This is a genomic window from Nannocystis bainbridge (genome assembly GCF_028368995.1).
Classification (GTDB): Bacteria; Myxococcota_A; Polyangia; order Nannocystales; family Nannocystaceae; genus Nannocystis; species Nannocystis bainbridge.
Window position 1 is genome coordinate 576,048 of sequence record NZ_JAQNDL010000004.1, and the last position, 115,343, is coordinate 691,390.

A 115,343-nucleotide genomic window follows, 5' to 3' on the forward strand; every position below is an offset into this window, starting at 1 on the left:
GGGTCGAGCGTCGCCGGCCTCGCGGGCGCGAGCGGCAAGACGGCGGCGGTCGCCACCATCCCGGCGAACTACGACGACCTGACCTGCCAGTGACGGATGGCTGAACGGACATGTCGTGAAGGACATGTCCGTTCGGGAATGGCAAAAAGGGCATGTCCTCGCGGACATGCCCTTTCATACATGGCGACCGGGCGCCGGCGCGCGGCTCACATCGGAAGGATGCTGAGCAGCTGGCCGCCCGTCATGTCCGAGTAGACGTAGTGGCTGCCGGGGATCTGGACCTGCTGCATGCCGGGGACGTTGTCGGGGTCGATCTTCCAGGCCCAGCCCTCCTGATCGACCAGCCACACGAACTTCTCGGCGTCGACGCTGAGGCCGATCGCGGTCGAGCAGGGGTTGGTGTTGTGGCTGGCGACCAGCGTCTTGGTCTGGCGGTCGATCTGCAGCAGCGCGCACGGGCCGTTGGAGGCGACCCACACGTGGTCGGCGTCGGCCGTGATGCCGCGGAAGCAGGCGTTGGTGCCGGGCACCGAGGTGTACTGCTCGGTGTCGGCGTCGAAGGTGCTGACCGGGCCGGAGCAGCCGGCGAACCACGGGTTGCCGTCGCCGTCGACGGTGAAGCCGTACGACTGGATGTTCGCCGGCGGGGTCCAGCGCGACACGGTGATCGGGTTCTGGTCGGTGTTGATGCGCAGGAACTCGCCGCGCAGGCCGCCGAACCACGGGCGGAACTCGGGGTCGAGCGCGCCGCCGTAGGGGGCGTAGCCCTGGCCGTTCCAGCCGGGCACCTGGACCGTCTCCTCGACGGTGCCGGTCTCGCCGTCGACGCGCACGAAGTGAGCGGCGCCGCCGGGCGCGTTGTAGCCGAGCCACACCTTGGGCTGGACGTACTTGCAGAGATCGTAGTCCCAGGTGCCGGGCGTCCAGGTGACGCCGCGCGGGCCGTTGGAGAAGCCGCCGGCGAACGGCCACTGGTGCGTCCAGAGCAGACACTCGTCGGCCAGCCACGGGCGGACGTCGTTCTTGTTCTGCGAGGTGTCGATCATGCCGTTGCCGTTCTTGTCGACGCAGTCGGCGATGTCGGCGGCGAACATGGAGGAGCTGCCGGTCTGGCGGTTGTTGACGACGACGAAGCGGCCGTCGGCGCTGACGGCGGTGCGCGAGGGGCTGTCGCCGCCGGGGCCGGTCTTGTAGCGGGCGACCTCGACGAGCGTCTGCGTGTTGATCTTGGCGACGTCGCTGAGGTCCTGGCTGGGGACCCAGATGAAGCTCTTCTCGACCGGGCCCATGCCGACGCCGTCGCCGGGCTCGCACACCGGGTTGTTGCCGGTGGTGCCGGTGGTGGTGGTGCCCTCGGTGGTGGTGGTGCCCTCGGTGGTGGTCGTCGAGGTGGTGCTCGTCGTCGTCGCGGTCGTGGTCGTGGTGGTGTCAGGACCGGTCGAGGTCGGCGAGATGGTGGTCGTCGGCGAGGTGGTCGAAGTCGTCGTCGTCATGCCGTCGGACTCCGAGCCCGAGGCCATGGTGGGGCTGGTCGAGTCGGTGCCGGTCGGCACCGTCGCCGTGGTCCCGGTCGGCGGGTCCACCGTCGAACCCTGGGTCATGCCGGCCGACTCGGTGCCGGTTGCCGTCCCCGAGTCTCCGCACGCCGTGAGCCCCACCGCCAGGGGCGCCGCCAACCACCACTTGCCAACGCTTGTCTTCTGCATGGTTCCCATCATGCGAGATCGAGGTGAAGTTCGGTGGTTGGTCGAGTGGATTGTCCCGTTTAAAGATGAGTGGATCCTCTCTGGTCGATTCCGCTCGCTGGCGCGTTCTCGCGCGGGAGGAGGGATCGAAGCTGTCGCACAGGACATGTCTCGAGAGACAGGATGGATGCGCCGAGCGGGCGTTACCGCGGGCGTTGCGAGGCTTCAGGGGCCCGTGGGAGCGATTGCAAGCGAGGCCGGGGTCGTTCGCACGCCCCGAAACGAGGACCGGGAGGCCGGGTCGGCGGTATCCTGGAGCGGTGCGCGACTTTGCGGATGCGTGGCGGGCTCATTTCGGCGACGTGCCGCCGGTCGGCTGGCGCCTGCGCGAGCAGGCCAGCGAGCGGTGGCTGCGGATCCACGGCCTGCCCGGGTCGAAGCGTTACCCCGAGACCGCGGCGGAGCGGGCGGAGATCCACCACCGCCACGAGACGCTCGCGGCGGAGCTGTTCGCGGCGAGCGAGGGCGCGTGCTGGGTCGTCGTTCCGGCCTGGGGAGCGGCGAACGAGGCGGGTCCGCAACTGCCGGGGCTGGCCGATCTGCGGTTCGCGATCGGCTGGCGCCCGGGTCACGCGAGCGAGGACGAGCCGACGTTCGCCCACGTCGCGCCCGCTCGCTGGTCCGCGCCCGCGACGCGAGCGGCACGAGAGCTCGTGATCGAGGACAGCCTCCGCGTGCTGTGGGTGGCCCGCGAGACGCTCGAGGTGTTCGCGCCGTACGACGGCGGGGTCGACGTCATCGCCGCGGACGTGGTCCGCCGCGACGCGCTGGCGCAGCGCTTCGGATCGTGGCGATCGCCGCGGCCCGACGGGCTCTGAAGATAGGAGCGCTCTCGCGGCGCCGAGCCGCGATCCGGCGCTCGATCGGTGATGAGGAGTTCGCGGTCGGCCCGCGCGGGGATGTCGCGCTGCGTGTGCCTCGGTTGCGCGGGAGGGCGCCGGCCTGCGGGCCGGTGGCCCGAGGGCGACACCGGGGGCCGGGCCGGCAGGTATGGTGCCGCCATGCGAACGACTTACCTCTTGTTGGCCGCCGCGCTGCTCCCTGCCTGCAACGGCGGCGCGAGCGACTCCACCGCCGATGCGTCGGCCGGGACGGGCATCACCGGCGTGACGGGGCAGGGGCTCACGAGCACCAGCGACGCCACGAGCGACGGCGGCACGGCGGGGCCGACCAGCGAGGGCAGCGGCTCGGCGAGCGAGAGCGACAGCGAGACGCCGACGACCGGGACGCCGGGCACCAGCTCGAGCACCACCGACGAGGCGACCACGGCGACGACGACGACGACGACCGACGCGACGAGCACGACGTCGACCACGACCGCCGCGACCACCGAGCAGACGAGCACGACCGGCGTGATCGAGGAGAAGTGCCCGTGCCCCGACCTCGAGGTGCCGCTCGACGACGGGATCTTCGTGCTCTCGAAGACGGCGCAGCTGTGGAAGTACTTCCCGCAGACGCACGATTTCGAGCTGCTGGGCCCGGCGACCTGCGGGCTGGCGCCTTCGACGTTCTCGATGGGGGTCGACCGCGAGGGCTTCGCGTGGGTGCAGTACAGCGACATGAAGCTGCGCAAGATCGACGTGACCGACACCACGCAGTGCAGCGACCCGGGCTTCGTGCCGATGCAGAACGGGATCGAGAATTTCGGGATGGCGTTCGTGTCGAACAGCGCCGACGACAAGTGCGACCGGATCTACGGCAACCACTACAACGGGGTCGCCAACGGCGACATGGTCAGCGAGTTCTTCAGCGTCGACCCGGATACGCTCGCGGTGGCGCCGCACGGGCTCAGCGACTACGGGCTGGCCGAAGTGACAGGCACGGGCGACGGCCGGGCGTTCCTGTTCGCCGGGCCCGATCCGTCGGTGCTCGTGGAGGTCGACAAGGCGACCGGCGCGACCCTGGACGTGACGCCGCTGCCGGGGGTCAAGACCGGCGGCGGCTTCGCGTTCGCGTTCTTCGCCGGCGACTTCTACTTCTTCACCGACAAGGAGTCCGACAGCACCAGCGAGGTGACCCACCTCGACTACGACGACAGCGACAACAACGGCCAGCAAGACCTCAAGGTCGTGGTCGAGGACGCGCCGCTGCGGATCGTCGGCGCCGGGGTGTCGACCTGCGCGCCGCTCATCCCGCAGTGACGCAGCGGCGCCTGTCTCTCGGGTCATATCCTCGGGGTCATGCAGGCTGATCCTTGAGGGTGTCTTAAAGGGCATGTCCGAAGGGACATGCCCGAACTCACGCGCTCGGTCCGGGTCAGCGAGCTGGCGAGCGTGCGGCGCCGACCGCCGGCGCCGGCCTCGGCGAGCCAGCGGGCGCGACCGTCCGCCTCGCGCGGGGCATCACCGCGTCGGCGGCCGCTCGCGCGGCGTCGCTGCGATGGCGCCGGACCGTGCCGGCCGATCGCCGGCAGGCCGGCGCGGGGCTTGGAGGAGGCGCTACCTCTTTGCAGTGTCGACCTGCAGGGGTCGCTGCTCGACGGCGGGCGGGTCGGCGATCCCTCGAGCAGAGTTCGGTCACGGGGTCTCGAAGCCGCGCGTGTGTGCAGCGGCCTGCGCGCGGCCCAGCGGCGGAGACGGACGCCGCAGGCCTGGTCGCCAGAACTCCAGCTTCGCCGCCGGCCGCACGGTTGAGTTTTCTTACCCCCACCCACTCCCCCGGAGTAGGCTTGGCGACGCATAACAGTCGCCGAGCGCACGAGGTACCGATGAGCGAGACCAAGACGAAACACCAAGAGCTGCAACGCTTTGTCGACGAGTGGGCGGCGCGGTGCAAGCCGGACCGCGTCGAGTGGTGCGACGGCTCGGACGCCGAGTACGATCGGATGCTGGGGCTGCTGATCGAGAGCGGCGCCGCCATCCGCCTCAACCCCGAGAAGCGACCCAACAGCGTCCTGGTGCGCTCGGACCCGCGCGACGTGGCGCGTGTCGAGAGCCGGACGTTCATCTGCAGCGCGTCGCGGGAGGGCGCGGGCCCGACCAATAATTGGGAAGACCCGCTGGTGATGCGCAAGAAGCTGAACGGGCTCTACGACGGCTGCATGCGCGGGCGCACCATGTACGTGGTGCCGTTCTGCATGGGCCCGCTGGGCTCGCCGATCGCCCAGATCGGCGTGCAGCTGAGCGACTCGCCGTACGTGGTCGCCAACATGAAGATCATGACCCGCATGGGCAAGGCGGTGCTCGACGTGCTCGGCGAGGACGGCCGCTTCGTCAAGGCGGTCCACTCGGTCGGTCAGCCGCTCGAGCCCGGCGACGCCGGCCCCGCGTGGCCGTGCAACCCCGAGAACACGTACATCACGCACTTCCCCGAGAAGCGCACGATCCTGTCTTTCGGCAGCGGCTACGGCGGCAATGCGCTGCTCGGCAAGAAGTGCTTCGCGCTCCGCATCGCCTCGGCGATGGCCCGCGACGAGGGCTGGCTGGCCGAGCACATGCTCATCCTCGGCGTCGAGGGCCCCGACGGCAAGAAGACCTACGTGACCGCGGCGTTCCCCAGCGCGTGCGGCAAGACCAACTTCGCCATGCTCATCCCGCCCAAGGAGATGACCGGCTGGAAGGTCACCTGCGTAGGCGACGACATCGCCTGGCTCAAGCCGGACGCCGAGGGCAACCTGCGCGCGATCAACCCGGAGGCCGGGTTCTTCGGCGTGGCCCCGGGCACGTCGATGGAGACCAACCCCAACGCGATGATCTCGTGCGCGCGCGACTCGATCTTCACCAACGTCGCGCTGACCGACGACGGCGACGTGTGGTGGGAGGGCATGACGAAGGAGACGCCGAAGCACCTGGTCGATTGGACAGGCAAGGACTGGACCCCGGACTGCGGCCGCAACGCGGCCCACCCGAACGCCCGCTTCACCGCGCCGGCCCGCAACTGCCCGGTCATCGACCCCGAGTGGGAGAACCCCGCCGGCGTGCCGATCCGCGCCATCATCTTCGGCGGCCGGCGCATGAACGACGTGCCGCTGGTCTACCAGGCGTTCAACTGGTCGCACGGCGTGTACATCGGCGCGACCATGGGCTCGGAGCAGACGGCCGCGGCCGAGGGCCAGGTCGGGGCGCTGCGCCGCGATCCGATGGCGATGCTGCCGTTCTGCGGCTACAACATGGGCGACTACTTCCGCCACTGGCTGTCGATGGCCAAGCGCGTGAAGGAGCCGCCGCGGATCTTCCACGTCAACTGGTTCCGCAAGCAGGACGGCAAGTTCATGTGGCCGGGCTTCGGCCAGAACATGCGCGTGCTGCGGTGGGTGGTCGAGCGCTCGCGCGGCCAGGCCATCGGCGTCGAGTCGCCGCTCGGGTGGATCCCGCACTACCACGACATCGACTGGCGCGGCCTCGACTTCTCCGAGAAGCAGTGGGACGAGCTGATGGGCTACGCCCGCGACCGCGTCAAGAAGCAGACGCTGTCGCACGAGGAGCTGTTCCTCGAGCTGTCCGAGGCGCTGCCGAAGACGATGATCTTCGAGCGCGAGCTGCTGATCAGCCGCCTGTGAGCGCGGATGCGTGAAGGAGGGGCCGTGGCCTTCGGGCCATGGCCCTTCGTATATGTCCGAAAGGACATGTCTTCCGGGTCATGGCACTTCGGACAGCCAGGCGGCGACGTCGGCGCGCAGCTCGACCGGGCGGTCGTAGGTGACGGCGTGGGAGGCGTCGTAGGGGGCGAGGCGGATGGTGCGCAGGCCGGGGTCGGGCTCGCCGGGGAAGGCGTCCTGGCGGAACTGGACGTGCAGCTCGCCGGGGCGCTCGCTGCCGCGGGGCAGGTCGTCGACGCGCTCGACTTCGACGACGAGGGACTTGAAGACCTCGAGGGTGGGGGCGATCGAGGGGCCCCACACGGCGAGGTCGCGGGCGGCGTCGGTGATGAAGACGCGGGCGTAAGCGAGGTCGTGGAGGAACAGGGCGCCGTAGTGCGGGTCCATCGAGTGGACGCCGGCCATGATCGCGGCCGGGCCGCGAAAGCCGTCGAGCGCCTCGACCGAGAACGGCAGGTAGTAGCGGTCCCAGGCCGGGAGGGCGCCGAGGTGGTCGGCGAGATCGGGGGCGTCGGCGGGGTAGTCGCCGGGGTTGCGCACGCGGAAGGCGTTGGGGCGATCGGCAGCGGCGAGGCCGTCGATGGCCTCGGGCGCGACCTGCAAGACGGCGGCGAGGGTGTCGCGGCGCGACAGGCCGGCGCGGGTGCTGGCGAACAGGTCACCGAGCCAGGAGGTAGGGCCGGCGATGTCGTAGCGGCTGCGGCCGGCGCCCTCGACGAAGTTGATGACGTTGGACCACGGGTCGCACGGGACCGGCTTGGCGGCGCAGGCGACGAACTCGAGGCCGAGGCTGTCCGCGAGGACATGTACCGGGGAACCTGGCGCTTCGAGCAGGTCGCCGGCGCGGGCCTGCTGGACCGAGCCGGCCAGGCTGGGCTGGACGAGCACGAGGTTGCCGAGAGCGGCGCCGACGAGGTCGGGGCCCGGCGGGTCGGCGTCGGGGAAGCGGGCGGCGAGGTGCCCGGCGATCGCGGCGGCGAGGGCAGGGTCGCGGTAGCGGCCAGGGCCGGCCTCGTAGCGGGCCGGGAACAGCAGCATGTGGAGGAGGATCGAGGCGCGGATGCCCCCGTAGCTCTCGCCGACGAGGACGAGGCGGCGACCGGCGAGCTCGGGGTGGTGGTCCCAGAAGCGCAGGAGGGCGCGGGCGAAGTCGGCGGCGTCGAGGTAGCTGTTGAAGTTGCGGCTGTTGAGCTCGGCCGAGCGCGCTGACATCGGCGAAGGGTCGGCGATCGATTGCTGCGAGAAGCCGGTGTTGCGGGCGTCGAGGTAGAGGAGGTGGCCGAGGGCGGTCCAGGGCGCGGGGCTGGGCACGGGCTCGAGGTCGGCGCCGAAGGTCTGCGGGGCGGTGTTGCCGGCGAGGATGAGGCCCGTGGACACGCCGGGGCCGCCGTTGAAGAGGAGCAGGAGCGGGGCGTCGCCAGGATCGTGGTCGGCGGGCTGAAAGCTGTAGAAGAGCCGCGCCGGCGAACTGGTCATGGCGATGACGGTGTCGCCCTCGCCGATCTGGTAGTCGACGCCCTCGACGTCGAGATAACCTGCCTCGGGGGACAGGTCGGGACAGTGACAGAGGAAGACGTCGTCCTCGCAGGTGCAGGTGGCGCACGGCGGAGGGGCATCGCAGCCGGTCGGGATGCTGGTGGTGGGAGCGGCGGTGGTCGAGGTCGAGGTGGTGCTCGTCGAGGTCGAGGTCGTCGTCGTCGGCGAGGTCGAGATCGAGGTCGAGGTCGAGGTCGTGGGCGGATCGAGCGAGGTGGTGGAGGTGGTGGTCGCGGCGCTCGAGGTGCTGTCGCTGTCGCCGGCCGGCGGCTCGGGACAGGCCTCCAGGAGCAGCGGCAGGGCAGCCAGGCGCAGGCGCGGCGACATGGGCCGAGGGTAACGCGGCGAGCCGCGCAAGTGCGCGCCCAGCCGCGCCGCTGACGGCGAAGGATGATACGGTCGTCGGCGATGACGGGTGCGGACCTCGATCGGGTGGTGCTGGCGTTCGAACCCGGCAGTCTGGCGGTCCTCAACGTGGTGCTGGCGCTGGTGATGGTCGGGGTGGCGCTCGACCTGCGACCGGCCGACTTCGCATCGGTGCTCCGTCACCCGCGCGCGGCGGTGGTCGGGCTCCTGGGACAGGTGGTGGTGCTGCCGGCGTTGACGTTCGCGCTGGTGTCGGTGCTCGACCTGCCGGCGAGCGTGGCGCTGGGGATGATCCTGGTGGCGGCGTGCCCCGGCGGCAACATGTCGAACTTCATCACCCACCTGGCCCGCGGCAACACGGAGCTGTCGGTGACGATGACGGCGATCGGGACGGTGCTGGCGGTGGTGACGACGCCGCTCAACCTGGCCTTTTGGTCATCCATGTCGGCGGACACGGCGGCGCTGGTCCGCGCGGTCGAGCTGTCGTCCCGCGAGCTGGTGACGACGGTGCTGGCGGTGCTGGGGGCCCCGCTGGCGCTGGGGATGCTGATCGCGGCGCGGCGGCCCCGGCTGGCGAGCCGGCTGCGCGCGCCGTTCAAGCTGCTGTCGCTCGGCTGCCTGGCGCTGTTCATCGTGATCGGGCTGAGCCGCAACGCGGCGACCCTGGCCGACCACTGGGCGCTGCTGTGCGGAGTGGTGGCGCTGCACAACGCGGCGGCGCTGCTGTCGGGCTGGCTGGTCGCAAGGACAGCCGGGCTGCCGGGCCGCGACCGCCGGGCGATCGCGATCGAGGTGGGGATCCAAAACGCCGGGCTGGCGATGGTGCTGGCGTTCGATTTCTTCCCGGGGCTCGGCGGGACGGCGATGATCGCGGCCTGGTGGGGCGTGTGGCACCTGATCGCGGGGCTGTCGCTGGCGTTCGTGTGGCGCCGCCGGGCGCTGCGCGAAGAGGACGCTCAGGCCCAGGCGACGACGACCTGACGCGGGCCGCGGTACGGCAGGCGGCCGTGCGAGACGGAGAAGTTGTCGATGGCGACGACGTCGCCGGCGCGCCACGGGAACACGACCATGTGGCGCCAGATGACGTCGCGCAGGTGCTCGAGATCGGCGGGGTCGATCTCGCTGCCGTCGCGGTGGGTGCAGTGCATCGGTAAGGCGTCAGCGGCGGTGAACCTGCGCCGCGCGCCGATCATGGCCCGGGCGAACTGCGACAGGGCGAGGCTGCGCAGGTCGCCCTGGCGGGCGTGCACGCGGCGCAGCTCGGCGGCGGCGCTGGCGGCGTGGAACACCTGGACGTGGTTGAACCACACGGGCTCGCCGGACCCGGGGTGGAGCCGCAAGGCGTCGTGCTCGCTGACGAGACGCAGCCGCTGGCCCGGTAGCCAGGTGACCTGAAAGCCCTGCTCGGCGCACTTGGCCTCGACGACGGCGCGGTCGGTGGTCAGGAACATCTCGTCCCAGCGCTTGAGCTTCCACAGGTCGAAGCGACCGCCGCCGTCCGGGCCGTTGTAGTTGCGGATGATGCGGATGCCGCCGCGGACGAAGCGGTCGCGCACGCCAGGGTCGAGGTCGGCGGCGACCCTGCGAAAGTCGCACAGGGGCGTCTCGCCGCCGCCACCCTGCGGAGCCACGAGGCAGGCGAAGAACAGCCGGCGCGGCGGGTCGCGCAGGAACGACATCTCGCAGTGCTGCGGGATCGGGTAGTAGGGCGGCAGCTCGCTGGCCGAGAACACGTACTCGCTGAGGGCGTCGCGCGGCGAGGTGCCGAGGTACTCGTTCTTGAGCCCGGGATCGATGCCCCGCGCGACCTGTTCGAGGTCGACGGGGACGCGTACGCCGAAGCCGCGCAGAAGGACGGCGCCGTGGTGTCGCAGCTGGTCGGAGAGCCAGGTGCGCTCGGCGTCGAGCCAGGCGCGCAAGGCGTCGACGCGGGCGTCACCGTCGGGCTCGACCACCGGGACGGCGCCGCCGCCGGGACCGCGGATCTCGCTGAGTCGCATGCGCCGAGGTTCGCACAGAACCGCCAGGTTTGGGCGGCGCGGGCGCTCGCGCGACGGGGCGCGGCCGCGCGAGGCGAGGATGGTCTTCGGGACAGGTGCGGCGCCGGGGGGCGGCGGTTGCGAGCCTCGGGGGCAAGGCGGGCGATGTCGAAAATGTCCTTGGGGACATGTCTCGACGGACAGCGCGGGCCCTAGTCGGCGGTGAGGACCTCGTCGAGGCGCGTGGCGACCAGGACGCGGGCGGCCCAGGTGTCGAGCACGGCCTCGTCGCGGCAGTCGAGGACGCGCTGGCGCTGCGCCTCGGTCAGGGCGAAGCCCTTGAGCTGCAACAGCTTGAGCACGATCTCGGCCTTGCCGGCGACCCGGCCCTTGACCTCGCCCTCGGCGATGCCTTCGAGCCAGGGCTTGCGGAACATGTCGCTGATCGGTTCCCAGCGCTTCTTGGTGGCCATGAGCTGCTCCAGGGCGAGGCGGGCCGCGCGGCCGAGCAGGCCGACGACGAAGTCAGGGTAGTGGATCCCCCGTTCGTCGTCGAGCTCGCGGCTCGCGTCGAGCGCTGCCAGGGCGATCTGCTCGACGCCGGGCTCGTCGGCGTGGGCGGCGACCGACAGCACCGCCAGCTCCGGCAGCTCCCGCGCCCGGTCGGCGTCGGTGATGATGGGGACCGCCTCCGGACCGAGGACCCACGGGCGCAGGACGTTGCGCTGGCGGCCGAGGTCGATCGGCTCGGCGCACCAGCGGGCCACGTCGCGGTCGAGCGAGACGACGACGAGGGTCACGGGGCAGCTCAGGCGGGTGCGCAGGCCGGCGACGTAGAGCGGCCATGTCCAGCGCTTGCGCGGGTCTCGCTCGACCTGGACCTCGACGACCAGCGCCTCGTCGGGCTGCTCGGGCGCGCCGCCGAGGCCGAGGACGGCGTCAGCGCGGTGCTCGGCGAAGTGGAGGTCGACGAATTCGGCGGCGCTGATCCGGACCGGACCCGAGGCGGGCGCTCCGGGCCACAGCAGGTCGGGGATCAGCGCCGGGGCGTGGCGGACGAGCTGGACCAGCGCCTCATGGGACAGCTTGGGCATCGCCGGCGCGGGCTAGCACGCGCGCACGCGGGAGCCAGAGTTGGCCGCGGGCGCGCCGCTGTGCGCGGCCGCAGGGGCATGTCAGCGGGCGGGACGCTCGCGCCGGCCCGAGGACAGGGCCCAGCGGATCAGGAACTGGATCTTGCCGTCGCGCTGGAAGCCGCGGAAGAACTCGACGAGGTCGTCGTAGATCTTCGGGTCGCGGACGAGGCGGCCCATCGTGCCCTCGCCGCGCTCGACACCCGCGACGATCTTGTTCACGTTGCCGAGCGTGTCCTGCACGCTCTTCAGCATCTTGCCCTGCGAGTCGTAGAGCAGGCGGGTCGAGACGTTGACGTTGTAGGGGTCGTGCAGGGCGGTCGAGACCGCGGCCATCTTCTTGCGGCCGTCGTCGACCAGCGGCTGCATGCTGTCGTCGAATTTGGACAGCGCCTTTTGACCCTTGGCGAGGAAGTGGTCGAGGTCGGCGGCGCCGTCCTGGACGCCGCGCAGCGAGCTGCCGAAGCCGCGCAGCAGGTCCTCGTCGTTGAGCATCGCGCCGACCGTGCCCTTGCCGGCGGCGGTGTTGCGCAGGTTCTCGTTGCCGGCGGCGAGCCGTTTCTGGATGTTGCGCACGGTCTCGCCGTCGCCCATCGCCGCCGCCAGCTCGGCGATGCCGCCGATGGCCTCCTCGACCTTGACGAAGCTGCCGTCGACCTTCTCTTTGACGGCGTCGATCGTCTCGGTCATCGACGGGGTGGTCTGGATCCGCCCGCCGGGCTGGATCGGCTCGCCGCGCCCGACCGAGATCTGGATGATCTGATCGCCGAGCACCCCGTTCTGCGAGATGACGGCGCGGCTGTCGTCTCGGATGTGAAGCATGCTGTCCTGAAAGACAGACATGGTGACGCGGATCCGGCTGTGATCGGTGGTGAAGCCGTCGCAGATGCCGGTGCTGCCGGTCCACAGCACGCCGCGGTAGCGCCGGCGCATCTCCTGAGTGACGCACACCTCGCCCTGGCGGCACTGCGAGTCCTCCTCGCACGGGGCGTGGAGCTCCTTGTTGAAGGAGTAGGACTCGAGCTCGGCGCAGTGACCCTCGGGCGCGCAGAACATGGTGCGGTCGCAGTCGTCGGTGCGGCCCTGGCCGAAGCGGCCGCGATCCTCGTTCTGGGGGTCGCACGGGTAGTCGACCCACACGAACTCGCGGAGGGTGACGGTGCCGATCTCGATGCCCTCGATCTGGACCTTGCTGCCCTCGCGCAAGCCCGAGACCTGGCGGAAGTCGGTCGTGATCGAGACCCGCTCCTTCCACAGGTTCTGGCCCTGGGTGAACACCAACAGGCCGACGAGCGCGGCCATGCCGGAGAGGATGACGACGAGCCCGACGATCTGGTTGAGGCTCTGCTCGCTCCGGCCGGCCATTGTGCGCATCGTAGCGGATCCAGCCGCGGGTGAGGAGGCCGCCGCGCGGGTCCGCCCGCGGGGTTCGCACAGGACGACCACATTCGCGCCGGGCGGGGCCTTCGGGCCACCACCGACCGGACGTTGCGTCCGGTCCCACGAGCAGGTGGTGAGGCATCGGGGAGGCGATGCGGCAGCGAGCTCGACGAGCGTCGAATGCCGCTTCGCAGCCTCCGGTGGCCCGGATCGTGGGGCGGCGGTTCGAGGCCGTGAATCAGGCCCCAGGCCGCGTCACGCGAGGAATTCACCTGGGGAGGCGAGCTACGGACCCGCGAGCGCCGGGCTGGACGGTGCGGTCCGGCCGGGTCAGCGCGGCCTGCGTCGTCGCCTGACGGAGCCGGTGCGGTGGCCGGGGAGTCGCTCGCGGCGGGCCGGATCGAGGGCTACTCGACAGCGGGGGCGCGATGTGGAATGTCCACGGCGCCATGTCCGCTTCGTCTCCCGCCGCTCCGTTCGACGCGCAGGCGTTCGATGCTCACGTGATGTCGACGTACGCCCGCTACCCGATCGCGCTCGAGCGCGGCGAGGGGTGCAGGGTGTGGGACACGGAGGGGCGGGCTTACCTCGACTTCGCGGCCGGGATCGCGACCTGTACTTTGGGACATGCCCACAAGAACCTGGTCGAGGCGGTGACGCGGCAGATCGGCAAGCTGCACCACGTCTCGAACCTGTTCTACATCCCCGAGCAAGGCGCCCTGGCGGCGCTGCTGGCGGCGCTGGGGGCGGGGGAGCGGGCGTTCTTCTGCAACTCGGGGGCGGAGGCCAACGAGGCGGCGATCAAGCTGGCGCGCAAGTATGGGCGCACGCGCCTCGGCATCGAGAAGCCGGTGGTGATCGCGGCGCAGGCGAGCTTCCACGGGCGCACGCTGGCGACGCTGACGGCGACCGGGCAGGCCAAGTACCAGCAGAACTTCGACCCGCTGGTGCCGGGCTTCGTGCACGTGCCGTTCAACGACGCCACCGCGCTCGGCGAGGCGATCGTCGAGCTCGACCGCGAGCGCAAGCAGGTGGCCGCGGTGCTGATGGAGCCGCTGCAGGGCGAGGGCGGGATCCGGCCCGGCGATCCGGCGGTGTTCCGCAAGATCCGCGAGCTGTGCGACGCCCGCGGGATCCTGCTCATGTTCGACGAGGTCCAGGTCGGCGTCGGCCGCAGCGGCAAGTGGTGGGGCCACCAGCACCTCGACGTCGAGCCCGACGTCATGACGCTGGCCAAGGGCCTGGCCGGCGGGGTGCCGATCGGCGCGATGCTCTGCAAATCGAGCTGCGACGTGTTCCAGCCCGGCGACCACGCGAGCACGTTCGGCGGCAACCCGCTGGCGTGCGCGGCGGCGCTGGCGGTGCTGATGACGATCGAGAAGGACCGGCTGGTCGACAACGCGCGGCAGCGCGGCGACCAGCTGCGCGCGGGGCTGCAGGCGCTGGCGAAGTCGTCGCCGGGCAAGATCGCCGAGGTGCGCGGCTGGGGCCTGCTGCTCGGCGCGGAGCTGGGTCCGTCCGAGACGCGCACGGCTCCCGAGATCGCCCGCGCGGCGCTCGACGCCGGGCTCCTGCTGGTCCCCGCGGGGCCGCGGGTGATCCGCTTCGTGCCGCCGCTGATCGTGTCGTCGGCCGAGATCGACGAGGCGCTGGCGGTGTTCGCCAGGGTGCTGGCGGGGTGAGCCTCGTTGACCTGTCTTTTCAGGCAGGTAGGATCTTCTCTCCCGCTGGCTGCGGTGCCGAAACCGCGCCGTGAGGCCGACGGGCGGCGTGCTATCGTCGAGCTCGGCTCATGACTGCGACCCTCGAATCGATCCGTGAACAGCTGGCTGCCGGCGACGCCTCCGGCGCGTGGCGGGCCCTCACGCAGGTGTTCGGTTACCCCGCGGGCGGGTCGCTCGACGAGGAGGGGTTCGCCGCGGCGCTGACGCTGACGGTCTCGATCACGCACGAGCTGGCCGGCGAGGAGGGCGTGGCCAAGATGGTGCCGGCGGCCCTCACCCCCGACGATCCGCGGGCGCTGTTTTTGGCCGGCTGGTGGCTGGCCGAGGAGCGGCAGTTTGCGATCGCGGCCAGCGTGCTCGAGCGGGCCAATCAGCTGGCGCCGGGGCAGGCCGAGATCGCCGGCGAGCTGGCCAACGCGCTCGAGCACTTGCTTCACTACGGGCCGGCGGCGCTGGTGCTCGAGGCGTCGGGGCGTGCCGACGACGATCCGCTGCTGGCGTACCTGTCGGGCTTTTACTGGCTGATGTGCGGCGACCTCGAGCGGCCGCGAGCGCGGCTGCAGCTGCTCGCCGACGTGACCGAGACCAACCTCGTGTTCATGCGCGAGGCGCTGGCAGGGATGCTGGCGCGGGCCGAAGCGCTGACGGCCGCGGGCGTGGGGCTGGAGGGCGACGCGCTGACGGCCTGGCACGCGGTGCTCAACGGTTCGCTGCTGCTCCACGAGTCGCCGCACGGCTACCCGGATCCGATGCACGGGCGGTTCGCGTTCCTCAACGACTCGGCGACGCTGCAGCGGCTGGGGCTCGCCCGGCTGGAGCGGCTGCTGGACGCGGTCGGGCAGCGGCCGGAGCGGATCCTCGCCGCCCCCGATCGCGCCAGCCAGATCCTCGCGCACGCGGCCGCGCTGGTGCTGGAGCGGCCGCTCGAGCCGTGGACGGCCGACGCCGGGCGCCCGGGGCTGGTGGTCGCGTGGAGCCTCGATCATGTCGGCGACGTCGCGTTCCTCCGCGGCATGCGGGACCACGCGCCGGGGCGGCCGCTGTTCGTGCACGTCACCGACTGGATCGAGCCGTTCGCCTACGCGCCCGACGTGGCGACGCTGCTGGCGCAGACGGTGTTGCATCCGTTCACCGGCGGCGCGCTGACGTACGACGCGGCGACGCAGCAGCCCGGCAGGGCCGAGCCGGACCCGCGCGAGGACGCCGAGCTGGGCGCGCTGGTGGCGGCGACGCCGGTCGCCGACGACAGCGCGGCGCCGCTCGAGCGCGTGATCGAGATCGACCGCGCGCTGGCGGGGCTGGCCGCCGATCGGCGGCCGGGGCTGCACCGCGCGGGCGGTCCGCGGCTGATCCACCGGGCCGGCAGCCCGGTGCCGAGCAACTTCTTCCGGTGAGGTTGTCTTTCGGACATGTCCATCGGGGCATGTCTGAAAGAGCCTGAACGTTCGGGCATGTGAAAGAGGACATGTCCGAACGGGCATGTGATGCGCGCACGCGCACGCGCGGGCGCTTGCGGGAGGCCGGGCTCAGCGGAGCGCGGCGGGCGTGGCAGCGCCGGCGGTCGCCGGTGTGTGCAATGGGCGGGCTCCGTGGGGCGGTTCGCGGCGAGCGGGGCAGCGCTGGCGGTTGCGGGCGGCCGGGCTCAGCGGAGCGCGGCGAGGCGGGCTTGCAGGCGGTCGAGGCCGAGGTTGCCGGGGCCGCCGAGGCTGACGCGGGCCTGCAGGCTGGCCTCGGGCGACCTGTCCTTCAGGTCATGCATCTCGGCCGCGGCCTGGCGGTAGGCGTCGCGAAACGGCACGCCGGCGCGGGCCAGCTCGACGGCGCGGTCGGTGGCGTGCAGCTCGCCGTCGATGGCGGCGCGCATGCGGGCGCGGTCGAGCTCGAGCGTACCCACGAGCGCGGGCACGAGGGCGAGGCCGGCGAGGCCGCGGGTGAACGCGCGCAGGGTCGGGGCCTTGGTGGCCTGGAGGTCGCGGTGGTAGCCGCTCGGCAGCGACAGCAGCGACGACAGCTCGGACATCGCGCCCTCGGTGACGGAGGGCACGGCGCGCAGCAGCTCGACGACGTCCGGGTTGCGCTTGTTGGGCATGATCGACGAGCCGGTGGTGTAGGCGTCGGGCAGGCGCACGAACGCGAACTCGGCGGTCGAGAACAGCGACAGGTCCCAGGCCAGGCGGCGGACGTCGAGCAGCGCCTGGTGCAGCGCCTGCACCGCCAGCAGCTCGAGCTTGCCGCGGCTGTTCTGGGCGTAGATCGGCGAGACCTGCACGCGCGAGAAGCCGAGCTCGTGGGCGACGCCGTCGCGGTCGAGCGGGAGGTTGACGCCGTAGCCGGCGGCGGTGCCGAGCGGGCTCGAGTCGAGGGTGTGGGCGGTGGCGCGCGCGGTCTCGGCGTCGTCGAGGAAGGCCTCGGCGTGGCCGGCGAGCAGGGCGGCGAGCGACGACGGCACGGCCCGCTGCAAGTGGGTGTAGCCGGGCAGGGCGACGTCCTGGGTGGCCTCGGCGCGCTGCAGGCAGGCGTCGGCGCAGTCGAGGCAGCGCGCGCGCAGGGCCCCGAGGGCGTCCTTGAGCCACAGGCGCATGGCGACGAGGATCTGGTCGTTGCGGCTGCGGCCGGTGTGGACCTTGCGGCCGACGTCGCCGAGGCGCTCGCCGAGGTACCACTCGATGGCGGAGTGGCCGTCCTCGAAGCGGTCGTCGAGCACGAACTCGCCGCTGCGCACGGCCTCGGCGAACGCTTCGAGGCCCGCCACGAGGGCCTCGGCCTCGCTCGTGGCGAGCACGGCGATGCGCTGCAGGCCGTGGACGTGGGCGATCGAGGCGCGGACGTCGTGGAGGATCAGCTGGCGATCGAGGACGACGTCATCGCCGGCGCAGAACGCCTGGGCGGCGGCGTCGAGGGCGGCCTGGCCCTTGTCCCATAGCGGTCGGGTGCTCATGCGGTGCTCCTGGCGGCGAGGCGGTGGTCTGGTCTTCGGGACAGGTGCGGCGCGCGCTCACGGGCCGGCGGGCTCGGGGTCGCGCGGCACCCCCTGGCGCTCGGGCAGGCCGAGGGCGAGGTTCAGGTTCTGCAGGGCCTGCGAGGCGGCGCCCTTGAGCAGGTTGTCGAGGGTGACGACGACGACGGCGTGGCGGTCGTCGACGTGGAGGCCGCCGATGGTGACGTCGTGGCGGCCGGCGACGTCGCGGACCTCGGGGATGTCGCTCGTGACGCGCACGAGCGGCTCGTCGGCGTAGACGCTGCGGTAGCGCTCGAGCAGCTCGGCGCGCTCGAGCGAACGCGCGAGCGGGAGGGTGATCGTCAGGGTGATGCCGCGGAAGAACGGGGCGACGTGAGGGACGAAGCGGACCGCGTGGCCGAGGTGATGGCTGGCCTCGCGCTCGTGCAGGTGGCCGGTGAGGGCGTAGGGCATGAGGTTGTCGCGCAGGCGCTCGGGGTCGTTGCGCGGCGAGGGGGTGGTGCCGGCGCCGCTGTAGCCGGACACGCCGAAGGCCTGCGGCGGGCCGGCGAGCAGCTCCAGCAGCGGAGCGACGCCGAGCTGGATGCCGGTGGCGTAGCAGCCGGGGTTGGCGATCCGGCGGGCGCCGCGGATCTGGGCCCGGTGGCGCTCGGGCAGGCCGTAGGCCCAGGCGGGGTCGAAGCGGTAGTCGGCCGAGAGGTCGACGAGCACGGGGCCGCGCGCGTCCAGGGCGTCGGCGTAGGCGGCGGCGAGGCCGTTCGGCAGGGCGAGCACGACGGCGTCGACGGGCCAGGAGGCGACTGTCTCGGGGGACATGTCCTCGAGGACAATGTCGGCGGGGGCGTCGGTGAGGTGGGCCCGCAGCGGGTCGCCGACGCCCTGGCGCGAGGCGGCGCGGGTCAGGCGGAGGTCGTCGTGGCCGGCGAGCAGGCGCGCGAGCTCGCCGCCGACGTGGCCGCGCGCGCCGACGAGGCCGAGGGTGAAGCTCATGGCCGGCCTCCGTGAACAGGGTCGAAAGGACATGTCCACAGGAGCATGTCGTCATGGACATGCCCGCTGGGGCATGTCTGAAGGGGCATGGCGACGGGCGGGGTCACGCGGCGCCTCCGATGGTGTGCGCGGCCTCCAGGGTCGGCGGGGCGGCGAGGGCCCGCTCGACGCACTCCTGGATGGTCGGGAAGTCGGTGACGCCGGTCCAGAACACGGTCCAGGTGCCGCCGCTGTAGCTGCCGTCGGCGCGCTGGAAGTACCAGGGGTTGATCGGGTTGTCGACGCGGGCGCGCCAGAACAGCTGCGGGGTGTCCCGGGTCATGCGCTGCCACAAGGAGCCGCCGATGCCCTCGCCCTGGGCCTCGCCGGTGACGGCGAACTTGTCGAGGTAGGGGATCGGGCCCTCGTCGGTGAGGATGGCGGCGGCGCGGTAGCTGTCGGCCAGGTAGATCCGGCGGAACGGCTTGCGGGTGAAGTAGTCGGCGACCGGGGGCCGGCCGAAGGCGGCGGCGAGCAGGTCGGCGAGGCGCGGCAGGTCGACGCTGGCGAGCGACGGGTGGAGGATGATGCGCTCGCCGCGGCGGACCAGGGTGCCCGAGCCCTTGTGGGTGAAGAGCTCCATGGCCAAAAGGTCAGGTGAGGTGATCGAGACCGAGGAGGCGCGCGGGAGCCTGCCGAGGAGGTCGTGGATCAGCGCGAGCTTGTGGCGGGTGCTGTCGGTCAGCCACGGCTCGGCGAGCAGCGGCTCGTAGTCTTCGGCGAGGTTGACGGCCGAGATGAGGTCGCCGTACTCGTCGCGCAGGCCGCCCCGGGCCCGCAAGAAGATGATCTTGTAGGGCTGCAGGCGGACCGCGAGGGCGTGCGCGGCGAGGTCGGGGCCGAGGTCGAGGATCTGGCCGCCGGCGGTCTCGCCGATGCTGGCGAGCACGGGCATCGAGCCGGCCTTGAGGCTCGACTCGATGGCGTCGGTGTCGACGCGCACGATCCGCGCCCGCTGCTCGGCGTCGCGGTCGGCGTCGTCGAGCTCGGCCGCGAACACGCCGCCGACGACGGGCCGGCCGCGCGCGCCCATCTCCTCGAGCATGTCGACGAGCCGCAGGTTCTCGGCGCGGAACACCCGGCGCACCTGCTCGAGCGCGCGCGGCGAGGTGCGCTGGGACCAGTCGGTCGGGTCGATGCCGGCGGCGGTGAAGGCGGCCTGCAGCTGCGGCCCGACGCCGTGCACGACGACCGGGTGGAGGCCGACCTGGTGGAGGAAGTTGAGCGAGGAGGCGAGGCTCTCGAGGTCGTCGGCGAGCAGGCCGCCGCCGACCTTGATGACGGCGAAGCGCTTGTGCTCGACGCTCGAGAATTGCTTGAGGTACTGCTCGACCTCTTTGCGGCCGCCGAGGTTGCGCAGCAGCTTGACGATCAGCTCGCGGGGGTTGGGCATGGTCGTGAGAACTTCAGGACAGGATCGCGCGGTAGCGGGTGGCCGCCTCGACGAGGTCGGCCAGGGGGACGTACTCGCCCGCGGTGTGGGCCTGCTCGATCGAACCTGGCCCATAGACCAGGACGTCGCAGCCGGCGGCCGAGAACAGGGCGGCCTCGGTCCAGAAATCGACGGGGTCGCCGGGCGGGAGGCCGAGGCGGGCGGCCAGGGCGGACGCGGCCTGGCGGGCCGCCGTCAAGCGCGCGGGGCCGCCGGCGGGCAGCGGCGGGGCGAGGAAGCCGGGCGTGAAGCGGACGCGCGCGGGGTCGGGCGCGAGCGCGAACAGCTCGGCGAGGGCGAGCTCGGGCGGGAGCTCGGGCGGCGGCCGCACGCCGAAGCGCACGGTGGCGGCGCTGGCGATCATGTTGGCCTTGAGGCCGCCCTCGACGGCGCCGAGGTTGAGCCGCAGACCCCGGAGCGAGCCGGCCGCGCCGGCGGTCTCGCTGGCGCCCGCGCGGGCGAGGGCGAGGCTGGCCCAACGGACGGCCTCGTGGACGGCGCTGTCGCGCAGGGCCCGGGCGGCGGAGGCGTGGCCGCCGATGCCGGAGAACACGGCGGTGGCGGTGCCGATCCCGCGGTGCTCGAGCACCGCGCGGCAACGGGTGGGCTCGGCGACGACGACGCTGCGGAAGGTCGGGTGCGAAGCTGTCCCGGAGGACATGTCGGATGTCCGCGGGGACAGGTCGGAGCGGGTCAGGAATTCGCGGATGCAGCGGCTGCTGCCGGCCTCCTCGTCGGACGAGAACAGCACGGCGGCGGGGCCGGTGGTGGCCTCGAGCACGCTCAGGAGGCAGGCAGCGGCGCCCTTGATGTCGCAGGCGCCGAGGCCGACGGCGAGGTCGCCCTCGATGCGCAGGCGGTGGGGGTCGGCGGTCCAGCCGGGGTCGGCGGGCACGGTGTCGACGTGGACGTTGAACAGCACCTGCGGGGCGCCGCGCACGGCCAGCAGGTAGACGCAGCCGTCGCCGAGGTCGACGGTGTCGCAGGTGAGACCTGACCCCTGGAGCATGTCCCGCAGGTACGCGAACAGCCCGGCGTCGCCGGCGATCGCCCGCGGCGGGTTGCGGGTGTCGAAGGCGACCAGGCGCGTCAGGTGTTCGAGGGTGCGCCGGAGCGTGGCTTCGGTCATCGCTGCCCGGGGCGCCGGCGCGGGTTGACGCGCGCGGACAGGGTCGAGCTCATGCCGAGCAGCTTGATGAAGCCCTCGGCCTCGCGGGCGTCCCAGTCGGCCGACTGAGCGTAGACGGCGCCCTTGTTGCGCAGGATGTGCTCGGAGCGCACGGCGATCGGGGTGACGACGCCGCCGGCGGTCTCGAGGGTGACGGTGCCGTTGACGACGGCCTGCGACGAGCGCAGGAACGCCTCGAGGTCGTCCTTGAGCGGCTCGAAGAAGAAGCCGCGGTAGACCAGCTCGACCCACTTCTTGGCGACCAGCGGCTTGAAGCTGTTCTGGTTGGCGGTGAGGATGGCCTCCTCGAGCGCGCGGTGGGCCGTCATCAGGCCGGCGATGCCGGGGCACTCGAACACGATCCGGCCCTTGAGGCCGATGGTGGTGTCGCCGGTGTAGATGTTGCGGCCGACGCCGTAGGCGCCGAGGCGCTCGTTGAGGCGGCGCAGGATGTCGGGGCCGGCCATCGCCTCGCCGTCGAGCTTGACGGCGACGCCGCGCTCGAAGGTGATGTCGAAGCGCGCGGGCTGCCGCGGCCAGTCCTCGGGGCGCGCGCACATCTGCCAGGTCTCGGGCCCGGGGGTCTGAAACTCGTCGATCTCCGAGCCCGAGGCGGTGACGCCGAGCAGGTTGACGTTGATGCTGTACTTGGCGGTCTTGGGCCGCACGTGGTGGCCGAGCTTCTGCAGGTACTCGGCCTCGTAGGCGCGCACGGCGTGGTGCTCGTGCTGGATGTCGCGGATCGGCGCGACGATGTCGTAGTCGCCGAGCGAGCGCACGGTCTGGTCGAAGCGGACCTGATCGTTGCCCATGCCGGTGCAGCCGTGGGCGAACACGCGGGTGCCGCGAGCGTCGCACAGGGCCAGCGCGCGCTCGACGATGATGTAACGATCGCTGACGAGCAGCGGGTAGACGTCCTGGTAGAGCTGGCCGCCGATGACGAGGGGGACGACGACGTCGTCCCAGATCGGCTGGGCGCCGCTCTCGGTCACGTGCTCGACGGCCCCGAGGTCGCGCGCGCGCTGCTCGATGTAGGCCCGCTCGGCGTCGTCGACGCCGCCGGTGTCGACGAACAGGGTGACGACTTCGTAGCCGCGCTCGCGCAGGTAAGGCACGCAGAAGCTGGTGTCGAGGCCGCCGGAGAAGGCGAGCACGACCTTCTTGTTCGAAGCTGTACTTTGGGACATGTGGGGGATCCTGGGAGCGAGGCGAGCGGGGGCGAAGCGAGGGCGAGGTCAGAGGGCGCCGCGCAGGAGGGCGTCCATCAGGGCCTTCTGGACGTGGAGGCGGTTCTCGGCCTCGTCGATGTGGATCGCGCGCGGCGAGTCGAGGACCTCGTCGGTGACCTTGACGTTGCGGCGGACCGGGAGGCAGTGGCTGAACAGGGCGTTCGGGGTCATCGCCATCTTGGCGGCGTCGACCATGAAGCGCTTGCTGGCCTCGCGGATCGGCTTCTCCTCGTCCCAGCGGCCGAAGTACGGCAGGGCGCCCCAGCTCTTGGCGTAGACGATGTCGGCGCCGCGGTAGCCCTGCTCGATGTCGTGGGTGACGGTGAGGCTGCGCCCGGCGGCCCGGGTGTACTCGGCGGCGGCGCTCATGTAGCGCTCGTCGAGCACGTACTCGGGGCTGGGGCACAGGAGGGTGACGTCCATGCCGAGCTTGGCGGCGATGATCAGCGCCGAGTTGGCGACCGCGGTGTTGAGCGGCTTGGGGTGGTACGTCCAGGTCAGGCACATCTTCTTGCCGGCGAGGTCGCCGAGCTTCTCCTGCAGGGTCAGCGCGAGCGCCAGCTCCTGGCAGGGGTGCGTGATCGTCTCCATGTTGATCACGGGCACGGTGGCGTGGCGCGCGAACGACTGGATGACGCGGTCCTCGCGGTCGACGTCCCAGCGCTGAAACTTGGGGAAGGCGCGCACGGCGATGGCGTCGACGTAGCGCGAGAGGACCCGCGCGACCTCGCGGACGTGCTCCTCGGGCTCGCCGTCCATGATGACGCCGTCGTCGAACTCGATCGGCCAGGCGCCCTTGCCAGGCTCGAGCACGATGGCCTTGCCGCCGAGCTGGTGCATGCCGAGCTCGAAGCTGGTGCGAGTGCGCAGCGAGGGGTTGAAGAAGACCAGGGCGATCGACTTGCCAGCCAAGGTCTGCGCGTGCGGCCCGGCCTTGATGGCGCGCGCGGCGGCGAGCAAGGCTTCGATCTCGGCGCGGCTGTAGTCGAGGGTCGAGAGGAAGTGGCGCACGCGCGCTCCTCTAGCACAGGGGGGCGGTGCGCCAAATAGGCGCGGGGGCCGTCGCGCAGCGCAGGCCGGCGTGCGATTGTGAACTTCCTCTCGCGTTCGCGGCGAGGGGATGGCGTCGCGCTCGCCGGGCCGGGGCGCCGGGGCGGACGCCGGTGGTGGTTCGGGAAAGGCGCCCCGCCGCTCGGGGGGATCCGTCGACTCTTGCGGTGTTGGTTTGAGGCGGTCGCCCGCGATTCAGCGGCGGTCCTTGGCCATGGCCTTGAGGTTGGCGCGCCGCGCCTCGTGGGCGCAATCGGGGCACCAGGTGTGTTGATAGCGGATCGCGCTCGGGCGGGCCCACCAGCGGTGGCCCTTGTCGCACTCCCATTGCAGGTGGGTGTTGCGGTCGACGTATTTTTTCGAGATGCACTTGCCGCCGTTGCTGGCGGCCATGCGCTGCATCTCGGGGATGCCGAGGCGGGTGTCGGCGCATTGCGGGCACCAGCGCTCGTTGAGGATGTTGCCGCTGGTGCTGAGCCACTCGTGGCCGCTGGCGCAGCGCCAGCGCAGCTTGCGGCCCGAATGGAGGTTGTGCTCGGTGAGGAGGGCGCCGCCGCGGCGAGCGGCGATCCGGCGAACCTCGGCGATCCAGCCGTCCTCGCGGCGACACTGCTGGCACCAATGGCCGAGGCGAATGTTGCGAGCCCGCGAGGTGAAGCGGTGGCCGCGGGCGCACTCCCAGCGCAAGGGGCCGGCGATATCGACGGTTTTGGCGGAGACGCAGCGGCCGCCCCACCGGGCGACGAGGTCGTCCATGTCGGCGAGGCTGCGGCGGCAGCGACCGCACCAGTTGCCCTCGCGGATCTTGCGAGCCTCGGCGTCCCATTCGTGGCCGCGTTCGCAGCGGAACCGCAGCTTGTGGCCGAGCGGCGGGTATTCGCGGGAGAGGCAGCGGCCGCCCCGTTCGCGGGCGATGGCCTTGATCTTGTCGAGTTTGTCGGGGGTGCGATAGCGGCAGGTGGGGCACCAGGAGCCGCCGAGGATGATGGCGCTGGTGGTGGACCAGCGATGGCCGCGCTTGCATTGGTAGTCAGCGCGGCCCTGGTAGCCAGGATAGGCGTCGGCGAGGCACTTGCCGCCGTGCTGGCGGGCGATGGCGCGGAGGGCGGCGAGGCGCGCGGCGGGATCGTTGCGAGGCGGGCGCGGCACGGCAGGTGCGGGCGAGGTCGGCGGGGCTGCGGCGGGGGCCGGCGAGGTCGGCGGGGCGGCGGGCTTGCGGGCGCTCGGCTCGAGCTTTGGCTTGGGGATCGGAGCGTCGGCGGGCGATTTGCGGGCGGCGGGCCTGGGCTTCGGGGCGTCGGCGCCTTGGACCGGTGTGTGCGAGCGCGGAGGCTTGGACCGGTTCGCGGGCACGATGGCGGACGCTACCTCCGCTCAGGAATGCGCGCAAGCGCGCGCGCCGGCGAGCAGGTGCACGGGCGTGAGCGAGACGGCGACTCGGGCGTGAGCGGGGGCGCGGGCGGGAGCGTGACGGCGACTCGGGCGTGAGCGGAGTCTGGCGCGGGTCCGGGCGGCGGTGGTTCTCCCGCGTGCCCGAGGAGGCGTCGCCTGGGGTCGACGCGCGGCAGGTCGAGCGGGCCGGGCGGTGGGTGACCTGCTGGCGGCGGCGCGACCCTGGGGGCGCGAGGCGGTAGCTGTCTCTTGGGCCAGGTCGGCGGAGCGGCCGCCTCGGCGAGTCGTCGGCGCGGGGTTCGCGGGCGCTTCCCCTCCGGGCGGGAACGCGCTAGGGAGCGTGCCCGCGGAGGCCCATGGCAGCAGCTTTGTCGAGGATCGACCCACCGAGCACGCCGGGCCTGTTGGCGCTGGCCGACGGGACCCTGTTTCGCGGCCGCGCGCTCGGAGCCCACGGGCGCACGTGCGGCGAAGTCGTGTTCAACACGGCGATGACCGGATACCAGGAGGTCGTCTCCGACCCGAGCTATCACCAGCAGATCGTGACGCTGACGGCGGCGCACGTCGGGGTGGTCGGGGTCAACGCGGACGACGAGGAAGGCCGCGGGCCGCAGGTCGCCGGGCTGGTGGTCCGCGACGCGCCGCGCATGTTCGCGTCGTGGCGCGGGCGCGAGAGCCTGGGGGCGTATCTGCAGCGCGCGGGGGTGGTGGCGGTGGCGGACATCGACACGCGCCGGCTGACGCACCTGCTGCGCGAGCGCGGGGCGATGGCGGGCTGCGTGGCGGCCGGCGAGGCGGCCCGCGACGAGGCGGGCTGCGTGGCGGCGGCGCGGGCGTTCCCGGGGCTGCAAGGCGCGGCGCTGGCGGAGGCGGTCAGCGTGCCGGAGCCGGCCGGGTGGACGGCGGGCTCGGTCCGCTGGCTCGAAGGACATGTTCGTGAGGGCATGTCCGATGCGGCAGGTCCGGAGGGGCATGTTCGTGAGGGCATGTCCCCGGGGGCAGCCGGGCACGTGGTGGCGTTCGACTTCGGGATCAAGCGCAACATCCTGCGGCTGCTGGTCGACCGCGGGCTGCGGGTGACGGTGGTGCCGGCGGCGACGACGGCGAGCCAGGCGCTGGCGCTGCGGCCGGACGGGATCTTCCTGTCGAACGGGCCGGGCGATCCGGAGCCGCTGCAGGCCCAGCAGGCGGCGATCCGCGAGCTGGTGGCGGCGGGGCTGCCGGTGTTCGGGATCTGCCTCGGGCACCAGCTGCTGTGCCTGGCGCTGGGGGCCCGCACGTTCAAGATGAAGTTCGGCCACCACGGGGCCAACCACCCGGTGCGCGAGCTGGCGAGCGGGCGGGTGCTGATCACGAGCCAGAACCACGGGTTCGCGGCCGACCCGGCGACGCTGCCGGCGGCGCTGCGGGCGACGCATGTGTCGCTGTTCGACGGGTCGCTGCAAGGGGTGGAGCTGGCGGATCGGCCAGTGTTCTCGTTCCAGGGCCACCCGGAGGCGTCGCCGGGGCCGCGCGAGCTGGCGGGGCTGTTCGACAGGTTCGCCCGCGAGGTGAGCGCGGGCCGGACCACGAAGGGGGTGTGACATGCCCAAAAGGACAGATCTGAAATCCATCCTGATCCTCGGCGCGGGGCCGATCGTGATCGGGCAAGCGTGCGAGTTCGACTACTCGGGGGTGCAGGCCTGCAAGGCGCTGCGCGCCGAGGGCTACCGGGTGGTGCTGGTCAACTCGAACCCGGCGACGATCATGACCGACCCGGAGACGGCCGACGCGGTCTACATCGAGCCGGTCGAGTGGGAGACGGTGACGCGGATCCTCGAGCGCGAGCGACCCGACGCGCTGCTGCCGACGATGGGCGGGCAGACGGCGCTGAACTGCGCGCTCGACCTGTTCCGCCACGGGGTGCTGCAGCGGCTGGGGGTCGAGCTGATCGGGGCGAAGGTCGAGGCGATCGAGAAGGCGGAGGACCGCGAGCTGTTCAGCAAGGCGATGCGGGCGATCGGGCTCGAGATGCCGGAGGCGGTGTTCTGCCGCTCGGTGGCGGAGGCGCTGCAGGCGGCGGAGACGGTCGGGTTCCCGGCGGTCGTGCGGCCGTCGTTCACGCTCGGCGGGACCGGCGGCGGGATCGCGGCCGACGCGGCGGAGCTGGCGGCGATCGCCGGCCGCGGGATCGAGGCGAGCCCGATCGGCCAGATCCTGGTCGAGCAGTCGGTGCTCGGCTGGAAAGAGTTCGAGATGGAGGTGGTCCGCGACCGCGCGGACAACTGCGTGATCGTGTGCGCGATCGAGAACGTGGACCCGATGGGCGTGCACACCGGCGACTCGATCACGGTGGCGCCGGCGCTGACGCTGACCGACAAGGAGTACCAGCGCATGCGCGAGGCGTCGTTCGCGGTGATCCGCGAGATCGGCGTCGAGACCGGCGGGTCGAACGTGCAGTTTGCGATCGATCCGCGGACCGGGCGCATGGTGGTGATCGAGATGAACCCGCGGGTGTCTCGCAGCTCGGCGCTGGCGAGCAAGGCGACCGGGTTCCCGATCGCCAAGGTCGCGGCCCGCCTGGCCGTCGGCTACACGCTCGACGAGCTCGGCAACGAGATCACGCGGGTGACGCCGGCGTCGTTCGAGCCGGCGATCGACTACGTGGTGGTCAAGTGCCCGCGGTTCGCGTTCGAGAAGTTCAAGGGCGCACAGACCCGCCTCGGCACGCAGATGAAGTCGGTCGGCGAGGTGATGGCGATCGGCCGCACGTTCCAGGAGGCGCTGCAAAAGGCGCTGCGCGGGCTCGAGATCGGGGCGGCGGGGCTGGAGCGGCGCGGGCCGGAGCTGGATGGTGAAGGATTGACGGCGGCGCTGGCGGAGCCGGGGCCGGAGCGGCTGTTCGCGGTGGCGGAGGCGCTGCGCCTCGGCTGGCCCAAGGGACAGGTCGAGAGCCTGACGGGCATCGATCCGTGGTTCGTCGACCAACTGGCGGAGCTGGTAGAGGTCGAGCAGGCGCTGGCAGGCCGGTCGCTGGTCGAGCTCGACGCGGGCCGAATGCGAGCGCTGAAGCGGATGGGCTTCTCGGACCGGCGGCTGGCGCAGCTGCTGCAGCTCAAGGAGGCGGCGGTGCGCGAGCACCGGCAACAGCTCGGGGTGCGGCCGGTGTTCCTGCGGGTGGATACGTGCGCGGCCGAGTTCGCGTCGGAGACGCCGTACCTTTACTCGAGCTACGAGGAGCAGTGCGAGGCGCGGCCGACGAGCCGCGAGAAGGTGATGATCCTGGGGGCAGGGCCGAACCGCATCGGCCAGGGGATCGAGTTCGATTACTGCTGCGTGCACGCGGCCATGGCGCTGCGCGAGGCGGGGATCGAGACGATCATGGTCAACTGCAACCCGGAGACGGTGTCGACCGACTACGACACGGCGGACCGGCTTTACTTCGAACCACTGACGCTCGAGGACGTGCTCGAGGTGATCGCGGTCGAGCAGCCGCGCGGGGTGATCGTACAGCTCGGCGGGCAGACGCCGCTGAAGCTGGCGCGCGGGCTCGAGGCGGCCGGGGTGCCGATCCTGGGGACTTCGCCGGACGCGATCGACGTGGCGGAGGACCGGGCGCGGTTCCAGGCGCTGCTGCACACGCTGGGGCTGAAGCAGCCGGACAACGCGACGGCGACGACGATGGCGGAGGCGCTGACGAAGGCGGAGGGGCTGGGCTTCCCGCTGGTGGTGCGGCCGTCGTACGTGCTCGGCGGGCGAGCGATGGCGATCGCGCGCTCGCAGGCGGAGCTCGCGGGCTACCTGGCGGAGGCGTTCGCGGCGGCGGAGGAGCAGCCGGTGCTGATCGATCGCTATCTCAGGGACGCGATCGAGGTCGACGTCGACGCCCTGTCCGATGGGACAGACGTGGTGATCGGCGGGGTGATGGAGCACATCGAGCAGGCGGGGGTGCACTCGGGCGACTCGGCGTGCGCGCTGCCGCCGTACTCGCTGGCGCCGACGCTCCAGACGGAGATCCGGCGCCAGACGGTGGCGCTGGCGCGAGCGCTGGGGGTGGTCGGGCTGATGAACGTGCAGTTCGCGGTGGCCGGCGGCGAGGTGTTCGTGCTCGAGGTGAACCCGCGCGCGGCCCGGACGGTGCCGTTCGTGGCCAAGGCGACGGGCCGACCGCTGGCGAAGCTGGCGGCGCGCGTGATGGCGGGGGCGACGCTGGCCGAGCTCGGGGTGACCGAGGAGAAGCTGCCGACGATGGCGAGCGTGAAGGAGGCGGTGCTGCCGTTCCGCCGCTTCCCCGGCGCGGACCCGATGCTGGGGCCGGAGATGAAGTCGACCGGCGAGGTGATGGGCAGCGGCGAGAGCTTCGCCGAGGCGTACGCGAAGGCGCAGCTGGGCGCCGGGGTGCGGCTGCCGCTGGCAGGCAAGGTGGCGATCGAGGTGGCAGCCGAGGACGCGCCGGGCCTGGTGGCGGTGGCGGACCACCTGCGCCTGCTCGGGTTCGAGGTGCTGGCAGGAGCGGGCACGGCGGAGGCGCTGGCCGGGCTCGGGTACCCGATCGGGCGCGTCGAGGGGGAGCTCGACGGGGTGACGCTGGCCCTGGCCTCGGGGACAGGTGCGGCCGAGCTGCGCGCGGCGGCGACGGGGCGCAAGATCCCGTGCTACACGACGATCGCAGGGCTGGCCGCGGGGGCGCGGGCGATCCAGCGGATGCGCGAAGGGCCGCTGCCTCCGCGCTCGCTGCTCGAAGTGGCAGGGTGAGCCCGGCGCGCCGCGGTCGTCAGGCCGCGGCGCGAAGGGCTGGTCGAGCGGGCAGGTGACTGACCGATCGGGCAGGTTCGGCTGTCCGAAGGGGCAGGTGATCCCGCTGGCCGAGCGGGCAGGTGATGCTGGCCGATCGGGCGGGTGAATCGGTGTCCGGCGTGACGGGTTGTGAGGCTGTCCGAATGGACATGTTGTGACTGGCTGACGATCGACGGATGTCGCCGCTCCGCGGCGTCGACGGCGAGCGTTGATGGCTGGGTGGGCCTGGCTGAAGGGGTTCTGGGCGGGGTGGCGCCGGTTTTGGCGGCAATGTGTATTTTCGCGCGGGGCTCTGGTACGTCCGGGCCATGCAGGAGAGCCGAGGGTCCCAGAGCGTCGATCCCGAGGAGTTGCGCGCGGCGCTGGGCGAGCCGGGGCGGCTGGGGCTGTACCTGTCGCGCGGGGTCGGGCTCGAGTCGGAGCGCGGCGAGGGGCAGCCGGAGTTCGTGCGGGTGGCGGTGTTGACGAGCGTGTCACCGCCGGCGCTGGAGGCGAAGCGCATGGCGTGGCGAGCGGCGGTGGCGGGGCTCGGGGTCGAGTCGCTGCCGGCGATCGCGGGGGTCGAGCTGGTGGCGGCGCGGGCGGGCTCGGCGTGGAGCTGGGTGGGGCCGGAGACGCGGGCGGCGGTGCTGCGGCTCGCGGTGAGGTCGCTGCTGGCGGCGGAGCCGGAGGTGGCGGTGTTTCACGTCACCGACGAGTTCGGCGGGGGGATGCTGCCGCGGCTGCAGTCGGGGCGGACGGCCGGAGAGCCGCGCCTGGACGCGCGGCTGCTCGAGCACGTGGTGTTCGCGGCAGTGACATACCGGCTGATGGTCGCGTCGGGCGAGGCGGTGGTGGTGACGCCGGGCGACGACGAGACATGGTCTTCGAGACAGGTGTTTCCGGAGCACGCGGCGGTGTGGCGGCGAGGGTTGATGGCGGCGCCGCACGAGGCGCTGGCAGGGCTCGACCTGGCAGCGCTGGCGGAGGCGTTGGTGTGGGCGACGACGACGCGCCGCGGTCGGGCGACGGTGGCGGCGGGGCCCGTGGCGATCGCTACGGCGGTGGCCGAGGCGGAGGGGCAGCTGCGAGCCCGCTGGACCGACCTGCTGCGCGAGCGCGCGGGCGGGGGCAACTGAGGCGCGCGGCGAGAGGGTGCGGGAGAGATCGATGGCGGCGCGGCGGCGGCGATGCGGTGTGACAGCGGTGCTCGCAAGCTCCGGCAAATTCGCGCTGTGACCGCCGCTGGACGGGGCCGGATCCCGCGAGTAGCCTGAAGATGATGGATGCGCGACTCGGGCAGGGCTTCGGATGGGCGGTGGCGTGTCCGGCGACGGCCGAGGAGGCCGCTGCGCGCCATGTGGAGGGGCTCTGGGCGTCGTTCTTCCCGCCGGCCGCGGGCTACGCGGTGACACGATCGGAGGTGGTGTCGGTGCCCGAGCCGGCGCCGTCGCGCGCGCGCGCGCAGCAGCCGGGGATGCGGCTGCTGGTGCGACGCGGTGATTTCTGCGGCGAGGTGGAGGTGGCGGCGACGACGGGGCCGCGTCGCTCGCGGCTGTGGCTGCGTGGGTACGCGGGCTCGCAGCGGCTGGCGGCGGTCGAGCTGCGAGCGGCCCGCGCGACCGACCGCCTGCGCCTGGCGGGCTCGCTGGCGGGGGCGTCGGCCCTGCTGGTGCTGTGCGTGGAGCTGATGACGCACCCGCCCGGGTTCACGGTCGACATGATGTTCTTCCTCGGCGGGCTGCTGGTGGCGGTGATCATGGTGGTGGGGCTGGCGATCGGAGCGAACGTCGGCTCGTGGTTCGGCGAGCGCCAGGCGGTGACGGGCTGGGTCCGGGCGCTGGCGCTGGTCGAACGCGACGCGGCCCTGCGCGAGGACCTGCGCCGCTGGCGTTCGCTGGTGAAGAACCTGGCCCACTACCGCGACGCGCTGGCGGGTTCGAGCCGCCGCCAGCCGTTCCGCGCGCTCAGCCCGGGGGCGGAAGAGGACGAGGCGGAGCTGGCCGAAGAGACAGGGGCGGCGCGGGCGGCCGGTTGAGGCTGCGTCGGTTCGTTGCTGAAGTCGCGCCGACCGAGCGTGCGCCATGAGCCGGTGGGCGAAGGTCGAGGTGAGCGCGGTGTGAGGCCATCGAGCTGGCGGAGGCTGCGTCAGTGGGGGCCGGGCGAGGCGCCATGGGCGGATGGGGTGACAGACGACGGAAGCACGCGGGAGTGCTCGGCGGCTGGCGAAAGCTTCAGGCAGATGCGGAAGCTCGTCGGCCCGAGATGGCTGCAAAAGAATGTCTATAGGGACATGTCGTCAGAGACATGTCTCTAAAATAATGTCGTTATGGACATGTCAATATGGACATGTCCTTCGGGGACGCTGTGTCAGGGTCCGTCGGGCTGGGGGGTGACCTTGAGCTGGACGTGGACGATCGGGAGGGGGCCGGTCGACTGCCAGCGCTGGCCGTCGTGGCTGGTGTCGGGGCCGGGGACGATGTCGACGAGCTCGACGAGGTAGTCGTCGAGGGTAAAGGCCGCGGGGCTGTCCGGGCGCAGCGCGTGGGAGAAGCTGGCGTGTTCGCTGCTGACCGACAGGCTGGGGCTCGACTCGGTGAAGAGGTGGAGGGACAGCGGGATGGGGCCCCGCCCGGGGAAGCTGACGAGGGTGTGGCCGACGGCGCTGAGCCAGACGTGGACGGGGGCCTGCGGGGCGGGGAGCTTGTTCTCGTGGGGACAGGGGACGGTGGCGCGGCGGAGCGCGACGCGGTCGCTTCTCTTGTCGGGCTCGACGCGCACGAGCTCGTGGCCGAGCCGGACGAAGCCCGGCCTGCTGCGAGGGTCGGAGAAGCTGGCGCCGCCGAGAGCGCCGCCGAAGAGCTGCAGCAGCGGAATTTGGGTGGCTTCCTTGCGGTAGGGGCCGCCGCCGTGGGCGGGGATCTCGAGCTGGATGTATTTGAAGGTGATCGGGCCGAGAGCGAGCTCGTGGCCGATGCCGAGGGTTTGCGGGCGCTGCAGCGCGGGGAGCTTGGCGAGGGCGGCGGGGACGGCGGTGCGCACGGGGGCCAGGCCGCAGGGGTCGGTGGCGGGGACGGGCGCGGGCGGGGATGTGGGGACGGCGGGGTCGATGCGCAGGCGGACGTGCAGGCGCGCGTCGCTTTCGGTCTTCCAGGCGGCGCCGTCGTGGCGGGTGCCGGGGCCGGGGACGACGCGGTCGAGATAGATGAAGTGGGCGCCGACGCGGAGGCGCGGGGCGAGGCCGGGGCGCGGCTCGAGCCAGTGGCGGTAGCCGAGGCTGGAGATGTCGAGGCGGGGCTGGTCGCCGCGGGCGTCGAGGCTGAACTGCAGGAACTCGCCCTGGAGGTCGTAGGTGTACGTGCGGATGGCCTCGGTGCTGAGCCACAGCGAGCGTGAGGCGGTCGCGGGCGGCATGACGGCGGCGGCGGGACAGACCTCGCGGGTGACGGTGACTTCGACGCGGGCGGGCGGATCGCCGGGGCCGGTGCGGAGGTCGAAGCGGTAAGGGCCGACGAAGGTGTGATGTTGCTGGTCGGGGTGCAGGTCCACGTGCGCGCCCCACGGGTCGTGCGGGCCGACCTCGGCGCGATCGATCTCGAGGGTCAGCGCGGGGCCGCGGTGGCCGGCCTTGCGGGTGCCGATCCAGGCGTCGGGGTCGTAGTGGAGCTTGGCCTTGCCGATGGTGCGCCGGTCGTCGGGGCGCAGGGTGCCCGAGCCGATGGGCACGCGACCGCGGGCGAGCTGCGGGGGCAGCTCGGTGGGCCGTTCGCCGGCTTCGCCGCAGCGGCGATCGGGCGGGATGACGGGGAGCGTGGGCGGAGCCGCGGGGACGCTCGAAGGGTGTGCTGGGCTCGACGCGGCGGGGTCGGGGACGCTCGTGGAGGCCGGGAGGTTGGTGGTCTCGGGAGCGGGGTCGACGGTGGGCGGGAGCGAGGAGGTTGATTCGGGGGTCGCTGTCGGGTCGCTGGCGGGCGTAGGACCGCTATCCGGCGAGGCGCCGGCGGGGACGGAGCCCTGCAGGTCGGAGGCGTGCTCGAGCGCGGCGGCTTCGCGTCGATCGCAGGCGCCCAGGAGCGCGAGGCCGAGGATGAGGTGACGGGGAGTCATGTTCATGTCGGCAGAGGGGCCCGGGAGCGTGGCGAGGCCGCGAGGACGTGGGGTCGGCGGCGTGTCGAGGTAGCGAGGGCGGGCGCGCGAGAGAGTGAAAGGGCGAGTTCCGGGAGCGTGACGGTCCGGGAGCGTGACGAGGCCACGAGGACGTGGGATGGCCTCAGGGACATGCGCTTTCGAACATGTCTTCATGGACATGCATTTTGGGGCCTGCTCTTTAGAACAGGCGCTTTGGCGCATGGTCGATCGGCCAGGCTCAGGGCGCGGCGGGGTTGAGCAGGATGGTGACGGCGCCGGCGTCGAAGGTGGCGACGGCGAGGTCGAGGGCGGGGTTCGGGTCGAGCTGGGCGGCGTGGACGCGGACGGCGCCGGAGGGCAGCGGGATGGCCTGGGCGGGCGCGAAGCCGCCGTCGCCGTGGCCGGACCACCACAGCAAGATCGGGCTGAGGGCGTCGACGGCGACGATGTCGAGGTGGCCGTCGCCGTCGAGGTCGTCGAGGTCGAGGGCGTGCGGCTTGAAGGGCGGGTCGATGGCGACCGAGCTGGCGTGGCTGAAGCCGCCGGCGCCGTCACCTGTCGCAAGGGACAGGCGTGCGGGGAATTGCTCGGCGGCGAGGATGTCGAGGTGGCCGTCCTCGTCGAGGTCGCCGAGGGCGGCGCCCCACGGGCGCAGGTGGGCGACCTGGGCCACGGGCTCGACGAACTGGCCGTCGGGGCGGCCGAGCACGCGCAGGAAGCCGCGCGGGGCGTCGACCTCGAACAGGAGGGCGTCGGGGACGCCGTCGCCGTCGAGCTGGCCGACGAGGAGACCGCCGGGGGCGAAGTCGGCGACAGCGCCGAGCACGGTGGTGGTGGTGGTCCAGGCGGCGGCGTCGCTGCCCCGGTGGACAGTGAGGCCGAACTTGTGGGCGCCGCGGCTGAGGGCGACGACGTCGTTGCGGCCGTCGGCGTCGAGGTCGGCGACGACGTGGTTGCGCGGCGTGGGCGGGCTGGTCAGCGTCTTGTAGGCGGCGAACGCTGCCACCTGCCAGCGGAAGATCCGGGCGGCGTCGTCCGGCTGGGCGACCATGACATCGACGCCGGCGTGGCCGTCGAGCTGGCCGATCGCCGGGTAGGCGCTGGCGCCCTGCAGGGTGGGCGCGATGTCGGTGACGAAGCTGCCGTCGCCGCGGCCGCGCGCGACCCAGCCGGAGATCAGGGCGTCGTCGTCGAGGCCCATGACGAGCAGGTCGGTGTGGCCGTCGCCGTCGAAGTCGGCGACCTCGAGCGAGTAGGGCTCGATCGCGGGGATGAGGTCGCCGCCGCCGCTCTCGTTCGGGTCGCCGCCGGTGGACGGATCGGTGGTGGTGGGCTCGGTGGGGGACGGATCGGCGGTGGTGAGGCCGCCGGTGACTTCGCCGCCGGGGCCGCCGCCGCTGACGCCTTCGGTCGCGCTGCCGTGGCTGTCGCCGTGGCTGTCGCCGTCGGTCTCGCCGAGGGGACGCTCGGTGCAGGCGACGAGCAGCGCCAGCGCGGACGCCAGGTGAGCCCTCATGGGCCCACGCTGCCACGGGCACGCGGTCGCGGCAAGCGCTGGGCCCCGGGCCCGGGGGCGTGATCGCGCGGACGCCGCGGGCCGGGCTTGCGCGCGGCCGGGCGGCGGGTTAGCAGTGGGCGAGGCCGCCCGTCGGCTGCTCGATCGGACATGAACGAAACGCCAGGTAGAGAGGGCGCGGGGGGCGGCATCCTGGGGCACGTGGGCGGCACGCCGCTGGTGCCGCTGCGCCGCCTGGGGGCCGGGCTGGCGGCGCCGGTGCTGGTGAAGTGCGAGCACCTGAACCCGGGCGGCAGCGTGAAGGACCGCATCGCGGTGGCGATCGCGGACGACGCGGAGGCGCGCGGGCGGCTGCGACCGGGGATGACGATCGTCGAGGCGACGGCGGGCAACACGGGGGTGGGGCTGGCGTTGGTGGCGGCGGCCCGCGGGTACCGGCTGGTGTGCGTGCTGCCGGAGAAGATGTCGGCCGACAAGCGGGCGGCCCTGGCGACGCTGGGGGCAGAGGTCATCGTGACGCCGAACGCGGCGCCGTCACACCCGGACAACTTCCGCCGGGTGGCCGAACGGCTGGCGCGCGAGCGCGGGTGGTTCCTCGCCGATCAGTTCAACAACCCGGCCAACGTCGAGGTCCACGCGCGCACGACGGCGGCGGAGATCCTGGCGCAGACGGGCGGGGTCGTGGGGGCGTTCGTGGCCGGGGCGGGCACGGGCGGGACGATCACGGGGGTGGGCCGGGTGCTCAAACGGGCATGTCCGAAAGTGCAGGTGGTGCTTGCGGACCCGATCGGCTCGGGGCTGGCGCAGTGGGTGGAGACGGGCGCGATCGGGCCCGACGGGGCGTACGCGGTCGAGGGCATCGGCGCGAGCGAGCCGCCAGGGAACCTCGATCGGGCGGTGATCGACGCGGCCGAGCGGGTGAGCGACGCGGAGAGCTTCGCCACGGCGCGGCGGCTGATCGCGGAGGAGGGGCTGCTGGTCGGCGGGTCGGCGGGCACGAACGTGGCTGCCGCCCTGCGCGTGGCGGCCCGCGGCGGGCTGGCAGGGCCGGTGGTGACGGTGCTGCCCGACGCGTGGGACCGCTACCGCAGCAAGCCGTGGCTGCAGGGCGGGTGAAGCGATAAGATGACCCGGAGGACATGTCCTCGGGGTCAGTCGTCGTAGACGAACGGGATGTCGAGCCCGCCGATGCGCTCGCCGGTGGTGGGGTCGAAGAGCTCGGCGACGAGGTCGACGTGGCGCACGTCGGCGAGCTCCTCGAAGTAGAGGAAGCCGGTGATCCGCCCGCCGGGGCTGAGCACGCCCTCGGGCAAGGCGCGCTGAAGCAGCTCGCTGTCGGGCAGCGGGGCGTGCTGGCAGGCGGTGTAACAGTCGCCGTAGTAGTCGGGGCGGAACGGGAAGCTGCCGCCCCACACGGACAGCGCGGGGTACCACGGCGAGAGGTAGGGGGCGAGGCCGAAGCCCATCGGCGGATAGACGAGGTCGACCGGCGCATAGGCGACGCCGGGCACGATGACGGGCGGCAAGGCGGCGAAGCGGACCCCGGCGCGGGTGACGAGGGCGAAGTGCTCGTAGCGCAGCTCGACCGGCCGCCGACCGCGGTTGGTGATGGTGACGAGCAGCGGGGTGACGAGCTCGCCGAGCTCGGCCGGGTAGCCGCGCCAGGCGTCGGCGATGGCGATGAGCTCGACGCCGGCGTCCTCGTCGAAGGCCGAACCGGCGAGGCCGGGGACGCGCCGCGACTCGGGGGCAGGCTCGAGGGTGCCGGCGCAGGCGAGCAGCGCGGCGCCAGCGAAGGACAGTCGACGGACGATCGCAGCGAGGTGTGGCGGCATGAGAGTCGTGCTCGCCGCAATCGTTGAGCCGATCGTCGCCGCGGCCACGCGGCGCGCGAGGCCCCGGCGGACGCAGGCGGCACGACTTCGCAAGCAGCGAGGGCAAGGGCCGCGGCGCGAGCGCGAGGGACGAATTCGGCACGGGCCGCGTCCGCGCGGCGGTGGAGGTGCGGGGCCGGCGATCGATCGCCGCGGGGCGCGGGCGCCCTCCGGACCGCTTGCTCGCCCCCGCGCCGGTGCTATCAGGCCAGGTTGCGAAAGGTCAGGCTCCGATGACGACGACGACCAAGCAGCTGCCGGTGCACGAGTGGAAGACGTACTTCGACGCGTTCTCGCGCGAGCACCTGAGGCCCGCGGCGGCCGGGCTCGTGACGATCCAGATGATGTCGCCGCGGATCGGCGATCAGGTGTTCGCCGCGAACGCGCGCCTGCTCGGCATCACCTACGATCCGCACGGGAAGTTGATCGAGGTGCAGCTCGAGGGGTCCGACCACCTGGTGTTCCGACCCGCGGAGGTCTGGGTGCTCGAGGGCGATCGGGACGATGTGATCGCAACGTTCGAGCTGGTCCACAGCGACGGGGCCAAGGAGATCTTGCGAGTGCAAGGAGGCGGGCCGATCGCGCAGGTGCGGGCGGCGGGAGGATCGCGGTGACGCCGGAGACGACGCGCCGGATGGCCGGGGGGGCGCTGGCGGTGTCGGCGTTCAGCGTGGCGCTGGCCCTGTTCGCGTACTGGCGCACGGGCGGCTCGCAGGACGCCGAGCGGGCGCACGCGGTGCTGCGGGCCGACATCGATTCGCTGCGCGAGAAGCAGACGGAGGCGGTGGCGTACACCCGAGCCTCGCTCGACGCGGCGTACCAGACCAGCCACGACCGCTTGACGCGGCTGCGCGAGCTGCTGCGGACGGAGAAGGATCGCGCAGAGGCGGACGCGCGGGCGCAGCTGGAGCGGGCGGAGGCCGATGCGCACGCGCTGGTGACGATGGTCGAGGCTGAGGCACGGATGGCCCGCGATGCTTCGATCGGCACGGCGGAGCAGGCGGAGCGGGCGCTGTCGTCCCGGGTGCGGGCGCTCGAGAGCCGGGTGGCGCTGCTGCGCGCGAAGCAGGAGGTGCGGCGGGCGGCCACGCTGGCGGACAACGGAAAAGTCGAGGCGGCGGCGGGGATGCTGGTGGCCGTGGCGGACCGGCTCGACGAGGCGCAAGCGCGAATGCCCCGCGAGCACGAGGTGGCGCTGTCGTCGGTGCGGGCGGCGCTGCAGGCGGCGCTGACTTCGGTGCAGGCGCAGGCGAGCGAGCGCGGCGAGCGGATCGAGGCGCTGCTGAGCCGGACGGACGCGCTGGTGCGCTCGCTCGAGGAGAGCGAGGACACAGCGGCGGGCCGGGCGGGCACGCCGGGGCGCAAGGCGTCCTGACAGCTGTGGCGGAAGATCGCCCGCCGAGGACGGGCGACCGCTGGCACGCCTCGTCGAGGCGCGCGTGATGTCCTCGAGGACAGGTAGTGTCGCGTGCGGGGAGCCTCACCCGCGGGCCAGGCTCGCATGTGCTCGAGGCCAGGTCGCGGGGCGGGCGGTCTGGCGCGTCACGCGTCCCCGAGGGGACGCGTAGGTCCTCGGAGACTGGGCGGGCGCATCACTGGAAGCGCACGAACAGGCCGAAGCGCCACACGAAGCCGCGCGGGGCGAGGTCGCCGAAGTCGCTGCCGTGGGTGGCGATCGGGTCGTCGTCGGTCTGCACGTCGGGGCGGACGCGGAGCTTGCTGCGGAAGGTGTAGCCGGCCGACAGCTCGAAGCCGGCGGTGACCCGCGAGGCGCCGCGCCGGGGCAGCCATTGCTTCGGCAGGTAGAGGGCGGCGCCGGCCTGGGCGTCGGCCATGGCGAGCACGGAGCGCTGGTACGAGCCGGTGTAGGTGCTGCCCCACGAGCTCATGCCGACGGCGGCGAAGCTGGGGCCGCCGCCGACGTGGGCGAACACGTCGAAGCCCTCGCGCACGACGAAGGCGAGGCGGAGGAAGGCCAGCGGCTCGCGCACGGTGATGTCGGTGGCGAGCGAGCTGTAGAGGTCGCTGTAGCTGCCGAAGCGGCGGAAGCTGGCGCCGCCGCCGAGGAACAGGCGGCCGTCGGCGAGGCGAAAGTCGCCGCGGATGGTGGCGCCGGCATGAAAGGCGCTGCGATCGCCGGAGTCGAAGGCGCGCCAGGCCGGGTCGCGGATGACGGTGGTGCCGATGTCGCCGCCGACGTCGAGGCGCCAGCGGATCGGGCGATCGGGCCGGGACGGCGGGCGCGTCGGCGGCGGAGGCGGCGGGCTCACGTCGGAGGGCGGCGGCGGCGGGCCGGCGACCGGCGGCGGGGCGGCCTGCGTGGGCGCGGCGACGGGCACCGGCATGGGCATCGGCGTGGGCGAGGGCGCGGGCGAAGCCGGGGCGGGCGCCCACGCCTCGACGGCGGTGGGCGCGTCGGCCGGGGCGGCGCTGCGATCGGTGGCGGCAGGGGCGAGGGCGAGGACGAGGAAGAAGCTAAGCGAGGCCATGACTCACTCCTGATCGAGCACGCCCTGCAGCAGGAAGCCCCAGTGCACGTGGCTGGTGGATCGCGACGGGTCGGCCGGATCGACGATGGTGAGGTGACCGGCGGGGTCGTCGTGGGTGACGACGATCCGGTCGGGGCCGGGGAGGTAATGGAAGGCGCCGATGAGGTCGTCGAGCAGCATCGACTCGGGGTTCAAGGTCTGGAGGTCGACGGTGCTGACCCACTCCTGGCCGGCGGTGCCGAGCAGCAGGCGATCGCCGACGAGGGCGCTGCCGCGAGGGTCGTAGCGGACCTGCGAGGTCAACGGGGTGACCTGTTCTTCGGGGAAGGCGACGACGTAGAGCTTGTTGCCGCTGCCGATGAGGACGCGGTCGTTGTCGAGGACGACCAGTTGGTCGATGCCGGTCTCGATCTTGAGGTGCTTGGGCTTGCGGCCGAGGCTGTCCTCGATGCCGCCGAGATCGAGGGTGCCGATCTGGGTGCCGCCGCGGGCCCACACGACGGCCTGCTTGCGCAGCTCGCCGCCGGACTCGATGTCGCGCAGGAACACGTTCTGGGCGGCGCTGCCGAGCGGGACGGCGAAGCCGCCCTGGGTGCGGATGTCGGTGAAGACCAGCGCGGCGGCGGCAGGATCGACGGTGATGAGATAGGGGACGCTGGCGCTGTCGTAGAAGAGGAAGTCGCTGCTGGCCTGGCCGACCGGGATGAGGCTGATCTGGGCGGTGAAGCCGGTGCCGTCGCTCTCGGCGACGAGGGTGAGCATGCCGACCTCGCTGCCGCCGGCGGGCAGCACGAACAGGGCCGGGTCGCCGAACAGGTCGTTGCCGGGCCGCAGGAGGGTGGTCTTGGGCGAGAAGCCGATGTCGCTGCCGAGCGGGATGGCGACCTGGTCGAGCGCGGGGTCGTCCATGTCCATCAACACGACCTCGCTGTCGGCGAGGAAGGCGGCGATGTCGTGGGCGACGCCGCCGATGACGATCGGGGTCGGCTCGCCCTCGACGATCTGGCCGGGGAACTCGACGGTCTTGAGGGTGCCGCCGAAGCCGTTGAGGGTGACGTTCTCGACGGCCTTGCCGCCGAGGTCGACGATGGCGATCTGGTTGGCGTTGTGGAGCTGCTCGGAGCTGCCGTCGCGGCCGAAGAAGAGGATGGCGCGCCGATGATCGGGGCTGAGCGCGAGCGAGGTGAAGGGGGCGCGCACGTCGTAGACGACGGGCTCGCCGTCGCCGTCGCCGGCGAAGCGGTAGAGCTGCTCGTCGATGTCCTCCTCCTTGGCGCTGGCGGGGATGGTGAGCGCGAGCACGGACTCTTGATCGCGGGTGGCGGCGCTCCAGGCGACGACGGTGTGCTCGTCGCCGATGGCGGCCCGCCGGGTGGTGACGGTCTCGCCCTTGGGCATGACGAACACGACCTCGTCGCGCGCGGGGTCGACCCATACGAGGCTGTCACGGGTGGTGACGGGCGGGAGCAGGTCGAAGCCGCCGGCGTAAGGGTTGGGCGGGGCGCAGGCGCCGGCGAGCAGCGCGAGGCCGAGGACGGGAAATAAGCGAAGCGGTGGTTGCATGGTCAATCCTTCACCGAGTCGTTGAGGACGTAGCCGGTGACGGTCTGGACGCCGCCCTGGGGGTCGACGAAGGTGATGCGGCCGGTGGGGTGCTGTTGCGAGACGAAGATCTGTCGCGCAGCAGGACGGCCGCGCGCGCGCCGTCAGGGGTGAAGAGGATCGGGCCGGGGTGGGCCTCGGTGTTCTGCCGCTTGAGCAGGGGGAAGGCGGGGGTGAGGTCGAACAGGCTGTAAGACCAGCGGTCGTCGGTCAGCACCGGGTGGCCGTCGTGGACGAGGATGGCGTTGCGGCTGTCGGGAGCGATGCCGACGCTGATGATCGGGACCTCGACGAACAGGGTGACGAGGTCCCAGGCGTCGCCGTCGCGCCGCGCGAGGGTGATGCGCTGGCGCGGGTCGGGCCACGGGCCGTCATCGCCGGTGGTGCCGCTGGTGGTGGTGCCGGTGGTGGTCGAGTCGTCGCCGGTGGTGCCGCTGGTGGTCGAGTCGTCGCCGGTGGTCGAGGAGGAGGAGGACGACGTGGAAAGGTAGACGGCGTGGTCGTCGAACAGCGGGAGGTCGGCGGTCGGGGCCTCGGTCAGCGCGAACGGGTTGACGGTGGTGTAGAGCAGCATGGTGTCGCCGTCGGCGGCCAGGCTGGCGAGGCCGACGTACTCGCCGGGGACCTCGTGCTCGACGAACTCACCGGGGCCGAGCGGGAGCGGGACCTCTAGGAAGCGGCTGCCGCCGGAGCTCGGGAGGGTGAGCACGGCGAACTCACCGGAGGCGGCGACGTCGAGGTCGGTGGGGACGCCGGGCAGGTCGAGCACGGTGAGCTCGCCGCCGGGCAGCTGCGTGACCGCGAGCCACGGCTCGCCGTCGACGCGCGCGAGGGCGATGCCGAGGCCGGCGACGATCTGGACCTCGAGCGTGGCGGGGTCGATGCCGGGATCCTTGACGACGGGCAACAGCGGCGGCTTGCCGACGGCGCCGAGGCTGGCGAAGGCGATGACGTTGACGCCGGCGGCAGTGATGACGTAGGCGGCGCTCTCGTCGGGGGCGAACACGACCTCGCGCGGGTGAGCGCCGACGGTCATCTCGTAGGACTTGCCGGCGGCGACGTCGAGCACGGACAGCTCCTGGTCGCTGCCGGCGCCGAGCTGCTCGGGGCCGTCGACGTCGTGGTAGACGAACACGTAGTTGCCACCCGGCGAGACGGCGAGGTTGTTGGCGCCGGGGGTGACCTTGTGGATGACGACGCTGGTGGCGCCGGCCTCGCTGGTGCGCAGGACGGCGACGTCGTTGCTGCCCTGATCGAGGACGACGACGCTGCCGGCGTCGCCGGGCTGGCCGGGGATCGGTTCGACGACGGTGGGGCCCTGGCCGACCTCGACGACGTCGATGACGAGGTTGGCGGTGTCGATGACGGCGACCGAGTCGGTGGTCTGACTGGCGCTGTAGACGTACTTGCCGCTGGCCCTGGGGACGCGGAAGTCGCCCTCGTCCTCGGTCTCGGGCGGTGGGTCGCCGGTGGTGGTCGGCGAGTCGCCGGTGCCGCCGCTGTTGCCCTCGGTGCCGCCGGTGCTGCCGTAGCTGGTGATGCTGTCGTAGTAGCCGGACGCGTTGCCGCCGTCGTCGCCGCAGGCGGCGAGGAGGCTGAGACAGACGGGCCACATCGATACGGGGTGCCGGGGCATCGGAGGATCTCCAGAGGTGCGAGGCGGCGCGGGGGCGCGGCGCTCGTGGACGGAGTAACCGCGGGCCGCAGAAAAATTGCGGGCGACGAAACCCGCCGCGCGCACGGGCGGGCGGGCGCGCTCGGCCGCGCGGCGTCAGTCTTTGACCGAGTCGTTGAGGACGTAGCCGGTGACGGTCTGGACGTCGCCGTCGGGGCCGATGAAGGTGATCCGGCCGGTCGGGTGGGCCTGCGAGACGAAGACCTTTTGCGTCGAGTCGACGTAGCCGGCGCCCTCGGGCGGTGAGCCGAGCAGCAGCGGCTTGACGATGAAGTTGTCGAGGTTGACGAGGTCGACCTTGCGCACGGCGGTGGCGTCGTCGCGCAGGAGGACGGCGGCGCGGTCGCCCTCGGGGGTGAAGAGGATCGGGCCGGGCGGGGCGAGGGTGGTCTGCCGCTTGAGCAGCGGGTAGGCGGGGGTGAGGTCGAACAGGCTGTACGACCAGGCGGCCGGCTGGGCGGCGGGATCGAGGTCGTGGACGAGGATCGCGCTGCGGCTGTCGGGCGCGAGGCCGGCGCTGACGAGCGGGACCTCGACGAACAGGGTGACGAGGTCCCAGGCGTCGCCGTCGCGGCGGGCGAGGGTGATGCGCTGGCGCGGGTCGGGCTGCGGGCTGTCGGCGGGGAACGGGTCGACGGTGGCGTAGAGCAGGAGGGTGTCGCCGCTGCCGGCGACGCTGGCGAGGCCGACGTACTCGCCGGGGACGTCGTGGGCGACGAACTCGCCGGGGCCGAGCGGGAGCGGGACCTCGAGGAAGCGGCTGCCGCCGGCCTCGGGGAGGGTGAGGACGGCGAAATCACCGGTGGGGGCGACGTCGAGGTCGGTGGGGACGCCGGGCAGGTCGAGCACGGTGAGCTCGCCGCCGGGCAGCTGCGTGATCGCCAGCCAGGGCTCGCCGTCGACGCGCGCGAGGGCGAGGCGCTCGGCAGCGACGATCTGGACCTCGACGCGGGCCGGGTCGACGCCGGGATCCTTGACGACGGGCAAGAGCGGCGGCTTGCCGACTTCGCCGAGCGCGGCGAACGAGATGACGTTGACGCCGGCGGCGGTGACGATCCAGGCGGTGGTCTCGTCGGGGGCGAACACGACGTCGCGCGGGTGGGCGCCGACGGTCATGCGGTGGGTGAGGCCGGCGGCGACGTCGAGCACGGTGAGCTCCTGGTCGCTGCCGGGGCCCTGCTGCTCGGGGCCGTCGACGTCGTGGTAGACGAACACGTAGTTGCCGCCGGGCGAGACGGCGAGGTTGTTGGCGCCGGGGGTGACCTTGTGGATCTCGACGGTGGTGCCGCCGGTCTGGCCGGTGCGGAGGATTGCGATGTCGTTGCTGCCCTGGTCGAGCACGACGACGCTGCCAGCGTCGCCGGGCTGGCCGGGGATCGGCTCGACGACGGTGGGGCCCTGGCCGACCTCGACGACGTCGATGGCGAGGTTGGCGGTGTCGATGACGGCGACCGAGTCGGTCGACTCGCTGGCGCTGTAGACGTATTTGCCGCTGGCTTTGGGGACGCGGAAGTCGCCGTCGTCCTCGGTCTCGGGCGGGGGCGGCTCGCCAGCGCCGGTGCCGGTGCCGTCGGTGCCGTCGGTGCCGAGGCCGTTGCTGTCACCGCTGTCCCAACCACCCTCGGTGTCGCCGCCGCCGTAGCTGCCGCTGTCCATGGCACAGCCGGCGAGCGATACGACGAGACACAGGGGCAACGTCCACGCGAATCGCAGAGGCGTCATCAGAGGCTCCAATGGTTCAAGTCAGTCAAGGCAAGGAGAAGGAGCCTCGATGCTAGCCCGCGGTCCGGGAGGCAGCAAGAGGGGCCGCCAGCGCGGGCTAGCATCGAGGCTGAACGGCGGACGGCGGTAAGGCGGCCGGGGCTTGCGCCATGAACGGGCGGACGCAACGCTTTCGCGGACGGGGGACGGGCGGGCGAGCGGGGCTCGGCGGCGCGGGACGTGAGCGGATGTCCCGGAAGACATGTCGCCGCGGACGGGCGTGAGCGAATGTCCCGGAGGCGCGGCGTCGTCGGGTGGGAGCGGCTGGCCGAGAGAGTCTGTCCCGGAGGACATGTAGAATCGGGCAGGTCTTATCGTTGTCCTGGAGGACATGTCGCCCGGGGCGACATGGAATGTCCCGGAGGGCATGTCGCGGGGGACATGCCTTGAAGAACATGTCCTCGGAGGCATGCTCCGAGGGGCAGGCTCAGCGCTCGGCGAGCACGACCACGCGGTCGCCGGCGGCGAGGCGGATCCGGGCCGACTTGCGCGGGTTGAGGGCGACGCCGTAGGCCTGCTCGGGGTCGTGGGCGCGGGCGGCGAGGCGGTAGCCGAGGGCGATCTCGCCGCGGCGGGCGGCGGCCTCGACGACGGCGTAGAAGTCGATGTCGGCGCCGGGCTGGACGTAGTCGCGGGCCGGCTTGAGGTAGATCTCGTGGCCCTCGGGCGACAGCAGGTCGTCGAGCACGGCGGCCATGCGCCGGTTCTCGCTGACCTGCGAGACGACCAGGGAGACGAGGGTGTTGCTGATGATGAAGTCGTCGGCCTCGGTGACGGCCGCGAGGTCGCGGTTCTGGCCGTCGAGCATCTCGCTGGTGATCGGGACCGTCTTGCCCTGGCGGCGCAGGATGTCGCGCAGGTGCAGGAGGGTGATCATGGTCCGCGAGTCGGTCATCTCCTGGGTGCGGCCCTCGGTCTCGGCGAGCACGAGGATGTTGTCGAAGCCGCCGACGTCGAGGCCGTCGAGGACGGCGCGGTCGGTGACGTCGCCGACGCGCACGGTGACGGCGGTGTGCTGCAGGGCGTCGCCGCCGAGCCGGCTCTCGAGGTGGCGGGCCTCGCCGACGACGAGCACGGTCGAGCCGGGGGCGACGTAGGCGTCGAGCTCGCGCAGGACCAGCGGCAAGAGCTGGCTCTCGCCGAGCACGAGGGTCTTCTCGGGGCGCTGGTCGGCGTGCGGGTGCAGCGGGGCGAGGTCGGCGTCGGCGACCGCGGTCGGCCGGCCGTTGGCGATCACGGTGTCGTCGTCGCGGCTGATGGCGATGACCTGATCGCCGGCCTCGAACCGGCGGTCGAACGGCGGCGGCATCAGCCGCTCGCCCGCGGCGGTGTAGACGCCGACGAGGGCGCTGTCCTCGTAGGCGAACAGGCCCTCGCGGAAGGTCTTGCCGACCAGCAGCGGCTGGCTCTGGATGTAGAGCTCGTCGCCGCTGAACGACAGCAGCTCGGTGTAGACGACGGACAGGCCCGACTGGCGGCCGGTCTGCACCAGCACGCGGCTGACGAGCGGAGGGGTGAGGATGAGGCCGGCGGCGTCGCCGACGACCATGCGCGCGACCGAGAGGGTCTTGTCGCTCTTGATCTCGGCGACCACGTGCGGCGGCTTGCCGGCCTTGTCGCCGGCCTTGGCGACGGCGAGCAAGGTCTTGAGGACGACGGTGTCGGCCTCGGGCCCGTCGGGCGACATGACGATGACGGAGCGCGCCTCGCCGAGGTTGACGAGGTCGAGGTCGCGGCGCACGAGCGGGCTGCCGGTGCGGGTGACGACGCGCATCGAGAGGTCGCCGAGCACGCTCCGGACCTCGTCGTCCATGGCGACCTTGTCGTGGTCGGCGAGGATGACGACGGAGGCGCCGGGGCGGTTGGCGTTGGCCTCGGCGAGCTCGGTGAGGAGGGCGTGGATCTTGCCGGTCCAGCCGAGGATGACGGTGTGGTCGCGCTCGATGACGACGCTCCGACCCTTGCGCAGGCGGTCGAGGATCTGGGCGAAGCCGCCGGAGAGGACGCCGATCAGGGCGGAGAACACGAAGATGCCGCCGAACGAGACGGCGAGCATGACGAACAGGAAGCTCCACGAGCCGACGTCGCCGCCGACGGCCCCGGGGTCGATGGCGTGCATCAGCCCGAGCCAGACGAGCCGCCCGAACGAGACCGGCTCGCCGTCGTGACCCTGGGGGCTCAAACCGGTGAGGGTGAGCAGGGTCGAGGTGACGAGGATCAGGACGAGGGTGACGATCGCCAGCATGGCGATCTGCGAGCCGACCCCGCGCGCCATGGCGTTGTCGAAGCGATAGCGCAGCCTCTGCCTCAAGGTCGCGGATGGCACGTCGCGGCGCGTTCTATCACAACGGCCGGGGCAGGCCGCGGCGATAATTCCCGGGCGGCGCAGGAACGGTGATTCTGTCCACGACGACAGGCGCTCGCAGGTTGCACGGGCGCAAGACGAACCCGGAGCCAGGCCGAGAGGTTGCAGGTGCACGCCGGGGCAGCGAGGCGGCGGTCCGCCTGGGCAGAGCCGGGCGGGTCAAGGCGAACGCGGGGCCAGGCGAGGCCGGCCGAGGGGCCGCGCGCGTGAAGCCGGCAGGCCACGGTGAACGAGGCGTGGCGGCGGCGCGAGCGAAGGGTCGGGGGCGCGCGGGCGGTCGCGCTGGCAGGAACGGCGTCGGGTCGCAGCAATCGTCTGCGCGGGCGCGCGCGGGTGGTCAGCGCCGCTTCCGCAGCCGGCGGTGGGTGGTCGTGGGGACATGTCCGAACGGTCATGTCGTGGCATTGGTCCGGCGCGGGCGGCGAGCGAGCGGCGGGGGTGATCGGGGTCGCAATCGCGGCAGGTCCGCCGGCGCACGGTGAGAGGATGCAAACCGACGCAGCTCCAGGGACGATGGCGCGGGCGACCGCGGGGATCGAGGCGGTCGAGATCAAGCAGACGGTGGCGGCGACGGGCCACGCGCGCGCGCTGGCGGTGCTGGGGCTGCGGCCGCAGGGGGCGCTGTGGCGGCGCCTGTTCTTCTACGACACGCCCGGGCTCGAGCTGCACGCGGGCGGGGTGGTGCTGCGGGCCCGCGCGACGGTCGGCGAACCGGACGACTCGACGGTGAAGATCCGCCCGGTCGACCCCGCCCGGGTCGAGCGCTGGCGCGGGACGCCAGGCTTCAAGCTCGAGGCCGACATCGTCGGCGCGGCGGTGATCCGCTCGGCGTCGCTGACGAGCCGGCAAGGCCGGACGGAGATCGAGGCGGTGGCGCGCGGCGAGCGGGCGGTCGCCAAGCTGTTCTCGCAGGCGCAGGAGGCGTTCCTGGGCGCGCTGGCGCCGTCGCCGGTGGCGCTGGCGGAGCTGCTGTCGCTCGGGCCGGTGCATGTGCGCCGCTGGCAGGTGCGCCACCCGGGGCTGCCGCAGCGGATCTGCGCAGAGGCGTGGCGCATGCCCGACGGCGGCTCGCTGCTCGAGCTGTCGATCAAGGCCGATCCGGCGGCGGCGGCCTCGGCGGCGGCGGGGTTCTCGGGGTTCCTGGCGGAGTTGGGCATCGCGGTCCGTGAGGCGCCGGAGCCGAAGACGCGCACGGCGCTGACGTCGCTGGTGGCGGCGTCGCAGCGGTGAGGTCGAGCCGGGGGCTTCCCGAGAGCGATTGGGACGGGCGCGGTGCGAAGGGGATGGCGGTCGATGGGGCCGCGCGTGAGGCCCGGGCGCCCGAGCGCGATTGAAAAGATATGTCCCGGGAGGCGGGTGCGCTGCGAAGGGCGACGGTTTGCGCTCCCGGAGGGCGCTCGTAAACTTGTTCAATGGGGCATGTTACATTGGACATGTCCATTGGAGCATGTTCGATAGAACATGTCCTTTGGGGAATATCCGATGGAGCTCATGACAAGGGGGCGGGTCCGAAGCCTCGCGGCGCTCATGCGCCCGCGGTGAGGGGCGGGCCGAGGCCGTAGGTGGCGGGGTCGAGGGCGTAGCAGCCGGCGAGGATCGGGCCGCCGCGGGCCAGGCTGTCGCGGCTGGCGCGGGCGTGGGCGGCGAAGCGGCCGAGGGCCTCGAGGTCGTCGGTGGCGGCGAGGTCGGTGTGCTCGGCGACGAGCTGGAGGAGGAGCGGGAGGCAGTGCGCGCGGCCCCACCAGGCGGCGTTGAGCTCGGTGTGATCGCGGTCGAGGCTGAGGTCGACGAGGTTGGCGGAGCCGAGAGTGGCCCACGCGCCGTCGACGATGCACAGCTTGGCGTGGGTGTAGATCTCGCGGTGGCCGTCGGCGTCGCTGCGGGCGAGCGCGGCGAGGGTGAAGCCGGGGCGCTGCGCGAGGGCGTTGAGCTGGGCGAAGGTCGGGCCGTAGCGGTGCTCGTGGGTGCGACCGTCGCGGGCGAGCGCGGCGACCTCGGCGGCGGCGCGGCCGATGGCGGCCATGGGCTCGCCCGGGACGACCATGACGACGCGGACGCCGCGACGCAGCGCGGCGTCGAGGGCGAGGAGGACGGCGTGCTGGCCGGGGTGCTGGTTCTCGATGTAGATGGTGCGCCGCGCGGCGGCGATGGCGGCGAGGTAGTGGGCGAGGATGGTGGCCTCGCCGGCGTCGCTTGCGAAATCGGGGGCGCCGACGATCGGGGTCGGGCCGCGGTAACCGTCAGGGGCGAGGGTGCGCGCGAGCTGGACCCGTACGTCGCCGCAGGCGGGCGGGAGGCGCCCGGGGTAGGCGAGCGGGCCGGCGCGCAGGTCGTCCGGCCACGGCGGGGCGTCCGGGTCCTGGCGAGCGAGGTTCCACCGCTGGACGAAGTTGTGCTCGGCGTCGGCGACGACGGGGCCCTGCAGCTCGAGGAAGGCGTCGTGCTTGTGGAGGCCGTGGTGATGGCCAGGGCGGGCGAGGGTGGAGTCGCTGAGGATCATGCCGCCGACGAAGGCGAGGGCGTCAGGCTGGCCGGCGTCGACGAGGAAGGCCTTCTGGTGGTGGCAGTGGGCGGGCTCGGCGGAGCTGTCCCAACGGGCAGCCCAGCCGGCGCGGCGGGCAGCGAGGAGCTGGCGCTCGGCGGGGCCGCCGAGGAAGACGTGACGGGTGCTCGAGAACCGCGGGTTGCGCCAGAACAGGACCCGCACGTCGAGGCCGCGGGCGTGGCAGCGATCGAGCAGGTCCCACCAGGCGAGGCCGTCAGGCAAGCGGAAATCGGGCTGGATGAAGGAGACGATGACCCACAGGCGGGTGCGGGCGGCGGCGACGGCGGCGGCGAGGCGCTCGAAGAACGGGAGGCCGTCGATCCACGGGACGACGCGGTTGCCGTCCCGCACGGGGTACGGGCCGTGATCGTCGGCGATGGCGAGCAGGCCGTCGTCCTCGTGCACGCGCCCCAGGATGCCCGGGCGCGCGGGCGCTGTCGAGTCGAGGGGGCGGCGCGAGGGCGCGCCGGAGATCGTAACATGTCGCGAGGGACATGTCCTCGGGGACATGCGATCAGGGGCGCGCCGGAGATCGGTACATGTCGCGAGGGACATGTCGCGAGGGACATGTCCTCGGGGTCATGCGCGCAGGGGCGGTCGGCTCAGGGGGTGCTGACCTCGACGTCGAGGCAGAAGTGGGCCGAGCGCGAGTCGTACCAGTCGCGCAGGTTGGTCAGCGGGGTGTCGCAGTGGTCGCCGGGATCGTCGATGGCGACCAGGCCGTCGCCGGGGGCGTCGCCCATGTGATCGGCGTGGAGGACGAGGGTCGAGGTCGAGCCGCCGCCGGTGATCCGCAGGCAGAAGTGCTGGGTGTCCAAAAGGACAGGTGGGTCGAGCTCGAAGTCGCGGTAGTCCATGCCGCCGTCGATGGTGCCGAGCTCGCGGGTGTCGAGCACGGCGAGCACGGGGGCGTGGTTGCCGGGGTCGTAGGGGAGGACGTCGAGGACGGCCGACGGCTCGCCGACGGCGAAGCGGACCTCGAAGCCTAACCGGGTGAGCTGCAGCGGCGGCGGGGCGGGGGCGGTGAAGCACTCGACGGCCTCGATCTTGGCCGAGACGGGGTCGCCGCCGCTCATGCAGAAGGGGCCGTCGATGCAGCGCGCGGGATCGTAGGGGCGCAGGGTGGTGGGCTCGAGCGGACCGGTGGTGGGCTCGGCGGTGGTGCTCGAGCTGGTGGTCGTCGAGGTGGTGGAAGAGACGGCGGCGGTGGTGGTGGAGTCGTCGCTGGTCGCCGCGGGGCCGGTGGTCGGCAGGCCGGTGGTGGTGGTGCCGCCGGTGGTGGTGGTCGTCGCGGCGCCGCCCTCGGTGGTCGCGCCGTCGTAGCTCGGGTTCGGGCGCAGGCACCCGCCGAGGACGAGGACGAACAGGTGGGCGAACCGAGGCCTCACGCGCAGACTGTATCGCCTCGGGCGAGCGAACGCCATCCGGCGCTCACGGGCCCGCGCGGTGCAACCGGACCTCTTCCATGTCGAGCTGATCCTCGGCAGCGCGCAGGACCTCTGGGTCGACGGTGTCCTCGCGGCGGACGTACAGGAGGGCCTGGCGCTGGGCGTGGACGAGGTCGATCAGGAGCTCGTGGTGGCGGACGCGGAGGTCGTGGTCGGCGCCGAGGTCGGACTGCGAGGCGTCGAGGGCCGCGGTGTGGTGGGCCCGCACGCGCGCGAGGAGGTCGGGGTGCGGGTGCGCGGCGGGGTCCGTGCGATCGAGGTGGGCGAGGGCGGCGGCGGCGAGGCGGGCCTGCAGCAGCCGGGTGTCGCGGGCCCGCCGGGCGTCGTCGCCGGCGTCGAAGCGCAGCAAGCGGATGACGAGCGGGAGGCTCAGGCCCTGGAGGACGAGGGTGACGAGGATGACGGCGAAGGTGATGAAGAGGATCAGGTGGCGGTGGGGGAAGGCGGTGACACCGTCGGCGAGGGTCAAGGGGACGGCGAGGGCCGAGGCGAGCGAGACGACGCCGCGCATGCCGGCCCAGGCGATGACGACGAGGGCCTTCCAGTCGGGGGCGCCGGCGGGCCGCGAGCGCCGCCACCTCAGCGCGCCGGCGGCGGCGAACACCCAGACGAAGCGCACGACGACGGTGAGCAGGCTGATGGCGAGCGCGTAGGCGGTGGCGTAGGCGAACTGCTCGGGGCCGAGGCCCTCGGTGATGCGCGGCAGCTGCAGGCCGATGAGGATGAAGACGAAGCCGTTGAGGAGGAACACGAGGGTGCTCCACACGAAGCTGGCCTGGACCTTGGAGGGGGCGCTCAGGAAATCGTCGGCGCGCGCCGAGAGGAACAGGCCGCCGGCGACCACGGCGAGCACGCCCGAACATCCCAGGCCCTCGGCCGCGAGGTACATGATGTACGGGGTCATGATGGTGAGGCTGGCGTCGACGCTGGCGACGCTCGGCAGCAGGCGGTGCACGCGGTAGACGAGCAGGGCGACGGCGAGGCCGAGGGCGACGCCGCCGAGAGCGACGCGGAAGAACTCGAGGGCGAAATCGACGGCGACGAAGCTGCCGGCGGCGACGGCGGCGAGGGCGAAGCGAAACACGATCAGCGAGGCGGCGTCGTTGACGAGGCTCTCGCCCTCGAGGATGGCGACGGCGACCCGCGGGACCCGCAGGCCGTGCAGCACGCTGGTGGCGGCGACGGCGTCGGGCGGGGAGATGATGCCGCCGAGCATGAAGCCGAGCGCGAGCGAGCAGTCGGGGACGAGGGCGTGGGCGACCAGCGCGACGGCGGTGGCGGTGAACAGGACCAGACCGAACGCCTGCAGGGCGATGGGCCCGCGCAGGCGCACGAACTCTCGCCAGGGGGTGAACCACGCGGCCTGGTAGAGCAGCGGCGGCAGGAACACCAGGAACACCAGCTCGGGATCGAGGCTGACGTGCGGGGCGCCGGGGACGAGGCTGATGCCGAGGCCGCCGAGCACGAGGAGGATCGGGTAGCTGATGCCGAGCCGCCCGCTGAGCACGTGCAGGACGCCGATGGCGAACAGCAGCGAGAGGACGAGCAGGAGTTCGTGGTGCAGCATCGACGCGCTCGAGGCTAACGCGGGGTCGCGGGGCGGGCCACGTCAGCCGGGCGGGCCGTTGTCGGGATCTGGCCCCGGGGACAGGTCGACGATGGTGGCGCCCCATCCGCCGCCGCGGTGGCCGCCGAGGCGGTAGGCGACGACGCGCGGGTGACGATCGAGGATCGCGTGCACGGTCCGTCGCAGGGCGCCGATGCCCTTGCCGTGGACGATGCGGACCTCGGTGATGCCGCGCGCGCGGCAGACTTCGAGGTACTCGAGCACGAGGCGCTTGACGTCCTTGGGGCTGAAGTTGTGGAGGTCGAGCTCGCCGTCAACGGGCAGCTCGGCGGCGCGGTCGGAGCCGGCGAGGGCGCCGAAGAAGCCGGCGCGCCCGGCCCACGGAGCCCACGGGAGCGCGGTGACGGGAGCGGGCTGATAGGCGGCGGGCCGCGGGAGGGCGCAGCGATGGACGGTGCGGGCGGCCCGGGCGAACGGGTTCCACGGGCGCTGGCCCTGGGCGGGGCCGGGCTGCCAGCGCTCGCCGACGCGGAGCTCGAGGGTGAAGCGGCCGGGGCGGCCGGGCCAGCGTTCGGCGACGATCCGCAGGTCGCCGAACAGGGCGGCGCCGATCAGGTCGAGGGCGAGGGCGGCCTGATCGTCGCTGTCGTCGTCGTCGGCGAGCGCGAACGAAGCTGTCCATCCGGACAGGTCGACGCGCAGGCGATCGCCGTCGCGGTGGACGCCGAGCTCGAGGTCGCCGAGGCGGACGACGCCGGGGGGCGAGGGCGCGAGGCCGCAGGCGGCGAGCATGGCGTCGAGTGCGTGCGCGAAGGCCTCGCCGGGGGTCATGGCCACGAGAGTGTAGGCGCGGTCGGCTGCGCGAGGCCAGGCGCGGCGGCGCGAGCGTGCTAGGAACGCGACATGAAGATCGATCTCGACGAGGCGCCGACGCTGGTCGGCACGCGCTATCCGGCCCCGTTCGACGCGCCGTGCCAGGACCGCGTGCGGGTCCGTCTGGGGGCGGCGGCGGGGCTGTCGCAGTTCGGCGTGAACTTGCTGCGGCTGGCGCCCGGGACGTGGTCGAGCCAGCGCCACTGGCACGCGCGCGAGGACGAGTTCGTGTACGTGCTGACGGGCGAGGTGGTGCTGGTGACGGAGGCGGGCGAGACGACGCTGCGCGCGGGTGAGTGCGCGGGGTTCCCCCACGGGGTGGCGAGCGGGCATCACCTGCAGAACCGCGGGTCGGTGGAGGCGACGGTGCTCGAGGTCGGGACCGACGATCCGCGCGACGAGGTGGAGTACCCGGACATCGACATGCGGTGGACGCCGGACGGGTACGCGCGCCGCGACGGGACGCCGTATCCGCGACGCAAGGACGGGTGACGAAGCGAAGGCCGTGAAGTCGTCGGTGTGGGCGCGGCGAGCGGAGGGAGGCCTCAAGCGGTCGCCAGCGGGGCGGCGCGGAAGGCCTCGATCACGAACTCGCGGAAGGCGGTGACCTTGCGCGGGAGGTGCTTGCCGCCGGCGCACACCAGCCACAGGCCGCCGGAGTGGATGGCCCAGCGCGGCAGGACGCGGACCAGCAGGCCGGCGGCGACGTCGGGCTCGGCGTAGAAGTCGGGCAGGATGCCGAGGCCGGCGCCGGCGCGCAGGGCCTGGCGGGCGAACGACATGTCGTCGCAGACGATCCGGCCGACCGGCTTGAGGACGGCCGGGTCGCCGGGGCCGTCGAGGCGCAGCCTGGGGCCGCCGCGGTAGGCGACCCAGGTGTGGCCGGCGAGCTCGCGCGGGCTGCGAGGCGTCCCGCGGCGGGCGAGGTAGGCCGGCGAGGCGTGGAGCTGGACGGCGATGGTGCCGAGCTTGCGCGCGGTGAACGAGGCGTCGCCGAGCGGGCGGCGGGCGATCCGGAACGCGACGTCGATGCCCTCGGCGACCATGTCGACGAGGTTGTTGGCGAGCCGCATGTCGACCTCGACGTTCGGGTAGCGGGCGACGAAGCGGGTGACGATGTCGGCGAGCACGGCGGCGCCGAAGTCGACGGTGGCGGTGATCCGCAGGCGGCCCGAGGGCTGCTCCTCGCGCTCGGGCAGCTCGGCGAGCGAGCGCTGGAGGGCGGCGATGAGCGGTGCGGTGCGCTCGTAGAGGGCGGCGCCGGCGGTGGTGACGGCGACGCGGCGGGTGGTGCGGTGCAGGAGCTGGACGCCCATGGCCTGCTCGAGGCCGAGGACGCCGCGGCTGACCGAGGACTTGGGCAGGCCGAGGCGGCGGGCGGCGGCGGAGAAGCTGGCAGTGTCGACGACGGCGACGAAGCGGGCGAGGCGGTCGAGATCGACTGTTGTCATTGCGGAACAGTATCGCGACGAATGGGCAGCTTGTCGCCAATTCGCAACGGCCTAGACTGGCCGGTATGCCGGATCGAAACGAGAAGACGCTGCTCGTCACGGGCGCTGCGGGCCACCTGGGCCGGCGCGTGGTCGAGCTGTTGCTGGCGGCCGGTGAGCGCCGCGTGATCGCCGGCAGCCGCACGCCGGAGGCGCTGCACGAGCTGACGGGGCGCGGGGCCGAGGCGCGAAAGGTGGACTTCGACGACGCGGCCGGGCTCGACGCGGCGCTGGTCGGGGTCGACCGGCTGCTGATCGTCAGCACCGACGCGGTGCTCGAGCCGGGGCGCCGGATCGCCCAGCACGCGCGCGCGGTCGCGGCGGCGGTGCGCGCCGGGGTGCGCCACGTGGTCTACACGTCGTTGACGAACCCGGGGCCGGAGTCGCCGATCGGGCTGGCGGTCGATCACCGCGAGACGGAGGCGGCGCTGGCGAGGAGCGGGCTCGGGTTCACGATCCTGCGCAACAACATCTACGCGGAGCTGCTGCTGCAGGCGGGCGCGGGGGCGGTGGCGAGCGGGCGGCTGGTGCACGCGGCCGGCGACGGGGCTGCGGGTTACGTGACGCGGGAGGACTGCGCGCGGGCGGCCGCGGCGGCGCTGGCGAGCGCGGACACGGGCTCGCAGGTGCTCGACGTGACGGGGCCGGAGGCGGTGACGCAGGCGCAGCTGGCGGGCCTGCTGGCGGAGGTGACGGGGCGGCCGGTGCAGGCGGTGAACGTGTCGCCGGCGCAGCTGCGCGAGGGGATGATCGGGCACGGGCTGCCGCCGGCGCTGGCGGAGGTGCTGGTGTCGTTCGACCGCGCGATCGCCCAGGGGACGCTGGCGGTCGTCAGCGGGGCGGTGGAAGGGCTGACGGGGCGCCGGCCGACGAGCGTGCGCGAGTTCCTGGCGGCGCACCGGAGCGCGCTCGTCGGGGCGTGAGGTCCTGCGGCGCGAGGCGGCGCCTGCAGTCGGGCGGGCTCGGGCGTAGCGCGCCGACGTCCGCGCGGCGGGAGCCGGGCGCCGCCGCGGTGAGGCGATAGGTGTCCGTGAGGACATGTGCGAAGGGACCTGTGCGTCGGGACAGGGCCGATCGCGCATGTCCTCGCGGACATGCGCCGTTCAACCCGGCGAGGGGCAGGCGGCGGCGGTGGTGAGGTCGGTGTTGTTGGCCTCGTTGCACTCGGAGATCGCGCCGTTGCCCTTGCTCGGCTCGTCGACCTCGACGAAGTAGTCGGCGGTCATGTTCCCGGGCGGGGCCTGGACCAGCAGCTTGACCTTCTCCGAGCCGCCGGGCAGGAGCGCGGTGGTGGTGACGGTGCTCTGCAGCAGGGTGCCGGTGGCGTCCTGGCCCTGGTAGAAGTCGACGATGACGCCGGCGGGCACGCCGAGGGCGCCCTCGTTGCGCACGGTGGCGATGAGCTCGAGCTGCTCGGCGCAGAAGCCGAGGCCGATCGAGAGCTGGACGGTGAGGTCGGGGGCGTTGAAGACGCCCTCGCCCTGGACGTTCTGGCGGTAGTTGTTGAGGCCCGGCGTGGTCCAGTTGTCGGACTCCTTGGCCGGGACGTTGCCCGCGGAGGTGGTGCCGGTGACGTGATAGGTGTGCTGCGTCCACACGCGCCGGGTCGGGACCCAGCCGTCGCCGGCGTCGCCGTAGAGGAACACGCCCTTGCGCTGCTTGTAGCCCGGCGCGTTGCAGCCGCCGACGTTGGTGGCGACCATGAGGAGCTCCGAGTTGCCGTCGGCGTCGGCGTCGACGACCAGCGGGTACTCGTGGATCGTGGCGCTCGAGTTCTCGATCTGCAGCAGGACGGTGCCGTCCTTGCCGGAGTAGACGCGGGCGTAACACTCGTCGTTGTAGGTGACCTCGGCGGCGCCGTCGCCCTGGAAATCGAACACCGACGAGCCGGTGGCGTTGGACGACTGATCCTGGGTCGTGGCCGACCAGACGCGGAAGATGGCGCCGGCGGCCGGGTTCGGATCGCCGTTGGGCTTGACGATGTCTTCGCCGTCGCGGTTGAGGTCGAACACGGTGTAGCGCGAGGCGCCGGCGACCGCGAGCTCGGGCCGGCCGTCGCCGTCGAAGTCGGCGACCGTCGGCGGGCCGCCGAGACCGCCGCCGGGGATGGCCCGCGGCTGGGTGCGCATGCCGTCGTTGCCGTCGCACAGGACGCCGGTCGGATCGATGCCGCACCACAGCTTGCCGGTCAGGCCGTCGAGCACGCGCACGTTGCCGGTGGCGGCGAGGATGACCTCGGGGGTGCCGTTCTGATCGAGGTCGGCGATCGCCGGCCAGCCGTCGGTGCCGTCGGTGTTGTTCCACAGCTCGGTGACGGCGACGGTCGGCGGATCGCCGGGGGTCCAGGCGACCGACCAGGCCTGCTTGCCGCTGATGATCTCGGGGTAGCCGTCACCCGTGAGGTCGGCGACGGCCGAGAGACCGCCGGCGTACGAGGCCGGCGAACCGACGATGCCGCCGTTGTTGTTCAGGTTCCACACGACGAGGCCGTCGTGGTCGAACAGGGTGGCGCCGATGACGATCTCGGCCTGGTCGTCGTCGTCGAAGTTGGCGAGGGTGATGCCGCCGTTGTCGACGCGGGTGGTCGCCGAGACGTTGTTGGCGGTGTGCGAGGTCCACAGGAGGTTGCCCATGCCGTCGATGGCGTGGATCGGGCTCTTGCCGCCGCTGACGCGCCCGGTGTAGACGATGTCGGGCAGGCCGTCGCCGCTGACGTCGCCGACGGCGACGGTGGTGCGGCCGTGCGAGCCGAACTTGTTGTTGGCGGGCTCGTGGTCGATGCGGAACTTCTCGAGGCCAGTGGCGCCGTCGAGCACGATGATGACGCCGACGGTGTAGTCGTCGGAGTCCTTGTAGCGGGTGGTGTTGACGACGACCTCGGGCACGCCGTCGCCGTCGAGGTCGGCGACCGCGGGGCTCGAGAACACCTCTTCTTCGATCCACGACCACTCGGGGACGGCGTTGAGGGTGTCGAACTCGGGCACGATCTCGCAGGTCAGCGGGTCGGGCTGCGGCAGGCACTGGCCCAGGGTCTGCTCGCAGTATTCGCCGGGCTGGCAGTCGTAGGAGTCCTGGCACGGGGCGCCCGGCATGACGCACTCGGCGCCCGAGCAGACGTTGCCGATCGCGCAGCACTCGAGGTCCGGACCGCAGTGGACGCCGCTGTCACATTGGGGCAGGCAGTTGTCGTCGAGGCACTCGTTGCCGGCGGGACAGCAGGTGGCCGGTTCGCCGCACAGGGTGCCGCCCTCGCACAGGTCGTCGCCGCCGGTGGTGCTGCTGCTGTCGCTGGTGATGCCGTCGGTGGTGGTGGCGGTGCCGTCGGTGGTGACAGCGGTGGCGCCGGTCATGGTCTCGTCGCCGGACATGCCGGTGGTGGGACCGGTGGTCGGCACGACGGTGGTGGTGACCCCGGCGGTGGAGGCCGTGCCGTCCGTGCCGCTGTCGGTGGTCGAACCAGTGTTGCCGCCGCTGGCGGTGACCGTGCCGCCGTTGTCGCCGCATCCGACCGCGCCGACGAGTGCCAACAACCAACCCGAGCTCAAACCCCACAATGTTCGCTGCACCGGCGAAGCTCATCACAGGCGCCTGGGCCGATCAACCGGCGGGGCCCTGGGCTGTTTCTGCGCTTGTCCGCGTGCGACGACGGTCCTCGGGCCGAGCACGAGGCGCGACGAACGCGGCCGGCGAACGTGAACGAACGGCGCGTCGACGTTTACCGCCGGTTGATGCGCGGGCGAGAAGTCGTGGCGGTCCGTCACCGTCGAGGCGTCACTCGACGAACCGCGCACGGAGCCGGTCGTCACCACCCGAAGGTACCGATGTCACACCCGATCTTTCGTACACTCATGGGCACGCTGATGTGCGGCTCGCTGATGACCGGCGCGCTGGGCTGCGCGTCGCCGGAGCGCCTCCGCGGGCTCGACCGCCGCTTCTACCAGAACCTGGACAGTGAGAAGGACCGCGCGGCGTACTTGAAGACGCCCAAGGCGCAGCGGCAGAGCTTTTTGCAGAGCCAGGGAATTTGGGACAGGTGGCAGGCGCTGCCCGAGGCCGAGCGCACGGCGGCGAAGCGCGGGCAGCTGGCGCCGGGCTCGCAGGAGTTCGCGGGGTTCATGGCCTGGGGGCCGCCGGCCGACACGCAGCGGCGCACGGCCGGCGAGCGCGAGGTGGCGTTCCACACCTTCATCCGCTGCACGAGCGGGCCCAAGACCGGCCGCTACGTGCAGGCGAGCAGCACGTGCGACGGGACGTTCAACGAAATCGAAGTCGCGGTCGAGGGCGGGATCGTGACGGAGATCAAAGTTCTCAACTGAGCGCGGCCCGGCGAACGTCGTGCGCCCGCCGCGATCCGCTCGATCGCGGCAGGGCGCGGCGAATGCGAGGCGGCGAGGCGCGATCGCGCGGCTGCATCATTCGGTGAGATCGAGCCGGCGAGACCGCGGCGGGCTCGACGATTTGCGCAAGTGACAGCGGCGCAACAGGACGACAGGTTGGCGGCATGTCCACTGCCAACGATCACGTCCACGTCGTCGCCACCCTGCAAGCCCTGCCGGATCAAATCGCCTCGCTGGCGGCGCTGCTCGGCGAGCTGGCCCGGACTTCGCGCCAGGAGGCCGGCAACCTGCGCTTCGATGTCCACCAGCAAGCGTCGAACCCGAGCCAGCTGATCACGATCGAACACTGGGACGGGTCGGCCTCGGTCGACGCGCACATGACGAGCGCGCACGTCGGGACGGTGCTGGCCAGGCTGGCGCCGCTGCTGGCCGCGCCGCCGCAGATCGTGCGCTACAGCCAGATCGCGTGAGGCCGGACGCGGTCAGCCGTCGGTCTTGCGGAAGCGATAGGCGAGCTGCGGCCGCGTGAGCCCGAGCAGGCGCGCGGCGGCGGCGAGGTTGCCTCCGGCGCGGTCGACGGCGCCGCGGATGAGCGCCTGCTCGAGCGCGTCGATGCCGGCGCGGCGATCGAGCAGGGCGCCGATGAGCTCGTCGACGCCCGGGAGGTCGGCCCCGGCGGCGGCTCCGATCGGCTGGAGGACGCCCGCGGGCGCCAGCTCGAGGCGCGCGGGCGGGGCCTCGTCGCCGCTGAACAGGTGGCCGCGATCGATCGGCGCGCCGTCGTCGACGAGCACCGCGGCGCGAGCGATCCGTCCCCACAGCTCGCGCACGTTGCCGGGGTAGTCGTGATCGAGGAGGGCGTTGTTGGCGGCCTCGGTGACGCCGACGAGCCGCCGCCCGAGGCCGCGCGCGTGCTGGTCGAGGAAGCGGCCGAGCAGCAGCGGGATGTCCTCCCGCCGCTCGCGCAGCGGCGGGACCCACACCGGGAAGGCGCCGAGGCGCTGGACCAATTCGTCGCGCACGAGGCCGCCGCGCCGCAGGTCGACGCGGGTGCTGGCGAGCCAGCGCAGGTCGTGATCGCCGGCGTCGAAGGCGTGGAGTAACCTGTCCTGAAGTTCAGGTGAGAGGCGATCGAGGTCGGCGAGCAGGAGGCTGCCGCCGCGGGCCCGCGCGAGCGCATCGGCGAGACCGGCGGGGTCGAGGGCGCCGGCGCGCACGACCACGAAGGGGCCGGCGGCGCGGCGGCTGCGGTCGTGCACGGCGCGGGCGAGGTGGCGCTTGCCGACGCCGGGCTCGCCCTCGAGCAGGACGGGCAGCTCGGAGCCGGCGACGCGCGCGAGCAGGGCGAAGGCGCCGCGCAGGCCGGTGGCGTGACCGATGACGGGTCCGTCGTCGCGCGCGAGAGCGGCGGGCGGATCGCCGGGGCCCGGGCGCGCGATCGGGTGGGTGGCGAGGAACTCGAACTCGGGCGGTGGGGTGTCGTCGCCGAGCGGTCGGCCGACGATCCGGCAATGACGCGCGCCGCAGGCCCGACAGGCGACCTCGCGGTAGACGATCGGCCGACCCATGAAGACGGTGGTGAAACCGCTGGCGTAGCCGAGCATGGTCCAGCACACGGGCTCGGCGGCCCGACCCTCGCTTTCGAGGTGAGCCTCGACCTCGGCGGAGCTGCGCCAGGCGAACTCGCCGCGGTAGTGGCCGCGCTCGATGTCGAACTGGACCTCGAGCGGGCGCACGGCGACCATGCCCTCGAGCGCGTGCAATTGCGGGCCGGCGGCGAACAGCTCGTAGTAGCTGGCGGTGCCGCGGATCCGGCGGGCGTATTCGCCGTCGCGCTGGCCGGAGACGTAGCCCATGCGGGTCAGGATGGCCCGCGCCCGGGCGACGCCGACGGCGGCGATGAGCTCGCGCCGCAGGGTCGCCATGGCGCCGAGATGGACGAGCACCATGCGCTCGTCACCGAGGGTGATCCGGCCGTCGCGCGGCCAGAAGCGCAGGTGCTTGAGCAGGTCGGCGCTGTCCGGCAGCCGCAGCGCGTCGTCGTCGCCAGCGGCGACGAAGGGCCCTTCTTCGCTCACGCGCGAGCACAGTAGGCCGGGGCCGCCGCGGCGATCAAGCCCGGCGATCGCGGGAGTCAGCGGGGTGCGGATCCGCCCGAGGGCCGCCGGCGAGCCGGCGACGGCGCCGGGGCTGGGGTAGACTGCGCGCCCCGCATGCACGCCAACGCCGAGACTATCCAGCGCTTCTACACCGCCTTCGCCGCCCGGGACGCGGCCACGATGGCGGCCTGCTACGCCGACGACGTGGCGTTCAGCGACCACGCGTTCCCGGGCCTGCGCGGGCGCGAGGCCGGCGAGATGTGGCGGATGCTGTGCGAGCGCGGCAAGGACCTGAAGATCGAGTTCCGCGACGTCAAGGCCGACGATCACCAGGGCTCGGCGCACTGGGAGGCCTGGTACACGTTCGGCCGCACGGGGCGGAAGGTGCACAACGTGGTCGAGGCGCGCTTCGAATTCCGCGACGGCAAGATCGTGCGCCACGACGACGATTTCCCGCTGTGGGCGTGGGCGCGGCAGGCGATGGGCGCGCCAGGGCTGCTGCTCGGGTGGTCGGGGTTCTTCGAGCGCTCGCTGCAGCGCCAGGCGCGGCGCCAGCTCGAGGCGTTCATGGCCGGCCGCTCGTGAGCGGCGACGGTCGCTCGCTCGCGGTGTGGTGATTGGCAGGGTGCTGCCGATCGCCGGTCGCTCGCTCGCGCCGGGTGTGGTGATTCATCGGTGCGCGCGGCAAATGACTTGAGTCTGCTTGCGGGCCGGTGAACCTCGAACACGGTCAAGCCGTGCCGTCACGCCCGGAACTCTCCGGATGCGGGTCCGCGGCGCAGAGGGCCGATGTATGATGATTCGCGCGGGTCGTGGGGTGGGCCGTCTCGTCGATGTCACGGCGCTGGCGCTGGTCGCCGGCTGCGGCGAACCGGAGGCCGTCGGCACCGCGACGGCGTCGTTCGGCAGCGGCACGGGTGCGATCGACGACGGGCTCGAGACGATGGTCGGCTGGTCCGGATCGAGCGGCTGGGTGACGACGGGGCCGGACGATCCAGTCGGGCAGTGCGGCGACGATCCGCTGTGCCTGCCGCCGAGCGAGATGGTGCCGACCGACAAGCCCGATGGGCTGCCGAGCCCGCTCCCGGGGGTCTACGACGATCTGGGGCCGGCGGCGCCCGACGCGGGCTTTCGCGCGCTGATCGGGTTCCCGACCCGCCAGCGCGCGCTGCTCGAGGACCGGGTGGCGCTGATGTACGCGCCCGGCAGCCCGCTGTTCCGCGGCTACATGACGGTGGAGGCGTGGATGGCCGAGCACGCGCCGGACCCGGGCGACGTCGGGCTGGTCGAGAACTGGCTGCGCGCGCAGGGGTTCACGATCGACTTCGAGGCCAAGAACCGCTTGCTGGTCCAGTTCTCGGGCACGGTCGCCGGCTTCAATGCGACGTTCAAGACCACGCTGCACGTGTGCCTGCGCAAAAACCCGCTGTGGGACGACCCGCCGTTCCCGGTCTATTGCACGCTGGATCGGTTCACGCTGCCGAAGTTCGTCGCCGAGCGCACCAACGGGCTGGCGACCGCCGACCTGCCGGCGGAGAAGGGCGAGCTGACGGCGGAGGTCGGCGAGATCGTGGCCGACCCGCCGGGGCCGGAGGCGTACGGGCCGCGGGCGTTCTACGGCGCTTACGACATGCAGCCGCTGTTCGAGGCCGGGTTCAACGGGCGCGGGTCGTCGCTCGGGGTGGTCGCGGCCGGGACGTATCACGCGATCGACCTGCAGATCTTCTGGAAATCGTTCGGGGTGGTGCGCGCGCTGCCGAAACGGATCGCGGTGATGGAGCCGGTGTTCGAGCGCGTGACCGAGACGGCGCTCGATGTCCAGTGGGCCTCGGCGATGGCGCCCGGCGCCGACGTGGTGGTCTACGAGGGGCCCGACGCGCGCAACACCTCGCTGCTGTTCACCTGGAACCACGCGATCGCCAGCAATGCGGTCGAGGTGCTGACGTTCTCGTTCGCCCACCGCGAGGACTCGGAGCCGAAGCCGCTGCGCCATCAATACGACGAGTCGGCGCTGATGGGCGCGGCGCTCGGGATGACGCTGGTGTCGGCCAGCGGCGACTCGGGCAAGCCCGACACGCCGTGCTCGTCGCCGTACGTGACGTGCGTCGGCGGGACCCACCTGGTGGCCAGCCAGGAGGGGGTGATCGAGAAGGAGTGGGCGTGGCAGATGTCGGGCTCGGGCCCGGCCAAGACGTTCGCGCGCCCGTACTGGCAGGACGCCGACGTCAAGCTCGACCGGCGCGCGATGGCCGACCTGGCGCTGAGCTCGTCGACCGAGGCGCCGATGTGGATGCGTCGCTGGGCCAAGTGGGAGTACTTCGGCGGCACGTCGTTCGCGGCGCCGGCGTTCGCCGGGATGGTCGCGGTGATCAACGGCCACCGCCGCGCGCGCGGGCTGCCGCGCGTCGGGTTCCTCAACCCGATCCTGTACGGCCACGCGCCGACGCGCGCGACCTTCCGCGACATCGTGTACGGCTTCACCGAGCACTATCACGCCGGGCCCGGCTGGGACTATCCGACCGGGCTCGGCGCCCCCGACGTGGCCCTGCTGGCGCTGGCATTGCCTTAGGGACATGTCCTCGAGGGGCATGCTCGAAGGGGCATGTCCTCGCGGGCATGTCCTCGCGGGCAGAGGATCACTGACGATTGTCTTCGAGGCGGCGGCGGGCGTCGGCCCAGGTCGGCAGCGCGTCGGAGCCGCTCCAGTTGGTGGTCTCCCAGCCCATGGTGAACTTGAGGCCGTTCTTGATGGCCTTGCCGTGCACGGCGCCGAACACGAACTTCATGCGCGCGGCTTCGTCGCGCCACAGCGAGAGGGTGCGGGCGCTGCCGCAGCGGGCCGAGGTGGCGAAGGTGGCGCCGAGGAAGCCGTCGTGGGTGAAGAGGTCCATCATCGGCGGCAAGGTCTCGGCCTCGAGCGCTTCGGCGTGCTCCGGGGTGTGCCAGCCGACGGTGGTGGCGACGACGTGCGGTTGCGGTAGCGGGGCGACGAGGGCGCCCTTGTCGTCGAACGCCGGGCCCATGAAGGGCAGCACGTCGAGGTCGGATTCGTCGCAGGCCGACAGCTCGGCGATGGTCGGCTCCTCGCGCGGCGGGTCGCCGTCGTCGCAGGCGGGCAGGAGCAGGGTGAGCGCATAAAGGGCGGTGCGGGGCTGCATGCCAGGCTGCAACACCGCGCGCGCCCGCGAGTGTCACCACGTCGTGCGCAGAAGGTCTGCGTCGCGTTCGCGCGCACGCGCGAGGAAGTCTCGGGGGGGGTCGTTCGCCGCGGCTCGCGCGGGGTGCTTCGGGTTTCACCGGCGGCTGCGTGAGGGCGTGAGCTTGTCGCCGGCAAGGCGCAGCGGAACGGTGATCCGCGGGCCGGGGCGGGCCGCTACAAGGCCCGTACTTTTTAGAAGGAGCACGACTTGAAGAATTCGACTTCGACGACCTCGGCAGCGCTGGCCCTCTTCATCCTCAGCGGGTGCCCACCGGAAGAGGCGACCACCGATGCGCCCGACACCGACACCAGCACCGGGGCGCCGGCCACGGCGACCGATGCGCCGACGACCGACGGGACCGAAGCCTGTCCGGCGCCGACGGCGGGCCCGACGATGCACGAGGGGCAGCTGGGGATGAACGAGGTGTGGACGGCCGACGGGAGCCCGCACATCGTGACCCGCTTCGTATCGATCCCGGACGGGTCGACGCTCACGATCGAGCCGTGCGCGGAGGTGCGGATGCAGGCCGATGCGGCGCTGGTGTTCGGCGGCACGAGCTCGACCGAGGTGACGACGCTCAAGGCGGAAGGCGAGGCCGAGCGGCCGATCCGGTTCGTGCGCGACGGCGAAGCGCCGTGGAGCGCGCTGGTGGCCTACACGCCGTCGCAGCTGTCCCTGGCGCACGTGACGCTCGAGGGCGGCGGCGCGGACCGGTTCCTCTATCACGCGTCGCTGGTGATGCGCGGCAACAGCGAGACGCCGACGAAGAAGCTGGTCCACGTCGACCACGTGACGATCAAGGACTCGGTCGGCGCGGGTGTGCTGGCGGAGTGGAGCTCGGGCTTCTTGCCGGGGTCGACGCAGCTGGTGGTGACCGGCAGCGGCACCGAGGACAGCCCGTACCCGGTGCGCCTCGGCGAGCACACGCTCGACTCGCTGCCCGACGGCGACTACACGGGCAACCTGATCGACAAGATCCACATCGATGCCGAGGGCGCGAACAGCAGCGGCGGCCTGCAAGAAGACGGGACGATGCGCGACCGCGGGGTGCCGTACCACTTCGGCGAGTTCGGCGGTTCGCGCTTCAGCATCGGCGGGCCGGCGCAGCCGCTGACGACGCTGACGATCGAGCCGGGGGTGACGATCGAGTTCCTCGAGGGGACGGGGATGGAGATCGAGCACTGGACGAGCGAGGACGAGCCGGCGACAGGGGCGCTGGTGGCGGTCGGCACGGCGGACAAGCCGATCGTGTTCACGTCGGCCGCGGCGGCGCCGGCGGCCGGTGACTGGATCGGCTTGTGGTTCGGCAGCGTGCCGGCGGCGCACAACCGCCTCGAGCACGCGCGCATCGAGTACGCGGGCGGCGAGTGCGGCTGCGTCGGCTTCACCTGCACCGACGCCGACGAGGCGAGCGTGCTGTTCATCGAGGGCGTGCCGGCGAGCGCGTTCATCCAGAACACGACGATCGCCCACAGCGCGGGCCACGGGATCGCCCGCGGCTGGCTCGGCGGCGGACCTGACTTTTCGGTCAGCAACACCTTCGAGGACGTGCTCGGCTGCGATCAGACGCTGCCGCGCGACGAGAACAACGCCTGCTCCGAGGGCGACGGCTGCGGCTGAGAGGCCCGCAGAGGCTCGGCGGGGCGCTTCCGCCCGGACGGTGAGCGGCCGCGCGAGGCGGCGGTCGCTTGCCGGGCGGTCGGAGCCGGAGGTACGGTGCTCACCTGCCGATGGCCCGGGCCCCCGAGATCACGAACGTCGGCGACGCGCTCGAGGGCCTCGTCCACCAGTTCGCCGATCCGTGGGCGTTCCTCCGCGAGCTGGTGCAGAACTCGATCGACGCCGGCAGCCCGCAGCTCGAGGTGCGCATCGAGCATGACGCGCAGCGCGGGGCGATGATCGTCGAGGTCGCCGACGCGGGCGAGGGGATGACGCGCGAGATCATCGACACGCGCCTCACTCGCCTGTTCTCGTCGGCCAAGGAGGGCGACTACACCAAGATCGGCCGGTTCGGCATCGGCTTCGTGTCGGTGTTTGCGATCGATCCGGAGGTGGTCTGCGTCGACACCGGCCGCGCCGGCGAGTGGTGGCGGGTGGTGTTCCGCCGCGACCGCTCGTTCGAGCGCATCCGCCTGCACGATCCGGTCGAGGGCACGACGGTGCGGCTCTACAAGGCGGCGTCGGCGACCGAGGTCGAGACGGCGCGCGCGCGGGCCCGCGAGACGCTGGCGTATTGGTGCAAGCACGTGAAGATCGAGCTGCTCCTCGACGGCGAGCGCGTCAGCGGGCCGCTCGAGCTCGCGGGGCTCTGTCAGGTGCGGCACGAGGAGGAGGGCACGGCGCTGGTGATGGCGATCGTGCCGGAGGCCGAGGCGCTGCGCGGCTACTACCACGGGGGGCTGACGCTGCACGAGGAGCGCGACGCGTCGCTGCCGTACGTGGCGTTCAAGATCGATTCGCGGTTCCTCGAGCACACGCTGACGCGCGACAACGTGATCCGCGACGAGAACTACGCCAAGGCGATGACGATCGTGCAGGCGGTGGCGCGAGGACAGCTGATGGACCAGGTGTTCGCGGCGCTCGAGCGGATCGCGGCCGGCGAGGTCGTGCCCGACGAGGAACGGGCGCTGCTGCTCCGTTGCGCGGAGGCGGCGCTCAAGGAGCGCCAGGCGCAGCGGGGCTGGTGGGCGGCGAAGGTGCTGCCGACGGTGGGCGGGCCGCCGCTGTCGATGCAGGCGCTGCGCGAGCAGGCGGTCCTGCGCGCGGTGATGTGCGCGACGGCGATGTCGCCGGTGGTGGCGGCGCTGCAGGCCGACAGGCACGTGGTGATCGCGTGCACGCCGAGGGACGCGATCGCCACGCTGGTCCGCACGGCGACGGGGGCGTGGGCGGCGCCGGTGACGCAATTGTGCACGGCGCTGCCGCTGGCGCCCGCGGAGGCGGAGGCGTGGGAGCCGCTGTGCGCGGGCCTGGCGGCGCTGCTCAAGGCGAGCGGGCGGAAGATCCGCGTGGTGACGGTGGGGCGCTTCGACTACGCCGAATCGGCGATCGCGGAGCGAGTGGCGATCACACAGGCGCGCTTCGGCGAGCTGACGAAGGTGGAGGACGTCGGGCTGATGGCGAGCGGCTGGCTGGCGAGCGGACGGGTAGTGGTGCTGTCGGCGCTGCACCCGACGCTGCTGCACCTGCGCGCGGTGGCGACGCGAGAGCCGGAGCTGGCGGCGTACCTGGCGATCAAGTCGTTCTTCTTGCACGGCGAGCTGAGCGCGGCGGTCGACGCCGAGCTGGCGAGCAAGGCCGCGGAGGCGCGATGGCGAAGGATGGACGGCTGAGCGACCTGGCCGACGAGCTGCGGGCCGGCGGGGAGGTCGACTCGCAGGGGCGCTTCACGCTCGACCGGGCGCAGGCGCGGGCGAAGATGCAGAAGTTTCAGCTCGACGACGCGCGCCGCTATGTGCTCGAGCTGGTGCAGGCGGCGGTGATCCGCGGGGCGACGAGGATCGGGTTCGACATCGACGCCGACGACATGCGGATGCGCTTCGACGGGCGGCCGTTCTCGCGGGCGGAGCTCGAGGAGCTGTGGGGCTCGATCTTCGCCGACGGCGACGAGGCCGACCTGCGCGGGCTCCGGCAGCTGGCGCTCGGCCTCAACGCGGCGCTGGGGCTGGTCCCGAAGCAGATCGTGGTGCGCAGCGGGACGACGCGGCTGCGGCTGGCGCCGGGCAAGGAGGACGCGCTGACGGAGGCCGAACCGGCGATCGCGGAGACGACGATCCACGTCGAGAAGCGGCTGCGCCTCGGGCTGATGGTGGCGTTCTTCCACGACCTGCGCGGGAGCCTGGGCGAGGAGGTGTACCTGCGCGAGCGCTGCGTCTACGCGCGGGTGTCGATCACGCTCGACGGCCAGCCGATCGCGTCCGGGCCGCGGGTCCCGCACGCGATGCTGCGGCTCGAGCTGGCGGAGCCGGGGCTGACGGGGATGCTGGCGCTGCTGCCGGGCGAGGCGCCGGCGGAGGTGCGGCTGGTGAAGGACGGGGTGTGGATCGATACGCACCCGCTCGAGGGCGTGGGGCCGGGGATCCTGGCGATCGTCGAGGCGGAGGCGCTGCGCAAGGATGTGTCGATGGCGAAGATCGTCGCCGACGCGGGGTTCGAGCAGGTGGTGGGGCTGGTGCGCGCGGTTCGCTGGACGCTGCTGGCGCGCGCGGCCGCGGCGGTCCTGGCGGGGGAGATCCGGCCGGAGTCGGTGATGCCGCGGATCCGCGAGGAGGCGCTGCAGTTCATGAAGCTCCGCGACCTCCGCAAGCGGGCGGAGGTGGAGCCGCTGGCCCGGGCGATCACGTGGATGGACGCGAGGACATGTTCTACGGGACATGTCGAAACGGTCACGTTGGCGGGGCTGACCGAGGCGGTGACGGCCCACCCGGAGAGCGAGGGCCGCGTGCTGCGCTTCGCGACGAGGACGTACGCGGCGCTCAAGGCGGAGGGGCGGCCGATCCCGCGGCTGTCCCGCAAGGACGCGGACCGGCTGGCGCGGCTGCTGGGGTGCGAGGTGATCGCGGTCGACGAGGCGCTGGCGGCGGCGCAGCTGCGCGAGCAGGCGCGCGAGGCGTGGCTGCAACGGCGGTCGCCGGCGCGGCTGCGAGAGGGCGGTTATGTGGCCCGCGCGACGCTGACGCCAGGGTCAGCGAGCCGCGGCGAGGTGGGGATCGCGGCGGAGGCGGTGACGGGCGGGGCGACGGGGGGGCGGCTGTCGCTGATCACCGAGGGCTGTCTGCTGCGCCGGGTCGAGGTCGAGTGGGGTGTGGCAGGGCTCGATCTGGTGATCGAGGCTCCGTTCACGCCGAGCGAGCTGTTCGACGACGCGGTCCGCGATGCGACGCTGGTCGAGGCGGTGCTGGCGGGGCTGGGGGCGTTGGCGGAGCCGCTGGCGGAGCTGGCCGAAAGGACAGGCGAGGCGAGGGGCGCGGGCGAGGTGCGCGGGCTGGTGAAGGGGTGGCTGCTGCTGGCGCTCGACGCGGAGACGCGAGCGGCGCTGTGGCAGCGGCTCGGGGTGCCGGAGGCGCTGTGGCCGGAGGCAGAGGCGGTGGCGAGGTGGTTGCCGTCGGCGGATCCGCTGCGCGCGAGCGAGGGGCGGCTGGCGTCGCTGATGCAGGTGCCGCTGTTCGAGGACTTCGACGGGGCGCGGCGATCGATCGAGGAGCTGGCGCGCCGCTTGGAGCGAGTGGGGCGGATCGAGGCGATCGAGCGCTCGGAGGCGCCGGAGCCGTCACTCGGCCGCGAGATCGCGTGGCTGGGCCGCGGCGACCGCAAGATCCTGGCAGGGCTGCTCGGCGGGGAGGCGATGCTGCAGTCGTGGGCGCCGACGCTGGCGGTGCGCCGACGCGAGCGCCAATTCTGGGCCCAGGAGGCGCGCTCGCAGGCGGAGTCGATGCGCGCGGCGGAGGAGGCGGCGCGGGTGGTGGGGCTCGATCCGGGCTTGTGGTGCCTGGCGTGGCGCGAGGAGGAATTGGAATTGGTGCTGACGCTGCACCCGCCGGCGACGCCGTTCCGGCTGGCGAGGGAGGTCGAGCCGGCGACGGTGGAGCTGCGGTTCGAGGGCCGCCCGTTGACGACGCGCACGCTGGCGGCGGGCTTCGGACCGATCACGGCGGTGGCGACGACGAGGTCGTTGCGCCCGAACGCGAGCTGGGACGAGGTGGCGGACGAGGCGGTGGTGGCGACGGTGACGGAGGGGCTGCGTCGGGCCGCGTGGGCGCTGGTGGCGGGGGTGATCGAGCGCTGGATGAGCGGCGCGGGGGTCGGCGATTCGACGTGGACATGGCTGCGTGAGCAGCTGCTGGCCCGCCTGACCGCTTCGACGCGAGCGGAGGTGATGGCAGCGGCGCCGCGGGTGCTGGAGGTGCCGCTGTTCGCGACGCTGGGCCCGCGGGTGCTGAGCCTGGCGGAGGTGGAGGCGGTGGTGGCGGCGGAGGGACAGATCGGCTGGGTGCCGCGGACGATGCCGGGGGCGTCGCTGCCGGAGCCGCCGATCGTGCGCGAGGATCCGCCGACGATCGCGGCGCTGCGGCGATGGTTGGGCGAGGCGCGCGTGGTCGACGGCGGGGAGCGGGTGCGGTCGCAACGACTGGCGCGACGCCTGGTGGATCTGCCGGCGATGACTTCGCTGAAGCTGGATCCGTCGCGGGTGTGGGCGACGACGTCGCTGGCGAACGAGAAGGGCGAGGTCGAGGGCGAGGTGGGGCTGCGCCGCGAGGACGGGGCACCGACGCTGCAGATCGAGCTGGGGCTGGACGGGCGGAAGATCGGGGAGTTCGTGCACGAGGACGCACCGGCGCCGCTGCTGGCGATCGCGTGCGATCGATCGCTGCCGCTGACGACGGAGGGCGAGGTCGAGGTCGGCAGCAAGCGCTACCAACAATTGCTGCGGCGCTGCCGACGGGCGGCGACAGGGATGATCGTGGGGCTGTGCGATCGCTATGCGTCGCTGCCGAACGACGAGCGGTCGTCGGCGCGGGCGCTGCTGCTGGAATACGCAGGGCGACGGCTCCGGCGGGCGCGGCAGGACGGGTCGGAGCCGGGCCGCGGGGTGGAGGCGGTGAAGGGGCTGCCGCTGCTGATCGATGTGTGGGGGACGCCGTGCTCGCTGGCAGAGATCGAGGGGGCGGGGAATGGGGTGTTCGAGGCGGTGACGCGCGGGGTCGAGGCGCCGCCGCAGGAGGCCAGGGCGACGCGCAGGGTCGTGGTGGTCGACGCGGCGGCGCGTGGGTGCCTCGAGGCGATCGGGGAGGTGAAGCTGCTCGATGCGCGCTGGGAGGAGGTGCTGGCGGGGCTCCGGGCGCTGGTGGCAGCGCCGCAGTGCACGCTGCCGGATCTGCGCGAGGTGGCGTGGGTGGCTCGCAAGGCGATGATCGCAGGCGGGCTGGAGGCGTACCTGTGGATCCCTCGGGCGCCGCGGCGGGAAGACTCGGTGGCGCTGGCGGTCGGTGGACGCGAGGTGGGCCGCTTCACGCCGGTGCTGCCGTGCGCGGGGATCGTGAGCGGGGCGAGCCTGGCGGGAGAGCCGGGCGCGAGCCGGCTGGAGGCGCGGCAAGTCAGTAGCCTGGCGAAGCAGGTGTGCCGGCTGTACGAGGCGCTGGCGAAGCAGGTGAAGACGGGCGGACGCCTGAAGGCGAGCGAGCGCGATGCGGCCGCGCAGTGGCTGGCGCAGGTGGATGCGATGCTGGGGAGCGTGGAGGAGCCAGCGGAGGTGGGGAAGGCGCTGACGGAGCTGAAGGCGGCGCTTGCAGAGTGCGTGCCGCCGGGGCTGCGAGAGGCGCGGGCGCAGGCGGAGGCGTCGCGGCGACGCGAGGCGGAGGAGCGGAGAGAGAGCGAGGCGAGGGAGGCGGGGCTCGGCGAGGAGCGGGTGAGGGAGGCGGGGCTTCGGGAGCAGCAGGGGCGCGAGCAAGAGTTGCGCGAGGAGGCAGCGGCACGGCAGGGTGGTGATGCGGCGAGGCCGGACAGCGGGATGAAGTCGAGGGGGGCGCCGAAGCCGACGCCGGAGCAACAACTGCTGGCGCTGGTCCGCGCGGAGCTGGAGTGGGCTCGCGCGCGCCACGGGTCGGCGCTCGAGCAGCTGCGGCTGGACCGCCTGGCCATCGGGACAGGTCGAGAGGCAGGCATCGCCCGCTTCGATGGCGGGATCGTGCTACAGCAGCGTCACTCGCTGATCGCCCGCGCGCTGACGCGACTGGCCATCGAGGAGGCGCCCGATCCGGTCGACATGGTGTTCGTGATGGCGCACGTGTATACGCTGATGAACGAGGTGGCGGAGGGGATCGAGGCGCACGACGAGCAAGCGTTCGTGGCGCGGCTGGCAGAAGGGCTGGCGGCAGGGCTGGGGTGAGCGGGGTGAGAGAGGTGCGGGGTGCGGCGGGAGGTCTGGTCTCGTCGGGGTCGTGGATGAAGTTGGGTTGCACTGTCCGGGGCGGGAGCTCGGGCTCGTTTGGGCGGTGGACAGCACGAACGAGATAGTTGCAGTGCTTCACGGGTCCTCGATGCAGTAGAGGGAAGAAGCGCTGGAGCAGGGGACTACACCTCCCGAGTTTGTCCAGGTCCCGTCTGTCGCGTTCGTCTTGCCGAAGGCCCCTGAGAAATCCAGTGTCAGGTTGTTCCAGCCGTCGCAGTGGTCATCGCCAGCGCTGGTACCATCGGCCTTAGTGTTCGTCCAAGGGGCGCTGGAAGCCTGCATGTTCAGCTCGGTCAGATCGACGGGGTGCAGCAGCTCGCCGTCAGTTAGGTCGGCCCAACCATTCTCCGCCACCGGAGTGCCGTCGATCAACACGTACGCTCCCTGATACTGAGTGTCGAGCCGATTCGCGGGCGAGGTGCCCAGGGTCGACAGCCAGGCCTTAAAGCTGGCCGCATTCGGGAGCCCGGCAGAGGTCGCCGCTGCCACGCACTTCATGTCCGCACCGCCAATGGCGCCGAGGTTGCCTTTGAATCCGGCGCTGGTGACGAAGAGGATGCGGCGGGGTTTGAGGCAGGTATTGGAGCAGGCGTCGGTGTCGATGTCGTTGCCGTCGTCGCACTCTTCTTCGTCGGTCCAGACGATGTTGTCGCCGCAGGTGGCGGGCTGGCAGGCGTTGGTGCAGGCGTCGGTGTCGACGTCGTTGCCGTCGTCGCACTGTTCTTCGCCGGTCCAGAGGATGTCGTCGCCGCAGGTGGCGGGTTGGCAGGCGTTGGTGCAGGCGTCGGTGTCGATGTCGTTGCCGTCGTCGCAGGTCTCGCCGGGGCCGAGCTGGCCGTCGCCGCAGGCGCTGGCTTCGCAGAGCTCGTTGCAGGGCTTGTCGGGGCCGTTGTCGGGGCCGTCGTCGCACTCCTCTTCGCCGGCCCAGAGGAGGCCGTCGCCGCAGGTGGCGAGGGCGCAGGTGTCGAGGCAGGCGTCGGTGTTGTCGTCGTTGCCGTCGTCGCAGACTTCGCCATCCTCCTGGACGCCGTTGCCGCAGGTGGGCTCGGAGCAGTCGTCGGGGCAGGTGAGCATGGACTCGCCGGGGCCGCAGAGCCCGTCGCCGCAGACGCAGGCGGCGCCTTCGCAGGGCTCGCAGTCGCGGGGGCAGGTGGTGTCCTCGCCGGCCTGGCAGAGGCCGTCGCCGCAGAGGTCGGTGCAGTCGTCGGGGCAGACGGCGGCGTTTTCGTGGCGGTCGCAGACGCTGTCGCCGCAGGTGCCGGGGTGGCAGTCGACGGGGCAGCGGGCGGGGTCCTCGGCGGGGGCGCAGAGGCCGTCGCCGCAGCCGAAGCCGGGGAAGTCGCGGGGGCAGGTGGCCTGGGTCTCGCCGGGGTCCTCCTGGCCGTTGCCGCAGGTCTGGAGGCAGGCGGCGACGAAGGTCCAGTTCTCCTGGGCGTCGCAAACGGCGGCAGCCGGGCCGGTGCCGGTGGCGTCGGTCCAGAGGCAGTCGTCAGGGCAGGAGGTCTGGTTCTCGTCGGAATCGCAGACGAAGTCGTGGTTGCATGCCCAGGGCGGGTGCTCGGGCTCGCTTGCGCAGGTGATGAGTGCGAGGGCGAAGGGCACGGCCGCGAGGCCGCCGAGCATCGATGCGAGAGCGTGGTGCTGCGTCACGGGTCCTCGATGCAGTAGAGGGGGAAGGCGCCCGAACACGAGTTCGTGTCCGTCGAGTCGGTCCAGCCGGAGTCGATGGCGAGGGTAGAGCCGTACAGCCCCTTGTTCTGCCCGGAGTTGCTCGTCCAGAAACTGCAGTGGCTGTTGCCTGCGGGAGTCCCGTCGGCCTTGGTGTTGGTCCACGGGTTACTGTCCAGGAAAGCTCCGCTTTCCGTTATGTCGATGGGCTGGGAGAGAGTCCCGTCTGTGAGGCCGACCCAGCCGTTTTCGGCGACGGGAGTGCCGTCGACGAGGACGTACATCCCGACGTAGGTCGTATCCATGCGCATAGCGGGCCAGACTTCGTTCGTGGAGATCCAAGCCTTGAAGGTCATGGGGTTCGCCAGGCCGGCGGTCATAGCTGCGGTCTGGCACCTGGCGTCGATGGCGCTCAGGAGGCCGAGGTTGCCCTGGTACGCTGTGCTGGTGACGAAGAGGACGCGGCGGGGTTTGAGGCAGGTGTTGGAGCAGGCGTCGGTGTCGACTTGGTTGCCGTCGTCGCACTCTTCTTCGTCGGTCCAGACGATGCTGTCGCCGCAGTCGGCGGGCTCGCAGGCGTTGGTGCAGGCGTCGGTGTCGATGTCGTTGCCGTCGTCGCACTGTTCTTCGTCGGTCCACAGGATGTCGTCGCCGCAGGTGGCGGGTTGGCAGGCGTTGGTGCAGGCGTCGGTGTCGATGTCGTTGCCGTCGTCGCAGGTCTCGCCGGGGCCGAGCTGGCCGTCGCCGCAGGCGCTGGCTTCGCATAGCTCGTTGCAGGGCTTGCCGGGGCCGTTGTCGGGGCCGTCGTCGCATTCCTCTTCGCCGGCCCAGACGATATTGTCGCCGCAGGTGGCGGGCTGGCAGGTGTCGAGGCAGGCGTCGGTGTTGTCGTCGTTGCCGTCGTCGCAGGCTTCGCCGGGCTCCTGGACGCCGTTGCCGCAGGCGGGCCCGGTGCAGTCGTCGGGGCAGGTGAGCATGGACTCGCCGGGGCCGCAGAGCCCGTCGCCGCAGACGCAGGCGGCGCCCTCGCAAGGCTCGCAGTCGCGGGGGCAGGTGGTGTCTTCGCCGGCCTGGCAGAGGCCATCGCCGCAGAGGTCGGTGCAGTCGTCGGGGCAGACGGCGGCGTTTTCGTGGCGGTCGCAGACGCTGTCGCCGCAGGTGCCGGGGTGGCAGTCGACGGGGCAGCGGGCGGGGTCCTCGGCAGGGGCGCAGAGGCCGTCGCGGCAGCCGGGGCCGGGGAAATCGCGGGGGCAGGTGTCCTGGGTCTCGCCGGGGTCCTGCTGACCGTCGCCGCAGGTGTCGAGGCAGGCGGTGACGAAGGTCCAGTTCTCGCGGGCGTCACAGACGGCGGCGGCGTCGCCCTCGCCGGTGGCGTCGGTCCAGAGGCAGTCGTCGGGGCAGGAGGTCTGGTTCTCGTCAGGGTCGCAGACGAAGTCGTGGTTGCACTGCCAGGACGGATCGGTGGCGGCCAGGAACTCGCCGCGGAGGCAGCTCGTGCCGACGAGAGCGAGCGAGAAGGCGAAAAGGAGGTGCTGGCGCGCCATCGCTGGATCGTATGCGAGGGATCCGCGAGGAGCAACGGCGCAAGGCGGCTGGGGGGCCACCAACGCCCGTTGGGGAGGGGGCCAACTGCGGTTGGGTGCTCGCGTTCGTCGGCGGTTTTCCGTAGACTCGCGGGTCCATGGTCTGCGTCCTCGTGGCCGCTCTCCTGCTGCTGGCGCCCGCCGCCCCGACCGTCGGGCCGCCGGCCGCCGGCTCGAACGCGCCGTCGAGCGGCGAGGAGCGCCGGGGTCGCGCGCAGGCGGCGTTCGAGCACGGCCGCTTCGCCGAGGCGGCCATCGAGTACGAGTCGCTCTGGCGCGAAGGACATGGCGCTTCGGACCTGTTCAATGCGGCAGCTTCAAGGTTCGCGCTGCGTCACTACGCGCACGCGGTGGCGCACCTCGAGTCGCTGCTGGCGCTGTCGTCGTTGACGCCGGCGCAGCGCGAGGAGGCGGCCAACCTGGCGCAGATCGCCCGCGGCAAGACGACGGCGGTGGCGCTGGTGCTGCGATCGCCGCGTCCGCTGGCGACGCCGGTGACGGTGACGCTGGCGGTGGTGTCGGCGTTCGCTTCGGATCAACGGCCGGACATCACGAGGACGATCGGGCCCGGCGACCGCGCGACGCTGGCGCTCGACGCGGGGGTGTGGCGCATCAGCGTCGACGATCCGCGCTTCGAGCCGGTGACGCTCGAGGTGCGGGTGGAGCCGACGCCGTCGACGACGCCGCAGGTGCTCGATCTGCGGGCCCGGCCCGACGCGCGCGGGCTGCGGCGGTTCGCGCTCGGCTGGGGAACCGCGGGCGCGGTCGGGGTGGTGGCGGGCGCGGGGCTGCTGGGGGCAGGGCAAGGGCGCTGGTCGTCGCGGCTGGACACGCCGATCGAGGAGTGCACGCCAGGCAACCCGGTCTATCCGATCGCGGCGTGCCGCGACGCGCTGGCGGGCGCCGGCAACCTGCGCACGGCCGGCGGCGGGGTGCTCGGGGTCGGCGTGGGCGCGCTGGTGGGCGGCTTGGTGGCGCTGGCTCCGACGCCGCGCGGACGAAAGATCGGGTGGACGGCGACGGCGGTGGTGGGCGGGCTCTCGGCCATCGGTGGGGCGGTCGCGCTCGGGCTCGGGGTGCAGCAATTTTCGGAGCGCAACGATCGCTCGGCGTGGACAGCGGAGGATCACCGGGCGCTCGGCGGGGCTGCGGCGACGCACACGGTCGGGGCGGTGTTCGTCGGCCTCGGCGGCGGGCTGCTGGCGAGCTCGGCGACGGGGCTGGTGCTCGAGCGCTCGGGTAAGTTCTTGGTGTCGGCGAGCCCGCAGATGCGCGTGGGCGGGGCGGGGCTGACGATTCAGGGGCGGTTCTAGGCGTCGCGTCGTTCGCTCGAGTTCCGCGGTCGATCGAGGCAGTCGGCGTCACGCATGGCGGCGCAGGGATCGAGGTCGATCGAACACAAGTGGATCGGCGCCGGCGACTCGATGAAGCGGTAGCATGCCTCGCGGCGCGGGGGTCGAGGTCGATCGAACACGGGCGGAGCGGCGCCGACAACTCGATGAGGCGGCAGCACGCGTCGCGGCGCGGGGGTCGAGGTCGACGAACACGGGCGGAGCGGCGCCGACAACTCGGTGAACCGGCAGCACGCGTCGCGGGGAGCGTGGTGCTTCGAACAAGCTCGCGGCTCCGCGGCCAGCTCAGCCAGGATGGGTGGAGATGCGTCAGTGCGGCCAGATCTTCGCGGGCACGCAGACGTCGCGCTCGCCCTCACCGCGACGGCATTGCAGGCCCGGCTCGCAGGCGCAGTCGCGGCAACAGGTCTCGGTGGTTTCGTCCGGGTCGCAGCGGCCGTCGCCGCAGCGTGGATCCGGCGGAGCGACCGGGGTCTCGGTGCGCTGCCACAGGGTCAAGCAGCGGCCCTCGGCGTCGCAGCGCGAGCAGGAGGACGGGCACGGCGGAGGGCGTGCGGCCGGAGGTTTGCCTGCGGCCGTGAGGGGCGCGGCGACGTCGCTCGGACTGGCCACGGCGACTTCGGTGGGTCCGGTGACGGGGCGTTCGCTCGGGGTCGCGGCTTCGGCCGGAGTGCCGCAGTCGTCCTCGCAGCGGCCGACCTCGCCGTTCTCGCAGCGGCCGTTGCCGCACCACACCTGGCGGCAGCGCGGGTCACCGTCGTGGAGCTCGTCGCGGAAGGTGTCGAGCCACGCCTCGAGCTCCTTGAGCTCCGCGGGGCTGGGCACGCCGATCCGGGCCCAGCGGACGCGCCGGTTGCAGTCGAGCGCGAGGGTGACGGGCAGGGTGCCCTGGTAGAGGCGGCGCGAGTCGTCACGCAGAGCGGCGACGAAGCTGTCGGCGAGCGAGCGATCGGCCAGCTGGATGGCGCTGGAGGGCATGAGCGGGCCCCAGGTGCGGATGGCGTCCTCGGGGGCGGTGGGGTCGAGGACCTGGATCGGGAGGAAACGGACGGCGTCGCCCCAGCTGTCACCACGCTCGGCGAACAGCTGGCGCAGATCGGGGAGGACCTCCTTGCAGGCGGTGCACCAAGGGGCCCACAGGCTGAGGACGTGCACGGCCCGCGGCGACAGCACGTCGGCGGCGCCGAACCGCACGGTGCCGGCAGGAGCGCCGTGGCGGACCCGCTCGAGCCGCAGACGCATCAACGGGGCGACGTCGACGCCGGCGGCCACGTAGGCGCCCGAACCGAGAGCGGCGCTCGGCGGGGGCGGGGCGGGCTCGATCTCGCGGAGAGGCTCGGAGGAGGTGGTGACGCGAGGCTTGCACGCGGCGGCTCGCTCGCGCAGCTCGGCCAGCGCCTCGGTCTGGGCGGCGAGGCGCCAGGTCAGCACCAGGGTGAGGCCGGACAGCAGCGCGACGGAGGCCAGGAGCACGAAGGCGGCCCCGATCCACGCGCGCGGGGCCTCCGGGTCGGGGGTCGGCAGCGGGGTGGTCTTCACGCCGGGCCTCGGTTCACTCCGGCGCCTCGCAGCAGGTGCAGGCGTCTAGCGTTTGGGACATGTCTCTTCGCACCTGTACGAAGCGCCAGATGCCGATCGCGGCCGCGGCGACCGCGACCGTCGCGGCCAGGCTGGCGGCGAGCAGCAGGCGGCGGGCGGTGGCGGGCTTCATCGGCCGGGGTCCTTCGCGCCGGTGCACGGGACCGGGATGACCAGGACCACGCGGTTGACGTCGCGCTCGAGCGTGCGGCGGGCGGGCACGGGTTCGCCGGCGCGCACGGCCGCGAAGGCGGCGGCGAGGCGCTCGCTGTCGGCGCGGGTGGCGGCGATCGGGGGCTGGGCGCCGGCGTAGTTGCGCACGAACGCCTCGAGCGCGACGGGCCGCTCGCTCGGGGCGCCCCAACCGATGAGCATCGGGCCCTGGCCGCGCTCGCTCGGCTTGTCGCGGCCGAGGGCCTGGTCGATGAGGCGCTCGACGGCGTTGATCCGCCGCAGCGCCAGCGCGTGGTCGTCGGTCGGGTTGCCGTCGGGGCTCGATCGGCCGATGACGAACAGCATCTTGGCGTCGCGCAGGGCCTTGGCGTGGCGCGCGAGCTCGCCGACGAGGTGGGCGCGGGCGGCAGGATCGGGCCAGGGCTGGCGCGCGCGCGGCTCGCCCGAGGGGAAGTAGACGGTGAGGCGATCGGGGAAGGCGGCGAGCAGGGCGTTCATCTCCTCGTCGTCGGCGAGCAGGGCCCGCCACTCGTCGGCGCTGCAGCCCCCGCCGCCCTCGACCTGGTCCTGCACGCTGGTGCGCCGCTGCAGGCACGCCTGCGTCAGCCGCGAGACGGCCGCCTCGACCGCGGGCGAGCCGCAGGTCGGGGCCGGGGCCTCGGGTTCGCCGCGCGGGCGGCAGCGCAGGTCGGCGCCGCACTGCAGGCCGACGTCGCACGGGCAGTCGCGGCACTGCTCGCCGCGCTGCGCGACCGGGGGCTCCTCGTGCGGGGTGCACTCGCCGTGCACGCACCAGTGGCCGTCAGGGCACTGCTCCTCGTCGGGCCGGCGCGGGTCGCAGCGCTGCTCGCTGGCGCCTTCGACGGCGGTGGACGGGATGGAGACCACCGCCCAGGCCACGAATACGACCATCGCCCAGACGCCGGTCGTCAGGGCGATCAAGGTCACGGTGAGCCGATCGAGCGTCATCGCCATGAGAGTCTCACTCCGCGCCGCCGGGCTCGCAGACGACGCCGGCCGACCGGGCGATCGAGGTGATAAGGGATCGATGGATCGTCATCGACATCACTCGGCGGCCGGGGCTTCGACCAGCTTGAGGATCTTGCCGGCGCTGGTGGCCGGCATGGCCTCGCCCAGGCGCAGCTCGCCGGCCTCGATCGGGACCACGAAGGCCTGCGGCACGCCGACCCGGCCGCCGCGCGCCTTGACCCACGCGAGCAAGTAGCGCTGCTGGGCGGCGAGGGTGGCCGCGGCGTCCTCGCCGTCGATGCAGGTGCGCAGGCGGCCGCCGGGGCCGAGCACGTCGGCGACGTCGCCGAGCGCCCGCTCGACCTTGTCGGTGGTGAAGCGCGGGGCCTCGGTGTCCTGCAGGTCGAACAGCGCGGCCAGGCCGTCGAGCCCGCGCCCGGGGGCCAGCCGCTCGACGCACAGGGCCGCCAGGGCGGCGAGGCAGGCGTTGTTGCTGCGCGCGTCGCCGTGGGTCTGCGGCTTGCCGTCGCCGTCGACGAACTCGTGCGACGGCAGGTAGCGCTCGTCGCAGACGGCGCGCGGGAACATGTAGACCCACAGCTCGGCCCCGTGGGCGCGCAGCCGCGGCAGCGACTGCTGCAGGAAGTGGAGCTCGCGCCGGCACAGCGGGCAGGTCGGATCGACGAACAACATCACCGCGAGGCGCGGGTCGTCGACGGTGGCGGCGAGCGTGACCGGCGGCGGATCGGGCGGCGGCGGCGGGCAGGTCACCGAGCGCGCGGCGAGTTGATAGGCGAGGGCGAGGCCGCCGGTGGTCAGCGCCCACACCAGCGCGGCCCGCACGGCGCCGACCTTGGCATGTCCCTCGGGACAGGTCGGCGCGGCGCCGCGGACCAGCAGCGCGCCGACGAGGGCGACGGTGTAGGTGGCGTAGAGGCCGACGCACAGCGGGCACATGTGCGCGAAGCTCGTGAACGCGTGCACGCCGAGCGCCAGCGACACCGCGAACCCGAACACGCCGAGGCCGAGCAGCCCGCGCGCGGCGACCTCGGCCAGCGGCCCGCGCCGGCGCAGCACCGCGACCGCTAGCCACATGGTCGTGAAGACATGTCCGATCGACCAGATGGCGAGCGGCAGCCCGAGCACCTGCGACCAGCCGCTGGCCAGCGCCTCGGCGCAGGCCGGGCCGTCGTCGCCGCCGGGGCAGCCGCTGGCGTCGCACAGGTGGTCGGCGCCGAACTTGAGCCGCACCAGCCAGGCGCTGACGAACAGGCCGGCGAGCCCGGAGGCGAGCGTCAACCACGCGCCGGCGCGGACCCGCGGCGCGAGCTCGGACGGGGTGGCGATCGTCGGCTCCGTCACTTGCCCCCCACGGGCAAGAGGTCGTCGTCCATCGCGTCCTTGCTCGCCTTCTTCTTGGCCGCCGGCTTGGCGGTCGGTTTGGCCGCGTCCCTGGCCCGGAACGCGTAATCGAGCTCGCCGCCGCCGTCGCTCGCGGGGAACACCACGCCGTCGAGCTGGGCGGCGATGCACTGGCGAAACGAAGCCGGGGTCGCCTGGACGTCGGCTACCGCACCGTCGGGGGCCACGTGCAGGGTGAAGCGCAGGCGGTCCGCGCCCGGAGCGGCGCACACGCGCAGGTCGGTCCGCAGGCCGTCGAGCTGGGCCTCGATCTTGCGGGCCGAGAACGGCCGCGGCGGCGTGGGTGCGGCGATCTCGGCCGGCAGCGGTGTAGCGACGGGCGGCGCCGCCTTCATGGGCGCCGCATCACTCGGTGGCGAATCACTCGGTGGCGGATCACGCGGTGCTTCGACGGGGGCAGGCTTGTGCGCGGCCTTCGTCGTCGGCGCCGCGGCGGCAGCGGACCTGGCCTTCGGGTCATGCGACGCGTGGGTCGGCATCGGTCGCACCGTCACCAGCGGCACCCGGCCCGAGCCGCCGCGCGCGGGCCTGGTGACCGGGGCCAGCGACCACGCGCCGCCGAACAGCGCCGCGGCCAGGGCCGCCGTGATCGCGGCCTCGCGACGCCAGCTCGGCCCGCTCGTCGGCCCCGGCCGCACCGCCGCCTCGCGCAGCGCCGAGCCGCTCGGCGGGACCGCGCGCGGCTCCTCGAGCGCCAGCCGCAGCGCCGCGGTGACCTCCTCGACCGAGCGGAACCGCCGCGACGGGTCGCGCTCGAACGCCTGCATGACCGCGGCCTCGACCGTCACCGGCACCTGGCCGCGCACGTGATCGTGGAGCGGCCGCGGCGTCTCGTGCATCTGCGCGTAGGTGATGTCGCCGGCGCTGCCGGGCTGCCACGGCAGGCGCCCGGTCATGAGCTTGTAGAGCGTGACGCCGAGGCCGTACACGTCGGTCGTCGGCGACGCCCGCGACTCGCCGGCCAGCAGCTCGGGCGCGACGTAGCCGGGCGTGCCGAGCACCAGGCCGAGGCCGGTCTGCTCGCCGCTGGCGTCGAGGTCCTTGGCGATGCCGAAATCGATCAGCTTGACGAGATCGTCGCCGGCGTCGCCGCCCTCGACGAGGAAGCAGTTCGACGGCTTGACGTCGCGGTGGATGATGTTGCGGGCGTGGGCGGCGGCCAGCGCCTCGCACAGCTGCAGCCCGACCCCGGCCGCGCGGCGCCACGGCAGCGGGCCCTCGCGCGTGAGCAGCTGGTCGAGGTCGCGGCCGCGCAGGAACTCCATCACGAAGTAGATCTCGTTCTCCGGCGTCGTGCCGACCAGGAAGGCCCGCGGCACGTGGCGACTCTCGATCTCCGCCATCGTCCGCGCCTCGCGTTGGCAGCGGCGGCCCATGTCGGGGTCGGCCGTGAAGCGGCGGTCGAGGAACTTGATCGCGTACTCCATGCCCGACTGGCGATCGACGGCGCGGTAGACCGCCGCCATGCCGCCCTTGCCGAGGCGCTCCATGATCCGGTAGCGATCGGCGAGGAGGATGCCGACGCGCGTGTCGGCCGGCGGCGCGTGCATCGTCGAGGTCTCGTGCGTCTCGGCCCGCTCCGCCTCGCCGAGCTCCTCCTCGGTGAACTTCACGCCGCGAGGCTAGCCGCGGCGCAGGCCCCGGTAAAGTGGGCCGCGCGGCCGCGAGGGCACCCGGCGCCGACCGCGGGCACGGGCCCGGCCGGCCGCGCGGCGCCGACGGGGTGAGAGGACCGCGCAGAGCTGCGTGCCTCATCCGAGGCAGCCAGGCCCCGACGGTCGCGCGCCTCCGCGCGACTTCCGCGGTGCCCGCGAGACGCGTGGGCGACCGCGGCTTCGGGGGTCGGTCGCGGACGTGGTCGATCGGACATGTCCGAAAGACCATGCGCGTCGAAGCCCCTCGCGCCCCGGCGAATCGCGCCGTCTTCGACGGTGATGCTGCCCGCCGTCGGCTGATACACGCTGACGATGGGCGAGCAACGAGGCGAGGACGAGGGCAGCGCGGGTCATGACGGCCAACCTACGCCTGCACACGGGTCCGGCCAGTTCGACTTCTTCGCCGCCTGCGGCTACTTCTGGCCCGAGAACGACAGCGGCTGCGATACGCCGGGGCTGGTGGCCGGGGCCGAGGCGGCGACCGGGCTGAGCCTCACCACGTTCGCGGGCTGCTACGAGGCCAGCAGCTTCTCGCTCGATTGATGAGCCGGCGGTGCTTGCGCGTGATGAATGCGAGCACCGCCGAGATCGATGAATTCGCGGCCTCCACCGCCGCTCGCGCGACGCGTCGCGGCGGCGCCCGGCACAGCCCGGTTGCGGCGCCGGCGTAATGGCGCATGCCTGGCCGCGAACCGGACGACGCATCATGAACGAGAAGACGACCGCGACCCTCACGACCTACATCACGGACATGCACGCGCTGGTGAACCACGGCCTGCGAGCGATCGACCGCCAGGCGCGCATGCTGACCGGATCGAATCATTTGCAGGCGCTGGGCGCGGTGCAGGAGTTTCAGCGCACGCTCGAGAATCACCGCAAGCTGCTCGACGCGCGCGCCGAGGCGCTCGGCGGCAAGGTCACCCAGCCGTTCAAGGACGCGGTCACCACGGTGACCGGCTTCCTCGCCGGGCTGACCAACCGGGTGCGTCCGCTGTCGGCCTGCAAGGCGATCCGCGACGACTACACGTACCTCTCGCACGTGGCCGTCAGCTACCTCATGCTGTTCACCACGGCGAACGGCCTCGGCGACAGCGACACCGCGCTGCTGGCCGAGCAGGGCTACCGCGACGCGGCCCGCATGGTGATGCACATCGACCGGATCTTGCCGAGCCTGGTGGCGCAGGAGCTCCGCGAGCACAACCTGCCGATCGCCGACCTCGAGCACCAGAGCCGGACGATGCTGGCCCGCGCGTGGAAGCGCGAGGAGTCCGAGCTCGGGCTCGAGTCCGGCGCGATCGCCTGAGGCGAGGCCCGCGAATCATCACACCCCGCATTCGCGCCCCGGCGCGAGCGCGGGCGTTCGCGTTGGGTCGCGGCGGCGATGATTCTTGCGCGCGAGTGCGATTCATGACACCGGGCGTCGGTTGTGAATGAGGGCAGTAGCGAGCAAACTCTCGGGGTGCGCCTCGGCCTCTGCTGTACGTTCCTCGACGAGCCGATCAAGTTCCGCCACACGACCGCGCGGTTCGTCGGCGGCAAGCCACGCGCGGCCCAGCGGCTGTTCCTCGGCGAGCTCGCGCTCGCCAACGCGGACGCGCTGGCGGCGGCGGTGGGCTGGTGCGCGGCGCGGGGGATCGGCGCCTTCCGCATCTCTTCGCAGTTGTTCCCGCTGGTGACCCACCCCGATGTCGGTTACGCGCTGGAGGAGTTGCCGACGTGGAGCGGGCTGGAGCGGCGGCTGACGGCGGTGCGCGAGCTGGCGCGGGCCAAGGACGTGCGCTTGAGCTTTCACCCCGATCAATTCGTGGTGCCCGGCTCGGCGTCGCCGGCGGTGGTCGAGAGCTCGCTGGCGGAGCTCGAGCACCATGGGCGGATGGCCGAGCTCGTCGGCGCCGAGCAGGTCACGTTGCACGGCGGCGGGGCCCAGCCGGACAAGGCGACGGCGCTGGCGCGGCTCGAGCGCGGGCTCGATCGCCTGTCGCCGCGGGCCCGCGCGGTCATCGCCCTCGAGAACGATGACCGCGTGTTCACCGTCGACGACCTGCTGCCGGTGTGCGCCCGCGCCGGGCTGCCGCTCATCCACGATGTCCATCACCACCGCTGCCTGCCCGGGGCGACCAGCGTGGAGGACGCCATCGAGCTGGCGGCCGCGACCTGGGGCGCGCGCGAGCCGTGGGCCCACGTGTCGAGCCCGAAGGGCGGGTGGGACGGCAACAAGCAGCCGCAGCACCACGACGACTTCGTGCGCCCGGCCGACGTGCCGCGCGCGTGGCTGGGGCGCCGGATCACCGTCGACGTCGAGGCCAAGGCCAAGGAGCAGGCGGTCCTGCGGCTGGCGAAGTGGGTGGCGACGCAAGAGCGCGAGCGCGCGGCGTGAGGCGTCGAGGGTGCGCGAAAGGACATGTCCGAACGGGCATGTCGTGAAGGACATGCGACGTCTCGGACCCGCCGTGACGCAGGATCGGGCGCGCCTCAGCCGACCGGCACGACCGGCAGCTTGGCGCCGTCGCGGGTCACGACGTGCTGGGGGACGATGACGGTGTCGCGTGGATCGAACCCCATCTCGATCCAGCTGCCGGGGGCGAGCGCGGTGGCGACGTGGGGCTCGAACGCGTGAGCCACGGAGACGCGGGACTGCGGGCCGGGCTCGCGCGAGGTCCAGACGGTGAGCGCGAGGCTCACGCGGTAGCCGATCAAGGGGTCCGGACCCGAGTCGCTGCGGCCGAGGAGGCGCTCACCGAGCTCGCTGGCCTCGACTTGCCCCCACGCGGGGACGAGGCGGTCGAGCCGCTCCGCGTGCGCCTGCATGGCGGCTGCGTACCGCCTGCGCGCGCGACTGCGGGCGACCGCCGCGGCCACCCCACCGGCCGTGCCGACCGCGACGCAGCCCCATCCGAACGGTCCGTGGTCTTCGAGCTCGCCGCCGAACTCGCGCATGTCGATCGGCTTCTGGTTGATCTGGAACACGCCGAACAGCACCAGCCCGAGCGCGCAGAAGACGTACGCGATCGTCGAGAGATCGGGCGGCGGGGTCGGCTCACGCACGATCGCGGGCGGCCACCAGGGCGGGGAAGGATGGGGCGTCGTCATGCGTGCGGCCGAGGTCCTCGGCCCCGAAGGTTACGCCACGGGGCCGAGGAAAGGGGCGCGCAGCAGCGCGAGCGTCCTCGTGGGCGGCGTGCGAGTCCTGCCGTTGGCTCGCGCAGGGACGACGGCGCGCGGCTGCGTGAACCGTCGGGAGCGAGGACGATCGCTATCACGTCGGCGCTCGCGTGGCGGACGGATTGCCGTGCGTGAGCAGGCAGTGGCGCAGGCCCTCGCGCAGCGACGGCAGGCAGTGCAGGTCGCGGGCCGTGCGATCGAGGCCGGCGAGGGTCTGCGCGACGGGCGGGCTCACGCCGGTGATGATGGCGCGGCAGCCGACGAGCTTGACCGCGCGCACGAGCTGCAGGAGGTGATCGGCGGTGCCGGCGTCGACGCCCTCGACGCCGGTGAGGTCGACGAGCGCGGCGCGGGCCCGCGAGTCGACCACGCGCTGCAGCAGCGCGTCGGCGACCGCCAGGGCCCGCGCGCGATCGAGGGTGCCGACCAGCGGGACCGCGAGCACGCCGTCCCACACGTCGAGCACCGGCGTCGAGAGCTGGTGGATCTCGAGCCGCTGCGTCTCGATGAGCGCCAGCTTTTGCTCGATCTCCTGGTTGGCCTGCAGCAGCGCCGCGAGCACCCGGTCGCGCTCCTCGTGCGACGCCTTGAGCTCGGTGATGAACAGCCGCAGGCCCTCCTCGAGCATGCCGAAGGCGTCCTCGCGCGACTGCGAGAAGTGCTCGAGCGCGCCGTCGAACTCGCCGACCGAGGCCAGGCCGATGACGGCCATGATCCGGTCGAAGCGCTCCGAGTCGGTAGTCAGGGCCTCGTCGAGCTCACTGGTGGACATGGCGACCTCCTCGGGCGGCGGTTTGCGCGGCGCGCAGGGCCTCGATCCAGCGGCGCGCCTCGGCCTCGTCGCGCACGAACGCCATCTCCGTGGGCTTGCCGGTGACGAGCCGGATCGCCCGGAACATCAGTGTCGCCAGCGAGCGCATGGCGAAGCTGGCCCCGTAGACCCCGACGCCCGAGACGGAGTGTTGCTTGTGCCACTCGCCGACGTGCTTGCGCGCGTCGGTGGGGATGCCGTCCATGCGCGTCAAGTCGGCCAGCAAGTAGCAGCGACCCTTCTCGGCCATGATGTCGGCCAGCATCCCGTGGACGGTGTGCGCGACCGCCAGGTCGAACGGGCCGCGGACCTTGATATGCGCGAGGTCCTGCTCGCGCATGATCTGCAGGTGCTCGCTCGCGCTCGTGGTCGCCACCGCGAATAGCGTATCACGGGCCCGCCTTCGAGGGTCACGGGGCGCGCGGGCGCGCGGGCGCGCAGGGCCGCCGGGGGCCTCCGTGGGGCCGCGAGGATGGGGTCCGCCATGGTGCGCTCCCGCGGGTGGGCCGGCCCCGAGGCGGCCTCACGGGGAGGCGGTGATTGTGCCAGTCGAGGCTCAGGCCCGCGGGCGCGCGCCGGACTGCAGGCGTTCGAGGGCCTGCAGCAGCCCGGCGTCGCCGGGCGCGGGGAGCTGGACGCGGAACTCGAGGTACAGGTCGCCGACCTCACCGCGCGGCCCGGGCACGCCCTGGCGACGCAGCCGCAGCTTGTGGTCGGGGGCGCAGGCCGGCGGGATCCGGACGCGCACCGTGCCGCGCGGCGTGACGACCTCGACGGCGTCGCCGCGGTAGAGCTCGAGCAGGGTGACGGCGACGGCGAGGTTCAGGTCGAGGCCGCGGCGGGTGAGGCCGGGCTCGGGGGCGACGCGAATGGTGACGCGCAGGTCGCCGGGCGGGCTGCCGGGTTCACCCTGGCCCGGCAGGCGGACCACCGCGCCGTCGCTCGTGCCGGCCGGCACCGCCACGTCGACGATCCGGCCGCCGACGCGCACCTGCGCGGTGCAGCCGACGACGGCGCGAGCCAGCGGGACCGTCACCTCGGCGCGGGCGTCTCGACCCATGCCTTCGTCGTCTTCGAGATCGTCGGACGCGTCGTCGTCGAGGTCGTCGTCGTCGTCATCGAGGTCGTCGTCGAGGTCGTCGTCGTCATCATCGTCGAGGTCGTCGTCGTCGAGGTCGTCGTCGCCGGTCTCGTTGATTTTGTCGTCGATGTTCGCGTGTGCGTCGGCGCTGTCGTCGAGGCGGACCTCGCGGCCGCGCCAGATCCGCGCCAGGATGTCGTCGAAGACCGTGCGCCGGGCGTGCTTGAGGTCGTCGAACTCGAGGTCGCCGCCGCTCGCGGGCGGGGTGTGCTCGGCCGAGTCCCGGCGGGGGGCGGCCCACGGCGGGCCTGGCGGGCCGTCGTGGGGGCGCGAGCGGGCGGCGCGGGCTCGCTGCGGGTCGAAGCCGCGGGTCAGCGACAGCTCGCCGAACTCGTCGTAGAGGGCGCGCGTGCGGTCGTCGCCGAGGATCGTGTAGGCGTCGACGATCTCGCGGTAGAGCTCCTCGCTCCACGACCGGCCGCCGTTCACGTCGGGGTGGAAGCGGCGCGTCCGCTCGCGGTAGGCCCGCTTGATCGCGCGCGCATCGGCGTGGCGATCGATCCCGAGGACGACGTACAGGTCGCGCATCCGATCATGATAGCGCGGCGGGCGACCCGAGGCGAGCCCCCGCGGGTGGTTTCGACATGTCCCCGGGGACATGTCGACATGGCGGGAAGTGCATGTCCCGAGGGACAGGCTATTCCCGCGACGTCACACCGGCGAGGCCAGGCCGCCGGTCTCCCGCAGGCGCCGCAGGTCGCGCGCCGGCGGGTCGCCGAACAGCCGGGTGTACTCGCGGCTGAACTGCGAGGCGCTCTCGTAGCCGACCCGGAAGGCCGCGCTGGTGGCGTCGAGCGCCTCGCTGAACATCAACCGGCGGGCCTCCTGCAGCCGCAGCTGCTTCTGGTATTGCAGCGGGCTCATGGCGGTGACGGCCTTGAAGTGGTGGTGCAGCGAGGACGCGCTCATGTGCAGCTCGCGGGCGAACTCGTCGATGCGCAGCGGCTCGGCGTAGTGCTGCTTGAGCCAGTCGATCGCGCGGGCGATCCGGCGCGCCTGGCCGTCGCCGGCGGCGATCTGGCGCAGCCGCCAGCCCTCGTCGCTCTTGAGCAGGCGGTAGGTCAGCTCGCGCACGGCCAGCGGCGCGAGCACGGCGATGTCCTCGGGCACGTCGAGCAGGCGCACCAGCCGGAGCACGGCGTCGAGCATCGCCGGGGTCATGGCGCTGAGGTAGAGGCCGCGACCCGGGCGCGGCTGGGCCGGCGGCGGCGGGCCGAGCTCGAGCAGCAGCTGCGCGAGCTCGGCGGGGTCGAGGTCGAGGCGCAGGCACAGGTACGGCGCGGCCGGGCTGGCCTCGACGACCTGGCCGGTGACCGGCAGATCGACCGTCACGACCAGGAAGCGCGAGGCGTCGTAGACGTGGACCTCGTCGGCCAGGTGCACGCGCTTGGTGCCCTGGGCGACCACACACAGCGCGGGCTCGTGCAGGAGGACCAGCGGCTCGCCGGGCCGCGCGGCGCGGATCAGCGACACGCGCGGGAGAGCGGTCGCGTGCACGCCGTCGCCAGGGGTGTGTCGCTGCAGATGAGCGGCCAGCTCGGCGGCCGCGGGCGCAGTCGTCGCCATCGACCGAGCGTACTCGTGGGCCTCGTGGGCGGCAAGGAGAGGCCGCCGTGGCGCCGCGGAGGATCGGGCAAGAGCCGGCGAGGAACTGGCTAACGCGGCCGTGGGCCCGCGTTTACGGTGTCTGCGTACCCGGCTCGCCCGCGGTGGGCGGCCGACAGAACGCAGGAGAATCATCATGTCCGGAGTCGAGAACAAGGTCGTACTGATCACGGGCGCCAGCAGCGGCATCGGCGAGGCGACGGCCCGCCTGCTGGCCAGGCAAGGGGCCCGCGTGGTGCTCGGGGCGCGCCGCACCGAGCGGCTGGCGGCGCTCGCCGACGAGATCGCGGGCGACGGCGGACAGGTCCGCTACCGCCAGCTCGACGTGACGCGCCGCGAAGACGTGGCGGCGTTCGTGGCGTTCGCGGTGGCGACGTTCGGCGGGATCGACGTGGTCGTCAACAACGCGGGGGTGATGCCGCTGTCGAACCTCGAGGCGCTGAAGGTCGACGAGTGGGACCGCATGATCGACGTCAACATCCGCGGGGTGCTGCACGGGATCGCGGCGGCGCTGCCGGTGATGCAGCAGCAGAAGCGCGGGCAGTTCATCAACATCTCGTCGATCGGCGGCCACTACGTGGTGCCGACGGCGGCGGTGTACTGCGCGACCAAATTCGCGGTGCGGGCGATCTCGGACGGGCTGCGGCAGGAGGTCGGGGATGGCATCCGCGTCACCGTCATCTCGCCGGGGGTCACCGAGTCGGAGCTGGCCGACACCATCTCCGACCCGGCCTCGCGCGAGGGGATGAAGCAATTCCGCAAGGTCGCCATCCCGGCGGCCGCCATCGCCCGCGCGATCCAGTTCGCCATCGAGCAGCCGCCGGAGGTCGACGTCAGCGAGATGATCGTGCGACCCACGGCGAGCCCGCACTGAGGGCGGTCGATCGTGGGGCGTGAACGTCCGCGCGCTCGCGTCGATGCTGCCGCGCGGCTGCGGGCGGGGCGGGGGCCGCGGCGTGGTGGCGTCGCGGGGCTCGCCGCGGCGTGGCGCAGGTCCGGCGCGGCTCGAAGGGCGGCGCCGGGCGGACGGGCCCCGCGGTGCCATGGAGGCCGCGCCATGCCCTACGTCGTCCGCATGACCCCCCTGCGCCGATCGATCGGCGCGTTGCTCGAATTCGTGGCGGCGATCCGCGGGCCGCGGCGCGCCGAGACCACCGCGTTCTTCCGCCGCTACGGGGTGCGCCACGAATCGTGGCACCTGCAGGACACGGGGCGCGGTCTGGAGGTGCTGGTGGTGACGCTGATCGACGCGCCGGCCGCGGCGGCGGACGCCTACGCGGCCAGCACCGGCGACTTCGAGCTGTGGTTCAAGGCGCAGGTGCTCGATCTGTCGGGCAACGATCCCAACGAATCACCGCTCGGCCCGCCGACGCTCGAGGTGTTCGCCTGGGACGAGGACGAGGGCTGAGCGGCGGCCGATGGGGCAATGATTATAGATGTCTCGATGGACATGTCCCTTCGGACATTGATAGGACATGCCCGGAGCGGGAGGCGCGGGCCTCAGAACGCGAAGCCGAGGCTCGCCCCGTAGCTGCGAAGCTGCGGATCGTGGAGCGGCCCGATCCCTCGCCAGCGCAGGCGAGCCCCGGGTCGCAGGGCCAGGCCGGCCTGGATCTCGCGGAGGCGGCGCAATTGGGACCCGCGCACGCCCAGCAGCACCGCGCCGGTGACGATGGCCGCGCCACCGATCCCGGCCATCACCAGCGCCACGTCGCCGCCCTCGCCGAGGGTGAGGCCGATGTAGAGGCCGACGCCGAGCGGGGCGAAGCCGACGCCGAGCAGGGTGCCGCCGAGCTTGAGCCGGCGGCGATAGCGATCGTCGATGAACCGGGCGAAGCTCTGCACCCGGCTGTCGTCGTCGTCGTCCCCGTCGGCGCGGTCCTCGGCGCGGTCCTTCTCGTCGCCCTGATAATCGTCCCAGTACCGGCTCATGTCCTGGCCCAGTTCCACGCCGAGGCGGTCGGCGTATTGCCGCTCGGCCTCGAAATAGCGGGCGAGGGCGACGCCGTCGTCGACGGGCGCGGGCGCGGGTGCGACGGCCGGCTGCGGCCCCTCGGGCGCGGGCGGGCCCTGGAGCTGCATCACGAGCAACAATAGGCGGTAATCCATGGCCGAGAGCATGCACGAGGTCGCGCCAGGGCGCGAGTGCGGGCTCGCCGCGACGCTGACCGCGTACCTGCTCGCGTGAGCCGGCGGCCGGCTCACGTATGCGTAGGCCCGCGCGTCAGTCCGGATCGCAGGCGCCGTCGCAGAAGGTCTCGACGATGCCCTCGCGGAAGAACTTGTCCATCGACGCGTTGGCGGCGGCGAGCTTGCGCGGGCCGCCGTGCGGGTCCTCGCCCTCGCGCATCGGCACGTTGAAGACCGGCTCCGGCGGCAGGCCGAAGTCGAACTCGACCATCGCCGAGCCGGCGTGGCTGCCCTCGACCTCCTCGAGGCCCCAGATCGAGCGATTGACGGGGCCCATGTTGGCGACGTCGCCGATGGCGCGGGCCATGAGGTGAGCGCCGAGCGTGGTGACCTGGTGGTCGGCGATGGCGACGTTGAGCAGGACGTCGTGGGCGGGGGTGTTCGGCAGCGGCTGGCGGATGTGGTGGCTGTAGCCGCTCGGCTCGGAGCGCTCCCACAGCATCTGCACCAGGCCGAGCACGACCTGGATGTCGATCGGGTCGGGGTAGGCGCCCTTGACGACGGCGAAGAAGTTGTCGAAGTCGACGCTGCGGTTGAGCAGGAGGTTGTACGGCTGGCCGGGCACGCCGAGCATGCCGCGGGTGACGTCGACCTGTACCGCCATCAGCGTGGCGCCGAAGATGCCGCCCTGGCTGTTGCCGAAGTAATAGGCGGACTCGGTGTCGAACATCGCCGGCTCGCCCTGGAAGGTCAGCGCCGGGTCGGTCGCGAAATCGCCGAGCATCATGCGCGTGGCGAGCATGAAGTTGAGGATGCCCTGCTGGCCGCGGTCGGGCACCGCCGCGAATTGATGGAGGTTGCCGCCGAGCGCGCCGACGATGGTGACGAGGTCGTCCTCGGCCATGCCGACCCAATCGACGGCGAACAGGATGTAGTTGTAGTCCTCGGCGAACTGGCGGAAATGGCTGGCCTTGACCTGATCGCGGCTGCCGAGCAGGCCGTGGCCGTAGGCGACCGGGGCCGAGGGGGCCGTGAAGGCGCTGTACGGGATGAGGACGGTGAAGGGGTAGGTGGCGGTGCCGTTTTGCGTCGGCAGGCCGGCGTCGTCGAGGATCATGCGGCCGCCCGACTCGGGCTTGTCGAGGTAGAGCGGGACGGTCATCTCGCCCTCGACGCACAGGGCGATGAGATCGTCGCAGTTCTCGACGACCGACGTGATCTCGTAGGCGGGCCCGGCAGCGCCGACCTGCGCCAGGGCGTCGTCGCGGATGTGCAGCAGGCGCTCGGTGGTGTTCTCGGTGCTGCTGACGGTGTAGTCCCACGCGACCTGCAGCTCGTCGCGGACCACGCCGACGGCCTCGAGGCGCGCGAAGATGTCGGCGTAGAGCGGGCGGCGGGCGTCGACCGAGGGGTCGTCGGCGAACGGGGTCAGGTCGCGCAGGGCGGCGAAGGCCGGCGAGGCGGGCAGCGGCTGGCCGCCGGCGTCGACGACGTTGCGCACGGCGTAGATCAGGCGGGCGCCGTCGCGCGGGCGCGTGACCGGGCGGATGAGCAGGGTGCGGCGCGCGTCGTCGCCGTGCGACATGTCGAGCTCGGTGAAGTGCGGCACGAGCTCGCCGGTGTCGACATCGAGGATGATGGTCGGGCTGTCGGGGGTGACGGAGATCTCGATGCTCCACGGATCCGGCAGGCCGGTAATGGTGGCACCCGGCATGTGCACCATCCCGGGCAGGCCGCCCGAGAAGCCGTCGAGCTCGGCGAACACGTCGGTCTCGGGCCAGATCCCGCCGGTCGACTTGGGCAGCGATTGTTGCGGGAGGGCGACGCGGCGGCCGGTCGGGGTCGAATCATCGGCCTCGGTATAGACATTGCTCGGGAACGGGAACAGGCAATAATGGGGGTCGAGCGGGTCGCACTCGAGGGTCGGCCAGTCGACGACCGGGTCGGGCTCGGGCAACACGTTACCGGTGGTGTCGGTGGTGTCGCTGGTGTCGGTGCCCGAGGTGCTGGTGGTCGGGGCGGTGGAGCCGGTCGGCGTCTCGTCGGTGGTGGCGGCCGACCCCGTGGAGGTGCCGTCGGACGCGGACTCGCTGGCAGAATCGCCGCAGGCGCCGGTGAGGGCTGTGAGGGTCAGAGCGGCGAAGGTGGCTGCGAGCGGGCTTTTCCGGATCACGCTTAAAGTCTCCCTCGTTCGGTCTTATCACAGCCCGCCGCAGGCCCCCGGGCGCGCCGGCGTGCGCTGACCCGGAGGCGTGACACCGCTGTGATTGCCGTGCGCTTCCGCGCGAGCCGGGCCGCGAGCCGCGAGCCGTGAATTGCGAGTCGGCGATCAGGGGGCAGGCCGGCGCTGCCAGGGGGTCGTGACCGCGGCCAGCTCGGCGAACGAGATCCCCCAGGCTTTTGTGGCGTCGAGGGCGGCCGCGCGGCGCTGCAGGTCCTCGGGGGCCAGGGGCTCGTCCTGCGCCAATGCGAGGACGATCCATTCGTTGCTGCCGGGGCGGCGGACCACGTGGACCTGGGGGAACACCTCGGCGATGGCGTTCACGTGGACGTCGTAGCCGGTCAAATGGTGGATGTTGAAGGCCGCGGCGCCGCCGGGGCTGAGGCGCTGCTTGACGCGGCGGAGAAACCCGAGGCCGCGCAATTCCTCGGGCACGCCGGCGTTGTCGGTGCCAGGGGCGCCGGGGTCGAGGAAGGCGTCGAGCCAGATGATGTCGTAGGTGGGGCCCTCGCCGGCGATGAAGCGCACGGCGTCGTCGGTGAAGATGCCGAGGCGCGGGCCCGGGACCACGCCGAACCACTCGGCGGCCAGGCGCACGACCTCCGGGTCGATCTCGACGGCGTCGATGTGGGCCGCGGGCAGGCGCGAGTGGAACCAGCGGACCAGGGTGCCGCCGCCGAGGCCGACGACGAGCAGGCGCCGCGGAGCGTCGACGACCATGAAGGGCGCGGCCATGGCCTCGGCGTAGGCGTGGGCGGGCACGTCGGGGTCGGTGAGGTCGATGATGGTCTGCACCCACTCGTCGCCGCGCTTGCGCACGAACCCGAGGGTGCGCTTGGTGCCCTGCTGTTGCACGCGGATCTTCGAGAACGGCGAGGTCGCCTCGGCGAGCAGCTTGCGCCCGCGGACGCGCTCGGGCGCGACCGGGGCCGGCAAGGCGACGGCGGCGGGGGCGGCCACGGTCGGGGGGCTGGCGACCGGCGCCTCCTCGGCGGCGGGGCGATTGCATGCACCTGTCCCCGGGGACAGGGAGAGGACGGCGAGCAGGGACGCGAGCGGGCCGCGGTGGACCGGCCGAGATGGACTTTGGTTGTCTGTCCCTCGGGACAGGTCGTGCCGATCACGAACGACGCGCGCGCCGGGGCGACGCGCGGGCGGAGAGGAGGGGTCGTCGAGGTCGCGCACGCGCGGATGGTAGCATCCGCGCGGGCCGGAGCGTCCGCTTCAGACGCGCAGCTCGGCGCTCGGGCGCGGCACGGCGAGGTCGTCGAGCAAGGCGCGGGCGCACGGGAGCACGACCGAGCGCATGCACTGGGCGGCCAGGGCGATGCGCTCGGCGGCGGGGAGGCGGCCGTGGCGGCGCAGGAGGGCCGGTTCGAGGCGGTCGGGCGGAGGCGCGGCGATCTGGACGGTGAGGGCCTCGGCGACGGCGCGGCGCAGGCCGGGGCCGCCGCGCGACAGGGCCCACTGGACGGTGCGCCAGGCCAGCGCGGCGTGGCGCCCCTCGTCGGCGGCGATCCGGCGCAGGGTGGCGGCGAGGGCCGGATCGTCACATGTCCTCGCGGCCAGGTCGAGCTCGGCCGCGGCGAGGGTCTCGCCGACGCAGCCCTCGCGCACGACGGCGGCGACGAGGGCTGCCAGATCGCCGGGACCTTCGAGGGCGCCGGCCACGGCCAGCGGCCCGGGGCCGAGCGGGGCGCCGGCGTAAGCACCGGCGATGGCGAAGGCGAGGCGAGCGTGCAGGACCTCGTCGAGCTGGGCGGCGCAGGCCTCGTGGACCAGGGCGGGCGGGGCGGCGTGGGCGAGCAGCTGCAGGCTGAAGCGCGCGAACGAGGCGACCGAGGCGTGTTCGGCGAGGGCGTCGGCGGTCCACAGCGCCGCGAGCTCGGCGCGAGCGGCCGCGTCGAGGCCGGCGACGAAGGCGGGGGCGGGGCCGCCGGCGTCGGCGTGCCAGTCGCGGCGATCGATCGCCGCGGCGGTGCGAGCTGTCCCTTCGACCAGGAAGGGGCGGCCGTCGGTGCAGTTCCAGCTGTACTCGATCACGTGGCAGCACTGGCCCTCGATGGTGAACGGGCCGCACGCGAGCTTGAAGCCGAAGTCGGGGCACACTTCGGGGAGCGAGCCGAGGCAGTCGGGCGCGCACGCGTCACAGCTCTCCAGGCCGTCGGCCAGCGGCGCGCAGATCTGCATGTAATCGTAGCATTGGGACGTGTCGTAATCCTCGCAGCCGGGGATCTCGAGCAGGTCGGCGGGCATGACCTCGTCGCCGAGGTCCATGAGGTTGACGCAGGCGGGGCCGGTGGTGGTGTCGGCCGTGGTGCTCGAGGAGGTCGTGGTGGTGGTGTCGTCGGTGGTGCTGGTCGTGGTCGTGGTCGTGGTCGCCGGCTCGACGGGGCCGGTGCTGTCGCTGGTGGTGACGATCGTGGTGCTGGTGCCGGTGGTGGAGGTGGTCGTCAGCGGGCCGGTGGTCGGGTCGCCGGGGATGGTTGTGGTGCCCGGCGCGGTGGTGCTGCCGTTCGTGGTGGTGGTGGTGGTGGTGGTGCCCGTTCCGGTGGCGGTGCCGGCGTCGTCGAGCGGCGGCCGGGGGCACCCTGCCGCGACGGTGAGGCCGAGAGCGTGGAGGAGAGCGACCCGGAGACAGGAGAGCGAAGAGGCGGCCGACATCCTCGCCAGGCTACGCGGACGCCGGCGGCCGCGGAACCTGGCGCCGGGGCGGGACATCACGCGCACGGTCCCGGCGGCGGTGATGGATCGCGGGCGCGCCGGCCACGGCGGGCGGTCGGCCGTCCGCGCTGCGCGGTGGCGACCGCGGATGTCCCAAGGGCCATGTCGGCCCGGTCGCTCGTCCGCCGCCGGCGACGGGCGACGCATTCGCCACGGTCGCGGTCGCCAGCCGCGCAGGTCGGGCGACGGCGCCGCGAATGGCCTGCTTCGATCGGGGGGACGCCGCAGCCAATCACCGCACCGCGGCGCGGCAGACGAGCGACGGCCGTCGGATCTGCGGCGGGCTCGCGTCGGCGCGCCCGCGGCACGGTGCTACACGGATCGCCGTGAACGGGTCTGCTCAGCTCTGCCTCGCAATCGCCAGCCGACGCGTGGAGGTCGAGTCCGCGTCGCAGGCCGTCCATGGGTTTCTGCGCCGGATCGGCGTCGACGACGAGGCCTGTTGGCGCACCGACGTCGCGGTCCGCGAGGCGGTCGCCAACGCGATCGTGCACGGCAACGGCGAGGACCCTGGCAAGCAGGTCGGCGTCGCGGTCGAACTCGGCGGCGGGCGGGTGACCGTGCGCGTCCACGACGAGGGCGCCGGGTGGGACGGGGCGCGATTGGCCGATCCGCGCGAGGAGTCGCGCCGGCTCGAGCCGCGCGGGCGCGGGGTGTTCTTGATGCGCCACTTCATGGACGAGGTGGTCCACGATCGCCGGGCCGGCGGCGGGACGACGGTGACGATGTCGACGCGCCTGCACGACCGCGTGAAGCCGCCGAGCGTGAGCTACGAGCCGCTGGCGCGGGAGGCCAGGACCGTCGTGGCGCTGCGCCAGCGCGGCGAGGTCCGCGTGTTCGAGCCGATCGGCAAGCTCACGATCGGCGCCGGCGCGGTGGCCCTGCGCGAGGCGGTGTTCGCGGCGCTGGCCGGCGGGACGCGCAAGATCGTCGTCGACCTCGGCAAGGTGACGACGGTCGACTCGTCGGGCATCGGCGCGCTGGTCAGCGCGTTCTCGTCGGCGCTGAACTGCGACGGGCAGCTGGCGCTGTGCCGGGTGCCGCCGAAGGTGCTCGAGCTCCTGCTGGTGACCCATCTCATCGGCGTGTTCGAGGTGTACGCCGGCGAGCTCGAGGCGGTCGTGGCGCTCGAGTAGTAGTGTTCTTTAGGACATGTCTCGAAGGGCATGTCGTAAAGAACATGCGCTTCGAGACATGTCCCGAAGGGCTCACAGGTCGTGGTCGCCCATGGCCTCGGGCTGGTAGAGGATCTCGAGCACGCGGAGCTCGGCGACCCGACCGCCCGGCAGCGGCCACTCGATGGCCTGGCCGACGGTGAGGCCGAGCAGGGCGCTGCCGACCGGGGCGAGCACGGAGACGCGATCGGGGCCGGCGTCGCCGGGATAGACGAGGGTGAGCTCGAACTCCCGCTCGCTGTGCTGCTCGCGTAAGCGCACGCGTGAGTTCATCGACACCACGTCGGGCGGGAGCGCGGTCGAGTCGACGACGGCGGCGCGCTCGAGCTCGTCGTCGAGGGCCTCGGCGGCGTCGGTACCGCGGACCGGGGGGCTGGCGAGCAGGCGCTTGAGCCGGCCGAGGTCGTGGCGAGAGATCGTGATCGGGACGTCGGTTTGCATGGCGTGGCCTCGGGAAAAAGACGAAGCCCGCCGGAGCGGCGGGCTTCGGCCTAAGAATGCGCGACGGTCCGGACCTGTGCAACCGCGGCGGGCGGGCGGCGCGCGCGAGGGCCGAAACCTGGCCGTTGCGACAGGTGGAGCGCCGGCGCGGCCGGCGGTCGCGGCCGCGCGGGCGTCGTCCGCGCTGGACACGAATGCGACAGCAAGACCCGGAGTGCCGCGGGCCGCCGGACCGGCTAGCGTGGCGGAAGCGGCGGGGTGGTCCGCCGAACAACAGGAGCACGAGCGCCCATGTCCACCAATTCCGCCGCGCGCGCGGCAGCCGTCACCTGCGATCCTCGCTGGCCGGCCCTGGTCGCGGCCGATCCGAACGCCGACGACAACTTCTTCTACTCGGTCATGACGACCGGCGTGTACTGCCGCCCGTCGTGTGCCTCGCGGACGCCGCGGCCGGAGAACGTCGCCTTCCACGCCACGGTGGCCGAGGCCGAGGCCGCGGGGTTCCGCGCGTGCAAGCGCTGCAAGCCGGGCGGGCCGTCGCAGGCCGAGCTGCACGCGGAGATGGTGGCGGCGCTGTGTCGCTACATCGAGGGCGCCGAGACTGCGCCGCGGCTGGAGGTGCTGGCGGCGCAGGCGGGCCTGAGCGCGTACCACGTGCACCGGATCTTCAAGGCGGTGACGGGCGTGACGCCGCGCGCCTACGCGGCCGCCCGTCGCGACGCGCGCCTGCGCGAGGAGCTGCGGCGCGGCAGCTCGGTCACCGAGGCCATCCACGGCGCGGGCTACGGCTCGGGCGGCCGCTTCTACGCGCGCGCCGAGCAGGTGCTGGGCATGACGCCGTCGGCCTACCGCGCCGGCGGAGCGGCCACGGCGATCCACTTCGCCGTCGGCGAGTGCTCGCTCGGATCGATCCTGGTCGCCGCCAGCACGCGCGGGGTGTGTGCGATCCTGCTGGGCGACGATCCGGACCGGCTGGTGCGCGACCTGCAGGACCGGTTCCCGCGCGCCGAGCTGATCGGCGACGACCCGGCGTTCGAGCGCCAGGTGGCGACGGTGATCGCGTTCGTCGAGGCGCCCGGGCTCGGCCTCGACCTGCCGCTCGACGTCCGCGGCACCGCGTTCCAGCAGCGCGTGTGGCAGGCGCTGCGCGGCATCCCGCCCGGCGCGAAGGTCTGCTACGCCGACATCGCCGAGCGCATCGGGGCGCCGCGCTCGGTCCGGGCCGTGTCCCAGGCCTGCGCCGCGAACGCGCTGGCGGTGGCGATTCCGTGCCATCGCGTGGTCCAGCGCGACGGCGGGCTGTCGGGCTACCGCTGGGGCGTCGAGCGCAAGCGCAAGCTGCTCGACCGCGAAGCCAGCGCGTGACGGCTGCATGACCGAGGGGACATGTCCCTTCGGTCATGGCCGATGGTGTCGAGCGAAATGTCCGAGGGGACATGTCCGATGGGTCATCATCGTGTGACCGGCAGGACATGTCCGTTCGGTCATGGCGGAGGCGCCGCGCAGGCGCCCACCGCCGCGAACTTCGCGGCGCAGGCGAACCCCTTCTCGGTCAAGGCGCACAGCTCGCCCTCGATGCAGTCTTGGGCCAGCGGGTCGCAGGTGGCGAGGCACATGTAGTGATAGTCGCCGAAGCTCTTGGCGCACACCTGGCCCTCGGGACATTGCGGGGTGACGGCGGCGCCGTCGCAGAGCTCGACGCACACGCCCTGCTCGCTGGGGATCACGTTCCAGCACAACAGGCCGGCGGCGCAGTCGTCGAGGCCGGTGCCGTAGCCGCCCTCGGCGATGCAGAGCTCGGCGATCTGGGCCGGGCTGTCGTCCAGCGGCACGCAGCGGGCCCCGTCGAGGGTCTGGTCGCCGGCGGTGCTGTAGAGGTTGCACTTCTGGCCCTCGGGACAGTCCTGCAGCCACGGGTCGCACTCGAACACGGGGCCAGGGCCGAAATCCGCCGCGGGGCCGGTCGGGTCGCCGCCGGTGGGCTCGCTGCTCGACGCCGGCTCGCCGTCGTCGTTTTCGTCGACCGGCTGGTCGCTCGTGTCAGCGCCACCGGCGGCCTCGCACGCGAGCGCGAGGGCGAGCGGGGCGAGCCGAAGGATCGAGATCGTGCGCGACATGAGCGAGTTCCTCCATTCTCCACGCTAGCGGATCCGCCAGGCCCGCGCCGCGCGGGCGAGCGGAACCGCGACGGACGTCGCGCGGGTCGATTCGCCGTCAATGGTGGTACTCGGGGTGCGCCCATTGCGGGTCATCGCCATGTGCGACGATCGCGGGGCCGGACGCGAGCCCGCGGGCCGAGTTGAAGCCGGGCCTGCGGGCATCTACGCTGGTGAAATGAGCGGGGCAGGGTCGTGACGGTGCGCGCGGAGAGCCTCGATCTTTCGCTGCGCGAGGTGCTGTTGCTGCTCGATCGCGGGATCCGGGCGGTCCAGGCCGAGCGCGGCCTGGTGGTCGACGGCGTCGTCGGCCCGAGGACGCGGGCCGCCCTCGACGACCTGCTGCGCGCGCCGACCGGGGTGCCGCGCGGCAAGGGGATGTTCGTCCGCTCGGTGAAGCACGTCGGCTCGATCGAGGCGATGATGGCCCGAGTGGCGCAAGCCGGGCTGGGCTGGCTGGCGTTCCAGTGCATCTGGCAATACGCCGACAAGAAGAGCGCGGTGTGGACCGGCTTCTCGCGCCACGCCGCGGCGCTGCGCGCGGCCGGCCACGCGTGCTGGGTGTGGGGATTCCCGTACGCGGGGCGCGAGGCGGAATTCGTCGATGTCTTGCTCGGCACGGCGACCGGTTGCGGCGCGGCGGGCGTGCTCGTCGACGCCGAATTGCCGTACGTCGAGGCGCCGGAGGCGGCGGCGCGATTGATGGCAGCGCTCTTGCCTGCCGCGCGCCGGGCCGGGCTGGCGGTCGGGCTGACCTCGTACGGCGCGCCGTGGAACTTCCCGCGGTTCCCGTGGGCGGCGTTCACCGGGGTCGACTTCGCGGCGCCGCAGATCTACGACGCGAGCAACAATCAGGGCCCGGGCTACGCGCAGCGGTCGATCGCGGCCTATCGCACGCTCGGCTTCTCGCGCGTGGTCCCGGCCGGCCCGACGTTCGGCAAGACCGCCGCGCAATGGTCGGCCCTTCACGCGTCGCTGCCGGTGCCCGACGGGGCGGTGGTGTGGTGGGATTGGTTCAACAGCACGCAGAATCCGTTCACCTGGAACGGCGTGCGAGATTTCGTGGTGCCGCCGCGGAATGTGTAGAGTCGGGGGCCGCGGCGCGGCGTGCAGGCGCTGCCGGGACCGGCGCGCGGGCGTCGACGGTTTTCGCAGCTCGTGGCCATCGCCCGTTGAGGGCGGGTCTCGAGGTCTCGCGCCGACAGGTCGACTGCGCCGGCTCGCTCGCACGCGCGCGGGCCGCATGATCACGCAGGGCGCCGGGGCCGGGGCCGGTCGCCACCGCGCCCGGCGCGTCCGAGGGCCGTCGCCGCCCTGCCTCCGGAGCCGCGACCGCCCGGCGCGCCGACGATCTGCGAGACTGCGGCCCATGACCGACACGCAGGCAGGCGACCGAACATCCTTGCTCGGCGTGATCCTCGGGCTCAGCGTCGGCGTGCTGATCGGCGGAGGGGTCACCTACCTCGGCGTCGACGCCACCGCCGCGGAGCTGCGCCTGCGCAGCGGCGGCGACATCGTCGAGGCCGACGTGCTCGACACGCGGGTGATGAAGGCGCGCAACACCGGGACCACGTACGAGGTCCGGTACGCTTTCACGCTGGCGGGAGCGGCCGAGACGTACACCCTCAGCGACGGGACCGGCCGCGAGGGCCTGTGGACCGCGCTGCCCGTGGCCGACTGGGAGGCCGCGCGCGCGTCGGGGAAGGTGGCAGTGCGCTACCTGCCGGGCGACCCGTGGGTGAGCCGTCCGGTCAACGCCGCCGCGCCGCCGCTCGGCGACTCGATCGCCGGGCTCGTCCTGGGTCTGCTGATCGCGCTGCCCTGCTTGCTGTTGCTCGTCCGGGTCCTGATTCGCCGCCCGCCGCCGCCGCTCGTGGCCGCGAGTGAAGAAGTGCGGGCGCGACCGGGCCGGCGGTCCGCGGACTGAACTTGGTCGGGGCGGGCGAGGCCGGCCGGTTCGACCTCGGTGCCTATCGTGGGAGCGTCGCGCTCGTCGGCCCTGGCCGGCGGACAATGGCATCACGCCAGAATGCAATGTGCCAGTGACCTCGAATCGCCCATGACAGGCGCTGCGCGCGCAAAATTCGCGCCGAACCATGTCCGCCACCGGCGTGGAGCGCCCCCAGGCCGAGGGGCAAGTTCGCCCATGGGTCGGGCCGCGGCAGGTGCGGAGCCCAGACCACAAACGGCGCTCGCCTGCGCCGAATTTGCGCCCCGAACCGGGCTCGAATGCGCGATGTCGCGCGACTGAGACGCGAAGGGGCGAAAATGACCTGAATTCGCCAGGAGAAGATCTCCCGCGAACGGTCCAGCTGGGTCTCGCTCTGGGTCCGAATCTGCGAAACCGCGAGCGGCCCGCGGTTGCGACGCGTACCTTGTTCCCCTCGAGGGCTGGGTAAAACGCGAACTTGGCGCCGCTGAATCGACCCATTCGATTGCGAGCGAGGCCGCGCATTATCGGGGGATGCGGCCGCGGCTTCACGGTGCATTCCCTGGCTTCCATCGCCAATCCTTTTCGTGAAGATATCGCTGGGCGTCCCACAAACCCAGGAGATTGCGATGACTCGGAATCGAGTGCAGTATGTATCGTTGGCTACGATGATGATTGGTGCGGTCGGTGCATTTGGATTGGTCGGGTGTACCGAAAACGAGGTCGACGAGGCGGATCTCGGCGACGACGTCGAGTTCAAGAAAGACGGCGATCCGAAGGCGTTCCCGGGCGAGAGCTTCTCGGCGGACAAGCTGCCGTTCGTCGAGCCGCTCGAGACGGCCGAGGTGTTCGTCCAGAAGCTGCCCAAGGCGACCGAGGCCGGTGACAACGTCGCGGTGCACATCAAGCTGGACAAGCCGCACAACAAGGACCTCCAGGACAGCCTGGTCCGCGTCGTCGGTGACCCCAAGAACCCGATGATGCTGGTGCGCAGCGACGCGCTGGTCGAGCTCGGCGTGCTCAAGGAGAGCCCCGGCAAGGAGTTCTTCACCGCCTTCGCCACGCTCAGCGCCGAGGAGCTCGAGCAGCGGGCGAAGACCGAGCAGAACCTCGCCAAGTTCGGCGAGACCACCAAGGACCGGATCGTGTTCGAGGGCCGCAACCCGATCGCGGTCACGACGGGCATCAAGTTCGACATCAGCGTGTTCGACACCGGCGTCCCGGTCGCGCTCGGGCCCTGTCCGCTCGCGCCGATCTCGACGCCGGCGCGCTGGGAGGAGGCGCTCCTCATCACCGACCTCTCGGTGGTCCGCGACAAGAACCGCACCAACGACGTGTGTCACCCCGGGGCCGACAACCCGAACGGCGTGTGGACGTTCAAGCACCTGATGGAGGAGATGGCGATCGGCTCGGGCCTCAGCACCAACGATTTCGTGGTCAAGTGGCTGTCGACCTGGCTGACCAATCAGGTCGTCAACAGCGACACGCTCCCGGCGCGCACGCAGATGTTCCAGCAGGTGATCCGGCCGTGGGCCAACGCCAGCGGCGTCACGTCGTCGCTGGTGGGCGGCAACCTGACCCTCGGCGGCCCGCTCAACCTCGACAAGGCGCCGTTCCGCCTGTCCGCGATCGTCAACCGCATCGACCTCGGCGAGACCAGCAGCGGCGGCATGTACGGCGGCGGCGGCATGCCGCTCACCGCGGGCGAGATGCGCTTCGTGTTCGGCGTGCAGAACCTGAACAGCTGCGCGCAGCTGCCCTTCTCGGTGATCTTCGAGTACGGCGTGCCGCGGGAGGACTGCGCCGCGATCAAGGACTGGGCGAACCAGTGGATCCGGCTCAGCGACCCGCTGCTGCCCCGGTTCTCGTCCTCGTGGCGCGCCCACCTGGAGAGCATCACCGAGAACGTGGTGCTCAACGGCGCCGCGCCGGCCAAGGGCAACCAGAACGCGATCAACCAGATCCGGACCAACGAGAACGCGCTCAACTTCCAGTGGGAGCTCCGCGAGTTCACGCTGTCCACCGAGGACGCGCTCACGAATGTCGACACGCCGACCGACGGCCCGCTGCAGCCGCACACCGTCGCGCTGACCCCCAACGACAGCTTCTACAACGCGTCCGGCGACGTCGACATCGACGACTGGACGCTGTTCACGCCGATGCCGCCGTCGGGCGCGCCCGGGGCGGTCCTGTCCGAGGTCTCGTTCGGCGCGGCCTTCACCACCGGCGCGAGCGGCAACACGATCGTCAGCGACTGCAGCCCGAGCTACTCGATGCCGCTCGTCGCCAGCGGCCTGCCGCTGCGCGGCGGCAACGCTTTCGTGTCGCCCGTGGATCACTGGCAGATCGCCGCCGCCGATCCGAGCGATCCGCGGGAGGTCTGCGCGCGCCAGCAGTTCTCGATCAACTCCTGCAGCGGCTGTCACAAGGAGGACTCGGCCACGCCGTTCTTCCACGTCGATCCGACGAGCGCGCCCGCGAGCCTCTCCAACTTCCTGACCGGCGGCGGCGCCGGCAACGTGTGGGCGGTGCCCGACCAGCAGTGGGGCCCCGGCGTGGCGTGGATGGAGTTCGCCGACCTCGATCGCCGGCACAACCGGCTCTACGAGATCGCGTGCAACAGCTGCGGCCGCAGGTTCGTGTTCCCGCACCTCATCGACGTCATCATGGAGGTCAACGGCATGGTCCCCGTGGACACCGGCGTCGCCGAGGATTCGCCGATCAAGGTCGGTCCGGTGACCAAGCTCGACACGGTCAAGCACCTGCTCAACGCCGCCGCGAAGGTCGACAAGGACGCGGTCGCGCAGGACGTCGAGCTGAGCCGGTTCACCGGCACGAGCCAGGTGTTCGTGCACTGAGCCGCGCCGAGCAGCGCCCGCGGCCGACGAAGGCCGCGGGCGGCTGCCTCGATCCGATCGCAGCGAGACCGCCGCACAATCGACCGCCCGGAAGCGCCGCTTAAGCGCGAATACGTCTGTATGCTTGGAGGCAACATGAGCACTCTCGACCGAGTCAAGAAGATCGTCGTCAAGCATCTTGAAGTCAAAGCCGCCAAAGTGACCAAGCAAGCGAACTTCGTCCGCGACCTTGGCGCCAATGCCAACGACATGCTTGAGCTGGTCATGGCGTTTGAGGAAGAATTCGGCATCGAGATTCCCGATGATGCGGAAGAGAAGATCTCCACCGTGAAGGATGCGATTGTTATCATCGAAAGCAGGCAGGGCTGATCGGCTTTCCTGGCGTGGCCGATCTGTCGGGAGAACCCATGAGCGAAGCCTCGACGCAGAAGGTGTCTCTTTTGAGGGCAGCCGTAGGCGCGGCCGTGCTCGCGGCGTTACTCGTCGGAGTCATCCTCGACGAGCGAGATCCGGCGTCGGTCTTGGCGACATGTAGGATCGGCGAGACATGAGTGAACGGTCGTGGCAGCGCGCCACAGGTACGGGCGAGCTCCACGTCCTCGCGGGCGTAGATGTCCTCCTGGCGGTGCAACGGGAGGTGGTCTTGCCACCGGCGCACGATCGTGTCGGCGAGCAGGTCGGGGCCGGCGAGCCCACGCTCGATCGGTCGCTCGGGCGTCTCGGCGATCAGGACCAGGGTGTTCAGCGCCGTGGGATCGGTCACCCTCCGGACAAACTTCGGCCGCACGACGGACGGGCCCAACAACGCCAACACCAACGCGTGCAAGGCCGACTGCAGCAAGCAGGCGTGCGGCGATGGCTTCGTCGGCCCCGGTGAAGGCTGCGACGACGGCAACCAGAGCAACGCGGACGCGTGCACCAACGTCTGCAAGCCGGCCACCTGCGGCGACGGGTTCGTGCAGGCCGGCGAGCAGTGCGACCTCGGGCTGCTCAACAGCAACAGCGGGCTGTGCACGCTCGCCTGCAAGAACGCGGTGTGCGGCGACGGCTTCACCCAGCCGGGCGAGCAGTGCGACGACGCCAACATGAACAACAACGACGCCTGCACCAACACGTGCAAGAACGCGGCGTGCGGCGACGGGTTCGTCCAGCCGGGTGAGCAGTGCGACGACGGCAACGCGAGCAACACCGACGGCTGCACCAACGCGTGCAAGCCGGCCACGTGCGGCGACGGGTTCGTCCAGCCCGGCATCGGCGAGACCTGCGACGACGCCAACAACATCCCCAACGACGGCTGCAACCCCGGCTGCGGCACGTCCTGCAAGGCCGTCAACGGGCTCAACTGGTGCTACAACCCGACCGCCTGCGGGCAGCCGTGCGATGCCGTGTGCGCGCACTTCGGGCTCACGCCGCTGGCCGACAAGAACGCGTGGTTCCTGGCCCAGGACACCGAGCCCGAGTGCTAGGCGCTGGCGAGCGCGTTCGGGCTGAACGGCGTCGCGGTGAACGGCTGGACCTACGCGTGCCTCGAGGACACGTCCGGCGATCACACCAACATGCCGCTGATCGGGCCGCTGTACTGCTCGACCTACGCCGGGTGCCCGAACGAGCACCTCATCAACATGGACCAGATCGGGAACGCCTGTAACAACAACGGCCGGCGCTCGATCTGCCCGTGCCAGTGAGCGCGCTCGCCGGATGGCTCTCGGGACAGGTAGACCGAGAGCCGTCCGGTGCCTGGACCGCGTGACGCGCGGCCTGCTCGCGGCTCAGCCGGAGGTCCCATGGGTGCCTCCGGCTGAGCCGTCGACACGCATCATCCGTGGAGCCGCGCGGGCTCGGCGTCAGCGCGGGGCCGCGGTGTTCTGCAGCACGACCACGTGGCTGGCCTGCGGCGCGACGTCGGCGGCCGTGAAGGCGGTGAGCAGCTCGGCGCGCAGCAGCTCGCAGGTGGCGTCGTCGCGGCCGGGCTTGACGCGGGCGACGCAGCGGACGAGCACGCCGGTGTCTTGCAGGTCCTGGACCACGAATTCGGGGTCGTCGAGGAGGTCGGGGCAGCGCGGGCGGAGCTCGGCCAGGTGGGCCTTGAAGAGCGCGAGGACGCGGGTGAGGTCGGCGGCGTAGGGCAGGCGGAAGTCGACGATCGCGTTGACGTAGACGCGCGCGTGGTTGGCGATGCTGCGGACCTCGCCGTTGGGGATGCAGTGGAGCACGCCGGCCTCGTCGCGGAGCTTGAGCACGCGGACCCCGATCTCCTCGACGTTGCCGACCACGTCGCCGACGCGCACGCGGTCGCCGACGAGGAACAGGCCCTCGAACAGGATGAAGAAGCCGGACACGACGTCGCCGACGAACGCCTGCGCGCCGAGGCCGACGGCCAGCCCGAGCAGGCCGGCGCCGGCGAGGATCGGCGAGGTGTCGAGGCCGAGCTCCTGCAGCGCCATCACCGTCATGCAGAAGTAGATGGCGTAGCGGAGGATGCTGCTGGCGACCGGGACGAGGGTGAGGCGCTGCTGGTTCTCGGCCTCGCTGCGCTTGTCCGGATCGGCCAGCAGCAGCTCGCGCACCAGCAGCTCGAACACCTCGATCAGCACCCGGCCGGCGTACACGAGGGCGATGATGCGGATGCCGACGAGGCCGAACTCCGACAGCCGGCCGCCGGGGTTGATCTGATCGAAGATCCAGGTGGCGGCGCCGACGAAGAAGAAGTAGTCGAGCGTGCGCTTGGTGATGCCCGCGAGGTGCTCGAGCCGACCGACGTAGCGCAGGGTGCGGTGGCCCTCGCGGCCGCGCGCGAACTGAAACACGACGTCGACCGCCAGGTGGGCGATGACGATCATCGTCCGCGCGATCAGCACGCCGAGCGCGACCACCGTGACGACGTGCAGCGCTCGCACGATCAGCTCCGGCGGAGGTGCGAGCGCGACGCACAGGCCCGCGGCCGCCAGCGCGATGCCCCAGCGCAGGGCGATCAGCAGGCGCTCGAGCAGGACGGCGAGCTGGGCGTCGTGCTGCGCGAACGCGGGGTTGCGGCGCAGGCCGGCGATCAAGTAGTGGGCGACGACCTTGAAGAATCGATAGACGAGGTAGGCGGCGAGCGCGACGCCGACGACGCTCAGGGCCCGCTGCAGCGCCGCCATCGGATCGCGGAGGAGCGCGACCTGGGCCCACGCCCACAGCCGCGGCGCGCAGTCGATGTCGTACATCGTCAGCGCGACGCCCCCCACGATCAGCGCGATGGCGACCACGGTGGCGACGACGACGATCGCCCGCGACACGCGGCTCGCCAGCGAGGCGGCCAGGGTGTCGTGATTGGGAGCGCGGACCAGCCGCAGCGCGACCCGCAGCAGGCGACCGGACTGGCGCGACACGATCAGGGCCGCGAGGACCACGAGCAGGAGCGCGGCGCCGAATACGAGCGCGTTATTCAACAGCGTTGCAGCGTCCATCGACGCGACATTGTGGATCACGAGCGGCGGCCTCGTCGAGTCCTCGGGTGCGCCCAGTGTGCCATAGCGATCGGCGAGGAACACAAACGCCCATTGACAATCGTGACAGGTGTCGGCAGTGGGCGCCCGCTGGGCGCCCGCCCGGCCGGACCGGGCGCCCACGCCGATTGTGCCACGCAGACGGCCATTGCGTGAGGATATCTGGCGATCGGCCGCTCGCATCCGCGCCGCTTGTTTTTACGTTGACAGCGTATTTCTGACCCGGTAGAGCTCGCCGCGAAAATTCCAATCAACATACTCCGCGCGCGGTTACGGACGCGCCGGAAATGTCACGAGTCCGAACGGTTCTCGTGACCGACGAATGACGAGCCCCCGGGGGTCGAGCCCGGGAATGGCGCGTCTGTTCGGCGGTGCGGGCCAATCGTCACAATTGAGAAAGACCTCGAGGTTACGTCATGTCGAATGCTCAGAAACCCGGTGATTTTGGCTCGCAGACCAGCCTGGCGACCGCAGCAGCGCGCAATTTGGCGACGACGACCAAGTCGGAGCCGCAGATGCAAGGCATCAGCTCGCGGTGGCTGCTCAAGCTGCTGCCGTGGGTGCGCGCCGCGGGCGGCGTCTACCGCGTCAACCGCCGCCTCAGCTACGCGATCGGCGACGGTCGCCTCAGCTTCACCAACGTCGGCGCCAAGGTGTCGGTGGTCCCGCAGGAGCTGAGCGAGCTGCCGCTGCTGCGCGGCTTCGACGACGTCGAGGTGCTCGCGGCCCTGGCCGGCAAGTTCGTCCAGCGCGAGTACAAGGCCGGCGAGTTGCTGGTCGAGGCCGGCAAGCCCGCCGACCAAGTGTTCCTGATCGCCCACGGTAAGGTCAACAAGCTCGGCACCGGCAAGTACGGCGACGAGACCGTGCTGGCGGTGCTGGCCGACGGCGCCCACTTCGGCGACCAGAACCTGGTCGAGGAGAACGACACGTGGGGCTTCACCGTCAAGGCGGTGACCCGCGTCATCGCCCTGACGCTGCCCGAGAAGGCGCTCGCCGACGCGGTCGAGCAGTCGCCGGCGCTGCGCGCCCAGGTCGAGAAGTTCAAGGCCAACCGCGGCAAGCCGCAGAGCGGCCAGGGCGAGGCCGAGATCGCGCTGGCCTCCGGCCACCGCGGCGAGGTGGCGCTGCCGGGCACGTTCGTCGACTACGAGCTGTCGCCGCGGGAGTACGAGCTCAGCGTGGCCCAGACGGTGCTGCAGGTGCACTCCCGCGTCGCCGATCTCTACAACGAGCCGATGAACCAGACGCAGCAGCAGCTGCGCCTGACCATCGAGGCGCTGCGCGAGCGGCAAGAGCACGAGATGATCAACAGCCCCGAGTTCGGCCTGCTCCACAACGCCGACCTCAAGCAGCGCATCCACACCCGTTCGGGCCCGCCGACCCCGGACGACCTCGACGAGCTGCTGGCGCTGGTGTGGAAGGAGCCGACGGCGTTCCTGGCCCACCCGCGCACCATCGCGGCGTTCGGCCAGGAGTGCAGCAAGCGCGGCATCTACCCGCACCCCGTCGAGTTCGCGGGGCATCACATCCCGGCGTGGCGCGGCGTGCCGATCCTGCCGTGCAACAAGATCCCGGTGACCGACACCCGCACCAGCTCGATCCTGCTGCTGCGCGCCGGCGAGAAGAACCAGGGCGTCATCGGCCTCCACCAGCCGGGCATCCCCGACGAGGTCGAGCCGAGCCTGTCGGTGCGGTTCATGGGCATCAACGAGAAGGCGATCATCTCGTACCTCGTCAGCGCCTACTACTCGGCCGCCGTGCTGGTGCCCGACGCGCTGGCGGTGCTCGAGGACGCGGAGATCGGTCGCTGAGGCGGCCGCGGAGCTGAGTCGTAGAGGAGACCGGTCATGTCGGACACGTCGAACCCGAGAGATGATGCGCAGACGAGCCTCGCCACGGCGGCGGCTCGCAACCTGGCGACGACCACCAAGTCGGCGCCGCAGATGGCGGGCCAGAGCCCGCGCTGGCTGCTGCGCCTGCTCCCGTGGGTCGACGTGCCCGGCGGGACCTACCGCGTCAATCGTCGCCTGACCTACGCGGTCGGCGACGGGCGCGTCGGATTTACCAGCGTCGGGCCGCGCGTGCAGGTCATCCCGCGCGAGCTGACCGAGCTGCCGCTGCTGCGCGGCTTCGAGGACGACGAGGTGCTGTCGGCGCTCGCCGATCGCTTCGTCCAGCACGAGGTCGCCGCCGGCGAGGTCATCGTCGCCGCCGGCGCGCCCGCCGATCGCGTGGTGCTGCTGGCGCACGGCAAGGCGCGCAAGCTCGGCCCCGGCAAGTACGACGATTCGCTGGTGCTCGGGCAGCTCGTCGACGGCGATCACTTCGGCGACGAAGGCCTGGTCGCGCGCGGCGACGCGTGGCCGTACACGGTGCAGGCGGTCACGCGCTGCGTGGTCCTGACGCTGTCGGAGCAGGTGCTGACGCGGGCGATCGCCGACTCCCCGGCGCTCGCCGCACACGTCGAGGCCTACGCGCGCCGACGCGCGCAGCCGCAGGACAAGAGCGGGCAGCAGGCGATAGCGATGTCCGCCGGGCACAGCGGTGAAGCGACGCTGCCGATCAGCTACGTCGATTACGAGCTGCGCCCGCGCGAGTACGAGCTCTCGCTCGTGCAGACGATCTTGCGCGTACACACCCGCGTGGCTGACCTCTATAGTGAGCCGATGGATCAGACGCAGGAGCAGCTGCGCCTCACGATCGCGGCGGTGCGCGAGCAGCAGGAGCACGAGCTGCTGAACCACCGCGAGTTCGGGCTGCTGCACAACGTCGACCTCAAGCAGCGGATCCCGACCCGCAGCGGGCCGCCGACGCCCGAGGACCTCGACGAGCTGCTGTGCCGTCGGCGCTCGACCCGGTTCTTCCTGGCCCACCCGCGCACGATCGCCGCGTTCGCCCGCGAGTGCACGCGCCGCGGGATCTACCCGCAGACGCTGGCGCTCGAGGGCAGCGCGATGCTCGGCTGGCGCGGGGTCCCGATCGTGCCGAGCGACAAGATGCCGATCTCCCGCGAGGGCACCAGCGCGATCCTGGCGATGCGCGTCGGCGCCGAGTCGCAGGGCGTGATCGGGCTGCACCAGACCGGCATCCCCGACGAGGTCGAGCCGAGCCTTTCGGTGCGCTCGATCGGGGTCGACGACCGCGCGGTCCACGAATACCTGATCACTGCGTACTTCTCGGCGGCGGTGCTGGTGCCCGACGCGCTGGGGATGCTCGAAGACGTGGCGATCGGTCGCCAGGAGTAGCCAGCCATGAAGCAGCCGTTTCAGTTGCCGGACTTCTACATGCCGCATCCGGCGCGGATCAATCCCCACCTCGAAGGCGCGCGCCGGCACACCAAGGAGTGGGCCTACGCGATGGAGATGATCGACACCGGGGTGTGGACCGAGGAGGACCTCGACAACCACGACTACGCGCTGCTGTGCGCCTACACCCATCCGGACTGCTCGGGCGAGGAGCTCGACCTCATCACCGACTGGTACGTGTGGGTGTTCTTCTTCGACGACCACTTCCTCGAGGTCTACAAGAAGACGCGCGACATGATCGGGGCCAAGGAGTACCTGGCCCGCCTGCCGGCGTTCATGCCGGTCGACCTCTCGACGCCGATCCCCGAGCCGACCAACCCGGTCGAGGCGGGGCTCGTCGATCTGTGGCGGCGGACCACGCCGACGACTTCGCAGGACTGGCGCCGGCGGTTCCACGCGCACACGCAGCACCTGCTCGAGGAGTCGCTGTGGGAGCTCGGTAACATCCGCCAGGCGCGGGTCTCGAACCCGATCGAGTACATCGAGATGCGGCGCAAGGTCGGCGGCGCGCCGTGGTCGGCGGGCTTGGTCGAGCACGCGGTCGGGGCCGAGATCCCGGCGCGGGTCGCCGAGACGCGGCCGCTGCGGGTCCTGAAGGACACTTTCAGCGACGGCGTGCACCTGCGCAACGACCTGTTCTCGTACCAGCGAGAGGTCGAGCGCGAGGGTGAGAACGCCAACTGCGTGCTGGTGGTCGAGCGCTTCTTCGACGTGCCGACCCAGCGGGCGGCCGAGATCACCAACGACCTGCTGACTTCGCGGCTGCAGCAGTTCGAGAACACCGCGGCGGTCGAGCTGCCGCCGCTGTTCGAGGAGCACCGGCTCGATCCGCTCGAGCGCCAGGCGGTGTTCCTCTACGTCAAGGGCCTGCAGGACTGGCAGTCGGGCGGGCACGAGTGGCACATGCGCTCGAGCCGCTACATGAACGGCGGCGGCGAGGGCGAGGCGGCCTCGCCGTCGGTCGAGCTGGCGGTGCCGCCGGCGCTGGCGACCCACTTCCGCGTCGGCACCGAGCGTCGGCTCGCGCGCGGCGAGTCCGACGACGCGGCCAATCGGGCCGCGACGTTGATCGAGCGGGTGCTCCGCGGGCCGACGGGGCTCGGCACCTCGGGCGTACGGCTGACGCTGTCGCCGTCGGCGCTCGGGCTCAAGCGGATCAAGAACTTCTCGCACCTGCTGTTCCAGCCGGTCGGACCGACCCGGCTGCCGGCGTTCTACATGCCGTTCAAGGCGCGCGTGAACGGCAACCTGGCGCGGGCCAAGCAGCACTGCATCGACTACGCGCGGGCCACCGGCATGCTGGCCGAGGTGCCCGGGGTGCCGGGCGCGTGCGTGTGGGACGAGGATCGCCTGGTGGGCTACGACTTCGCCGAGTGCGCGGCGCGGATCCACCCCGACGCGTCGGGCGACGAGCTCGACGTGTCGTCGGCGTGGCTGACGTGGGGCACCTACGGCGACGACTACTTCCCGCTGGTGTTCGGCAACCAGCGCAACTTCGCCGCGGCCAAGCTGCAGAACGAGCGCCTGTCGCTGTTCATGCCGCTCGACGCCTCGCCGGTGCCGCCTCCGCAGAACCCGCTCGAGGCCGGCCTCGCCGATCTGTGGGTACGCACCGCGGGGCCGCTGTCGCCGACCCAGCGCGCCAGCTTCCGCAAGAGCGTCGAGGACATGACCGCGAGCTGGCTGTGGGAGCTGATGAACCAGACCCAGCACCGCATCCCCGATCCCGTCGACTACGTCGAGATGCGGCGCGCGACTTTCGGCTCCGACATGACGATGAACCTGGCCCGGATCACCAAGGGCGAGAAGATCCCGCCCGCGGCCCTCTACTCGCGCCCGCTGCACTGGCTCGAGGTCTCGGCCCAGGACTACGCCTGCTTCACCAACGACATCTTCTCGTACCAGAAGGAGATCGAGTACGAGGGCGAGATCCACAACATCGTGCTGGTGCTGCAGTCGTTCCTCGACCTGTCGCGCGAGGAGGCGGTCGAAGCCGCGAACAAGCTGATGACCTCGCGCATGGAGCAGTTCGAGCACGTGCTGGCGCACGACGTGCCGCCGATGATCGCCGACCTCGACCTCGACGCCGACGCCCGCGCGGCGCTGGACGCCTACATCGAGGGCCTCAAGGACTGGATGGCGGGCATCCTCGACTGGCACAACCTCTCGCTCCGCTACCCGGAGGCCGAGCTGCAGCGCCACCGCGCCAAGTCGCTCGGGCCGCTGGCGCTGCTGCGCGGGGTCATGGCGTCGACGCTGCCGGACGGGCTGGCGGCGATCCTCAAGGTCGGCTGACCGGCCTCACTTCGGGCGCCAGAACGCCGGCGGCGCCGGCGTCTGGCCCTTCGCCTGCGGCAAGATTTCGTCGTCAGCGCGGCGCGGTGGCCTGCGCGGCCTCGATCTCGGCGTGGATCGCGGGCGCGTGGAGCCGGGTCCACTCGAGCACGGCGCGCAGCTGGACGCCGTAGTTCTCGGTGCGCACCGCGACGCCGTCGAGCTTGATCGTCGCGCCGGGGAGCTCGCGGTGGCCGCGGTGCAAGGCGACGACGCCCCACTCGTCGTCGCACACCGGCGAGCCGGAGGCGCCGCTGCGGGTGTCGGTGAGATAGCTGAGCCAGTGGCTGTCGCCGTGCACGACGAAGTTGTTGCGCAGGCCGATCCGCATCGGCTCGCCGTCGGGGTGCTGCAGGACGTTGACGCACTCCGCCAGCGGGGTGTCGCGGGTGCGCTCGAGCGGGCGCACTCGCAGGCGCAGCGGCGGACGGTCGACGGGCCCCAGCCGCAGCAGCGCGAAGTCGAGTTCGGCGTCGGCGGCGACGACCTCGAGCACACCGACCGATTCGAAGGGAGCGTCGGGGGCGAGGTAGTCGAATTGCAGGACGGTCCCGCGGGCCTGCAGCGCGAAGTCAGTGGCGGTGATCGTCTCGCCGTCCTGGCGCGCGGCGATGACGTGATGGTTGGTGATGCCGAGGTTGGGCGCGATCAGCCAGCCGGTGCCGGTCGAAACCTCGGGGCTCTCGTCGGCCTGGTAGCGCGGCTTGTCGCCGAAGTGACGGTGGACCAAAACCTTGGCCACCGACTTGGCCGCCTCGGCGCCGCGGACGAGGAAGCGGGCGGAGATGGTGTGATCGCGCCGGGTCGACAGGGCCTCGAGGTGGAGGCGCGAGAGCTGCTCGGGCGAGGTCCAGGCGTAGGGCTTGGGCTGGGACCACTCGGCCGCGACGGCCTGGATCTCGGCGCTGCGGCGCGGTCGCTCGGCGCACAGAGCGGCGAAGAAGCGGGCGTCGACGAGCTGACGGCGCTCGAGCAGTTCGCACGCGGCCTCGACGAGCTGCACGGGCGGAACGTTGGCGCCGGGCAGGGCGAGGATCACCTCGTCGCCGAAGCCGTAGCGCAGGAATCGCCGCAGCTCGTCGGCGCTGAACATGCTGAGCAAGAGGCGCTCCAACCGTTGTGTTCGC

The 115,343-nt window shown here is 72.3% G+C and carries 90 protein-coding genes (1 of these 90 only partly in view); 41 read left to right on the plus strand and 49 right to left on the minus strand.

Annotation, left to right across the window (positions count from 1 at the left end; genetic code table 11):
* A protein-coding gene (locus POL25_RS39700) for a hypothetical protein (RefSeq protein WP_272091617.1) crosses the window boundary here: on the plus strand, positions 1-93 show its end. 1,047 nt of this gene lie to the left of the window's left edge; 93 of the gene's 1,140 nt are visible here — the last part of the coding sequence; its start codon lies beyond the left edge, outside the window; the stop codon is at positions 91-93.
* 113 nt (positions 94-206) lie between these two features.
* Here POL25_RS39700 and POL25_RS39705 read toward each other — a convergent pair whose 3' ends face one another.
* The gene (locus POL25_RS39705) at positions 207-1,706 is read right to left on the minus strand and encodes an NHL repeat-containing protein (RefSeq protein ID WP_272091618.1); all 1,500 of its coding nucleotides are present in this window, start codon (positions 1,704-1,706) and stop codon (positions 207-209) included.
* 299 nt (positions 1,707-2,005) lie between these two features.
* Here POL25_RS39705 and POL25_RS39710 point away from each other — a divergent pair, with 299 nt between their 5' ends.
* From POL25_RS39710 to POL25_RS39720, 3 genes are all read left to right on the plus strand, one after another.
* The gene (locus POL25_RS39710; protein ID WP_272091619.1) at positions 2,006-2,563 is read left to right on the plus strand and encodes a DUF3885 domain-containing protein; all 558 of its coding nucleotides are present in this window, start codon (positions 2,006-2,008) and stop codon (positions 2,561-2,563) included.
* A 183-nt stretch (positions 2,564-2,746) separates the two neighbouring features.
* Complete coding sequence (locus POL25_RS39715) at positions 2,747-3,886, plus strand: hypothetical protein (protein WP_272091620.1); 1,140 nt, start codon at positions 2,747-2,749, stop codon at positions 3,884-3,886.
* 566 nt (positions 3,887-4,452) lie between these two features.
* Entirely contained in the window at positions 4,453-6,243 is a 1,791-nt protein-coding gene (locus POL25_RS39720; RefSeq protein ID WP_272091621.1) for a phosphoenolpyruvate carboxykinase (GTP), read from the plus strand.
* A gap of 78 nt (positions 6,244-6,321) precedes the next feature.
* On the opposite strand, the gene POL25_RS39725 is transcribed toward POL25_RS39720, so the two are convergent.
* Positions 6,322-8,145 (minus strand): S10 family serine carboxypeptidase-like protein, encoded by a 1,824-nt coding sequence (locus POL25_RS39725; RefSeq protein ID WP_272091622.1) that lies wholly within the window; start codon positions 8,143-8,145, stop codon positions 6,322-6,324.
* 81 nt (positions 8,146-8,226) lie between these two features.
* Here POL25_RS39725 and POL25_RS39730 point away from each other — a divergent pair, with 81 nt between their 5' ends.
* Positions 8,227-9,165, plus strand: a complete 939-nt coding sequence (locus POL25_RS39730; protein WP_272091623.1) for a bile acid:sodium symporter family protein — start codon at positions 8,227-8,229, stop codon at positions 9,163-9,165.
* Here POL25_RS39730 and POL25_RS39735 read toward each other — a convergent pair.
* The 3 genes from POL25_RS39735 to POL25_RS39745 form a co-directional block, all read right to left on the minus strand.
* The gene (locus POL25_RS39735; protein WP_272091624.1) at positions 9,141-10,184 is read right to left on the minus strand and encodes a TauD/TfdA family dioxygenase; all 1,044 of its coding nucleotides are present in this window, start codon (positions 10,182-10,184) and stop codon (positions 9,141-9,143) included. The genes POL25_RS39730 and POL25_RS39735 overlap by 25 nt on opposite strands.
* A 191-nt stretch (positions 10,185-10,375) precedes the next feature.
* Complete coding sequence (locus POL25_RS39740) at positions 10,376-11,257, minus strand: hypothetical protein (protein ID WP_272091625.1); 882 nt, start codon at positions 11,255-11,257, stop codon at positions 10,376-10,378.
* An 81-nt stretch (positions 11,258-11,338) separates the two neighbouring features.
* Positions 11,339-12,661, minus strand: a complete 1,323-nt coding sequence (locus POL25_RS39745) for an MlaD family protein (protein WP_272091626.1) — start codon at positions 12,659-12,661, stop codon at positions 11,339-11,341.
* 464 nt (positions 12,662-13,125) lie between these two features.
* Between POL25_RS39745 and POL25_RS39750 the strand changes: the two genes are divergently transcribed.
* Positions 13,126-14,358, plus strand: a complete 1,233-nt coding sequence (locus POL25_RS39750; RefSeq protein ID WP_272091627.1) for an aspartate aminotransferase family protein — start codon at positions 13,126-13,128, stop codon at positions 14,356-14,358.
* A 110-nt stretch (positions 14,359-14,468) separates the two neighbouring features.
* Positions 14,469-15,794 (plus strand): tetratricopeptide repeat protein, encoded by a 1,326-nt coding sequence (locus POL25_RS39755; protein ID WP_272091628.1) that lies wholly within the window; start codon positions 14,469-14,471, stop codon positions 15,792-15,794.
* Positions 15,795-16,042: 248 nt separating this feature from the next.
* Here POL25_RS39755 and argH read toward each other — a convergent pair whose 3' ends face one another.
* The 7 genes from argH to POL25_RS39790 all read right to left on the minus strand — a co-directional run bounded on the left by argH (position 16,043) and on the right by POL25_RS39790 (position 24,620).
* Positions 16,043-17,338 (minus strand): argininosuccinate lyase, encoded by a 1,296-nt coding sequence (argH, locus tag POL25_RS39760; protein WP_272091629.1) that lies wholly within the window; start codon positions 17,336-17,338, stop codon positions 16,043-16,045.
* A gap of 57 nt (positions 17,339-17,395) precedes the next feature.
* Positions 17,396-18,349, minus strand: a complete 954-nt coding sequence (gene argC / locus POL25_RS39765; RefSeq protein WP_272091630.1) for an N-acetyl-gamma-glutamyl-phosphate reductase — start codon at positions 18,347-18,349, stop codon at positions 17,396-17,398.
* Between the two features lie 103 nt (positions 18,350-18,452).
* Positions 18,453-19,781 carry an acetylglutamate kinase gene (locus POL25_RS39770; RefSeq protein WP_272091631.1) on the minus strand — a complete coding sequence of 443 codons (1,329 nt, stop codon included), beginning with the start codon at positions 19,779-19,781 and terminating at the stop codon, positions 18,453-18,455.
* Positions 19,782-19,794: 13 nt separating this feature from the next.
* On the minus strand, positions 19,795-20,949 hold the full coding sequence (locus POL25_RS39775) for an acetylornithine deacetylase (protein ID WP_272091632.1): 1,155 nt from the start codon (positions 20,947-20,949) through the stop codon (positions 19,795-19,797).
* The gene (locus POL25_RS39780; RefSeq protein ID WP_272091633.1) at positions 20,946-22,175 is read right to left on the minus strand and encodes an argininosuccinate synthase; all 1,230 of its coding nucleotides are present in this window, start codon (positions 22,173-22,175) and stop codon (positions 20,946-20,948) included. Before POL25_RS39780 ends, POL25_RS39775 begins: the two co-directional genes overlap by 4 nt.
* Before the next feature lie 48 nt (positions 22,176-22,223).
* Positions 22,224-23,228, minus strand: coding sequence for an N-acetylornithine carbamoyltransferase (locus POL25_RS39785; protein WP_272091634.1), 1,005 nt, complete (start codon positions 23,226-23,228; stop codon positions 22,224-22,226).
* A gap of 234 nt (positions 23,229-23,462) precedes the next feature.
* A complete protein-coding gene (locus POL25_RS39790) occupies positions 23,463-24,620 on the minus strand; it encodes a zinc-ribbon domain-containing protein (protein WP_272091635.1) in 1,158 nt (385 codons plus the stop codon).
* A 395-nt stretch (positions 24,621-25,015) separates the two neighbouring features.
* Between POL25_RS39790 and carA the strand changes: the two genes are divergently transcribed.
* The 4 genes from carA to POL25_RS39810 all read left to right on the plus strand — a co-directional run bounded on the left by carA (position 25,016) and on the right by POL25_RS39810 (position 31,452).
* On the plus strand, positions 25,016-26,242 hold the full coding sequence (gene carA / locus POL25_RS39795; protein ID WP_272091636.1) for a glutamine-hydrolyzing carbamoyl-phosphate synthase small subunit: 1,227 nt from the start codon (positions 25,016-25,018) through the stop codon (positions 26,240-26,242).
* Position 26,243: 1 nt separating this feature from the next.
* A complete protein-coding gene (gene carB, locus POL25_RS39800; protein WP_272091637.1) occupies positions 26,244-29,393 on the plus strand; it encodes a carbamoyl-phosphate synthase large subunit in 3,150 nt (1,049 codons plus the stop codon).
* Between the two features lie 350 nt (positions 29,394-29,743).
* A complete protein-coding gene (locus POL25_RS39805) occupies positions 29,744-30,553 on the plus strand; it encodes a hypothetical protein (protein WP_272091638.1) in 810 nt (269 codons plus the stop codon).
* A gap of 143 nt (positions 30,554-30,696) precedes the next feature.
* Positions 30,697-31,452 carry a hypothetical protein gene (locus POL25_RS39810; RefSeq protein ID WP_272091639.1) on the plus strand — a complete coding sequence of 252 codons (756 nt, stop codon included), beginning with the start codon at positions 30,697-30,699 and terminating at the stop codon, positions 31,450-31,452.
* 332 nt (positions 31,453-31,784) lie between these two features.
* Here POL25_RS39810 and POL25_RS39815 read toward each other — a convergent pair whose 3' ends face one another.
* Positions 31,785-33,521 carry a hypothetical protein gene (locus POL25_RS39815; protein WP_272091640.1) on the minus strand — a complete coding sequence of 579 codons (1,737 nt, stop codon included), beginning with the start codon at positions 33,519-33,521 and terminating at the stop codon, positions 31,785-31,787.
* Between the two features lie 259 nt (positions 33,522-33,780).
* Positions 33,781-35,058, minus strand: a complete 1,278-nt coding sequence (locus tag POL25_RS39820; protein ID WP_272091641.1) for an FG-GAP repeat domain-containing protein — start codon at positions 35,056-35,058, stop codon at positions 33,781-33,783.
* Positions 35,059-35,208: 150 nt separating this feature from the next.
* Between POL25_RS39820 and POL25_RS39825 the strand changes: the two genes are divergently transcribed.
* Positions 35,209-36,174, plus strand: coding sequence for a PLP-dependent cysteine synthase family protein (locus tag POL25_RS39825; RefSeq protein WP_272091642.1), 966 nt, complete (start codon positions 35,209-35,211; stop codon positions 36,172-36,174).
* A gap of 35 nt (positions 36,175-36,209) precedes the next feature.
* On the opposite strand, the gene POL25_RS39830 is transcribed toward POL25_RS39825, so the two are convergent.
* Positions 36,210-36,893: a hypothetical protein gene (locus POL25_RS39830; RefSeq protein WP_272091643.1), complete on the minus strand. Its 684-nt coding sequence runs from the start codon at positions 36,891-36,893 to the stop codon at positions 36,210-36,212.
* A gap of 272 nt (positions 36,894-37,165) precedes the next feature.
* On the opposite strand from POL25_RS39830, the gene POL25_RS39835 reads away from it, so the two are divergent.
* Together POL25_RS39835 and POL25_RS39840 are read left to right on the plus strand one after the other, a co-directional pair.
* Positions 37,166-37,546: a DUF5335 family protein gene (locus POL25_RS39835; protein WP_272091644.1), complete on the plus strand. Its 381-nt coding sequence runs from the start codon at positions 37,166-37,168 to the stop codon at positions 37,544-37,546.
* Positions 37,543-38,307: a coiled-coil domain-containing protein gene (locus POL25_RS39840; RefSeq protein WP_272091645.1), complete on the plus strand. Its 765-nt coding sequence runs from the start codon at positions 37,543-37,545 to the stop codon at positions 38,305-38,307. Before POL25_RS39835 ends, POL25_RS39840 begins: the two co-directional genes overlap by 4 nt.
* Positions 38,308-38,524: 217 nt before the next feature.
* On the opposite strand, the gene POL25_RS39845 is transcribed toward POL25_RS39840, so the two are convergent.
* From POL25_RS39845 to POL25_RS39865, 5 genes are all read right to left on the minus strand, one after another.
* A complete protein-coding gene (locus POL25_RS39845; RefSeq protein ID WP_272091646.1) occupies positions 38,525-39,421 on the minus strand; it encodes a hypothetical protein in 897 nt (298 codons plus the stop codon).
* Positions 39,422-39,424: 3 nt separating this feature from the next.
* On the minus strand, positions 39,425-40,984 hold the full coding sequence (locus POL25_RS39850; RefSeq protein ID WP_272091647.1) for a hypothetical protein: 1,560 nt from the start codon (positions 40,982-40,984) through the stop codon (positions 39,425-39,427).
* 10 nt (positions 40,985-40,994) lie between these two features.
* A complete protein-coding gene (locus tag POL25_RS39855; RefSeq protein ID WP_272091648.1) occupies positions 40,995-42,638 on the minus strand; it encodes a YncE family protein in 1,644 nt (547 codons plus the stop codon).
* Between the two features lie 156 nt (positions 42,639-42,794).
* Positions 42,795-44,420, minus strand: a complete 1,626-nt coding sequence (locus POL25_RS39860) for a YncE family protein (RefSeq protein ID WP_272091649.1) — start codon at positions 44,418-44,420, stop codon at positions 42,795-42,797.
* 466 nt (positions 44,421-44,886) lie between these two features.
* Positions 44,887-46,770 carry a CASTOR/POLLUX-related putative ion channel gene (locus tag POL25_RS39865; protein ID WP_272091650.1) on the minus strand — a complete coding sequence of 628 codons (1,884 nt, stop codon included), beginning with the start codon at positions 46,768-46,770 and terminating at the stop codon, positions 44,887-44,889.
* A 540-nt stretch (positions 46,771-47,310) separates the two neighbouring features.
* On the opposite strand from POL25_RS39865, the gene POL25_RS39870 reads away from it, so the two are divergent.
* Complete coding sequence (locus tag POL25_RS39870) at positions 47,311-48,054, plus strand: hypothetical protein (RefSeq protein WP_272091651.1); 744 nt, start codon at positions 47,311-47,313, stop codon at positions 48,052-48,054.
* A gap of 295 nt (positions 48,055-48,349) precedes the next feature.
* On the opposite strand, the gene POL25_RS39875 is transcribed toward POL25_RS39870, so the two are convergent.
* The 4 genes from POL25_RS39875 to POL25_RS39890 form a co-directional block, all read right to left on the minus strand.
* Positions 48,350-49,774, minus strand: coding sequence for a phospholipase D-like domain-containing protein (locus POL25_RS39875; protein WP_272091652.1), 1,425 nt, complete (start codon positions 49,772-49,774; stop codon positions 48,350-48,352).
* A gap of 197 nt (positions 49,775-49,971) precedes the next feature.
* Positions 49,972-50,757, minus strand: a complete 786-nt coding sequence (locus tag POL25_RS39880; protein WP_272091653.1) for a hypothetical protein — start codon at positions 50,755-50,757, stop codon at positions 49,972-49,974.
* 43 nt (positions 50,758-50,800) lie between these two features.
* The gene (locus POL25_RS39885) at positions 50,801-52,384 is read right to left on the minus strand and encodes a Na+/H+ antiporter (protein ID WP_272091654.1); all 1,584 of its coding nucleotides are present in this window, start codon (positions 52,382-52,384) and stop codon (positions 50,801-50,803) included.
* Between the two features lie 42 nt (positions 52,385-52,426).
* Positions 52,427-53,215, minus strand: a complete 789-nt coding sequence (locus tag POL25_RS39890) for a Smr/MutS family protein (RefSeq protein ID WP_272091655.1) — start codon at positions 53,213-53,215, stop codon at positions 52,427-52,429.
* 72 nt (positions 53,216-53,287) lie between these two features.
* Between POL25_RS39890 and POL25_RS39895 the strand changes: the two genes are divergently transcribed.
* On the plus strand, positions 53,288-53,749 hold the full coding sequence (locus POL25_RS39895; protein WP_272091656.1) for a cupin domain-containing protein: 462 nt from the start codon (positions 53,288-53,290) through the stop codon (positions 53,747-53,749).
* 53 nt (positions 53,750-53,802) lie between these two features.
* Here POL25_RS39895 and POL25_RS39900 read toward each other — a convergent pair whose 3' ends face one another.
* Positions 53,803-54,708: a LysR family transcriptional regulator gene (locus tag POL25_RS39900; RefSeq protein ID WP_272091657.1), complete on the minus strand. Its 906-nt coding sequence runs from the start codon at positions 54,706-54,708 to the stop codon at positions 53,803-53,805.
* Positions 54,709-54,773: 65 nt separating this feature from the next.
* Here POL25_RS39900 and POL25_RS39905 point away from each other — a divergent pair, with 65 nt between their 5' ends.
* Positions 54,774-55,670 (plus strand): NAD(P)H-binding protein, encoded by an 897-nt coding sequence (locus POL25_RS39905; RefSeq protein WP_272091658.1) that lies wholly within the window; start codon positions 54,774-54,776, stop codon positions 55,668-55,670.
* Between the two features lie 180 nt (positions 55,671-55,850).
* On the opposite strand, the gene POL25_RS39910 is transcribed toward POL25_RS39905, so the two are convergent.
* On the minus strand, positions 55,851-58,313 hold the full coding sequence (locus tag POL25_RS39910) for an FG-GAP repeat domain-containing protein (RefSeq protein ID WP_272091659.1): 2,463 nt from the start codon (positions 58,311-58,313) through the stop codon (positions 55,851-55,853).
* Positions 58,314-58,568: 255 nt separating this feature from the next.
* Between POL25_RS39910 and POL25_RS39915 the strand changes: the two genes are divergently transcribed.
* Entirely contained in the window at positions 58,569-59,063 is a 495-nt protein-coding gene (locus tag POL25_RS39915; protein ID WP_272091660.1) for a hypothetical protein, read from the plus strand.
* 185 nt (positions 59,064-59,248) lie between these two features.
* Positions 59,249-59,554: a putative quinol monooxygenase gene (locus tag POL25_RS39920; RefSeq protein ID WP_272091661.1), complete on the plus strand. Its 306-nt coding sequence runs from the start codon at positions 59,249-59,251 to the stop codon at positions 59,552-59,554.
* A gap of 12 nt (positions 59,555-59,566) precedes the next feature.
* On the opposite strand, the gene POL25_RS39925 is transcribed toward POL25_RS39920, so the two are convergent.
* The gene (locus POL25_RS39925) at positions 59,567-61,162 is read right to left on the minus strand and encodes a sigma-54-dependent Fis family transcriptional regulator (protein WP_272091662.1); all 1,596 of its coding nucleotides are present in this window, start codon (positions 61,160-61,162) and stop codon (positions 59,567-59,569) included.
* Between the two features lie 135 nt (positions 61,163-61,297).
* Here POL25_RS39925 and POL25_RS39930 point away from each other — a divergent pair, with 135 nt between their 5' ends.
* Together POL25_RS39930 and POL25_RS39935 are read left to right on the plus strand one after the other, a co-directional pair.
* On the plus strand, positions 61,298-61,768 hold the full coding sequence (locus POL25_RS39930; protein ID WP_272091663.1) for a nuclear transport factor 2 family protein: 471 nt from the start codon (positions 61,298-61,300) through the stop codon (positions 61,766-61,768).
* A gap of 232 nt (positions 61,769-62,000) precedes the next feature.
* Positions 62,001-63,752 (plus strand): S53 family peptidase, encoded by a 1,752-nt coding sequence (locus tag POL25_RS39935; protein ID WP_272091664.1) that lies wholly within the window; start codon positions 62,001-62,003, stop codon positions 63,750-63,752.
* 67 nt (positions 63,753-63,819) lie between these two features.
* Here POL25_RS39935 and POL25_RS39940 read toward each other — a convergent pair whose 3' ends face one another.
* Complete coding sequence (locus POL25_RS39940) at positions 63,820-64,341, minus strand: hypothetical protein (protein ID WP_272091665.1); 522 nt, start codon at positions 64,339-64,341, stop codon at positions 63,820-63,822.
* Between the two features lie 249 nt (positions 64,342-64,590).
* Between POL25_RS39940 and POL25_RS39945 the strand changes: the two genes are divergently transcribed.
* The 3 genes from POL25_RS39945 (at position 64,591) to POL25_RS39955 (ending at position 72,268) form a co-directional block, all read left to right on the plus strand.
* Entirely contained in the window at positions 64,591-66,003 is a 1,413-nt protein-coding gene (locus POL25_RS39945; RefSeq protein ID WP_272091666.1) for a beta-helix domain-containing protein, read from the plus strand.
* Between the two features lie 110 nt (positions 66,004-66,113).
* Positions 66,114-67,715 carry an ATP-binding protein gene (locus POL25_RS39950; protein WP_272091667.1) on the plus strand — a complete coding sequence of 534 codons (1,602 nt, stop codon included), beginning with the start codon at positions 66,114-66,116 and terminating at the stop codon, positions 67,713-67,715.
* Positions 67,694-72,268 carry a hypothetical protein gene (locus POL25_RS39955; protein WP_272091668.1) on the plus strand — a complete coding sequence of 1,525 codons (4,575 nt, stop codon included), beginning with the start codon at positions 67,694-67,696 and terminating at the stop codon, positions 72,266-72,268. Before POL25_RS39950 ends, POL25_RS39955 begins: the two co-directional genes overlap by 22 nt.
* A gap of 138 nt (positions 72,269-72,406) precedes the next feature.
* On the opposite strand, the gene POL25_RS39960 is transcribed toward POL25_RS39955, so the two are convergent.
* Together POL25_RS39960 and POL25_RS39965 are read right to left on the minus strand one after the other, a co-directional pair.
* Positions 72,407-73,981 carry a DUF4215 domain-containing protein gene (locus tag POL25_RS39960; protein WP_272091669.1) on the minus strand — a complete coding sequence of 525 codons (1,575 nt, stop codon included), beginning with the start codon at positions 73,979-73,981 and terminating at the stop codon, positions 72,407-72,409.
* On the minus strand, positions 73,978-75,543 hold the full coding sequence (locus tag POL25_RS39965; RefSeq protein ID WP_272091670.1) for a DUF4215 domain-containing protein: 1,566 nt from the start codon (positions 75,541-75,543) through the stop codon (positions 73,978-73,980). The genes POL25_RS39960 and POL25_RS39965 overlap by 4 nt, the downstream gene beginning before the upstream one ends.
* 137 nt (positions 75,544-75,680) lie before the next feature.
* On the opposite strand from POL25_RS39965, the gene POL25_RS39970 reads away from it, so the two are divergent.
* Positions 75,681-76,895 carry a hypothetical protein gene (locus POL25_RS39970; protein ID WP_272091671.1) on the plus strand — a complete coding sequence of 405 codons (1,215 nt, stop codon included), beginning with the start codon at positions 75,681-75,683 and terminating at the stop codon, positions 76,893-76,895.
* Positions 76,896-77,243: 348 nt separating this feature from the next.
* Here POL25_RS39970 and POL25_RS39975 read toward each other — a convergent pair whose 3' ends face one another.
* From POL25_RS39975 to POL25_RS39995, 5 genes are all read right to left on the minus strand, one after another.
* On the minus strand, positions 77,244-78,473 hold the full coding sequence (locus POL25_RS39975; RefSeq protein ID WP_272091672.1) for a TlpA family protein disulfide reductase: 1,230 nt from the start codon (positions 78,471-78,473) through the stop codon (positions 77,244-77,246).
* 13 nt (positions 78,474-78,486) lie between these two features.
* Positions 78,487-78,645, minus strand: a complete 159-nt coding sequence (locus tag POL25_RS39980; RefSeq protein ID WP_272091673.1) for a hypothetical protein — start codon at positions 78,643-78,645, stop codon at positions 78,487-78,489.
* On the minus strand, positions 78,642-79,661 hold the full coding sequence (locus tag POL25_RS39985) for a hypothetical protein (protein ID WP_272091674.1): 1,020 nt from the start codon (positions 79,659-79,661) through the stop codon (positions 78,642-78,644). The genes POL25_RS39980 and POL25_RS39985 overlap by 4 nt, the downstream gene beginning before the upstream one ends.
* 90 nt (positions 79,662-79,751) lie before the next feature.
* Positions 79,752-81,017, minus strand: coding sequence for a vitamin K epoxide reductase family protein (locus POL25_RS39990; protein ID WP_272091675.1), 1,266 nt, complete (start codon positions 81,015-81,017; stop codon positions 79,752-79,754).
* The gene (locus POL25_RS39995; RefSeq protein ID WP_272091676.1) at positions 81,014-82,690 is read right to left on the minus strand and encodes a serine/threonine-protein kinase; all 1,677 of its coding nucleotides are present in this window, start codon (positions 82,688-82,690) and stop codon (positions 81,014-81,016) included. The genes POL25_RS39990 and POL25_RS39995 overlap by 4 nt, the downstream gene beginning before the upstream one ends.
* 354 nt (positions 82,691-83,044) lie before the next feature.
* Here POL25_RS39995 and POL25_RS40000 point away from each other — a divergent pair, with 354 nt between their 5' ends.
* From POL25_RS40000 to uvsE, 3 genes are all read left to right on the plus strand, one after another.
* Complete coding sequence (locus tag POL25_RS40000) at positions 83,045-83,275, plus strand: hypothetical protein (protein WP_272091677.1); 231 nt, start codon at positions 83,045-83,047, stop codon at positions 83,273-83,275.
* Between the two features lie 163 nt (positions 83,276-83,438).
* A complete protein-coding gene (locus POL25_RS40005) occupies positions 83,439-84,035 on the plus strand; it encodes a hypothetical protein (protein WP_272091678.1) in 597 nt (198 codons plus the stop codon).
* Positions 84,036-84,191: 156 nt separating this feature from the next.
* Positions 84,192-85,109, plus strand: a complete 918-nt coding sequence (gene uvsE, locus POL25_RS40010) for a UV DNA damage repair endonuclease UvsE (protein ID WP_272091679.1) — start codon at positions 84,192-84,194, stop codon at positions 85,107-85,109.
* A 95-nt stretch (positions 85,110-85,204) separates the two neighbouring features.
* Here uvsE and POL25_RS40015 read toward each other — a convergent pair whose 3' ends face one another.
* The 5 genes from POL25_RS40015 to POL25_RS40035 all read right to left on the minus strand — a co-directional run bounded on the left by POL25_RS40015 (position 85,205) and on the right by POL25_RS40035 (position 89,412).
* Positions 85,205-85,777 carry a hypothetical protein gene (locus POL25_RS40015; RefSeq protein WP_272091680.1) on the minus strand — a complete coding sequence of 191 codons (573 nt, stop codon included), beginning with the start codon at positions 85,775-85,777 and terminating at the stop codon, positions 85,205-85,207.
* 211 nt (positions 85,778-85,988) lie between these two features.
* Positions 85,989-86,666: an STAS domain-containing protein gene (locus tag POL25_RS40020; protein ID WP_272091681.1), complete on the minus strand. Its 678-nt coding sequence runs from the start codon at positions 86,664-86,666 to the stop codon at positions 85,989-85,991.
* Positions 86,653-87,081: a SpoIIAA family protein gene (locus POL25_RS40025; protein ID WP_272091682.1), complete on the minus strand. Its 429-nt coding sequence runs from the start codon at positions 87,079-87,081 to the stop codon at positions 86,653-86,655. Before POL25_RS40025 ends, POL25_RS40020 begins: the two co-directional genes overlap by 14 nt.
* Before the next feature lie 180 nt (positions 87,082-87,261).
* The gene (locus POL25_RS40030; protein WP_272091683.1) at positions 87,262-88,374 is read right to left on the minus strand and encodes a DnaJ C-terminal domain-containing protein; all 1,113 of its coding nucleotides are present in this window, start codon (positions 88,372-88,374) and stop codon (positions 87,262-87,264) included.
* Between the two features lie 123 nt (positions 88,375-88,497).
* Entirely contained in the window at positions 88,498-89,412 is a 915-nt protein-coding gene (locus POL25_RS40035; protein ID WP_272091684.1) for an AraC family transcriptional regulator, read from the minus strand.
* Positions 89,413-89,587: 175 nt separating this feature from the next.
* Between POL25_RS40035 and POL25_RS40040 the strand changes: the two genes are divergently transcribed.
* Both POL25_RS40040 and POL25_RS40045 read left to right on the plus strand, forming a co-directional pair.
* Complete coding sequence (locus tag POL25_RS40040) at positions 89,588-90,325, plus strand: SDR family oxidoreductase (RefSeq protein WP_272091685.1); 738 nt, start codon at positions 89,588-89,590, stop codon at positions 90,323-90,325.
* Positions 90,326-90,508: 183 nt separating this feature from the next.
* Positions 90,509-90,859, plus strand: coding sequence for a hypothetical protein (locus POL25_RS40045; RefSeq protein WP_272091686.1), 351 nt, complete (start codon positions 90,509-90,511; stop codon positions 90,857-90,859).
* A gap of 92 nt (positions 90,860-90,951) precedes the next feature.
* Here the strand turns inward: POL25_RS40045 and POL25_RS40050 are convergent, their stop codons facing one another.
* From POL25_RS40050 to POL25_RS40065, 4 genes are all read right to left on the minus strand, one after another.
* Positions 90,952-91,560 carry a hypothetical protein gene (locus POL25_RS40050; RefSeq protein ID WP_272091687.1) on the minus strand — a complete coding sequence of 203 codons (609 nt, stop codon included), beginning with the start codon at positions 91,558-91,560 and terminating at the stop codon, positions 90,952-90,954.
* Positions 91,561-91,675: 115 nt separating this feature from the next.
* A complete protein-coding gene (locus POL25_RS40055; RefSeq protein WP_272091688.1) occupies positions 91,676-93,754 on the minus strand; it encodes a hypothetical protein in 2,079 nt (692 codons plus the stop codon).
* A 156-nt stretch (positions 93,755-93,910) separates the two neighbouring features.
* On the minus strand, positions 93,911-94,987 hold the full coding sequence (locus tag POL25_RS40060; RefSeq protein ID WP_272091689.1) for a spermidine synthase: 1,077 nt from the start codon (positions 94,985-94,987) through the stop codon (positions 93,911-93,913).
* Positions 94,988-95,026: 39 nt separating this feature from the next.
* Positions 95,027-96,466, minus strand: a complete 1,440-nt coding sequence (locus POL25_RS40065; RefSeq protein WP_272091690.1) for a ferritin family protein — start codon at positions 96,464-96,466, stop codon at positions 95,027-95,029.
* Positions 96,467-96,852: 386 nt separating this feature from the next.
* Between POL25_RS40065 and POL25_RS40070 the strand changes: the two genes are divergently transcribed.
* A complete protein-coding gene (locus POL25_RS40070; RefSeq protein WP_272091691.1) occupies positions 96,853-97,662 on the plus strand; it encodes an ATP-binding protein in 810 nt (269 codons plus the stop codon).
* A 72-nt stretch (positions 97,663-97,734) separates the two neighbouring features.
* On the opposite strand, the gene rnk is transcribed toward POL25_RS40070, so the two are convergent.
* Positions 97,735-98,142, minus strand: a complete 408-nt coding sequence (gene rnk / locus POL25_RS40075; protein WP_272091692.1) for a nucleoside diphosphate kinase regulator — start codon at positions 98,140-98,142, stop codon at positions 97,735-97,737.
* A 291-nt stretch (positions 98,143-98,433) separates the two neighbouring features.
* Here rnk and ada point away from each other — a divergent pair, with 291 nt between their 5' ends.
* Positions 98,434-99,507, plus strand: a complete 1,074-nt coding sequence (gene ada / locus POL25_RS40080; protein WP_272091693.1) for a bifunctional DNA-binding transcriptional regulator/O6-methylguanine-DNA methyltransferase Ada — start codon at positions 98,434-98,436, stop codon at positions 99,505-99,507.
* Positions 99,508-99,626: 119 nt separating this feature from the next.
* On the opposite strand, the gene POL25_RS40085 is transcribed toward ada, so the two are convergent.
* On the minus strand, positions 99,627-100,259 hold the full coding sequence (locus POL25_RS40085) for a hypothetical protein (RefSeq protein WP_272091694.1): 633 nt from the start codon (positions 100,257-100,259) through the stop codon (positions 99,627-99,629).
* Between the two features lie 240 nt (positions 100,260-100,499).
* Between POL25_RS40085 and POL25_RS40090 the strand changes: the two genes are divergently transcribed.
* The 4 genes from POL25_RS40090 to POL25_RS40105 all read left to right on the plus strand — a co-directional run bounded on the left by POL25_RS40090 (position 100,500) and on the right by POL25_RS40105 (position 105,455).
* On the plus strand, positions 100,500-101,384 hold the full coding sequence (locus POL25_RS40090; RefSeq protein WP_272091695.1) for a peptidoglycan-binding domain-containing protein: 885 nt from the start codon (positions 100,500-100,502) through the stop codon (positions 101,382-101,384).
* Positions 101,385-101,667: 283 nt separating this feature from the next.
* On the plus strand, positions 101,668-102,225 hold the full coding sequence (locus tag POL25_RS40095) for a DUF3592 domain-containing protein (RefSeq protein ID WP_272091696.1): 558 nt from the start codon (positions 101,668-101,670) through the stop codon (positions 102,223-102,225).
* Between the two features lie 671 nt (positions 102,226-102,896).
* Entirely contained in the window at positions 102,897-105,086 is a 2,190-nt protein-coding gene (locus POL25_RS40100; protein ID WP_272091697.1) for a hypothetical protein, read from the plus strand.
* Positions 105,087-105,221: 135 nt separating this feature from the next.
* Positions 105,222-105,455 carry an acyl carrier protein gene (locus POL25_RS40105; protein ID WP_272091698.1) on the plus strand — a complete coding sequence of 78 codons (234 nt, stop codon included), beginning with the start codon at positions 105,222-105,224 and terminating at the stop codon, positions 105,453-105,455.
* On the opposite strand, the gene POL25_RS45115 is transcribed toward POL25_RS40105, so the two are convergent.
* Positions 105,433-105,900 (minus strand): IS66 family transposase, encoded by a 468-nt coding sequence (locus tag POL25_RS45115; protein ID WP_373372146.1) that lies wholly within the window; start codon positions 105,898-105,900, stop codon positions 105,433-105,435. The two genes, POL25_RS40105 and POL25_RS45115, sit on opposite strands and share 23 nt — an antisense overlap.
* Between POL25_RS45115 and POL25_RS44750 the strand changes: the two genes are divergently transcribed.
* Together POL25_RS44750 and POL25_RS40120 are read left to right on the plus strand one after the other, a co-directional pair.
* Positions 105,836-106,552, plus strand: coding sequence for a DUF4215 domain-containing protein (locus tag POL25_RS44750; protein ID WP_272091699.1), 717 nt, complete (start codon positions 105,836-105,838; stop codon positions 106,550-106,552). The two genes, POL25_RS45115 and POL25_RS44750, sit on opposite strands and share 65 nt — an antisense overlap.
* Positions 106,553-106,588: 36 nt before the next feature.
* Positions 106,589-106,771, plus strand: a complete 183-nt coding sequence (locus POL25_RS40120; protein ID WP_272091700.1) for a hypothetical protein — start codon at positions 106,589-106,591, stop codon at positions 106,769-106,771.
* Between the two features lie 159 nt (positions 106,772-106,930).
* On the opposite strand, the gene POL25_RS40125 is transcribed toward POL25_RS40120, so the two are convergent.
* Positions 106,931-108,517 (minus strand): mechanosensitive ion channel family protein, encoded by a 1,587-nt coding sequence (locus POL25_RS40125; protein ID WP_272091701.1) that lies wholly within the window; start codon positions 108,515-108,517, stop codon positions 106,931-106,933.
* A gap of 473 nt (positions 108,518-108,990) precedes the next feature.
* Between POL25_RS40125 and POL25_RS40130 the strand changes: the two genes are divergently transcribed.
* Genes POL25_RS40130 through POL25_RS40140 form a run of 3 tightly spaced genes read left to right on the plus strand, consistent with a single transcriptional unit; the run spans position 108,991 to position 114,177 of the window.
* Positions 108,991-110,388 carry a family 2B encapsulin nanocompartment shell protein gene (locus POL25_RS40130; protein ID WP_272091702.1) on the plus strand — a complete coding sequence of 466 codons (1,398 nt, stop codon included), beginning with the start codon at positions 108,991-108,993 and terminating at the stop codon, positions 110,386-110,388.
* 36 nt (positions 110,389-110,424) lie between these two features.
* On the plus strand, positions 110,425-111,822 hold the full coding sequence (locus POL25_RS40135; protein WP_272091703.1) for a family 2B encapsulin nanocompartment shell protein: 1,398 nt from the start codon (positions 110,425-110,427) through the stop codon (positions 111,820-111,822).
* A 6-nt stretch (positions 111,823-111,828) separates the two neighbouring features.
* Positions 111,829-114,177: a terpene synthase family protein gene (locus tag POL25_RS40140; RefSeq protein WP_272091704.1), complete on the plus strand. Its 2,349-nt coding sequence runs from the start codon at positions 111,829-111,831 to the stop codon at positions 114,175-114,177.
* Positions 114,178-114,250: 73 nt separating this feature from the next.
* Here POL25_RS40140 and POL25_RS40145 read toward each other — a convergent pair whose 3' ends face one another.
* Positions 114,251-115,309: a trypsin-like serine peptidase gene (locus tag POL25_RS40145; RefSeq protein WP_272091705.1), complete on the minus strand. Its 1,059-nt coding sequence runs from the start codon at positions 115,307-115,309 to the stop codon at positions 114,251-114,253.
* Positions 115,310-115,343 lie beyond the last annotated feature (34 nt).

Coding starts and splice junctions, on each gene's coding strand:
- POL25_RS39705 (WP_272091618.1), bottom strand. CDS start 1,706: ATGCAGAAGACAAGCGTTGGCAAGTGGTGGTTGGCGGCGCCCCTGGCG.
- POL25_RS39715 (WP_272091620.1), top strand. CDS start 2,747: ATGCGAACGACTTACCTCTTGTTGGCCGCCGCGCTGCTCCCTGCCTGC.
- POL25_RS39720 (WP_272091621.1), top strand. CDS start 4,453: ATGAGCGAGACCAAGACGAAACACCAAGAGCTGCAACGCTTTGTCGAC.
- POL25_RS39725 (WP_272091622.1), bottom strand. CDS start 8,145: ATGTCGCCGCGCCTGCGCCTGGCTGCCCTGCCGCTGCTCCTGGAGGCC.
- POL25_RS39730 (WP_272091623.1), top strand. CDS start 8,227: ATGACGGGTGCGGACCTCGATCGGGTGGTGCTGGCGTTCGAACCCGGC.
- POL25_RS39735 (WP_272091624.1), bottom strand. CDS start 10,184: ATGCGACTCAGCGAGATCCGCGGTCCCGGCGGCGGCGCCGTCCCGGTG.
- POL25_RS39740 (WP_272091625.1), bottom strand. CDS start 11,257: ATGCCCAAGCTGTCCCATGAGGCGCTGGTCCAGCTCGTCCGCCACGCC.
- POL25_RS39745 (WP_272091626.1), bottom strand. CDS start 12,661: ATGGCCGGCCGGAGCGAGCAGAGCCTCAACCAGATCGTCGGGCTCGTC.
- POL25_RS39750 (WP_272091627.1), top strand. CDS start 13,126: ATGTCCGCTTCGTCTCCCGCCGCTCCGTTCGACGCGCAGGCGTTCGAT.
- POL25_RS39755 (WP_272091628.1), top strand. CDS start 14,469: ATGACTGCGACCCTCGAATCGATCCGTGAACAGCTGGCTGCCGGCGAC.
- argH (WP_272091629.1), bottom strand. CDS start 17,338: ATGAGCACCCGACCGCTATGGGACAAGGGCCAGGCCGCCCTCGACGCC.
- argC (WP_272091630.1), bottom strand. CDS start 18,349: ATGAGCTTCACCCTCGGCCTCGTCGGCGCGCGCGGCCACGTCGGCGGC.
- POL25_RS39770 (WP_272091631.1), bottom strand. CDS start 19,781: ATGCCCAACCCCCGCGAGCTGATCGTCAAGCTGCTGCGCAACCTCGGC.
- POL25_RS39775 (WP_272091632.1), bottom strand. CDS start 20,949: ATGACCGAAGCCACGCTCCGGCGCACCCTCGAACACCTGACGCGCCTG.
- POL25_RS39780 (WP_272091633.1), bottom strand. CDS start 22,175: ATGTCCCAAAGTACAGCTTCGAACAAGAAGGTCGTGCTCGCCTTCTCC.
- carA (WP_272091636.1), top strand. CDS start 25,016: ATGGCAGCAGCTTTGTCGAGGATCGACCCACCGAGCACGCCGGGCCTG.
- carB (WP_272091637.1), top strand. CDS start 26,244: ATGCCCAAAAGGACAGATCTGAAATCCATCCTGATCCTCGGCGCGGGG.
- POL25_RS39805 (WP_272091638.1), top strand. CDS start 29,744: ATGCAGGAGAGCCGAGGGTCCCAGAGCGTCGATCCCGAGGAGTTGCGC.
- POL25_RS39810 (WP_272091639.1), top strand. CDS start 30,697: ATGGATGCGCGACTCGGGCAGGGCTTCGGATGGGCGGTGGCGTGTCCG.
- POL25_RS39815 (WP_272091640.1), bottom strand. CDS start 33,521: ATGACTCCCCGTCACCTCATCCTCGGCCTCGCGCTCCTGGGCGCCTGC.
- POL25_RS39820 (WP_272091641.1), bottom strand. CDS start 35,058: ATGAGGGCTCACCTGGCGTCCGCGCTGGCGCTGCTCGTCGCCTGCACC.
- POL25_RS39825 (WP_272091642.1), top strand. CDS start 35,209: ATGAACGAAACGCCAGGTAGAGAGGGCGCGGGGGGCGGCATCCTGGGG.
- POL25_RS39830 (WP_272091643.1), bottom strand. CDS start 36,893: ATGCCGCCACACCTCGCTGCGATCGTCCGTCGACTGTCCTTCGCTGGC.
- POL25_RS39835 (WP_272091644.1), top strand. CDS start 37,166: ATGACGACGACGACCAAGCAGCTGCCGGTGCACGAGTGGAAGACGTAC.
- POL25_RS39845 (WP_272091646.1), bottom strand. CDS start 39,421: ATGGCCTCGCTTAGCTTCTTCCTCGTCCTCGCCCTCGCCCCTGCCGCC.
- POL25_RS39850 (WP_272091647.1), bottom strand. CDS start 40,984: ATGCAACCACCGCTTCGCTTATTTCCCGTCCTCGGCCTCGCGCTGCTC.
- POL25_RS39855 (WP_272091648.1), bottom strand. CDS start 42,638: ATGTGGCCCGTCTGTCTCAGCCTCCTCGCCGCCTGCGGCGACGACGGC.
- POL25_RS39860 (WP_272091649.1), bottom strand. CDS start 44,420: ATGACGCCTCTGCGATTCGCGTGGACGTTGCCCCTGTGTCTCGTCGTA.
- POL25_RS39870 (WP_272091651.1), top strand. CDS start 47,311: ATGCAAACCGACGCAGCTCCAGGGACGATGGCGCGGGCGACCGCGGGG.
- POL25_RS39885 (WP_272091654.1), bottom strand. CDS start 52,384: ATGCTGCACCACGAACTCCTGCTCGTCCTCTCGCTGCTGTTCGCCATC.
- POL25_RS39890 (WP_272091655.1), bottom strand. CDS start 53,215: ATGACCCCCGGCGAGGCCTTCGCGCACGCACTCGACGCCATGCTCGCC.
- POL25_RS39895 (WP_272091656.1), top strand. CDS start 53,288: ATGAAGATCGATCTCGACGAGGCGCCGACGCTGGTCGGCACGCGCTAT.
- POL25_RS39900 (WP_272091657.1), bottom strand. CDS start 54,708: ATGACAACAGTCGATCTCGACCGCCTCGCCCGCTTCGTCGCCGTCGTC.
- POL25_RS39905 (WP_272091658.1), top strand. CDS start 54,774: ATGCCGGATCGAAACGAGAAGACGCTGCTCGTCACGGGCGCTGCGGGC.
- POL25_RS39915 (WP_272091660.1), top strand. CDS start 58,569: ATGTCACACCCGATCTTTCGTACACTCATGGGCACGCTGATGTGCGGC.
- POL25_RS39920 (WP_272091661.1), top strand. CDS start 59,249: ATGTCCACTGCCAACGATCACGTCCACGTCGTCGCCACCCTGCAAGCC.
- POL25_RS39930 (WP_272091663.1), top strand. CDS start 61,298: ATGCACGCCAACGCCGAGACTATCCAGCGCTTCTACACCGCCTTCGCC.
- POL25_RS39940 (WP_272091665.1), bottom strand. CDS start 64,341: ATGCAGCCCCGCACCGCCCTTTATGCGCTCACCCTGCTCCTGCCCGCC.
- POL25_RS39950 (WP_272091667.1), top strand. CDS start 66,114: ATGGCCCGGGCCCCCGAGATCACGAACGTCGGCGACGCGCTCGAGGGC.
- POL25_RS39955 (WP_272091668.1), top strand. CDS start 67,694: ATGGCGAAGGATGGACGGCTGAGCGACCTGGCCGACGAGCTGCGGGCC.
- POL25_RS39965 (WP_272091670.1), bottom strand. CDS start 75,543: ATGGCGCGCCAGCACCTCCTTTTCGCCTTCTCGCTCGCTCTCGTCGGC.
- POL25_RS39970 (WP_272091671.1), top strand. CDS start 75,681: ATGGTCTGCGTCCTCGTGGCCGCTCTCCTGCTGCTGGCGCCCGCCGCC.
- POL25_RS39980 (WP_272091673.1), bottom strand. CDS start 78,645: ATGAAGCCCGCCACCGCCCGCCGCCTGCTGCTCGCCGCCAGCCTGGCC.
- POL25_RS39985 (WP_272091674.1), bottom strand. CDS start 79,661: ATGGCGATGACGCTCGATCGGCTCACCGTGACCTTGATCGCCCTGACG.
- POL25_RS40000 (WP_272091677.1), top strand. CDS start 83,045: ATGGGCGAGCAACGAGGCGAGGACGAGGGCAGCGCGGGTCATGACGGC.
- POL25_RS40005 (WP_272091678.1), top strand. CDS start 83,439: ATGAACGAGAAGACGACCGCGACCCTCACGACCTACATCACGGACATG.
- POL25_RS40020 (WP_272091681.1), bottom strand. CDS start 86,666: ATGTCCACCAGTGAGCTCGACGAGGCCCTGACTACCGACTCGGAGCGC.
- POL25_RS40030 (WP_272091683.1), bottom strand. CDS start 88,374: ATGCGCGACCTGTACGTCGTCCTCGGGATCGATCGCCACGCCGATGCG.
- POL25_RS40035 (WP_272091684.1), bottom strand. CDS start 89,412: ATGGCGACGACTGCGCCCGCGGCCGCCGAGCTGGCCGCTCATCTGCAG.
- POL25_RS40040 (WP_272091685.1), top strand. CDS start 89,588: ATGTCCGGAGTCGAGAACAAGGTCGTACTGATCACGGGCGCCAGCAGC.
- POL25_RS40045 (WP_272091686.1), top strand. CDS start 90,509: ATGCCCTACGTCGTCCGCATGACCCCCCTGCGCCGATCGATCGGCGCG.
- POL25_RS40050 (WP_272091687.1), bottom strand. CDS start 91,560: ATGGATTACCGCCTATTGTTGCTCGTGATGCAGCTCCAGGGCCCGCCC.
- POL25_RS40065 (WP_272091690.1), bottom strand. CDS start 96,466: ATGTCGGCCGCCTCTTCGCTCTCCTGTCTCCGGGTCGCTCTCCTCCAC.
- rnk (WP_272091692.1), bottom strand. CDS start 98,142: ATGCAAACCGACGTCCCGATCACGATCTCTCGCCACGACCTCGGCCGG.
- ada (WP_272091693.1), top strand. CDS start 98,434: ATGTCCACCAATTCCGCCGCGCGCGCGGCAGCCGTCACCTGCGATCCT.
- POL25_RS40085 (WP_272091694.1), bottom strand. CDS start 100,259: ATGTCGCGCACGATCTCGATCCTTCGGCTCGCCCCGCTCGCCCTCGCG.
- POL25_RS40095 (WP_272091696.1), top strand. CDS start 101,668: ATGACCGACACGCAGGCAGGCGACCGAACATCCTTGCTCGGCGTGATC.
- POL25_RS40100 (WP_272091697.1), top strand. CDS start 102,897: ATGATGATTGGTGCGGTCGGTGCATTTGGATTGGTCGGGTGTACCGAA.
- POL25_RS40105 (WP_272091698.1), top strand. CDS start 105,222: ATGAGCACTCTCGACCGAGTCAAGAAGATCGTCGTCAAGCATCTTGAA.
- POL25_RS40130 (WP_272091702.1), top strand. CDS start 108,991: ATGTCGAATGCTCAGAAACCCGGTGATTTTGGCTCGCAGACCAGCCTG.
- POL25_RS40135 (WP_272091703.1), top strand. CDS start 110,425: ATGTCGGACACGTCGAACCCGAGAGATGATGCGCAGACGAGCCTCGCC.
- POL25_RS40140 (WP_272091704.1), top strand. CDS start 111,829: ATGAAGCAGCCGTTTCAGTTGCCGGACTTCTACATGCCGCATCCGGCG.
- POL25_RS40145 (WP_272091705.1), bottom strand. CDS start 115,309: ATGTTCAGCGCCGACGAGCTGCGGCGATTCCTGCGCTACGGCTTCGGC.